The organism is Vibrio sp. sp1 (assembly GCF_016920955.1).
Classification (GTDB): domain Bacteria; phylum Pseudomonadota; class Gammaproteobacteria; order Enterobacterales; family Vibrionaceae; genus Vibrio; species Vibrio alginolyticus.
The window spans coordinates 805,481-920,823 of record NZ_CP060590.1 but is presented as its reverse complement, the minus strand read 5'-3'; the positions used below and the strand labels follow the sequence as shown (position 1 = coordinate 920,823).

Here is a 115,343-nt window from a genome sequence, read left to right as displayed (position 1 = left end):
GTGCTTGTTGGTGTCGATCAGCGAATACTCCCGCTTATTCCGAGAGCCGCCACCTGAATCTCAAGACCGCAGTAACTGGATTAAATACGCGTTTTATCGCTACAACAATGAACTCAAAAGCCTGATTATTCTCAGCTTCGTGGTCAGCATTCTCGGCGCACTCCAGCCCTTTTTTATTATGAGTGTGTACAACTTCGCCTTAACCTCTAGCTCGCAAGCCACGCTTTATTGGCTCACGTTATTTGCTGTGATTGTTGGGTTCTCGGAATACTTTTTCAAGAAAATGCGGGTCAACATCATCGCCACATCAGGAAAGGATTTGGCGGTGCATATTTCTCAAAACGTAATATCCAAACTGTTGTGGCTTCCTTATTCGATGACATCTACCGCTGGTGTCTCTTCTCAGTTAGCACGATTGAAGGACATCGACACTTTCCGCCGTTTGGTAACCGCAGAGTCAACATTAAGCTACTTCGACATGCCGTTTGTTATCGTATTCATTATTGCCATTGCTCTTATGTCTGGTACCGCAGCGCTAGTCGTTATGGCGGGGTTGATTCTAATGTTGGTGTTCTGTGTTTATTCTCGTTACATCTACTCGCAAGCCACGTCCAAGAGCTCTCGCGCCAACGCCATGGTTTCTTACCAATGGAATGAGATTCTTCGTGGTATAAAAACCATCCAAGGCTTGCCATTATTGCGTGTTATCCAGTCCCGCTTTAGCGCATCACATTTACAAAGCACAAACGATGCAGAACATGTTTCAGTGACTAATAGCAGGGTTCAGGCAGCAGGCGGGAGTTTGATTCAGGTTATTGGTACCGCAAGTATCGTCGCGGCCGTTATCGGCGTGATGGACGGCACCTCCGATGCAGGTGCAATGCTTGCTACTGTAATTTTAGTCTGGAAGGCGTTGGGGCCTATTATGGGCATCTACAACTCTATTTCTAAGTTCCAATCCATTAAGGCGTCTTCTGCGCAAATCAACAACCTTATGGCGATGAATGACGATAAGCTAACGTTAGAGAAAAGCCCCCCTATTCGCCTCTTTCAAGGTAGTATCGTCGGCTCTGGTGTGAGCCATCGTTATAGTGGTGCGGCAACAGGCTTAACTAATCTTGGTTTTAAAATTCCACCGGGCGCAAAAGTTGTGATTTGTGGACCAACAGGTTGCGGTAAAACGACGCTCATTTCTATTATCGCTGGGCTAGAGGAACGCTATCAAGGCTCAGTTTCGGTGGACGGTTATAACATCAAACAATTCAACAGTTACCGCTATCGAACCTCGATTAACTACATCCCGTTTAACCTGCATATTTTTGAAGGCTCCTTGGAGACTAACTTCATCTTGCATAATGGGTTAATCCCAACAGAAAAAATGCGTGAAATGGTGAGTTTCTTTGAGCTCGATACATGGTTGCCACAAGGCCTGGACACTCAATTGAGCGTTGATATCTGTAAAAGTTTACCAAATGGTATTCAACAAAGACTGCGGCTCGCATTAGGGCTAGGTAACTGCGAACAATCTTTGATTATCATTGACGAGCCATTTAATGGTGCTGAGCAAGAAAACTCGCACTACTTCAAGCGGTTATTCAGCGACAAACTACTCAATAAGACCGTTATTTTCTCAACGAATGATCCGGGCATGATCTCTACATCCAACATGAGCTTAGTCTTGGAGCCAGATGGCAACCTGAAATATTTCGGGTTAACCGATAAGTACTTAAAAAGTCTAAGTTAAGTTCGGAATGTGGTGTGGTTCATCATTCATACTTGAGCACGGTCATTGACAAAAATGTAAACGATGAGACTATTTACTCTGTAAGCGCGTACACTAAGGAATCCGATGTATACATTTGTTGCAGACAAATTGGATGTGGTTTATTTATCAACGATACCAGAAAACTACCAGTTACAAGACTTCGACGTGCCTGAAGAAGAACTCGAAATTCGTGAAATTGTAGAGGTATGGTATGAGTGTGCGTTTCTTCCTGACTTTAACCTTCAACACATCGACATCGAAAACAAAACTGCTTTGGTCGAGACACAAGCGCAAGTCGTAAACAACTACACAAGTACGCTCGCTTTTTTACTCAAAAGTCGTACTTATCGCGCAGCACTTAACCGATTATTGAGTGTATGGAGATTGGAGGCAGCAGCTAAAGCACAGCTTGAGCTGCTGTTACTTACGGAAGAACAGAGTAGCAAGCCAGTAAATTAATCAGCTAGGATAAGGGGCTAAAAATCTTAAACCCAACCATCGAATCGGAGACGTTTCTGCACGCGTTCAACCGCCTCTATCTGCATCTGACGAACACGCTCGTTAGATACGTTTAATAACAGGCCTATTTCCGACAAGGTTTTCACTCTCTGGTCAAATAATCCGAATCGATGGATCAAGACTTTCTGCAACTTAATTGGCAAAGTTTTAATAATATTTTCAATAGCTTGAGTAAAGCACTGGTTTTCACAGTCTTGTTGTGGATCTGGCGTATACTCACTTTCACACAGTTCAAGAACAAATGGAACACGATGTAGGTCCGCAGTGGTCGATACATCAATAAAACCACTTAGAGCAACAAGTTCATCTATACGTTCTGCTTTCACCCCTGAGCAGCGTGAGAGTTCAGAAATAGACAACTCCTTGCTCTCACTTTTTGACGCATCGAGCTTTTTTAAAGCCAGGCTATTTATCTCTTTGCACACATGAGCAGGTAAACGTACCGTGCGGCCATTGTTCATTAATGCCGCTTCTATATTCTCGCGAATCCACCATACCGCATAAGTAGAAAAACGGTAGCCTGGCTCAGGATCGAACTTATCGACCGCTTTTATCAAACCAATGTTACCTTCTTCTATTAAATCAAGCAGAGTAAAGTTATTGCCTGGCCGTTTGAGGTAACCTTTTGCGATTTTCACAACAAGTCGAAGATTAGACTCAATCAACATTTCGCGCGCTTCTTCATCACCAGCTCGATTAAGTTTGGCGTAATGCAACTCCTCTTCACGAGACAACAAATCAATCCCCACAATATCTTTGAGATAGTGAGCATAAGGGTCTTTCCCAACTGACAACGATTCTTTCATTGACAGTTCATCCGTGACAGCTCGGAACCTAGCAAAGCATTCGTTGTTCATTCCCCGTCCTTCTCAAGCCAACTTATTTCTTATCTTCTTTAATTGTTTTTGTACAACACTGTATGCATCATGCTTTATATGCATTACTTTACACTGAGTGTAGACAGGGGTTCTGATCTTTACCAAGAAATCACTTATCACTTTAAAACAATTACTGCTTCTATGATAAAAACGTGAGCAGGCGGGGGTTTATATATATGAAAGTGATAGTATTTGTACGCAAATTGGCCTCAAAGAAAACAACGCAACGTGATCGTCAACGCTTACCACGTTACTCTGACTAAAACTTTGAGGCTTGAGGATGGTTTGAAGTATCAGTTGAATTAGCGAGTTCTAATTCACTTGACGAAGCGCAGGTTGAAGCTGACAGTCTGTTATAACTTGGAAAACTGCACGATTCTTTCCTTCAGACTTACCTTGATACATCAACTCGTCAGCATCTTGCAAGCTCACGATGTGGGTAAACTCAGGATAGTAAGCACAGCCCAAACTGATACTCAAATGAATTGCTTGTCCGCCCAGTATAACAGGCTGATCGTAAACGGCTTTACAAAGCATATTGGAAAAATTGAGCGCTTCTCGCTCTGACAGAGACGACGTAACGAGTGCGAACTCTTCTCCTCCAATTCTCGCCAATGTCATTCGGTCATCAGTCATCGACTTAGCGGCTTCTGCGATGGCAACTATTGCTCGGTCTCCAGCAAGGTGGCCATATCGATCATTGATTGATTTAAAATCATCAATATCAAACACCATCACCGTTAAGTTTCGCTTCAAATGATTCAGTAGCGCCAATTGCTCAATCAGGTGTCTACGGTTGTATAGCTTTGTGAGAGAATCCGTCAACGTCATCTCCAGCAATTGCTGATTGGCAATCGTTAATTGCCTTGTCCGAAGAGCAACCATACGTTTGAGGGCAAAAATATGATAAAGCGTTGCAATCGCCATAATGAAAATAGCAATAGGGAAAAGATAAAGTGGATAAACCGTTTTCACCACACTCCAACGGGTGAGGATCCGCTCACGATCCGTATCAATGACTTTTTCAAACGCTCTTGATACCTCTAAAATGGAAGTTGCACTATGCATTCCTTTAGCAATCCGAAGATCTTTACTATACAAGCTAATTGTCGGGACAAACATACCCGCTCCCGGCGTGGTTGCCATATAAAAGTTAGCAACTTGCAGGTCTGCAACGAAGTACAGCACCTTTTTATCGACGGCGGCTTGTATCATCGAATCATTGTTAATGTATTCTGCGATAGGTGCATTCGGGTAATTCGTCTGAACAAACTCAGACTCGTAACTTCCTTTAACAACGCCAATTGGCAGCGTCATTTCGCCAATTAAAACACTCCTGATATCAACCGAAAGTACATCTTTATTTACGTACAATTTGGTTTGGATAGGCATTATGACTGCGCCAAAGTCCATATACTTCGCTCTTTCGGGCGAGTAGACAAGTCCTCCGTGAAAGTCAGCCTTACCCTCTTTTACGGCTTGTAAAGAAGCATCCCAATCCAAAAGGAGAAACTGAACGTCGATTTGGTTGTTCGCCGCGTACTCTTTCCAAAAGTCGATTAAAATACCTTTAGGTTCACCATCTGGGCTAAGATAAGAGAACGGCTTCCACGCTTTGGAGTTAGCAACAATTAAAGAATGAGACTCTGACTTGTGTGCATGCGCCATCGGACAAATGGACAGCCACAGTAGTAATAAAGAAGCACACGCTTTTTTACATTTGCAACCATAAGTACCATAACTCGTCGATGACATACCTACTTCTCACCAGTCTTTTTAAACCATAATCTCGGCTGTTTGATTAGACTAAAGATATAGTAGAGTTGCATAATACAGGAAGTGACGCTTATTGATATGAATCTAACTTAGTAAGTTTTAGTACTTAATTGGTACTTTCAACGCTTGGTTCGCTGAAGCAGTTGAAGCAGTTGAAGCAGTTGAAGCAGTTGAAGCAGTACATGATAAATTAGGAAAACTTATCTGGTACTAAAAAATTGAATATCATCAGTTTTGCAAACACCTAGTACCAATAAAAAAGCCCTATTCAAAATCCACCTTGGGGAGAACTTTGAATAGGGCTCTTTGCCTCTATGCTTCATTTTACGGCTGAAGCTACCTTTACCTTTTTTCGCTTTAACGACTCGTATTTGGAACAGCTGACTGGTAACAACCGCTTTTAACGCGTTGTCTTTGATTTCACCTCTGCCGAAGTCGGTCTCATGTTGTGAGCCACTCGGTTGAGGACTGATTTTACGCTTTGCCATAAATCCTCCTTAATGGTCGAACCAGATTGGACAATAATTATATAAATAAGTCAAATTTATAGATTTAGTTGAATTTTATGCTAAAAAACTTCACATCACCGTCATTTATTTGAAATTTAATCAAAAACATGCTGGTTAAATAGTGACTAAATACAAATATTTGTCCATAAAGCACTAATATATGTTGACTCTTCGTGGAATTAACCTAGACTCAAACACGGCTAGAAAGAAAGTTCTTTGTTTTCACATTTCGTTGGATTACTTGTAACCCGTCGTCCTGTGGTACGCAATAGCAATTTATTTTTCCACGCTATAAGCGCCGTTGAGGCGAAAGATTACATTATTTAGATATTTAGGAAATAGACATGTCTAACACAGCTACTGGCACAGTTAAGTGGTTCAACGAAACTAAAGGCTTCGGTTTCATTCAACAAGAAAACGGTCCTGACGTATTTGCTCACTTCTCTGCAATCACTGGTGACGGCTTCCGTACTCTAGTTGAAGGCCAGAAAGTAGAATTTGTTATCTCTCAAGGTCAAAAAGGCCCTCAAGCAGAGCAAATCAAAGTACTTTAATTCTTAAAGAATTTGATACGATAGCCAGCTTTTAAAGCTGGCTATTTTTTTGCCTAAAACTTATTTTGCCAACAAAACGATATAAATCTATGGCTCTTAAACCAACCATTTACAAATTTCGTATCGCCATTTCCGATATGAATAATGACTATTACGATTCTAAAAATCTAACTATCGCCCTTCACCCTTCTGAAAAGCCGCAACGAATGTTGGCTCGCATTCTAGCTTACTGTTTAAATGCTCAAAGCAATCTGGAGTTTACAAAAGGACTCTCTACGATTGAAGAGCCTGATTTATGGCATGTTGGCGATGATCAAAGCATTACTCACTGGATTGAAATTGGCGAACCAGAACCAGACAGAATTAAGAAAGCTTCTCGCCTAGCAAAGCATGTAAAAGTTTACACTTATAACACCAAAGCGGCTGTCTGGTGGGACAAAATGTCAGGAAAGTTCTCAATGCTTCCCGTCAACGTAGAGAGCTTTGACTATGACGCTATCGACTTGATTTGTCAGCACCTTGACCGAGGTACTAGCCTTTCTGTTATGATTACTGGCAGCTCAATTTTTGTTGATATCAATGATCAACATATCGAAGTAACGGTGAAGGAACTAAAAAACCATGACGTCTCTTAGTGAACTGAGTCAAGAGATGGGATTTGAAGAAATCCCCTTTGTTAAAGAACATAAAGCAGCAAAGCGACGTTGGTTAAAAGAACAGTCACAACTATTTACAAAAGTTTGTGAGAACAAACCCACAACAGCACCTACTCTTCACCTGCTTGGCCTTTTGACCAAATCACATATTGAAGCAAGTGCTAACTACGAGCAAAATGCTCACTCTACCCAGCGTATGCAGCAAGTTCTGACTGACTCCTTGGGTAATGAGCACGCGGATAAGTTTACTAACCAATCTGCTGAAGACCTAATCTTAGTCACCCACCTTTGGTTATACACGCAAGGCTATTTAAATATGGATTTCAGCTTGGCGCACGATCATGCCGAGCAGACTCAAAATACATTGCAGCACGAGCTTGTCATAAAACGCATGGACGTTGATGCATTCAGAACCGAACTCATGCAAAGTTTTTATCAAGGTAAAGAAGCCCGTCCGGCTTCAGCAAGTGGCTTTTGGGGTTGGTTTACACGTCTATTTTCCGCATAAAATACATGGTTTTATCCATTTCAAACAACTGATAGACTTCACGCTCAGTGCAACAAGCATCATGATTGCATTCTTAAAGGACAGTTACCCAATGAACATCAAGGGATCATTATGAAGTTTATCCGTTGGATTTTAGGCAAGGTTATCTTATTGCTGAACGCGGTGTTCTCACCTCGTGGTATTAAGCGCACCGCAGAAGAACAGCAACGTATTGATGAAAAAGCGAAACAATACGCACTTTACCAATTTGAAGCCTGCCCTTTTTGCGTAAAGGTCCGCCGTGCAATGAAGCGTCAATCGGTGAACATTGAGCTACGTGATGCAAAAAATAATCCTACTCATCGAGCTGAACTAGAGCAAGGTGGTGGGCGAGTTAAAGTCCCTTGCCTTCGTATCGAAAAAGATGGTGAAACACAGTGGTTATACGAGTCATCTGACATCGTCGCTTACGTTGAAAAAGAATTTGCCTAAGTTCCCCCTATGAACATTGGCGGATGTAAAAGAGGCACCTAACGGTGCCTCTTTTCTATTTTTTCTAGCTAAATGTTGCCGTGCGAGCTTTCCTTATTCAGTCTTCTTGCTCAACTCCGAACTTAAACTCCACTAAGCAAATAACGGGTATGTGAGAACAACACAACGAAGATTACCGCCTAACGTCTGCGTTATTCATCCACGATCAATGTTAGCTCTACGCGCCGATTGCAAGCTTTACCACTCGCTGTCGCATTGCTGCACTTCGGTACATACTCTCCGAAGCCTCTAGAAAACACTCGTTGACGTGGAATACTCGTCGCCAATAATTGTTTTTCTACTTCACGAGCTCGCTTTTCAGATAGCGTGTCGTTGAAACTTTCAGCTCCCGTACTATCCGCATGACCATCAATCACGACATCAACATCAGTTCTTCCCGCCAGATAGTGACCAATGTTTCGAATCCAGTCTTGAGATTGAGCAGATAACCGTGCAGAGCCCGTTTGAAAATGCACTTGCTCTTTCAAACGTATCATCAGGTGACCACCACTGAGCGTCTCGTGAGGAATGTTATGCCTGCTCAGGAACATTTCCAGAGAGGTCACGTTTTGCGACTTTTTTACTGACGCCCTCGCCGTTTGATATGAACGAGGGGAAGAAGCCACATTGGATGCGCTCGGGTATCCCCATTCTGGGTGTCTCAGCTCAGTGTTTGATTTAGGAGCTGTATCTAAAATGTTCCCACCTGGGACCATATCTTGATCGAGGCTACTGCACCCGGCCAGAATGCCACAAACAATTAAAAACCAATGCTTCATACCATTACCAACGTAGAAAAACTCTTGTTCATTGTGTCGACAAAACACGCCGAATCTTTAGCGCTTTTGTCCACCGATTGGTTTGTCTATGCAGCGTTCATGCCACTGGAGTCAATGCCAAATCATCTCTCAAATAAAAAGCAACACTAAAATACCCTACCCTTACAGCCCATACGTCAGGCTAAGTCTGTTACCAATGGTCTCACTTTATTGTTATTTAATGGTTTTAGTCACTATCGTTAACCGATAAACTAACGCAAATTTCTCATTTAGAGCACTACTATGTTAAAAACCATATCGAAAGGCTTTGCTGTTGTTGTTGCCGTAATGGCTTTGTCGGCATGCGATAGCGGCAAGAGTCAGCCTCAGCAAGGCAAACAATACGAAGTTTTGCCAGTATCCCTTGAAGAATATGATTTAGCTCCCCTGACTGAAGCATTCTCTTTAACTTGTGGCCACTGCCGCTCAATGGAAGAGTTTGTCCCTCAAATTGAATCATTGACCGATCAAAGCGTTGAAAAAATGCATGTAACGTTCAATGAAAGTGCACAAGTGAGCGCCATCATCTTCTATACTGCCGTAATGCAGCTTGAATCAACACCAGATAAAGCGTTTATGGCGGATCTTTTTACTGCTGTGCAAATGGGTGCCGATGCAACGGCTGAGGAACGCCAAATCGCTGTTGAGAAAGCCTTTGAGTCTCGCAACCTTATCAGCCCTTACCATTTAGATGAAGCTCAGCAAAAAACGCTGTTTGAGTACATCACTAAGGCAGAAGCGATCACGACTCGCGGCCAAATTAACTCCGTTCCAGCCTTTATCGTAAACGGAAAATATCAAGTGATTACTGGTGGTCATGACAGCGTTGAAGCCATGGCAGAAACCATCAACTTTTTGCTAAAACAACCTAAATAGACAAGGAGATTACGTGTCTAAATTTTTGTTTCCTCTTATTATTTTTATTTTGGCGGGCTTTTTCATTTACCGTACTTGGACAAACCATAAAGTAGCAGATGAAAACTTTGCCAAAGGCCAAGCATTCTTACTAGAGAATGCGAAAAAAGAAGGCGTCATCACAACAGAAAGTGGCCTTCAATACATGGTTCTTGAAAAAGGCGAAGGTGAGGTTCACCCAACTGCAACAAGTAAAGTAAAAGTACACTACCACGGCACCCTGATTGATGGCACGGTATTCGATAGCTCTGTTAATCGTGGTGAGCCGATTTCATTTGGTCTTAACCAAGTCATTAAAGGCTGGCAAGAAGGTCTACAATACATGGTAGAAGGTGAGAAAATCCGCCTTTTCGTACCAAGCACGCTTGGCTATGGTAAGAGTGGCTCTGGCCCAATTCCACCAGCAAGTGTTTTGATCTTTGATGTTGAGCTGCTAGAAATTCAATAAATCTAGAAAGCTTTGTCTTAAAGCCAAAGTATCAAAACCAAAAACGCCGCGAACCACGCGGCGTTTTCTGCTTTAAGAGAGGTTAAAAACCAATATAGTGATCCGAAAGCAATGCAATGAACAACGCCAAAAGATGATAGATAGAGAATTTAAACGTCTCCATCGCGGTATTTGGCTCTGGTGCATATTTTAGCTTCCATGCATGGTACATAAAGCCAGCATTGAGGAGTAGCGAGGCAAAAAGATACACCACGCCGACCATACCAACCAAAACCGGTAGGACACAAACCAAAGTCAATAGCACCGTATACAACAGAATAGAAGTTTTGGTGTACTCAATGCCGTGTGTCACTGGCAGCATGGGAATATCTACCTTGCGGTAATCCTCGACACGATGAATAGCCAGAGCCCAAAAATGTGGTGGCGTCCAGATAAAAATGATCATCACGAGCAGCCAAGCATTCGCATGTAATTGCCCTGTTACAGCAGTCCAACCGAGAAGAGGCGGCATCGCACCGGCAATCCCTGCAATGACGATATTTTGGGGCGTAGCACGTTTGAGGTACATTGTGTATACCATCGCATAGCCGAGCAAACTCATCAAAGTCAACCATGCCGTCAGCGGGTTGACTATCGCATAGAGAAGTACAAACCCTAAGACACCTAAAACTGTAGCGAAGGCTATCACCGATGATGGTTTAGTCTCACCCGATGGCAATGGTCGTTTGTGTGTACGTGCCATTCTCGCATCAATTCGGCGGTCAATTAGATGATTAAACGCTGCCGCAGACCCTGCCATCAGACCAATCCCCGTTAGGCCAACTACCGCCTGCAACCAGGGGAAATCATCAACCGGGGCTAAGCTCATACCTACTACTGCCGTCACCAACATTAACGCCACCACTTTAGGTTTCGTTAACTTCAAATAAACGGAACTTAGTCGCTTTCGCCCATTTAACGACAGCGCGATTTCTTTACTCATAGCGAACTCCTTTCGCGGTGTAATTCCAAGCCGTTTTACCCTGCCACAAGTAAAACTGGCTAACACAAACGAGACTCAACATAACAGCGGCACCAAGGTTGTGCGCCACCGCGACATAGATAGGAAGTTGAAATACTACGTTGCTTACACCCAGCATAATTTGGCACACCAGAGTGAATAACAACCACCCTCCAATTCTCTGTGAATGATGAGAATCTTGCCTCATAAGCCCAATACTATAAGCCAATACCACGGTGGCGGTAACAATAGCGCCTATACGATGAGTGACGTGTATAGTCATTCTTGCCGGATACTCCAAGACACCAAATTCATAATTCTCGAATCCAGTTTGCCAGAAAGAAAACGCTTCTTTCCATGAGAGATGGCTCATCCAGTCTCCCTCACAAATCGGCAGTGTGGTACACATCAGCGCAGCATAATTTGACGAAGTCCATCCTCCAAGGAGCACTTGCACCAAAACAACCAGAAAAACCAACAATGAAAAGCCTCTCAGAGAGCTAGAAGATGGAGAGAAATAGAGATTGTTTTGCGCTTTTAATTGGCAGTAAAAAATCGCCTGTAACGCCAATAAAACAAAACCACCGAGCAAGTGAAGCATCACGATGACGGGCATTAATTTAAGAGTAACTGTCCACATTCCCAAAAGTGCCTGCCCAATCACCAATACGCTTAGCAACATCGGAATGGTTGAATTTACACGCTCAGACCTTACTGATATCGCTGCCATCGCAAAAATGACTAAACCTAACGTTCCCGCAAAATAGCGATGAATCATCTCAAGCCATGCTTTCTCATGCTCTACTGCCCGCTCGGGGAAGTTCAGGTTAGCACGTATGACGTCTTCTTCTTGATGCGGTACAGAAAAGTGCCCATAACAACCAGGCCAGTCCGGGCAACCTAACCCTGCATCTGAAAGGCGAGTATATGCCCCTAATATGATCACCACGAGAGTTAGCAGCAAACTGAATCTAACCAACTGAATTAATTTCATATGCACTTCCTCTAACCGACTCGTGACAGTTTTAAGAGCTTGCGTAAGTCCGCCAACATACCTTTATTCAATAGGACTAAGTCCTCATTTGGTTTCGGCGAGTAAGACATCACCAGTTGCCCAAGAGGATCAACGATCAATATTTGCCCAGGTTTCACTTTAGCGGTAACCAATTCATTCATTTGCATCGCTAACATCGATACTTCCATGGGTTCTGAATGCTCAGTCTGCCAAACGACTGGCACTACTCGCTCTTGATACTTACCTAAAGCAACATGGCTTTGCTGAAGCAGGTAAAGCTGCTGTTTACACTGTTCAGTGCATTCGTTAGGCAATACATAAGCGAGTTGCCAACCATGGTCTTTGAGAGGTGACTCTTGACCAAGCTGCTCTAACGTCGTATATGGTTCGACTAACTCGCCTCTATTGGTCACTCCGCTTTGATACCACCCTTGTGTGAGAATGACTTTTGCAATGACAGCGGGAAGCGCGAACGTACAAACCAGCGCAATCAACATTAGTCGTCCTTTGGTTACTTTAGATGTCATGCTTCACCTCCATGTGACGCAACTTTTTTTGCCAACGAACAAAAACAATTAAAGTCAGTATTAAGAAAACACCTGCCATCGAAAACCATTGAATCGAATAGCCAAAATGTTTGGCACTATTGAGTGGCAATGGATTCCAAGGAAAGTCATAGGGCCAACGAGTTAAATTGTCTGGCTGCAAGACTGCGGGCATAAGTTCAATATTCAGTAGCTGATTCAATTGCGCGATGTTTAGGTTTTGCACGCGAATAACATCGCCAACTTCCGGCATTAACTCTGAACTCAGTGGATTAGTAGATTTTCGGTACAGGCGTCCTGTGATGAAAGTCGAATTATCGAGTTTGGTGACCGTTGGTAACACTGAGCGTTCTGCTCTTCCCTCGACAAAACCAAGCTCCAATAACGCATAGGCACTAGGCTCATCGATCGTCAATACAATCTGAAATGCTAAATATCCCACACTGCCTTGATGCGTTTGGTTGTCTAACAAAATTACGGGAAACGCCTGAGGAACAACATTAACTTCCACTTTTTTCCCGAGGATACTTTCCTCTCGCCAGTCGTTGTCTTCAAGAACGACGCTTAGTGCTCGGTACGCACTATCCGCACGCGCGAGAATGGCTTGTTCCAATGCTTGTTTTTCTTGCCCTCTCTCAAACTGCCAAAAACCCAGTTTGACCAAAAGAGAAAACACAACCACAGTTAAACCAACTGCAACCCAAAACCGTTTCGATAGCCATAATTGTCTTGATAACAACAATGATGAAACCGGAGGTGCCATGTCCACCGTATTTCTATTCAAACTGACGCTTGTCCTTTTGCTGCTTTTCATTATCTTCAACCTCGCAAAAGCGCTTATCGAAATGGTTCGTGAAGACCCAGATAATCCTGAAAAAAGAGACAAACCCATGAGTCATTACTTAGGCCGTCGAGTCATGTTCTCCGCTTTGGTGGTCGTCCTTTTGCTTATTGCGCTCAGCTCGGGTTGGCTAGCACCAAACCCTCGCCCTTATTAGTCGAACCAAGAGTTCACACTGAGCCTAAAGTACGTAAACAAACACAAACAGACATAACCAAACCACATCCACGAAATGCCAATACCAGCTGCCCGCTTGAAAGGCAAAATGGTTCTTTGGCGAAAAGTGATCTTTAGCGATTCTGAACAGCAGCACGATCAAGAAGATAGTCCCAAGACAAACGTGTAAACCGTGGAACCCCGTCAACATGAAGAACGTGTTACCGTAAATACCGGACTGCAACGTGAGCCCTATGTCTTGATAAGCATGAACATACTCAACCGCTTGGTAATATAGGAAAAAGCCAGCAAGCACGATGGTTATCTCTAACCAAACAATCAGTGCCGTTCTTTTGTCTTGCTCAAGGCTTATATGCGCCATATGTAGCGTAATAGACGACAATAGCAGAAAGATAGTATTGGTAAGGGGTATGCCCTGCCACGGCATAGCTTGTGTTGTTTCTCCTCCCGGCGTCAGTGTGAGTGGCCACATCGCTTCGAAGGTTGGCCACAGGACTTCGTTGGTCATGAAGTTATTATCTGCCCCACCTAACCAAGGCACAGAAATCATTCTGGCGTAAAACAAGGCACCAAAAAAGGCACCAAAAAACATCACTTCAGAAAAGATAAACCAGCTCATTCCTTGGCGAAAAGAACGAGTAATTTGCGAGCTGTATTTTCCACTCAGTGATTCAGTAATCACATTACTAAACCAACCAGCCAACATGTAAAGCAAGAACAAGAAGCCCACCGCTAGCACAATGCCACCAATGGTTCCCACTGCACCGTCACTTTGTGTCCCCTGGACGGTCATGCCTGCGCCAACAGCAACCAAAAACAGAGCAAATGCACCGATGATCGGCCAGCTACTTTGAGCGGGAACATAATATGTTCCTGGCTTGTTACTCATAATTTCTCTCCTTACTGACCAACCTTGGTCTGTATCTCTCTCCCTGAGTGGCTAAGAGCCTGTAGGAGGGGGAAGTTTATAGAGTGTGTAAGACAGCGTTAACGTGTGTATAGACTCCGGCAAGTCCGGTTCGATATAAAAAATCAACGGCATTTGAGCTTGCTGTTTACCATCCAGAGGCTGCTGGTTAAAACAAAAACACTCAATCTTATTGAAGTAAGCAGCTCCAGTCCCGGGAGAAACAGAAGGAACGGCTTGCCCCACCAACTTCTGCCCGCTTTCATTAAATGCAAGGTATTCAGTTTGCACAACTTCACCTGGGTGAACATCCATCGAAATCACTTTGGGTCTAAACTCCCAAGGCATATCTGGGCTTACATGCGCCATAAACTCCACGCGAATAGTTCGGCTCATGTCCGGCTGCATACCTGTCGGTTGAATAGCGGCCACTTCACTTGTCTTTCCATTGATTCCCAATGCGTCGCACATCACGTCATAAAGTGGGACCAGTGCATAGCCGAAGCCAAACATTAACAGGGTCGCCAAAAGTAACTTCACTGTGAGCTTCTTGTTTGATGGATTCGGTTTCATGTCACTCCCCCCACTCTTTGCTAGTCAATCTCAGGCGGAGTAGTAAACGTATGATGTGGCGCAGGGCTTGGCACTGTCCACTCTAAGCCCTCCGCACGTTCCCACGGTTTTGCAGAAGCCTTTTCCCCGCCACGAATACACTTGATCACCAACCATAAGAAGATCAGTTGTGACAACCCAAATGCAAACCCACCAATTGATACTATTTGATTAACATCAGCAAACTGAATGGCGTAATCCGGTATGCGTCTTGGCATGCCCGCTAAGCCTAGGAAGTGCATTGGGAAAAACAGGACATTGACGGAAATAATTGAGCACCAGAAATGCCATAAACTCAGCTTGTGGTCGTACATATTACCCGTCCACTTAGGTAGCCAGTAGTATGCCGCTGCCATGATCGAGAATACCGCACCAGATACCAACACATAATGGAAATGGGCAACTACGAAGTAAGTGTCATGATATTGGAAGTCCGCCGGCACAATCGCCAACATCAGTCCCGAGAAGCCACCAATGGTAAAAAGCACAATAAAGGCAATGGCAAACAACATTGGCGTTTCAAATGTCAGAGCTCCACGCCACATGGTGGCAACCCAGTTAAAGACTTTCACCCCCGTTGGTACCGCAATCAGCATAGTGCAATACATGAAGAAGAGCTCAGCAAAAACTGGCATCCCCGTGGTAAACATGTGGTGCGCCCACACAAGGAAAGATAACAATGCAATGCTGCACGTCGCGTAAACCATCGAATGATAACCAAACAGCTTCTTACCACTGAAAGCAGGCAGAATGGCGGAGATGATTCCAAACGACGGTAAAATCATGATGTACACTTCTGGGTGACCAAAGAACCAAAAGATGTGTTGGAACATTACCGGGTCACCACCACCAGCTGCGTCAAAGAAGCTAGTCCCGAAATATTTGTCAGTAAGAACCATGGTCACCGCACCTGCTAGTACCGGCATAACCGCGATCAACAAGAAAGCGGTGATTAGCCAAGTCCAAACAAACATTGGTAACTTGAACCAAGTCATTCCCGGAGCTCGCATATTTACGATCGTCACGATAACGTTGATCGCGCCCATAATGGAGCTGATACCCATGATATGAACAGAGAATACAAACAGCGCAGTGCTATCCGGGCCATAAGTCGTGGACAGCGGAGCATAAAACGTCCAACCAAAATCAGGACCGCCACCAGGTAAAAACAACGAGCTCAACAAAATAAGAAATGCAAAAGGTAAGATCCAAAAGCTCAAGTTGTTCATACGCGGCAGCGCCATATCTGGAGCGCCGATCATCATCGGGATCATCCAGTTAGCAAGACCCGTAAATGCTGGCATCACCGCACCAAATACCATTACTAAACCGTGTACCGTGGTCATTTGATTAAAAAACTGCGGATCGACTAGCTGTAGCCCTGGCTGGAACAGTTCGGCACGAATGATCATAGCCATCGCACCACCTGTTAGAAACATCGCAAAGCTAAACCAAAGGTAGAGGGTGCCTATGTCTTTATGGCTTGTAGAATACAACCAACGAGTGATGCCCTGGGGTGCATGATGCTCGTGACCATCATCAATCGCAATGGTACTGTTCGCACTGGCTTCTGCTGGCGCAGACTTCACTGCCTTATCTATTGGCTTACTCATATTTCCTCCTTAGCACTGTCTTGTGCCTTAAAGGCATTCACATCGGATGCTTGCACTGTATCGCCAGTATCGTTGCCCCATGCATTTCGTTGATATGTGATAACCGCGCCAATTTCTTTGTCACTTAACTGATTAGAAAAAGCCTGCATTGCGGTGCCCGGGCGACCGTTGACAATAATATCTATGTGCTCTGTAACATCTCCGGTTGCAATAGGACTGCCTTTAATCGCGGGAAATGCACCCGGAATCCCCTCACCATTTGCCTGATGACACACAGCGCAACGCGCCGTGTATATCGATTCGCCTTGCGACATCAATTCGTCCATAGATAAGTCTTGAGAGAGCGCTTCTTGTGCCGCCGCTTTTTGAAGTGCGAGTTCTTCCTTCTTACTCGCTAGCCATTCATCGAACTTTTCTTCTTCCATCGCATGCACCACCACTGGCATAAATCCGTGTGCACGACCACATAGCTCCGCACATTGGCCGCGATATACGCCTGGCTCATCAATTCTTGTCCATGCTTCATTAATAAAACCTGGAATGGTGTCTTTCTTGACGGCAAAGTCCGGTACCCACCAAGAGTGAATAACATCATCAGAAGTCATCAAAAAACGCACTTTGCGATTCACAGGCAACACCAAAGGGTTGTCTACTTCCAGTAAGTAATGCGCGCCTTTAGCTTCGATTCCATCAATTTGTTTTTGGCTGGTGGCAAGCAAACTAAAAAACTCAACATCTTCACCAAAATAGCTGTAATGCCATTTCCATTGTGAGCCTGTGATCTTGACCGTGATATCCGATTGGCTTGTGTCTTCCATTGCTACTAGAGTTTTTGTTGCGGGAATCGCCATAGCGACAAGAATGATGATGGGTATGACCGTCCAAATAATTTCCACTTTTGTGCTTTCATGGAAATGTGCTGCAACTGCTCCTTTTGACTTGCGATGACGGAAGATGGAATAGAACATCACACCAAAAACAATCAAAGCAATTACACAGCAGATATAGAAAATCAGCATATGTAATTCATACACTTGCCCACTTATCTCTGTGACCCCTTTTGTCATGTTGTAGTCATTTTCCTTTGACCAACCAAAAGAGGAAAATGTGATTAAAATCACATTCAGTGATAAGGCTAGAGTAGTCGTTAATCTTTTCAAAAGATCTCTCCTCTGCTCAGCCGCTACGCCTACGCGAGCTTCCTTGCGTCCCGATGCAAATATCGAACAACTTTACGAAAAATCACAAAAACTACGATTTCGACACGGTTTGTTATATTTATGTTAAAAGGCTAGTTATAGTTCCAAGGTTCTTCAAGAAATTAAATATGATTAAATTTTGTTCGGATAAGAAAAATTAATTCGGTTTATCGATTGCCCTCTTTGAAATGTAATTGAGAACCATTTACATTGATTTAAAAGAAAACATTGAGATACTTACCAAACGAAGTGTCCAAGAAAGTAGGCTCCCCCTACTAAGGAATGACTGATATGACAGCACTAATTACGCAATGGCTAGAACGAGACCCTGATCCTAAGACTCGTGAAGAGCTACAACACCTCGTCGATACGAACAATGAACAAGAACTTACTGATCGCTTTGGCTCACGCCTTGCCTTTGGTACTGCAGGCTTACGTGGCAAAGTGGGCGCAGGTCCAAACCGAATGAACCGCTTGGTGATTCAAGAGACCGCCACTGGTTTAGGAAACTATTTGCTTGAGCAAGTCAAAGATGCCGCGAGTCGTGGTGTCGTTATTGGCTACGACGGTCGTCCCGATTCAAAACAATTCGCGCATGATACCGCATCCGTACTGACGGCCCTTGGTATCAAGGTTTACCTAACGTATGACGTTGCAGCAACCCCAATTGTTGCGTTTGGTGTCCGTACATTGAATGCTGCGGCCGCTGTTGTTGTTACTGCCAGCCACAATCCACCAGAATACAATGGCTTCAAAGTATATTGGGAAAATGGCGCACAGATTATTCCTCCACACGACTCTGGAATCGCAGCGAAAATTGATGACGCAACAACGAAGCCATTACCTTTAATGTCTCTCGATGATGCAAAACAGCACGGTTTGTTAGTTTGGTTGGAAGACGACTACTACCAAACTTACCGTAAGACAATGAATGAAAACGCGCTGCTTACTCCTGACAACAATACCGATATATCTATTGCTTACACCGCAATGCATGGCGTTGGCGCGAATATGGCGGAAACGCTACTTGTCGACGCAGGCTTCCAAAAAGTGGCAAGTGTTAAGGAACAGCGCGAACCTGACGGAAGCTTCCCAACCGTCAACTTCCCAAACCCTGAAGAAGCCGGTGCAATGGATATGGTGATGGCATTAGGTAAGTCCGTAGATGCAGATATCGCTTGCGCTAACGATCCAGATGCAGACCGTTTTGCCGTGGCAGTTAAACGCCCAGATGGCGAGTATCAGATGTTAACCGGCGACCAAGTGGGCTCACTATTTGGCGATTACTTGCTGGAACAGCAACCTAACGCTTTGGTTGGCAACACCATCGTATCCTCAAGAATGCTGAGCAGCATCGCTAAGGCGCATGGCGCACAATACTATCAAACATTAACTGGCTTTAAATGGCTTACTAATGTTGCCATGGAACAAGAGACAGAAGTCAACCCATTCTTGTTTGCTTATGAGGAAGCGCTCGGTTATACCGTGGGTAACAAGGTGTGGGATAAAGATGGTTTATCTGCAATCGTCGCGTTTTCACAGCTAACAGGCAAGCTTAAAGCGCAAGGCAAAACACTGTGGGATAAACTGGAAGAGCTGTACCGCGAGCACGGTTTCTACTTCAACGCGCAACGCAGCATCGCTCTCGACCCGAACTCTCCACCAATCGGCGACAAACTCCGAGCCAATCCACCAACAGAGATTGCTGGTAAAAAAGTTGCAGTAACCGAAGATCTAAAAACATCGGTTCGCATGTTTGACGACGGCTCTGAAGAATCCATTGACTTACCAGCAAGTGACGTATTGATTTATCACCTAGAAGATCAATCTCGCGTGATTGTTCGTCCTTCTGGTACTGAGCCAAAACTAAAATGTTACTACGAAGTCATCAACCTCTTCCCTGCGGATATGAGCTATGAACAAGCACAGCAAGCAGCAGAAGCGAAGATGAACGAACTTATCGACGCGCACCAGCAAAGTTTGTAAGTCAAAGAGAAACATAGATATTTGATACAACAAGAGGCGCAAATTCGCGCCTCTTTTTTGATTTTCACTAGAACAAGTCAAGCTAACCCGTGCTTTCCCTAGCCTACAATTTCCTTTTGTAGAAAGTACTTGTGGATGCCCTCTGCAGGATAGCCTGAGTACTGCCCCACTTTCTCAAAACCCAATTTGAGATAGAACTCAAGAGCTTGAAAGCTGTAGGTATCCAAATAAACATGGGTAACCCCATGAGGCTTTACTTTTTGTTCTAGCATCGACATTAATTGACTACCGAGACCAGAGGTTCGACTTTCAGCGTCTACCCACAAAAACTCAACAAACACCGTATTTTTAAACATTTCGCCAGTCAAGCCACCCATGATCTTGCCATTCTCATCTTTTGCGAAACAGCCTACAGCATGCACTTCCCCTTCAGGTAAATGCAGTCGGTTATGAGATCGAATACCTTCACGAACAAAATCAAGGTCTGTTTGATCTGGATTTAAACAAAATTCAAGCTTCATATATCCTCTCCTTAGGAAACACCAATATCCTAAAACAAAAAGCCAGCAATTGCTGGCTTTCTAATGGAATATGATAACTTTACAAGGCGACACTACTCAGCATCCACAACGCCAGAATAACAAACACTAACCCCATTAGTTTATGTTGATACGTGCGGAATTTTTCGTTCTCGAGCAGCCCTTTGCCCAATGTGCCTGCTAACCCAACAAGTAATAAATTGAATGACAAGCCAAGAACGTTCAACAATAACCCTAGCGCTAGCATCTGCTCACCGGAAGATGCAGTGATATTGCTTGAGACAAACTGCGGCAAAAACATCACAAAAAAGACCAAGGCTTTAGGGTTAAGCAAATTACTCATCAAAGCACGCTGATAATAAGTTGATGCCATTTTGTTTTGACCATCAAGCTCTGGAGCCGAAGATGCCTCAGCTCGTAAGCAGTCCCAACCCATTTTTAACAAGTAAGCGCCACCTAATAGATGAAGGACTTTAAGGGCTATTGGGCTCATGGCAATCAGGGTAGATACGCCCATCGCAGCAAGCAAAGTAAGAATAACACCAGACGTCGCATTGCCTAAGCTAGCAAAAAGACCGACCTTCTTACCGTAACTCATACTTGAGCTCGCTATCAGCAACATATCAGGCCCTGGTAAGAGCAATAAGGCGACAACTGCGGTGAGATAAACAGGAAGTACAGATAAATCAATCATGATGGAACCGCTTTTCTACAACAAGGCGGCGAATGTTATACCAACAAAATGACATCATCCAGCCCAAAATAGCCAAGATAATTCAAAAAATAAAAATCATAGTTTGCCCATATGAAAAATTGCAATCAATTCGCCTGTTTATCAAAATCGAATAGCAATTTTGTACAAAAATAAGCACGATGGATCCGTTACACTTCTAAAATGATTTTCTTGAGCAGACCGGATAAAGATGAAAGAAAAGAATAAGGAAATCGCTACCTTCAAGATAGCTCAAGAGCTCGGAGGTTTAGAGCTTCTCGATGCAAAGTATGAGAAGCAGAATTTTTCACGCCATAGCCACGAAGGTTACACTATTGGTGTCATCGAAAAAGGGGCACAACAATTTTTTAGGACGGGCGGGAATCATATCGCGCCACAGGACAGCATCATCCTTGTTAATGCAGATGAAGTACACAACGGGCATTCAGCCTCGGAAGGCGGTTGGGAATACAAAGCAATGTACCCTGTACCTCAGCAGTTTCAAACTTTAGGACAAGAGCTTGGTTCACCAAATGTAGCTCTGCCCTATTTCCCTCAACCTGTGGTTTACGATCCTGAGCTGGCTAGTCAGTTACGATTGGTATTTGAAACACTAGAAAAATCAGACAACCGTTTATTGAGAGAAACTTTGGTTTACGGCACGTTGATCAAGCTAGCCAGTAAACACAGCACTCATCGGGCACCACTGAAAGAGTCAACCAGAGCTCAGCGACAAGTGCAGCTCGTCAGAGAATTTTTGGAAGACTTTCCACAAACGGACGTCTCACTAGAAGAACTCGCCAAACTGTCTGGATTAAGCCCTTTTCATCTGCTGAGAGAGTTTCAAAAGCAATTTGGCTTTCCGCCTCATGCCTATCAAATTCAGCAACGTTTACGTATGGCGAAGAAGCTACTAAAAATGGGACAAAAAATTTCAGACGTGGCACAAGAATGCGGCTTCCATGATCAAAGCCATCTGCATCGACACTTTAAAAAAGCCATGGGCGTCACTCCCGGCCAATACGTCCGTCACAGCTAAAGCAGCAATATTGTACAAGGCGTTATGCGACTACCGAGCTATCTTGGTAATCTGATTTAGGAATAAATAAGAAGAAACTATGGACCACACTTTGCCGTTACAAAAAGAATCAAAAGCCACGCTATTTTGGCAAGGTACACTTGCGATGATGCCTCTGAGTATCGCAGTGCTCCCTTGGGGCTTACTCGCAGGCTCATTCGCAATTGATACTGGGCTTCACCCTTTGGAAGGACAAGCACTATCCGCCATTCTGTTCGCAGGTTCTGCACAGCTCGTCGCGATGGGTATGATTAAAACGGGAGCAGGTCTAGTGACCATGTTACTGACAACGTTTTTTATCACCTCTCGACACTTCCTCTACAGTGTATCGATGCGCAGTAAAATTGCACCGCTCCCTCTAAAATGGCGATTATCACTCGGCTTCTTACTTACTGACGAGCTGTTTGCGATTGTAGGCCACCATTCCGATAAACAATTTAATCGCTGGTATGCACTTGGGGCTGGTCTGAGTTTTTACCTGTTTTGGAATGTCGCGACATTGACGGGCATTATTGCGGGAAGTCTAATCCCTGAACTGAACGAAATGGGTTTGGAATTTGCTGTGGCCGCAACTTTTATCGCGATAGTAGTACCCACCATTAAAAATGCAGCGGTGCTCGCGAGTGTTATTGTGGCTTTGGTGAGCTCAGTTGCCCTAACCTATTATCAAATTGAGGGAAGTTTGATGATTTCAAGCATTTTAGCCATGCTTACTGGTTACTTTGTGGAACAAGTAAAGGAGAAACGCTAATGATCATGTTGGCTATTTTACTGATGACGGTACTTGTTTTCACCAGCCGCTACTTGTTTTTAGAACCCAAGCTACCATTGCGATTAGGGACGCGCACTCAAAAAGTACTCAATTACGCTAGCCCAGCAGTACTGACTGCGATCTGGGCACCTATCGTTTTCATTCCAGATGGGGAGCTCAGCGTCAATGTGCAAAACCCATTTTTACTGGCTGCCATACTGGCTGCTTTAATCGCGTATTTTACTAAAAATGTTCTTTTAACGACGGTTATCAGTATGGTGGTATTTCTCGTTCTACGAATTTGGCTTTAATCCGCCAACCACTCAATCTCCAACAAGGTGACATCGCCACACTTTAATCGACCAAGGAAGATGTCACCTTCATGTACCTCACCAACGCCCTTTGGTGTACCGGTCATCACTACATCGCCATCTTGAAGTGTTGTGTAACTGGTTAATTCATCCAGGATAGTTAGCGGCGGATAGAGCATTTGGTTAACGTGACCTTTTTGTACACGAACACAGTTGATTAAGAGCTCAAGGTTAAGATCATTGATATCAATGTTATCCAAAGAGACAAACCGACTAAACACAGCAGAGCCATCAAATGCCTTAGCTCGCTCCCACGGCAACCCCTGATTTTTAAGCGAGGATTGCAAACCACGCTTGGTCAGATCCAATCCCAAACCAACCGCTGAATAACGTCCATCCTTGATCAAAAAGCAGATTTCAGCCTCATAATGAAGGGGCTCTTGATGGAATGAACGCAGAGTTGTTGATACGGAAGTTGCGGGTTTATTAAATACCACCATTTGCTCAGGCATTGCATTATTAAGCTCATGAATATGTTCAACGTAATTTCGTCCAACACAAAGCACTTTACCCACTTCTACTTTCTTTTCTTCAACTTGAATAACACTCATCATTCTTCCCTGCAAAACAAAAATCCCATCATAATCTAACCTATTGACTTAACGACACTAAATAGCAACCTCTAGTGTAAAAAATAAGACATTCACCCCGTTTTGAGTTTTGTATCATCTAATTGAAACAGCAAAGTATTTGTAAAACAAATAGACAAAAAAGCCAGCACGAGGCTGGCTTTAGATCAATGAGCTGAATAATAGTTCTCGCTAAATCCTATTATAGGTAGTAACGAGCACCTAACGCCCATTTGTCATCAGTTTCACGACCATTGTCGTCATTTAGGTCAAACTGGTAACCCGCGTAACCAACAAATTTAGGCGTGAAGTTGTATTCTGCTTGTAGTGCCATTTCTTCACGAGCAGTTTCTGTTTTAGAGCTCTTAAACTCTTTACCTTCCACCATCTCATAGTTAACACTCAAGTTTAGGCTGTTTGCTAGAGCGTATGCGATGATCGCTTCGTACGCATCACTTTCTTCTAAACGGTCGCCTTTTGCACTGAAGTTCATGTTTTCGTTTGAACCATAAACCGCAGCAAGGAATAGGCCTTGGCCGTACGCACCGTAAGATGCTGATACAACGTGTGATTCCGCCGTGTGCTTACCTGCATATGCAGGGTGCTGGAAATCGCCGCCATTGTAAGAGTAACCGATTTTAGCGCCCATGATTGAGTAAGAAAGCGCAGCTTGCACACGGTCATCGTATTTAGCACCGCCAGTTATAACTCCAGCATCGTTGCGCGTGTAATCATCGTTTGCACCCTGCCAACCAAGACCAAAGTTGATCACACCAGCTTCACCCAGCTCGATGGCATTACGGTAAGAAAGCATTTTATCCGCACGGCCAGTACCAAGGCTTCCATGATCGTCATAGATGAAGTCGTTGGCAAACGCGATTGGCATATCTGCAATACCTGCGACATCGTAGTAAGGTGACCATTGCGTACCACCTACTGCACGACCATAAACCTCATGCGTTATACCTAAGTAACCTAGACGAGTTTTAAACGACTCTTCACCACCGTCTAAGTAGTTTAGCGCCCATTCACCACGTGCGTCTGCGGTGAAGCCATTACCCAAATCCTGTGTCGCAGAGATATTGATACGAGGAGAGTTAGTACCCACATCCGTGTCACCTTGCTCTGATCCATTTAAATTAACAGAAACGTGGCCGCCCATCGAAAATGTTGTGCCATCGTTATTATATAGTTCCACTGCAACTGCTTGAGTACCGAAAGTTGCTGCCGCGATTGCCGCTGCTAATAATTTTTTATTCATTTCTAAATCCATTACTTATTAGTTGGTTAGTCAGTTTTAGACCCGGCTTTGGTTCACTTTCGTAAAAACAAAATGATGAACAAAGAGAGGAATACAAAGGCTATCCGAGGCATCGTTTCCACCAGATTAGTTTTACCTTTGTGTAACAACTGCCAACACTTTATTTGATTAGTTCCTGACAACCGAGTGAAAAGATCTCAGACAAAACCTAAAAAGCAATCGTTTACTTAGCCTTCAAGAAATCGAGAAATAAAAACCTTACAATAAGAAATGCTTTAGAGAGAGTTAGCTCACAAATAGCTGATGATTCGCTATTTTTAGGCCAAACTTCCCTGCCAAATTGAAATGTTTACTTACATTTAGGGTCAAGAAACAATTCAGGAACTTTTTGAAAAAAACACAGTCTTCAACGGAGAGGAAAAAACCTCAAAAAAGATAAACCTTTCTTTTTATAAGTGGTATGAGAAGGGGCACTTATTCTCGCCAGCAATAAAAGTGCAATCAAATCATAACTTAACAGAAATCTATCTTTCATTTTCAGCCTTTACCTTAGCGTCATCAACACATCGGGCAAGAAAGCCCATCGATTACAACTAGGGTAATAAGAAAATGAAAAAGGCAGCACTAACTACTGCAATTCTTACAGCATTGGTATCAGCACCATCATTCGCAGCAACTGTATACAAAAACGACGGTACTGAATTAAAAGTTGGCGGCCGCGTTGAGTTTCGTGGTGACTTCATCGGTTCAGACGGTGCTGAAGTTGAAGGTTCTATGGAAGATAAAAGCCGTGCTCGTCTTAACCTAAAAGGTAAAACAGACATCGGCAACGGCCTTTCTGCTTTCGGTGTTTACGAAGCCGAACAAAAAACGGGCAAGAGTGAATTCAAAAACCGCTACATGTATGCAGGCGTCGACTCTGATATCGGTGCTTTCTCTGTAGGTCGTCAAGACATGGCTGCAGTCATCATCTCTGACATGACGGATATCACTGAATTCTCTGGTGTTCAGCAAGTTATTGATTCGTCGTCTGATAAGCAAGACAGCGTTTTCGCATACCGTGGTGCGTTTGATGCACTACAACTTCAAGCAACCTACCAAGCAAACTCTAGCGATAACGAAGATAAATACGGCATCTCTGGAATGTACTCACTACCAATGGGCCTCGACTTTGGTCTTGCATACTCTGGTGGCGATGTAGATAAAGATAACTCTGAAGATCAAATTCTAGGTGGTATCGCTTACTCGATGGACAACCTTTACCTAGCAGGTACTTATTCTCAAGGTTCCCTGACTGACTCTGAAGACTTTACGGCTTACGAGCTAGTCGCAAGCTACAAAGTAGCAAGCAAAGTGACGCTTGCAGCTCTATACACAGCTCAAGAGAATGATCCAGACAACGGTTCAAAGTACGACACCGTTGAAGGTATCGAGCTTGTTGGTTACTACAAACTAAACAGCAACTTCCGTACTTACCTGTCTTACTACATCAACCAACTTGATGAAGCAAAAGATGCAACAACAGGTCTAGTAACAGAAGGCGAAGATACACTGCGCCTAGGCGTACGTTACGATTTCTAATTCACTCTTGTCCTAAGAGCGAGTCCACTTGGCCAGCACCTTTGCTGGCCATTTTTTATGTAACCCAACACAACTCGATAAGTTTTCACACTATCGAAGCATCGCTCAGCAATGAAAAACGACCGTAACGACGCCTACTTCTGCCCTCTTTTAATGCGATTGCTCACTAAGTTAGTGCGTTTGATCTAATCGACAACATAGAAAAACCAAAAAAACATTTAAAATCAAACAGATAAAAGTTGGCACGTGTTCTGCAATATTATTTATGCAAATGCATGGCAGCGTTTGTGCTTCTCGTTCTTTGTACCTGTTATAACAGGCACGTCCTTTGAATTGGTAATGTCGCCTCCCTCTGGGAGGCATTTTTTTATTGGCGCGAAAAACAATAGGACGTATGATCCCGCCACCTCTATCAAACTGGAATTTTTCAATTGAATCATCATCCTGTTCAAGGTGCGTCCTGGATGCTAACAGCTGGCTTGGCATTCGCCATAGTGAACAGCTTCGCCCAAATTGCTAGCATCAACTTTGGTGTCTCTTCCACCACATTTGCGTTATTCCAATATGCAATCGCCTTATTTGTTATTCTGCCCTACCTACGTACACTTGGGATTAGACGTTCTTTAAGAACCCAACACTTTGGCTGGCATGCATTCCGCATTTTTCTCTCTGTTATCGGGATTCAACTTTGGTTATGGGCTCTCGCTTACCCAGTTCCAATTTGGCAAGGTATTGCACTTCTCATGACCTCCCCGTTATTTGCCACAGTTGGTTCTGGCTTGTTACTCAAAGAGAAAGTAGGTACTGCACGCTGGTTAGCGACATTGACGGGGTTTGTTGGTGCCATGATCATTCTTGAGCCTTGGGCAGACTCATTTACATGGGCGACCCTGCTCCCTGTTGGCGCCGCATTTTTCTGGGCAGCGTATTCATTAATGGTTAAAAAAATGTCGGTAAACGATCCGCCATCAACCATGGTTGTCTATTTATTGCTGCTGATAACACCATTTAATATCTTGTTAGCGATACCGACGTTTACTATGCCAGATACGTGGACGATATGGGGTGTGCTTTTAGCCGCAGGTGCACTTACAGCACTCGCTCAATGGGCTATCGTTAAAGCATATGCAGTAGCAGACGCCTCATTTGTGCAACCATTTGATCACGCCAAACTGCCTTTGAATGTTGTTGCTGGTTGGTTGGTGTTTGGTTGGGTGCCACCTGGTCGTTTATGGTTAGGTGCTGCGATTATTATTGCATCTATTGCGTTTATTACGCATTGGGAAGCGAAAAAGACAAAGTTAGTTGAAAGAAAAATCTAATTTAAAAGTTCTATATTTTCAGGAAAGGAAATGAGGAACCCATATGAGTCAACCAATCAAAATTACACTGTATCGCTGGGCTGGTAGTTGGGGCCCATTCAAAGTCAATATTCCTTGTGGTGAATGTACATTAACCAAAGATATTTTAAAGGATACTTTTGAAAACGAACTAGCCGATGTGCCCGTTGAACTTGAAGTAAAAGATTGGTTATCGCACTGGTGGGAACCATTAAAAGCTGGTGCTTGGCATGCACCCATTCTTCTTGTCGAAGGGAAAGTTATCAGCCAAGGAGAAGCATTGAATCGGGGTGTGCTTGTACAGTCTGTTATTGCTGAGTGGGTAAAACGCGATGAGCTAAAAGGCAACATTGTTTATGGTAAAGCAACTTGCCCTTACTGTGTCAAAGCCAAACAATTACTTGACGAGGCTGGCGTTCAGTATGAGTACCATGATGTAGTTAAAGACAGCGCCGCCTTATACCGCATGATTCCTGAAGTAAAAGCCATCATTGGCGAAAAAACACCGGTAACAGTGCCGCAAATTTGGTTAGATGGAAAATATATTGGAGGCGCTGACGATTTAGAAAAGTGGTTATCAGCAAAGGGGCTAGATAAAGTGCCTAACAATGTTGTGGAGATACCAAGCCAATCCGCGTAATTCTAGATTTAAATGTCATCAATCTTTGAGTAGCGTTTTGCCAATGTTGTGCAATATGTTGGCTACTTACTAACAACAAAACAGAGAAAAGCAAAAAGCCCTGATTTTTCAATCAGGGCTTTTTAAATTATTTCGCCAGTTTTTTAATAACACGAGCAAAAACAGAAGCTTTTTTCTTCTTCGCTTTACCGTAAAGCGCTTTGTGCATCGCGTCTTTTGCAATCATCTGGCCAATATAAGCACCACCAAGTTCGTTACCCATGACCTTCTCCTGAATGTATTGACTTAACTATGTAGTAATTTTACACCACAATTAGATAAAAACAAGACTCCAGTCACATTTATTTTGTAATTAACTTTCAGTTTGATTTTCGTGGATTTCTTGAAATGAGCGTCTATCGCTTAGGTTGTTGGTATGTTTTACCCGCTGCGACGTACGTATCTTTCTGTTTGATTTCAAAGAATGTTTCAAAGAACCACGCAGCAAACTTGATCAAGTGATCGCCTTCATTCATGACGTGCTCTACGTATTCTTGCTCTTCTCCGGATTCATCTTCTTGAGTGGTAATATGGTAAATACGTTTCTCACCATCAACTTCTGCAAGGCCAAACTGACCCGTTAGGGATTGCGCCGCTTGTGCAACTTCTTCTTCCTCACACGCCTTCAAGATTTCAAGTGCCTTTGGCATGCTTTCTTGCTGAGTAATTTCTTTTACCAGTGTTTCAAATTCGTTTTGTTGCATTCTTTCACCTAACGATTAGAGATCGGATAGCCATTGGGCAGAAATATATTCCAAGCTTGAGAGAAGTATCAAGGTTCGCCCTCTTCCTTTCAAACCAAGTCATTCAGTATACACAACAGGCCAGATTTAATTTAGCTGCGCATTTTAGAAAGCCGACCTTCTGGTTGCAAGTATATTCAGATGGAAGTTTCTGCTTGAACCGTCCCTTCTGGCACTTTACGAAATTGGCTTAGTACAAGAACAAAGCAAGAAAGTAACGCAATAAACAAATAAAACACCCCAAGCTGCTGCTGATTCGTAACCCATGAGTCTACTAAGTACCCACCAAACAAACCTGCTAAACACATTTGAATAGAACCAGATAGCGCAGAAACCGCGCCTGCCTGTTGCTTATGTGGTGAAAGTAGCAAACTGATCGAGACCGGGAATGACATTCCTTGAGCAAAACTTAAACACGTGAATGCCGTCAGCAATGAAAATACACTGAAGGGGGTAACCAACAACATGAAGCCTGCAACAGCAACAATCGCGAAACTCATCAGCAAGATTTGCTGAGCTTTGTAACGAGCATTGATCAAGTTCAGCACTAAGCTACCCGTCAGCAAACCAACTGATGGTATGATCATCAAAGAGCCGTAATCTGCCGCCGTTAATCCTAACTCTTGTTGCATTAAAAATGGATACAGGGAGAGCGTAACCAGAGCCGATAAATAACTAAGCCAGTTGTAGCTCGCACTACCAATCACTTGTGTATTCGTTAACAGACGCAAATAGTTCGCGCTTACTTCGCCTACTTTAAATTTTCTCTTCGGATAAGGCAGCGTTTCTGGCAGCACCAATAAACCAAGTGTAAAAATTGCCATTAAGTAAATCAGCACAAACACGAAGACAGCATGCCAACTCAGGTGAAAAGCAATCCAGCCACCAAACAGCGGAGCAATAATTGGCATCACTGAAGCAGTGACTGAAATATAAGATAGCGCTTTGGTTAATTGCATACCGTCATAACTATCACGCAGTACTGACCGACCAAGTACCGAAGCGCTGCCCGCTCCTAGGCCTTGCAGTAACCGTCCCGCTTCAAGGGCAACAATATTGTCCGAAAACGCGATGCAAATAACCGTACCAACTAGATATACACTTTGCCCCAGAATAAACACCGGCCGACGACCAATCGCATCAGACAATGGGCCGTAAAAAAGCTGAGAGATACCGAAGCCAACGAGAAATAGCGTGACGAGATTCTGAATCGAATGTTGCGGCAAATTCAAGTCATGACCAATCAATGGCAAAGAAGGAAGATAAATACTAACGCCAACTTGGCCTGTGGCAATGATCATCATAGCTAATAACAATGGTGTTTTACGCAAACGTTCCTCCTACTTTGTGACAGATTGATGGCAAACAGTGTATATTTGATACTCAAAGATGATAATCAGCTAAGTTGGAAAGGAATTAATTCCCAAGGAGATACAATGGACTGGATTCAAAGCGTGAAGAGTTATATTCGTGTGGTCGAAGAAGGTAGCTTTAATGCAGCAGCGCGGAAACTCAATACCACCAGCTCAGCTATCAGTAAGCGAGTTCAATGGCTAGAAGATAAAATTGGCGTTCAACTACTCAAACGTACAACCCGCTCAATTAGCCAAACTGAAGCTGGTGCTCTGTTTTATCAACGAGCAAAAAGTCAGCTTGATTCATGGCAATCGGTATTAGATGAGACTCGCTCAGTCAACCAATCACCAGCAGGGCTATTAAAAATTGGGGCAACGCTGGCCGTTGGTTCCAAGTTTCTAGTTCATTATCTTGATGATTTTCTTGAGAAATATCCAGACATCACACTTCAATTAACAACAACGCTACCAGGCCAATTGCCAGAGCTAAGCTTAGACCTGTTTATTAGCCGGGAATTAGAGCAACTGAACTCTCTAAGTTTCAAAGCCACTGCGCTTTTCGAACATAAAGCCCAGTTTTACGCCGCACCTAGTTACCTAAAGAAATATGGCACACCACAATGCGTTGAGGATCTGACAGAGCATAATGTCCTGATTTGGGGTGAAAAGCCCTCACGAGAAATCAAAACAAATCGAGGTAAGCGTATCAGCTTGTCCGGTAACTTTGCCACGACCAACCCAGAAGCGCTGTTTCATGGTGCCAAAAGAGGCATGGGTATTTTGATGACGAACAACGTCATGATCAAAGATGATCTCAAATCCGGCGCGTTAGTCCCTATCCTGCCCGATATCACAGCGGATAAAGCCACTGTATATGCCTACTATCCAAAGCTGGATTATCAGCATACCCGAACTAAGCTATTCCTCGATTATCTCAAATCACGATTAGAAGAGGAGAAGCGAGCCTAGCTTAGCGTTTTTATCGCTCTAGCTTTAAAAGGTTCAAGCATAAAAACATGAAAATAATGATTTGTTCGTTCACAAAATTTGAAAAATCTGCCTTAGTAACCGATAGTTTATTTGATGCATATCAAATAATAATTCGTCGTGTCTTACACGATATGTTAATAACAACGCTAGGTGAAATGCTCAATGGGTCAGGTACAAATCAGTTTCCACAAAATTGATGAGATATTGAAGCTAAACGGCACGGCTCAGCTAAACCGAGTCACGCTAGATATTCATCAACACTTGCAGAGCCATTGCACTTGCGTTGTAGAAGTTGCGCATCTTCAGCATTCGGCTCATACCATTTCCTTCGCCAGCAATGGAAAAATTACAGACAACCTAAGCTACCACCTTTCAGGCACCCCCTGTGAAAAAGTGGCGAAAGACATTGGCGAACATATTTTCTATCAAGACCAGGTATACAAGCGTTTTCCTGAAGATCAGATGTTTCAAGAAGATGGCATTCAAGCTTACATTGGCCTGCCATTGAAGACACAAAATGGCGAAGTTCTGGGAATTTTACTGTCTACCTTTACCCGAAGCATCTACGCGAAAGAAGCGCAAGATATCCTCGACTTCCACCGATTTTATGCCAATGTCATTATTCATAGCTTACGTGAAAAGTGGGTCAGTGAACGTTCAGATAAGCTTCTTAATCAGCTTAGCTATGAGGTATCGCATGATAACCTAACTGGACTGCTCAACCGTAGCTGTTTAGCTGATACCTTGGAGACATTAACGCAGCAGGCGACTCGCCCATTCAGTTTGGCGTATCTTGATATCGATAATTTCAAATCGATCAATGATATCAACGGAAACTATATCGGCGACCAAATCATTAAGTTCACAGCTAACGCCATTCAACAGAGCTTGTCGTCGCCAAACAATGCGTTCCGTGTTGCAGGAGATGAATTCGCCTTCATCACGTACGACGAAGATCCTGTCGCCGTGTGTCAGGAAGTACTCGACAAAATTGAAAGCGGCTACAGCGACAAATCTAACCGGATTTCTTTCACCGTTAGTATTGGTATTGCACGTGCCCCAGTACATATGTTGAACAGCGATGAGCTGATTTTGAATGCCAGTCTCGCTCTCAAAGATTGTAAAAAACACCGCGATACACGGATTCAGCATTACGACACACACCTTAGTGCGTTATACCACCGTAGGACGCAGCTTATTGAGGCAATGCGAATCCAACTAAGTACTGATATACAAGACAGCGATGAGTTGTATGTAGTGGTTCAACCGATCGTCGATATCACGAGCGACCGCTGGAATTACTTTGAAATTTTGACTCGTTGGAATAGCAATATCTATGGAAATATCTCTCCAGCGGAGTTCATTGAAGCTGCCGAACAATCAGGCCTGATTATCGAGTTAGGTGAACGGATTATTGAACTCGCGTGTATCGCAAAGCAAGAACTCGAAGCGAACCTAGGCTATAAAGTCAAACTCTCCATCAATTGCTCAGCGTATGAGTTGGTTGATTCCAACCGTTATATTAATCACTTAACCAACATGGTTGAAAAGTATCAGCACGAAGCAAAAGACTTTGTTATAGAGCTCACCGAGACCGTCTTACTCTCACAAAGTGGCCGTGAACAGATGGTACTTAACTCGTTGCGATACTTGGGTTTTAAAGTCGCACTGGATGATTTTGGTACGGGATACTCAAGCTTGAACTATATACACAATTATCCGATTGATAGCATCAAAATCGATGCTACCTTTGTGCAGAACATGCTCTCAAATACAACCTCTGAACAAGTAGTGTTTTTGATAGCGCAATTGGCAGAGCTGCTCGATGTGGATTTGATTGCCGAAGGCGTAGAAGACGATAGAGCACTACAAAAGTTAATTGAAATGGGCTGCCACTACATCCAAGGTTATTTTTACTCTCGTCCACACAGTGTTGAAGAAATCGTACACCTGATAAATGAACGTGAAGTGCGGAGTGCCTAACGTACTGAACAGACTGCTGTCATAGAATTCAAATCTAGTTAATGCACAAAGTAAAAGAGACCAAGCTATGCTTAGTCTCTTTTTGTTTTTTGAGCGAAGTACTTTATTACAGCACTGCTTTCTCTTTATCGCGTAATAGTCTATCCATTTCATCTCTGTTCGCGACAAAAGTAGCCATCTCTTTCTTAGGAACAGAACTCGCCATTGGGATATTTGCTCGCATAGCGTTAACTGGACGGCCGTATTCAATCAACTCATAGTGAAGGTGTGGCCCAGTCACTCGACCTGTTTTACCAGAAAGACCGATACGCTGGCCTCGAGAAACCTTTTGCCCTTTCTTCACCAAAATCTTACTTAGGTGTAAGTAACGGGTTTTGTATTTGCTGCCGTGCTCAACAACCACGTAGTTACCCGCATATGGGTGTTTACGAGTCATGATCACTGTACCATCACCAGTAGAAACGACTGGTGTACCGGTTGGTACAGCAAAGTCAGTGCCGTTGTGCGGCGCAACACGCCCCGTTACTGGATGTAAACGATTAGGATTGAAGCCAGAACTGATACGCCAACGACTACTTACAGGGTAACGCTGGAATGCGCGCTGTAAGCTTTCACCTTTGGCATTGTAGAATTGACCATCAGTATGAAGGTAAGCGGTGATCTCGCGGCCGCGATTATAAATCTTAATCGCCTCAATTTCGTTCTTACCTGTTGGTACACCATTGATGCTTTGTGAGCGGCGAACAACTTCAAATCGATCACCTGCACGAAGATCACGTCCAAAGTTAAGTTGTTCTTTGAGTAAGCTTACGACTTGACTCACTTCCGCCGACGTTAAACCTAAACGACTCGCAGAAGAAGAAAAACTGCCTTGAATAACGCCAACTAAAGGTTCTTGGCTCCACACGCCAGGAATGGAAATATCAGTAAAGTCATAGCTACCATCACTATTCAGCTTGTAGACCACTTTATCTGCAATAGAAAATTGCAGTTCCATTTTCGCTAACTCGCCTGTCGCATCATCACGCCAGAAACGGAGCGTATTGCCCGGCTTAAGTGTATCAAGTGCCAAGTAGTTCAAATCCGTTTCCATTACTTTCATTAACGAGCTGTAACCGAAACCGAGCTGACTAAAAATAGTGCTTAGGTTGTCACCTGCTTGGATTTGATATTCGAAGTTCGGGGGAGTGACAACTTCGGCAGTTGTCGCATCAAGAATTTTTTCAACGACCTGAGATTCAGGTAGGTTCAATGCGATGGTTTTGGTTAAAGATGACTCTTTGAGAGAGTGAGAAACACCAATCGCAACTAAAACTGGCAAGGAGTATAACAGCAGCGCTCTACGACTTGTCAGATTCGGCAACCGTCTTGTAATTTCATTTGTAGACACGGGAATTACTATCTCCTTTCAAACAAGGCTCATAGCTTATGCATTCCCGAATAAGAAATCACTAGGAAATTTCGAGATCTAGCGCAGAAAATACTGAATTTTTACAGAACTCAAAAAAAATTCATCACTGTTGCATATGTAAGTTATTCCCTACACGCTGTAATGTGGATGAATTGAATTGATTTGGCGTGTCTGCCATTGCTTGATCGTCACCGTGCGCTAAATATGAAAGCGTGATAGTTGTATCACTTTTCCATTCGAGCTGAGTAAATTTCACGCGGTCACCAACAAAAACACTGTCTAAAAGGACAACTCGGCTCGGCACGGGGTCAAACTTGAACAAGCCAACATAGTTAAACGAACCGCTACCTTGTGTCGTTACAATCATCGGTGCAACAACCCATGAAACACCTTCAATCTCACGCTGGCTAATCGACGCAGTTGGAACAAGTACCTGACCTTTTGTCGCACCTGCATCATAGTCACCGATCAAATAGCCGTTTTCTTTATCCCACTCATCAAGAAAAGTGACCGCACTTTGCTCGGGGACTTGGATCGTCCAAGGATTACGTGCAGTGATACCAAGCGTCTCTTGCACAATAACGTTAGTTTCTACTTCTGTTTGAGGAAACTTAGCCATGATCTCGTCATCAGACAAACTAAAACGATAAACACCTGCGATCACAACCACAACCAATAAAACGATTGGAATAAGTAGAATAAGTGGTATCGGCAGGATTTTTTTGTGAGTCATGAAGACTTCCTTGTTTCAAGGTATAAACGAAAAGCGAGTATACCATTGTATACCCAAATGATTTCACCTCTTCAAGTGTTTCAAAATTAAACTAAACTGATTGTATCCAAATAGTTTCAAGTCCAGAGCTAATAACGAGCCAGTGACACAAGCTCTGTGCTCTAGGTCTATCGGTGTGTTGGGACAAATAGGTAATCACGATGACAAAAACCATTCATACATGCGAGTGCGCCTGCGGTTTAGTTGAGATCCGTTGTAAGGGAGAGCCCACCCACACGTCTGTCTGCCATTGCTTCGAATGCCAAAAACGAACTGGCAGTGTTTTTGGGGTACAAGCTCGCTTTGAAAAAGAGCATGTCACTTTAAACGGTGAAGTCACTAGCTATACCCGAATTGGCGATGATGGCAGTGAGGTTCAGTATGACTTTTGTCCATCCTGCGGCACGACAATGAGGTTGTTCGTTGCTGCATACCCAGAAATCATGATCATTCCCGTCGGTCTATTTACCGATAAAGAGTTCCACCAACCTACCGTTTCAGTCTATGAACAAATGAAACACGGGTGGGTGAGTTTCGAATGCACAACGGAACACATCTGCTAGCGAGCAATCCGCGTTCACGTATTTACTTTGGCTCGGACAACCGCCCTATAAGTGAGATTTTTTTGAGAATGATCAATCGAGTTTTACTGTAAAGGGTTTCGTAACTCGGTGTGAGCGCTATAATCGGCTCCTAATATTTGGTGGGGGTTTATTGTGATTTCCAGACTTCCTCGTTGGGTGGAATATGGCGCGTTTCTACTAGCTCTTCTCGCGGGCTGCGTCAACGCCGTTGGTCTTCTCGGCTTTCAACACCAAGCGATAACTCATCTTTCGGGAACCGTAACTCAGCTAGGGAACAGCTTGCTAACAGGTGTGGATAGCTCCATTCACCTGCTCTTCATCGTATTTAGCTTTTTGATTGGCGCTGCCTTTAGCGGCTTTTTTATTGAAAGCAGTGCGTTAAAACTAGGGCGAAGATATGGTGTTGCACTGTGCATAGAAGGGAGCTTGCTCTTACTCAGCTTGGGCTTTTTGGTGCAAGGGGATTTGTACGGCCAATATCTAGCATCAGCAGCATGTGGATTACAAAACGCAATGATCACCACGTTTAGCGGCGCAGTAGTCAGAACCACACATATGACCGGAATCATCACCGATCTAGGGATTATGATTGGAGAGAGCTTGAGAGGTCGTCAATTTGACCGACGTAAAGCAAAATTATTCCTATTCATTTTCTTTGGCTTTTTGTTTGGCGGCGTCGCGGGAGCGGCTCTATTTACGGTATATGGTTTATATACGCTGGTTTTCCCAGCAATATTGGCTTTTTCTACAGCTCTGATTTACTGGAGTTACCTATACATACTTAGCCGTCAACAAAAAGCATAAAATTTCGATCCGATTGAAGCGACATGCTTCAATCGGATTTGGCTCAATAGGTTCACACTGCAACGGTACAAGAAACGCTGAACGGTATTTTGACACCACTAACAACCTTAAAATAGATAAGGCTAACTGAATTTCTGGCCAAGAAGTTAGTTAGATCAAAATCACATTTATTTACCATTTTATTATTCCAGTCACAATGCGCCCCATAATTCACTGCGCAATTCACCTCTCGTGCTACAATTTTCTAACACAAGCAACATATTCGCATACACTTAGACGTTATTTGACCAATTACCCGACAAATCGGCTGAATAACTAGATGTATTTAATGAATAGTATTGCAATGGATGCAGTTTGCGGGTACCCTCCGCAAAACTGTGATTAAATACGGATGTTTAGTGAATATTTATGTCATGGAAATGGCAAGTATTGACTAGTAGTAACACGAGACAACTATGCATAACACCACTAATGCTACTGAAGCTCCTAAGGGCAACTTTTGGATGTTTTTCATCCCTTCCCTAATTGGTCTTCTACTCTTTATGGCTCCGATCTCTTACGATGGCGGCCTAACCATTCCCGTTGCCGTGATGGCAAAAGTCATCCCAGCGGTGTTAGGCGATACCTTGATTGCTATCGTCACCAGTATCATCGCTTTCATGGCCGTTGCTTCTGTTCTTTGCAAAATTTTTAAGCCAGCTGCAATTTTACGTAATGGTTTTTTAAACGGTCTCTTCAACCCATCTCCACTTTGGCTCGTTGTTCGTTTAATCGGCGGCGCTGCCGTGTTAATGACGTTCTTCCAAGTGGGTCCAAAAGCAATTTGGGAAGAGAACACTGGCGGGCTTGTTCTTACTGGTCTTCTACCTACTCTGTTTGCCGTTTTCATTTTCGCGGGTTTACTGCTTCCGCTTCTTTTGAACTTCGGTCTTCTGGAGCTATTTGGTGCGTTACTCAGTAAAATAATGCGTCCGGTATTCAACCTACCTGGCCGCAGTGCAATTGACTGTATGGCATCTTGGTTAGGCGACGGAAGTGTTGGTATCTTGCTAACCAGCAAGCAATACGAAAATAAGTTCTACACTCAGCGTGAAGCGGCTGTTGTCGGGACCACTTTCTCAGCAGTATCGATCACGTTTAGCTTAGTTGTTATCGCTCAGGTAAAACTAGAGCACTTATTTTTGCCTTTCTACGGCGCTATCTGTCTAGCTGGTATCGTAGCTGCGATTATCATTCCTCGCCTGCCTCCGCTTAGTCTGAAGAAAGATCGCTACATTGACGGCAGCAACCCAGATAAAGACGCAGATGCAGTGCCAGAAGGCCACACCACATTCTCTTGGGGTATGGATCTAGCTCTTAAGCGTGCTGGTCAAGTCACATCGGTTCAGTCTGTATTTAAAGAAGGCGTACACAACGCAGTCGACATGGTATTTGGCGTATTACCTGTAGTGATGGGTCTTGGTACCGTTGCATTGGTGATTGCAGAATACACGCCTGTATTTGCAATTCTGGGTCAACCGTTTATCCCATACCTAGAGCTACTGCAAGTCCCTGAAGCTGTTGCAGCATCACAGACAATCGTTGTTGGCTTTGCGGATATGTTTATTCCAGCAATTTTAGCGGCCTCAATCGATAACGAAATGACACGTTTTGTTATTGCAGCAATGTCAGTAACTCAGCTTATCTACATGTCGGAAGTAGGTGCCCTACTGTTAGGCAGCAAAATTCCAGTAAACATTGTAGAGCTCTTCGTAATCTTCATTTTACGTACGTTAATCACATTACCTGTGATTGCTGGCGTTGCTCATCTTATTTTCTAAAATCGAGACGTCAATTAACAAAGGCTCCGCATCGTCGGGGCCTTTTTTATACCTAAAACTCCGTCCACATTAGGCTTTTAGTAAAAAGCTCATAATTTACAAAGACAAAACTTCAACAAAACACCTTTCAGCACCAACAAAATTTTCATCACCTCACCTGTAAAGCCAGTTAATGCCACTGTTTGTTAAGCAATTCTTTTCATTATGACGATTTCATTAATTGAGCTCGCAAACATGATCACACTCACAAGTTTTAACGTAAATTGTCGGTTTGTTTAAATTTAGTTAAAAAAGACGACAAATGAGTTCATGTTTTTGACAAAGATGTCGATAAAAATATAACCAAACACAATAGGTTTCTCTTTATGCCCAATTCGCTCGGTTTAAAAGAGGCGAAAGCAAAGTGGAACCAACCGGGAGAATCAGAGGAAAGCTCATGAAATTCAGACATAAGGTTGTCACAGCCTCTTCATTTTTGCTGCTAATTACCGTGTCGTTATTGTCGACACAACAAGTTATGACCATCCGCTCCCAAACTCAGGAGCAAATCGACTCAAGTGTAAACGAGATATTGACCAGTGTTGGTAACACTGTGCAATCAGAAATGAATGCAAAGAAGGATCTCGCTCGCTCCATTACTGAAGTGATTGAGCTTGATCCCAGTTCACATAGCTATGTTCAAAACATACTTGAAAGACCGACGCCAAAAAGCAGCTTCCTTGCCATCGGTTTTGGTTATGAAAGTAATGGCTTTGTGATTGAAAATGACGACGGCTGGGATGCGGGTCCAGACTACGACCCACGTCAGCGTCCTTGGTTTATTGCAGCTAAGAGCAAAGGCGATTTGGTCGTAACCGATCCGTACGTCGATGCGTCCTCGAAAAACGTTATCATCTCTGTTGGTACGCCAGTAAAAGAAAATGGCCAGTTTTTAGCCGGTATGTTTTATGACCTCGAATTAACTACCCTTTCTGATCTGGTCAACCAAGTGAATCTGTTTGATGCTGGTTACTTATTTCTGATCACCGCTGATGGCACAACCATTGCTCACCCTCAAAGTAAGTATAACGGCGAGAAGGTCGGTAGCTACCTCCCGCAAATCGAACTTACGCAATCAGCACAACATGTTGAGATTGATGGCAACCGCTACATGGTTAACCTGACTCACATTCCTGGCGAGAACTGGTACGTAGGTTCGGTTATCGATGAAGCTGTTGCCTATTCTGCCGTAGGAGAGCTTCGTAACAACGCTATTATTTATTCAATCATTGCCGTGATTGCATCTATTATCGCCCTAACTCTGTTGATTCGCACTCTCATGCGTCCTTTGGACACGCTAAACAATGCGATTAAAGATGTAGCATCAGGGAAAGGCGACCTTACACAACGCCTCGAAACAGATACTGACCAAGAGTTTTCTGAGCTTGCCACAAACTTCAATACGTTCATGGAGAACTTACAACAGCAAATCATTGAGTCGAAACGTATTTCTGATCAAATTTTAAACGGAACTCAAATCACCGCTGAGGGCGCAAAAGACTCGGCAGGCGCAATTCACACTCAGCTGCAAGAGCTAGAACAACTTGCTACCGCGATGCATGAGATGTCTGTCACCGCGACAGAGGTTGCTAATAATGCGCAAGGTGCGGCAAGTGCAGCCAAAGAAGCCGACCAAGCAACGGTTGAGGGGTCTTCTATCGTTGGTGAATCGACACAAACGATAAACATGCTTTCCGATAGCATTGACCTTGCAGTCGAAGAAGTACAAGTGTTGGAATCTGCTACCGCCAATATCGAAACAATTCTAAAAGTCATCAACGATATTGCGGACCAAACGAACTTACTCGCGTTGAATGCCGCAATCGAGGCTGCACGTGCGGGAGAATCTGGCCGAGGCTTCGCCGTTGTTGCAGATGAAGTACGTACACTGGCACAACGAACTCAAGAGTCGACAACAGAGATTCGTACTATGATTGAGCAACTACAATCTGGCGCTTCATCTGTGGCAAATGCCATGCATCAAAGCAAAGGTAGTGCTATAGAGGCCGTTGAAAAAGCGGGTTTAGCAAATAGTGCGTTACAACGCATTCGTGATGCGATTCAGCGTATTTCCGATATGAACTTGCAAATTGCCTCAGCAGCGGAAGAGCAAAGCCTCGTCGCTGAAGAGATCAACAACAATACGGTGAATATTAAAGACCTATCGACTCAAGTCGCCGAATCGGCAAATCGAACCAACGACGCGATGCAGGCGCAACAAGAAGATGTACATAAACAAGATCAAATCTTAAATAGATTTACTGTCTAACACTCATTTAAGCAAAAACAGCGAGCACCGACTCGCTGTTTTTGTTTTTAACCCTCTACCCTAGTATTGGTCGATGTTACATGTGCCATGTTGTTGCTATTAAGCTCAACATTACAAGAACACCGACTATATGTCCTTTCAAGTTTAATTGAACTCGACATGGATATAGCGATCATTAGAACGGCGATAATAACGGTCGTCCACTTTTAGATAAGTGAAATCTCCAATCTTTATGTAGGTACTATTCCGAGGAATTCGGTCATGGTAATAGTAACTGCGCCTTGGTCGTCTGGTCTCCACATAAATAACGTCACGATGTTTGTGTTTATGCTTGTGCTTGCGCTTGTGTTTATGATGGTGGTGATGAGCATGATGGTGATCGTACCGATGTCCATGCTTATGCTTCGGGTCAGCCACCGCTTCTGTACTCAACACACCTAAAGACAACATAACGCCAACCATGGCAAAAGATAATTGCTTTGACACAACAGAGCCTCTTATTCATATCAACATCGATATAATAGAAGGGTGAATCACTGTACATGTCAGCCTTTCGCTAAGGAGTTTTACTAAAAAGTCAGCGCTAACCGTGATTATCAGAGAAACGTCAAACATCACAAATGCTGATGACTTCGAGTGGCCTGGGTTCGGCTATGAATACAAAAAAGCCGCCCGTTTGACTACGAGCGGCTCAGTTTTTAAATAAGCTAGCGTGATTTTATACTGCTTGGGCAAACAGCAAGAAACAGCCGAATAGGAAGATCATGCTCATTCCCATTGCGCCGCCACCAGCTTCATAAATATTGTCATCTTCTACCGGCACTCGGCGCACTTTCATGGTCATTGATAATGGGACAAAGACCGCGAGAAACACAAGAATAATCCCCGCGTAGCTGAGAATAGCTAGGAAGTGTTCTGGGGCAAATACAGCACCTAATAGTGGTAGTACAAAAGTAGTAACAAAAATCACTGGCTTACTTGCTTTCAGTAGGTCTGCATTTTGATCGTATAGCGCCATTGCAACACCTAAGAACGACGTTAGTAGTGCCAAACCAGTAAACATGGATAGGATGAACTCTAAGCCCTCGTATTGCTGACCTAGTACCGATATCAACTCTGTTACGTTGGAGTATTGAACAAGCTCATGAGGTGGTAGGTTGCCGACAACCGCTAACAACCATAATAGGTAACAAACAAGCGGAATAGTTGAGCCCACGATAATCATATTACGCAGCTGTGTTTTACTCGCTTCTTTGTTGTAAGTTACAAGCGATGGGATAACGACCATAAAACCGAAACTGGTGAAAAGCACCGAACTGGTTTTGATAAGTGCCATTTTATCGTCGCTCACAACCTCATCAAGTCCTTCAAACGAGACGCTTGGTGCAAGCGCAAAAAGTGTCAGGATCAGCGCTACGATCATGCCTAGGAACAAACCGCGATTCAGCTTATCTACTACCCCTGTACCTGCCGAAACAATGATACCAACTAAAAGAGTAAAACCGACTTGGCTTGAGATCGTAGATGTTGGAAGCCCAATTGAGGCTGTTACTTTTTGTACCAGATCACCCGCACCAATGATGTAAGCCATTAATAGACAAACTAACAGGGCGTAAAGCAAGCTGTTGGTTACCAACTGGCCTCCTTTACCAAGCGTTTCGCGAGCAATTGCATTCATGCTCACACCACCACCTACTTTGCAACTGGCTTCAAGAAGGAGCAGCGCAGCATAAGTCGTTCCAGCCCAGATGAACAACATAAGAAGAGTGCCCCAAAGGAGGCCAAATTGAGCAAGCACCATTGGTATAGCAAGCATACCAGCGCCAAGAGCAGTACCTGCAACGATCAGGGAGCTGCCGACAAGTTTTAGGTTCACGGTTAATACCTCTAAATTCAATCCGTTAATTTCTCGCCAGTTGTGCTTTATCTAAAGCACACAACAAAACGCTCCGACTTAGTCAAAATTTGGTTACAAGAGCACTATGTTACAAGAGCCCTGTATGGCTAAGAAGACACGCAACAAAAGGTGGTTAATCATTTGCACATGAACACTTGAGAGTCATTTTTGGCGATGTCATCGCTGATGAAATGTGCGCAACTTTGGGTTCGAAGCAAAATTGTTCATCTTAATTCATCAACCCCATTCGTTATGAATGGATTTGGTTCGAAAAGATTGTAAGGCATAAGCAGGACGATTGAAAAGCAAAAGGTCAATCTTATAGCGATATATTTTAACAACTCTTATCTTTTACCTAAGATGTGTTGTTTTTTTCGTCACTAATTAGTCTTTTATCGCTTAAAAAGAAGGCAGAACGTGCTCAATGGCTCAATTTGGCTGGGTGTACAGATTAATTTACAGTTTAAGTGAAGGTGTTAGATTCCAAGGACGTAGCCTAGATCGGACAATATCGCTATTATTCGCTGCGTACCGACACTGTTCGGTTCACATACCTCTAAACACTGATTTACGGTTCGAAAATATAGGTAAATGAGTGTCCGAATGCTGGGTGTGGTTCCCCAGCATTTGCATCCTTTCTTTTAGATGTCATCAATTGATCGAAATTGCGTAAATCTTGTATCGCCCGACTTTACGACTGTGTTAATACGCTTTATCTAGCGCGCCAATGATATAAGTTAACACTGGAATACCCATATCGGCGACCTGCTTCTCAGTCTCACTCATATTTTCATGCGCCATCCGCAGCTCTACTTCACTTATCGATTCTTTGTGAAGGTAAAGCTCTTTGTAGTTCATCAATCGCTGTTGTGACTGTTGAATCAGTGTCACAACATTCTCTTTAGTCTCACGATGTTGCTGATCAATTTCACTAAATAAATGATCTAAAATGCGTTGCATTTTGCGAATAGAAGCTTTCGTTTCTATTGATTTGTATGATTGATACTTTTCCATTGAGTTAATAACTGACTAAAATATTTACGTTTTTATAAGACAGTTATTTTTATACTGATTGCAAAGCAGGTAAATATGTGGTGGTTAAACTGGTCCACTTCTTGCTCCGTTTAGGTCAAAACTGTCCTTTCAGGAGAGCACATGCAGGTAGACCCTATAATTCAAGCACTGATCGCAAGACGAAAATCGAATGGCCTCTCCCGTGAGCAAATGGCAAACATCGCTGGAATGAGCGTAAAAACATATCAAAGGATCGAGCGCGGAGAGTCCGATCTTAAACTCTCACAATATCGTGCCATATTGCGTTCGCTTCATTTGACTGACCTAGATATTGCCTTAGATGTACGTGATGTTCAGCATGTCACAGCAAATGACTTAACAGCCGTGGCGCGATTGCTCTCACCGGAAGCTCAGTCCCTGCTCGTTCGCCTGTTATCGTTAATCCTTGAACAAAAGAACAAGAAAGGTGATTAACGACATTGCTCATACCCAAACGATGAATGCCCTGTTGAGCGTTGAAACATGAACCGTTTAGACAAAAAAAACTCGTCAAATGACGAGTTTTATTCTTTATATCAGTCCGTTACTCTAGGCTTTTCAATTCCGATGTATCAACGCCTTTTATTGCATCTTTCGCCACTTTATCAGGATCAAAGACATCACGTTCTTCATACGAATTATCAATCATGCCTTGTCCTATCGCGGTCGCCTGCTTTTGTAACTTGTTACCCTCTACCTCACCAGCATCCCAGCCTTGTCGATAATCTGAGTCGGTTTGATACCTTGTTTCGTCCTTAATATAGTGTTCAAAATCATTCCCTGCCTCTTGCATACCACTATGCCGACCGTCATGAAAGCCTTGGATATAAGCTTCATCATAACCGCTCTCTTTTAACGCGCTGTCACTCGTACCACAGCCTGAGAGGAGAACAAAAAATAGCGAAACGAATACCTTATGAAACATATTTAGGCCTCAAAGCTTTCAAATAAATTAATCATAGTTCGCGATTTCAACTTCTGCTTACTTCAGGCTATTAGATAGCATTGTGACTCGACGAAGCCTGTGAACTTGAGTCCCTACAGTGAGTACAAAGCTGGACAAAGCATCACACCTACTGATAAACATTATACTCAACGCGCGTTTAATACTTCCATCGCAAGTGCTTCATCATCTTGCTCAGCCAAACCACTGATACCAATTGCACCGACGACTTTCCCCTCTTGTTCTACAGGTACACCACCCATAAAGCCTGTGATCTTCGGGTCAGTCCAATAACTCAACTGCTTACCCGTCTCACGAGCCCAAGCACCCAGATTGCCGCTAGGCTGACAGTCTCTAGCCGAGGTGTAAGCTTTGTTATGTGCCAACAAACCTGCTTGCACACTCACATCATCCATTCGGGCAAAACCGAGCAATTCTCCATGTGTATCAACCACGGCAACCGCAATGTTCTGCTTGCGAGCAGTCGCAATTTCCAATGCCGTTTGAATCAGAGTTTGAACTTGTACGTATTTCATTTTTCTCTCCTACGGGATCTCATGACCAAGGGTTTTCTCGAACAAGCCATACCAATGGCTACGTGATAGCGTGACGCTCTCTACTTGAGCACAAGCGCGAATACGCTGTGGGTTTGCAGTACCAATAACAGGCTGAATTTGGTTTGGGTGACGCGTTAGGAAGGCTAAAACAATCGCCTCAGACGACACGCCATATTCAGCTGCTAGCGCCATTACCATCTCCGCCGTCTGTCTGGTGTTGTGATCATCAGAATGTAAACCACGCTCTGAGAATCTTCCTTGCGCCATACTGCCCCACGCTTGCAGTTGGATATTATGCTTACGGGCATGTTCCAGTGTTCCCGCAACGTAGTCAGATTCCGACGAAGGAAGCCCCATGCCTTGCTTAATAAAGTCAGACTTAGCCAGACTCATTTCCAACTGGTTCGCCACAACAACTTCGCCCGTTGCTTGTTGAAGAAGGTCAATTTGAGCACTGTTCATGTTAGAAACACCGAAGTGGTTAACTTTGCCAGCTTGTTTCAGGGCTTTTAGCGTTGTGCCCAGTTCTTCAAATTCAACCAAAGGATCAGGACGATGCAGCATCAAAACATCAAGATTTTCCACGCCAAGGCGTTCAAGAATGCCCTCAACAGAAGCCGTCACCCATTTGGCAGAGAAGTCATACTGCTTAACACCTTGCTCATCTCCTAGACGGATGCCGCACTTTGATTGCAGATACATTCGTTCTCGTAAGGTTGAGTCATTGGCTAAGATGCGCCCAAACACTTCTTCAGCCTTACCGAATTTGTAGATATCCGCATGATCAAAGAGATTGATGCCAACCTCTAATGCTGCCTCTACAGCGGCATAAGCTTGGTTTTCATCTTGGGCGGTTAATGGGTTGCGATTCCACTCCCCTCCAAGTCCCATACAGCCGAAGACCAAGCGGCTAACGTTAGGTAAGGTTTTGGCGAGCGGTAGTGTTGGATTGTTCATCGTTATTCTCACTTTTCCGATTTCTGCATCTTCAATTTCTTAAATTAACTCGAACCATCTTACCGTTCGTAAAAATTAGTTTAATACCGTAAAATCGAATTCATTATCCTCGTTACCGAACAATTAAAGCGAGCAATAAAGATGGCAGATTATAAGAGAATCGAAAAACTGATGCTGTTTGCTGAAGTGGCTCAAACGCTCAACTTTTCTAGAGCAGCAGAGCAACTTGGTATCTCTAAAAGTTACCTGTCGGAACAAATCAAGCGATTGGAATCGGAACTCGCAACGCCTTTGATTGTTCGAACCACACGCAGCGTGAGATTGACGGCAGAAGGTGAATCGATCTTTGCACAAGCGGAAGATCTCAAACGCCGCGTAATGGAAATGGAAAAGAGTTTAAGTCAGCGATCTGAACAAATAGACGGTCTGATTCGTCTTACCGCTCCCAAGATGTTTGCTGAAGCGGTGCTGCATGATTTGTGTGTGGCGTTTCGCGCTTTACATCCAAACGTAGAGTTCGAGATTCTTTCTAGCTATCAAGCGTTTAATCTGACAGAAACCAGCGTTGATTTTGCGTTTCGAGCGACAAGAACGCCGCCAGAGAATATGATTGCTCATCACCTTTTGGACTACCACCACTGGCTGGTTGCCTCTCCTCAGTATCTGCAAGAAGAAGGTACGCCGGAGACATTAGATGATTTACAAGAGCATCAATGCTTAACCACATTGCATCAAAAAGAGTGGCCGTTAAAAACGGGAACAGTTCAAACCCAAGGTTGGCTTTCAAGCAATGAAAACCGCTTACTCAAAGAATCAGCCCTGTCTGGCAATGGCATTGCTCGGTTAGCAAGTTACTTTGTCGAACAAGACGTTGAGCACGGCCGTCTAGTGCAGGTTCTATCGGAAGAAACTGACCACCAGCACAACGCGGTTTACTTGGTGTACCCACAACTTATCTATCAATCAGCGAAAACCAGAGCCTTCATTGAATTCGTGAAGCAGCACTTTGCTATGTAACTAAGGCAGTTAATCCGCAGACCACACCGAGCGAATATCTGGCCAACCCCAGTTAGTAAGAGCGACGTCTTCTAAAACACCTTGGAAACGCAAAGTTTGTGTATGGTGGAACATGGGTGCAATCCAGTATTCGCTGATCAACGTCGATGCAATTGGCTCCAATGCATTAAGGTAGTCCTCAAGTGGAACGAAAGATCTGACTCTCTGTAGTTGTTCATCTAACCATTGTGCGTTCTTCTCTCCCAAAGTGTGGAATAGCACAGCGTTGCTGAAGAAGTTCGTGAACGCTGAGGCATGACGATTATCATCTAGGTTTATGTTCGTCACGACCATCGTCTCATTTAGCTCACCATTCTTAGCTTTCTCGTTCAGCTCACGATAGGAATACATAACAATTTCTACTTTACTGCCAACACTCACCAAACGATTAGAAATAGCCCGCGCACAGCGACGCAACGCGGTATAGTTATATCCGGCTATCGTAATGTGTTTAGGTAACTTAAGCGGCTCACTGAACGGACGGAGCACTGGCTTCCAACCTGGTAGCAGGTTATAAGCGGGTATACTCCCAAATACAATATTCTCGCGGCGCATCACTTCGGCCAAGTGCTCAGGTTGAATTAGCTCACTAATATAACGGCGCTGCGCTAAAGAGAGTTTGTGCTTAGCGTGCTGATTAAATAAGGCGAATAAGCAACCATCTTCTATTCGACTACGCTTGCTCGCCGATGAGTTTTCTCGGTTTTGCGTCGACATATAGTGTCCACACAAATCCTCCTCGGGCGAAGTATCCCTTTGCAACGTATTTGCTGCCAATGACGGGTTCTCCATTTGCTCGTCATTAACAATCCAGATAGTCACCAAATCCGTTAGAACTCTACATGCATAATAACCATTAAATGCTTGCAGTTTTAAACGACTTTCATTGTGCTCGACAACAGAGAATGGGCCACTTCCGACCACCAGCTTGTTATTCGCTACGTTAACTTGGCTTACTGGTTGAATGCCGTATTTCACTCCAGAAATAAGTCCAGCAAAGCCCAAGTCAGCTCGATTAAGCTTAAAAACAACTTTCAATGGCGTTGGCGCAGTAATGTTAGCAACATGTGCCAACTCTTTTTCGTAGTACTGTAGTGAACTCAACTTTGCAAACAAGCTAACCACTGTTTCTGCATCAATGGAATTACCATTATGAAAAGTCAGACCTGGACGAAGGTAGAAAGTCCATTCGTAGGTGTCTTCGTCATAACGCCAGTGATGTGCGAGTTCTGGTTGCACTTTCCCATTGTGATCACTCGAAACTAAGCAACAATAGATTTGCCTTAATAAGAAACGTTCGCTGCTACGCTGAAGTTGATGTGGAACGACGCGCTCAAACATTCGCTTATAGGTTAATTGAATATTGAGCTGTCCTTCTTGCACAGAAGCACCAGACGTTGTTTTTAACAAACGGCCAAATGCCATTTCGTCTTCATCTAATATCGCCAGTGCTTTTTCATACTTGCCTAACTTGATACGTTCAAGAGCCAAGCTCTCTTTTAAAACGTCTAACTCCATATTCAGAATAAGAGTCGATCGTTGGTTCCGCCCAGCTTTCGGGTGCCAGCTCAACCACGCCTTCTGCTGCATCTGCGTTAGCAGGCTACGAGCATGCCGAGAAGAAGTGAACATGATGTCGGCAATGTCCTGTAACGTGGTTTTTGTTTCATCACCAACGCTAAACGAGAGTAATCGTTGGTAATAGCGAAACAAATTGAGATCAGACACTGAATCAACCTTAGATCTGTGAAGTTTGTGGATAGGAATAGTTTACTTAAGTTGGCGGTAATAAAATAAGAAAACTTCCTAATTATCTGTTCCCCTTTTCCACAATTAACCTCCAAATTCGGCTTTAAAGCCCCATATATTTACGTTATTAGGAAAAAAGCCAACAAAAGCACTCTCTTTTTTATATCCCCTTTTATACACATAATTTACTCGTCAGCTAAAGGAGGAAAAAATGAAGAAGCCAATGATGGCGTACTTTTTTCAGCAACGCCTAGCTCAATCGAGTAATAAAATAGAAGTGATGACTCTGGTTTATCTTAACGATATGTTCCAGTGGTCATAGCCTAACCTCAAGCAGAACTTAGCTCCTGATACTACACCCCCACTTCGTTGTATCTTAAGTTCTGCTTTTTCATCTTTTGCACTCTACTACCTTATTGCAGGTTACTAAAAGTTAACTAGTTGAAACACCGCAAAACAGAGTCTACATTGAAGTCTCATCCCCCAATCGCTTTGTTGAGAAAGGGGCATTCATGGATATACACCACCAATTCGGGAGTCAATATGGCAACTTCAGTGAAACTTAAAGCGGGCGACAGCTTCCCTCATCTTCAAGCCACTTTGCTAGATGGTTCAAGCGTAACGTTGGGTCAGCCGCAAGGTGATGCGACTTGGCGAGCAGTATTCGTTTATCGTGGTAAACACTGCCCTCTTTGTACTAAGTACCTCAACGAGCTTGAGAGTTACAAACAGGCTTTCGCTGATGCTGGCGTCGATATTCTTGCCGTTTCTGGCGACTCAAAAGCACAGCTAGAGGGGCATCTAGAGAAACTCGAAATCAGCTTCCCTATCGCTTACGGCCTGACCGAAGAACAAATGAAAACGCTAGGCTTGTATGTATCTATTCCTCGATCTGAACAGGAAACCGATCATAATTTCGCAGAACCAGGTCTGTTTGTGGTGAATGAACACGGCGACTTACACGTGGTGGATATTTCAAACAACCCGTTTGTTCGCCCTGAGCTTGGCGCGCTATCACGCGGATTGGCATGGATTCGCGATCCAAACAATAACTACCCTATCCGTGGCACATTGGATTACTAATATCTTCTACACCCAAGTAAACTTTCTATCCTTAAATAAGCTAGGATTCTTGCCTTAGTGAGAATAACTTGGAATGCATATCAGATCCGTGAGATCTGATATGTATCAACAAGTTGGAAATAGAGTCCTTGTTCATTATACAACGCCTTGATGAAAAACAAGATCAGTGAAGCCCAGGCTCCCCTCAAACAACGTTAGTTATTTACTTCTAAGTCACTTTCACGATAAATACATGAAATTAAGACTAAAAACTTAGACTTAACGGATATATAAATCATAACGGTACCTACACAAGTAGTTGGCTAGCGATTATTATCCTATTGCAACTCACAATTGTGCAAATCTAATAATTCATACCATAAATGAAAACATAGATACCGTAAGAGACAAAATAAAAGCAAACGATTAAACTACCAATAAAACACCGTTCAATTAAAATAAAAAACATTTCACTTTATAAAAATGTAATTAATCGTTATTTGCAATCACACATCTTAATTGAGAAATACAGTATGAATAAAATCTCTTTGCTTTATATGGCCGTTTGTATCGGATTAGTTGGATGCGGTTCAGGAGGAAGCGACAACGATCCAGCAAAAGATATACATCCCACCATTTCAAATCCGGAACAAGTCAACGCAATGACGGTGGACAAAGGTCATTTCTATTGTTCTGTAAACCAACAAAAACTGGAACACGGAGGGACATCTGCAAGCATGTCCTACCTGATTGAAAAGAAAAGAAATTCTACGGTTGTCGACGATTATGAATGTACCGAATACGGTTTAAAGAAAGGTGAGTCAATTATCGTCACTAAAAGTGCAATTGAAAACTTTTCATACTCAAAACATTATAAAAGCACGAAGAAGAATGACATTAATGGGTTTAAAATCATCTACCCTACAGGGCTTACGACTCCGATTAATAAAGATTATGAAAAAATTACGATCACGTATAATACGGAGAGACCTGACGTTAACATTAAGATAATTCAATATTTTGACGAAAAGTCTAAATTATATACCATCAAAAAATATGAAAACCACGTTAACGACAAATCACCAATAGGTTTAGTTGAGAAAGAGGAATTCGATAAATATTCCGATTTTGAAAAGAAACTGGAATTAAATAGTGCTTTTTTAAATTCAACTGAAGTGAGTGATTTATTCTACAACTTATTAAGTATGATAAAATAATAACTAAAAATCAAAAACTTAAAAAGTACGATTATGCTCAAGTAGCCTCGATATGCCTGACTCGAAAGAGTACGTTGTTTTACGAAACAAATTACGATTTAAATGAAGCACATCTAAGTTACTTGGGTATAAACGGCGATGTATTGTTAATCAGCTTTCAAAAGAGAGTAACGTTTGCGATTAACTACTTTGGTCTTAACGAAGCTCAATTTGATGCTTTTCAGACCAAATTCGCAAATCATCAAGAATCTTAAGTGCGGTACGGCCGAACTCTGTTAGTTCATAGCTTACGGCAATTGGGCGGTCGCTGATCACTTTGCGCACCACCATACCTTCCGCTTCTAGCTCTTTAAGGCGTTGGTCGATCATCTTTTTACTTGCACCGCCTAGCATGCGTGCTAAGTCATTGAAACGAACTGGGCCGTCTTTCAAATGATAAATCAGAGAACCTTTCCATTTACCACCAATTAGACGCATCCCTTTCTCGATAGCACATGGCTCCGCACATACGTTCGCCACTGACTTACGACCTTTGCTATCTACACTGATTCTGCTTTCCACAATACACCTCAAGATACGCACCTAATCTAGGTAACGAAAAGTAAGCTAGATACATTTAGTGCTTTAGAGTAATAAAAACGTCACCTCGCCGCAAACAAATAAAAATGGACCGCATGCAGCAGTCCATCTCAATTCATCATTCAGTTCGCACTATCTTTCTAAAAGGATTAGAAGTTTTCGTTAATGTGAGCTTCGAAACGAACAAAATCGTTTTCGATATCTGCGTTCTTCATCACGTCGTAACAAGCAAATGTAGGCAGTGCTGACATACCAAAGAAGCGGAAGTTAGCGTGCATGTGGAGCATCAAATCGTCCACGCCTTTACCTTGGAATAGGTATTCGCTCTCATCATCAAACGATTCTTCTGGCGCGTTGAATGTCAGTGACAGCATGTATTTGCTGTTGGTTTGAGTGCCGCCTGTACCATAGTTTTTCTTTGGTTCTTCTGCGCTACGGCCATCGAATGCACATAGTGCGCCGCCCATACCCGCAGTAAACACGTCGTCCATGTATTTTTTGAATGACCAAGGCACAGACATCCAGTTGATTGGGCTTTGGATGATCACGCGATCAGCCCACTCAAAGTGTGCGAGTTGCTCATCTACGTTGATCTCATCTTGCATTGTCACAACGCGAACCTCATGGCCTTTTGCTTGCAGAAGCGTCTGTGCTTTGTCGACAAGAGAAGCATTTAGACGACCTTCTGAATATGGTGATGGTTCGTGTGCATTGATGATCAGTACGTTGCTCATGGGATTACCTTTAAATAAGTTCACAAGATGACGCAGTAACCATTGTGCGTCGGATGTGGTTTATTATGGTAACCTAGAAATATAGTGCAATTAGTTAACTTTTAGTAACCTACTTAGTTTTTAATTATATCACTGTTTTTAAAAGATATATTTTTTCAACTTTTTATCCATCGTTATTTCACGATTAATTTTTTCATCGTTTTGTTGCATCTTCCACAGAGCAGGCGTACACTTTATCGCAATTCGACGATTAACTATTAAGGCCAGCGAATGAGTGATAAGTGCAAGGACACGTGCGAAGTCGTTTTTCAGACAACGCAACAACAGCTCGAGAAAGAACAAACTCTAGCAGCGCAAGCAAAAGCTTTGTCGCATCCAGCACGTTTGCGCATTCTGCATATCCTGCACACGCTCGATACCATGGGCGGTTGTTTGAACAGTGATTTGGTTTCTGAACTGGGTCTTGCGCAATCTACTGTTTCCGAGCACTTGCGTATTCTAAAGCAAGCAGGCTTTATCAGCGCCGAGCCAAACCCACCTAAGGTGTGTTACCGCATTCAACGCGACGCGTTTGATCAGTTCAATCTAGGATTTTCCAAGTTATTTGATTAATGCCCTTTGCACGCTGTTCAGGCGTGCAGAGATAAACTATACCTTTAACTATCGCCTTTCGACGATAAACGAATAAGAGAACACTATGACTACTCAAGTTTTAAATAGTGCCAGCGACAAAATGAGCTTCTTGGACCGTTACCTAACGGTGTGGATTTTTGTGGCAATGGCAATCGGTGTAGGTATTGGCGCAGTATTCCCTCAAGTTGCTGAGTGGAACGAGTCAATGTCAGTTGGTAGCACAAACGTACCGCTAGCGATTGGTTTGATTTTGATGATGTACCCGCCACTCGCAAAGGTGAACTACAACTTGCTAGGCACAGTGACGAAAGATAAAAAAGCGATCACGCTGTCTTTGGTCATGAACTGGATTGTCGGCCCTATTTTGATGTTCATCCTTGCATTGACTTTCCTAGGTGATCATCCGGGTTACATGGTTGGTATCATTCTGATTGGTCTTGCTCGTTGTATTGCCATGGTATTGGTATGGAACGATATCGGTGGCGGTAACAAAGAATACGGTGCAGCCCTAGTTGCACTAAACAGCGCTTTCCAAATCGTGACTTACAGTGTGATGGCATGGTTATTCATCACTGTGTTGCCACCAGTCTTTGGTTACGAAGGTTTCGTGGTTGATATCTCGATGATGGACATCGCGGAAAGCGTTCTGATTTACCTTGGTATCCCATTCCTAGCGGGCTTTCTAAGCCGTAAATGGCTGGTCGCTGCGAAAGGTGAGCAATGGTACAACGACGTGTTCATCCCACGCATTTCACCAATTACCCTTATCGCCCTACTTGCGACCATCGTACTGATGTTCAGCTTAAAAGGTGAGATGATTCTTGAACTGCCAATGGATGTATTCCGTGTAGCAATTCCACTGGCTATTTACTTTGTGTTGATGTTCTTTGTCAGCTTCTTCGTTGGTAAGAAAATGGGCATTGACTACGACAAAAACGCGTCGATTGCTTTCACGGCAACAGGCAACAACTTTGAATTGGCTATTGCGGTTTCTATCGCGGTGTTTGGACTAAACTCAGACCAAGCTTTTGCTGGTGTCATTGGCCCGCTGATCGAAGTGCCTGTGTTGATTGCTTTGGTGAATGTAGCATTGCGAATGAAAGCCAAATATTATGGCTAACCTAAAAAGCACAAAAAATACAAAAGCGGTAAAACATTAACTCACTACCGTTTTAATATACTCGCTGGGCGTTAGGCCGAACTTACTTTTAAAGCGTTGGCTAAAACGCCCCTCTGACTGATAACCACACAACTGTGCGAGCATAGCAACGTTATACGAGCCATTTTGCATCAAGTAAAGTGCGTGATTTAAGCGCACTTCCGCCAATACTTCACGATACTGGGTACCTTCTTGTTTCAGTTTGCGTATCAATGTTGCTCGGCTCATAGCAAAGTGCCCCGCGACCATGTCTAATGGATGCTCCTCCCCTGGAGAGCGCGATAAGTAACGACTAAGTTTCTGACTAAAAGAGATATGTGAACTCGAGAATAACCGATGCAATAACCCTCTCTCAGCTAGCTGCTGATATAGGCCCATAATCCAATAGCGTTGTGTCGCTTCACTTAAGCTTTCCCGCTCAAACGAAAACAAAGCATTTAACGTCGCTTGCAATGCTTTATCTGTCTCAACAACGGGTACATAGTTTCCTAATGCGTTGCTCATGCTTAGCTCCAACATTTCATCGCTAGGCACACAGTAAAAACTGAACATTCGAGAAAGAAATCGCCCTTGTAGAGGAAGATTTTCAAAATTTAGGGATGCATTTGCTTCACAAAGCATGATATTTGGATGATGGATGTCGAGTACTTCATCTTTCCAGAAAAGATGTTTACTCCCCTTAACAATCTGAATAAGGCTTGGGGAGTGAATCCTGACATTACGAAGCTTCTGCTGCTGCTCCGCACGAAACAGCTTAACCTGATATTGGTGACCCATTCTCTCCCCTTATATTCAATTATCGCGTGTAAGTCGTGGTTAATGTCGCTTTACCCAAAGCAACACTATTCAAAGTAAACCCTACAATGGCTGGTGGCGTGTTTTCATCCAATTTCAGTTCTTCAGTTGGCAATGCCCACACCGTAAACTGGTAACGATGCATCCCATCATTCTTTGGAGGACACGCGCCGCCGAACCCCGTTGTGCCGTAGTCAATACGAGATTCTTTGCCGCCTAACTTGTTCATATCAATGCCTCGAGGCAGTTCGCTAACGGTGGATGGAATATTAAACGCTATCCAATGCCAAAAACCACTGCCTGTTGGCGCGTCGGGGTCATACACGGTGATCGCAAAACTTTTTGTGCCCTTTGGAGCTTCTTTCCACATCAATTGTGGTGATTGATTCCCGCCATCACATCCCCAACCAGAGTATTCAAATGTCTTCGCCATCGGGTGGCCTTCTTGAATATCTCTACTCACGAGTTCAAATGCATGGGCAGAACCGACCGCAAAAACACTCAATGCCAAAACTGATTTGTAGATCGCTTTCATGTTTTTCTTCCTTTCAATGAATTCAACACTAGTGTAAGTACCCAGCAGTCCGAATTCTTGTCAGTAAGTATCAAAAAACACAAAATAATCTATAATTTTGACACTTTAAGATTCTAACACAAATTTCTTACTCTCTTAATTGCACTTGGTTTATGCTAATTAATCGCTCACGGAACAAGGAAGGAAAATGGAATTGGATATCAACGTGGTGGACGCCTTCACCGATACGCAATTCAAAGGCAACTCAGCAGCGGTGATACCGTTAGAGGAATAGCTAGCCCCAGAATTGATGCAAAATATCGCGACAGAAAACAACTTGTCGGAAACGGCTTTTCTAAAATCCATTGGCGCAAACCGATATGAGATTCGTTGGTTCTCTCCTATAACTGAAATCGACTTTTGTGGACACGCCACACTGGCCTCTTCGTTAGTGCTGTTTGATGAGCTTGGCATTAATGGCACGATTGAATTTCATACTCTGGAAGTAGGAACCCTCACCGTGGAGAAGAATGCGCAAGGTAAGATCGAGATGACGTTTCCTGCTCGTCCTCCAAAAGCCGTTTCTGAGATTCCCCTAGCATTAATTGAAGGCTTAAGTTGCGATGTGGAACGCGTACTGCTTAGCCCTCAAGCGTATTTCGTGGTGGTCGACAGCCAACAGGAGGTACTTGAGGTTCAATACCGTTCAGAGCACCTCAAGACACTCGCTCCTTACGATGTGGTCGTTACCGCAAAAGGCGATCAACAAGACTTTGTATCTCGTTACTTTTGGCCTGCAAATGGTGGTGACGAAGACCCAGTAACCGGCTCGATTCACGCTGGATTAGCACCATTCTGGGCAGAAGAATTAGGCAAAACATCACTGGTTGCTTATCAAGCTTCTCAGCGCGGAGGAATTTTGCATTGTGAAGTTACTGGCGAACAAGTAAGAGTATCTGGCGACGGCGTGCTCTACATGAAAGGCAAGATTTTTGTTTAAATGATATTCATGTAATCAACTTAAAAGAGCCAAGTAAAGCACGGCTTCAGCAGGATAAAGCCAGTTTCAATAATTAATCAATTGATGAATATTGAAGGAATTAACTTCCTAGCCGGACAAAACTGACTCACGTTACACTGAATGCAGTCCCATACTCTTCTATAGCTTGATACGAGTTCGAGCTCACCTTCTTAGAGGAAGCGTCGCATGATGAAGCGAATCATTCTTGGCACCCTAGCCCTGACTCTTGTAACTGCCTGTTCCAAAGATGACGGACAGCAAGCCCTTGGCACATTAGAACGTGACCGCGTAACCTTCACTGCCACCTCTAGCGAGATAATTCGTGCCCTACCCATTAAGGAAGGCAGCCAAGTCACCGAAGGAGAAGTGCTGGTTCAGCTCGATACAAAGAACCAAGAAGCCGTTTTAGCTCACGCCGTAGCTGAACAAGCCAAGGCTGACGCTTATCTTTTAAAATTGACCAATGGTGAGCGACCAGAAGACATTGCAGCAGCGCAAGCACGCGTTGCCAGAGCGGAAGCTCAATTGGTTGAAGCGCAAAAGAACTACCAACGTAAAGCGGAGTTAGTTCGCAAGAAACTCATCAGTCAATCAGAAAAAGACACCGCTTTAGCAGCCAGAGATTCTGCCCGTGCAGAGCTAGACTCCTCACAAGAAGAGTTCAGCAAACTGACCGCTGGCTCTCGTCCTGAAGATATTGAACAAGCGAAAGCCGCACTCATGGCTGCAAAAGCCGATGTAGCACTGCAAGAACAAAAGCTGGCAGAACTCACCATCACGGCCACGCGAGATGGCTTGTTAGATAACCTACCGTTTAACCTTGGTGAACGCGTTCCTGTGAATGGCATTGTTGCCGTAATTCAAGCGAGCCGCGTCCCATACGCCCGTGTTTATGTTCCTGCCAATTATCGAGTCAACTTTGTGCCGGGTAAAACGGTTAACGTGCATGTAGATGGCGTTGAGCAACCATATAGCGGCACCGTTCGTTGGGTAGCGACTGAGCCTTCATTCACGCCTTATTTCGCGCTCACCGAGGAAGAACGCTCGCGTTTGATGTACCTAGCAGAAGTCGACCTACAAGACTCCGCACAATCCTTGCCTTCGGGTATTCCAGCGCAAGTGGATTTGGTGGAGTAAGCCAATGACCGAATACGTGATTCAAGCTGAAAATGTGGTGAAGAAGTTTGGTGACTTCACCGCCATCAACAACATCACGCTTAATGTGCCCAAAGGCAGTATTTATGGTTTTCTTGGTCCTAACGGCTGTGGCAAATCGACAACTATTCGTGTGTTAACTGGCTTACTTAGCCCAAGCGAAGGCAATGTCGATGTACTCGGGCTAGAGATCCCAAAACAATCTGAGCTTCTGCGCCTCAAGATTGGCTACATGACGCAAAAGTTCTCGCTTTATGATGATCTGACGGTTCAAGAGAATCTTGAGTTTATTGGACAAATCTTTGGTATGGAAACCAAGGCCCTAAAAGCTCGCATCGAAGAACAACTATCCACCTACGGTCTCGACCAGTTGCGTAAACAGCGCGTCGGCGGAATGAGTGGCGGCCAGAAACAACGCTTGTCTCTCGCCGCAGCGACCATGCACAAACCAGAACTGTTGTTTCTCGATGAACCCACATCTGCGGTTGACCCAGAGAACCGACGCGATTTCTGGGAGCAATTGTTTGATCTCTCTGACCAAGGCACCACGATTTTGGTCACAACGCACTACATGGACGAAGCAGAGCGCTGTCATCGTCTGGCTATTATGGAAGCCGGGGAAATCCGCGCCGATGGTGAGCCAGAAGAACTCATGGCGCAAATGGGCGTTAACATCGTCGAAGTCAAAGCGGATAACTTACGCGAGCTCAAAGAGAAAGTCATTCAGCGTGAAGAGGTACGCTCAGCCGCACAGCTCGGCATTCGCTTACGCATTTTGATCCACCAGCACATCGAACAACCGATCGAATGGTTAACCCAAACCTTTCCAGAGCTTGAGGGCTGCGAGATGAACATTGCTCGCCCGAGCTTGGAAGATGTGTTTGTCAGTGTTACGGGAGAAGGTCGCCAATGATGAAATCTATTGCCCGTATGAAAGCGGTAATGATCAAAGAGATCCGTCAGCTTTCACGTGACCGCATTACCTTTGGCATGGTCGTGATGATCCCGTTGATTCAGCTCCTGCTGTTCGGCTTTGCCATTAATACCGATATTCGCAACATTCCCGTTGGCGTCGTCGATCAAAGTGGCAGTACTGCCGGGCGCGTGATTACCGAGTCCGTCAAAGTCACACAAGTGGTCGATGTGGTCGAAACCTTCGCTACCGCATCAGAAGCCGAGCAAGCCATTCAAGACGGCTTGGTACGAGCGGCTTTGATTCTGCCTAGCGACTTAACCCAACGTATGGTGCAAGGTCGAGAACTTGGACAGTGGATTGTGGATGGTTCAGACACCATGATCAGCTCTGCGATTCTCTCGCTACAAACCATGCCGTTAACGGATTTTGATTTTGAGATACGCCCTGCCCCAACCAAAACCTTTGAAGTTGCGCTGTATTACAACCCGAGTCGGCGCTCGGCGGTGAACATTGTCCCCGGTTTATTGGGCGTGATTCTGACTATGACGATGATCTTGTTCACTAGTGCAGCCATTGTTCGTGAGCGGGAACGCGGCAATTTAGAGTTACTGATTACTACGCCAATCCACTCCATCGAACTCATGGTGGCGAAGATCATTCCCTACATCTTTGTTGGTCTGATACAGGTGTTTATCATTTTAGGCTTGGGGCACTGGATATTTGGTGTGCCGATAAACGGCGCCATTAGTCAGATATTGTTTGGCACGCTGTTGTTTATCGCCGCGAGTTTAACCTTAGGTCTGGTGATATCCACCATTGCGACGACACAGCTTCAAGCAATGCAAATGACGGTGTTTATTCTTTTGCCGTCGATTCTTCTGTCCGGATTTATGTTCCCTTATGAAGGAATGCCCGTCGCGGCACAATGGATATCAGAAGCCCTGCCTGCCACTCACTTTATGCGCATTATTCGTGGTGTGGTGTTGCGTGGTGCAGACCTAATGGAGCTATGGCGAGATACAGTTTGGTTACTTGGATTCACCGTTATCGGCCTTATTGTCGCTTCATTTCGCTTCAAAAAATCACTCGACTAATCCCACGATATTGCGTTCATTCCTTAAAAACAAAAATAGCCCCAACGAAGGGCTATTTTTTGTTTGTGTATTCATACACTGTGCTATCGAGCTCAACTCTCAGACAATATTAATAGTACTCGCCGTAGGAACAATCTCGTAAATCGGAAATATTGTAGTTTTTCAAAGAGTTTATTTTAAAGTTGAACACTACCTGTTTACAGACAACGCCTTCGCGATCCGTATACGTGATAATACCTTCACTGTACGCACGCTGACCATCAGAGGATGTCACGTCAGCAACAAGTTCCAAATGGCCCTTGTGCGCGTCTACGCGATTCATCATCTCAAACACATCGACCCACTCTTCGCGATTTGCCATTTGTATTAGCATGGACTTCGCCTGTGTTTCCAACTGCTGGGGGTATACATAATAACGGTTGTAACCAAAGTATGCGCACATAAGTAATAAAACGAGTGCAAATGAGGTTGTTCTTGTCATACAAGCTTCCTCTTGTTGTTATAAAAATCTTGCTTCGTTAATTCAGTATAGGAAGCGAGCAAAGTTTAGGTTATAGAACTTGCCCAAATAACAGAGGACAGTCAGAGACAGTCAATTCTATGACAAGCTCAACAACAAACTTTATTGCACTCTCATCATGGGCTTGAACAAAAATACGCCATAGAGACAGTAAGAAGTAAGAAGGGAAAACTAACCGGAGCGCGGTGATAACAGAAAAGTAAAAGGAGTTTGAAGAAAAAGACAATCCGAGTGAATGTAGTGAGAGCGGAAATCAAGATTAGATTATCCGCCCATCAACTAGGCTCAAATTGTCAGTGACCACAACAACGCGACTCACCGAATTTAAACGTGTTGGTAACTATCTTCGAGAGACTCTGTCTGCGTTGTTTTCTCGCTCACTTCCACTTTAACCGCTGCGACCTTGAACTCAGGGATTTTCGCATGCGGGTCAGTCGCCGTTGTCGTTAAACGGTTCACCGGCGATTCAACAAAGTGGAATGGAATGAACACCACACCTTTTTGAATACGCTTAGTCACAAAGGCATCAATCTCAATGCTGCCGCGACGTGTAGACACTGTCAGACGCTGACCATTACTGATGCCAAGTGCTTCTGCGTCTTCCACGCTAACCATTGCGCGAGGGCCAGCAAGGTTATCCAACCCTTTGGTTTTGCGCGTCATGGTGCCAGTGTGGAACTGCTCAAGTACACGACCTGTAGTAAGCACCAGTGGATACTCTTCATCTGGCAGCTCAGCCGCATAACGGAACGGTACGCCCACCATTTGCCCTTTACCACGAGTAAACTGGGTTTGGTGCATGATGCGAGTACCTGCCGGGTTGTTCTTGTTGCTCGGCCATTGCACACCGTTTGGCGTAATGGCATCCCAACGAAGTCCCGCGTATTGAGGCGTCACTCGTGCAATTTCATTGGTGATATCAGACACGCAGTGGTAATCCCAATCACTGCCCATGGCATTGGCGATTTCTTGAATAATCCACCAATCTTCTTTTGCCTCACCCGGTGCCGTGACAACCGGATTCACACGCTGAACACGACGCTCCGTATTGGTGAAGTGACCCGCTTTCTCTGCAAACGAGCAAGAAGGCAGAACCACATCCGCGTATTGTGCAGTCTCCGTTAGGAAGATGTCTTGAACCACCAAGAAGTCGAGCGTTTCTAAACCTTCAATCACATGCGCTTGGTTCGGGTCACTCAACACTGGGTTCTCACCCATGATGTACATACCACGGACGTCACGATGGCAAGCCGCATCAATGATTTCTGTCAGGGTTAGACCTTGCTCAGAAGGCAGATTTGGCGCGTTCCATTCAATCGCAAACTTCTGACGCACAATTGGGTTGTATACCTTTTGGTAGCCCGGGAAGCTGTTTGGCAAAGCGCCCATATCACACGCGCCTTGCACGTTAGATTGACCACGCAATGGGTTAATGCCACCACCTTCAATACCGATGTTGCCACACAGCAGCTGCAGGTTAGCGATAGAACGCACGTTGTCATGACCTGTCGTGTGCTGAGTAATACCCATCGAGTAGTACACAGCGGTACGATCTGCCGTACCGATCATGCGCGCCATTGCTTGAATGTCTTCGGCTTTTACGCCTGTAACCAACTCCACTTTATCGAGGTTGTAAGCTGGCGACATCACCTCTTGCAGTAAGGTATCAAAGCCGTCGACACGTTCTTCGATGTACTCTTGATCGTACCAACCGTTCTTGATGATCTGTTGCATGACGCCGTTCAGGAGCATCACATCCGTACCCGGACGGTGCGCCATGTACAACTCAGCATGCTCTGCCATATCGACACGTTTCGGGTCAGCTACAATCAAACGAGCGCCGTGATGACGAATGGCTTGTTTGATGTGTGAAGCGATAATCGGGTGCGCTGATGTGGTATCCGAACCAATAATAAAGATCACATCAGAGTGCTTAATGCTTGGAATGTCGTTGGTCATTGCACCACTACCCAGTGACGCTTCAAGACCGGTTACACTCGATGCGTGACACAAACGCGCACAGTGGTCGACGTTGTTAGTGCCTAGTTCACGACGGACAAATTTTTGGAACGCGTAGTTGTCTTCGTTGGTGGTTTTCGCTGAAGAGAAACCCGCTAATGCGTTGCTGCCAAAATCTTGCTTGATGCCAGAGAACTTGCTCGCAATCAGTTGAATCGCCTCTTCCCAACTTGCAGGCTGCAACCAACCATCTTTACGAATCAATGGCGTGGTAAGACGCTCTTCACTGCCAATGAAATCAAAACCAAAGCGCCCTTTCACACACAGCATGCCTTGGTTCACCGGCGAGTCACCGCCTTTCACGTAACGAATCGTATTGGTTGTTTCGTCCACGAACATAGTCAACTTACAACCCACACCACAGTATGTACAAATGGTGTCGACCGCTTTCAGATCTTCAGTACGACCTTGTGAACGGTCACGACTATCGACCATCGCGCCCGTTGGACACACTTGAACACACGCGCCACATTGCACGCAGTTCGAATCACCCATTAGGGTTAAGCCATTCTTGTTACTTCCAAAGTGCGGACGATCGTCAGGACGTAATGCCGGACGACCTTGTTTATCGCACACGAAGTTCAGTACACCGTGCACGGCTTTGTCGCGACACGCTTGGATGCACTGACCACAGCTAATACAGCGGTTAGCATCAAACTCAATAAACTCAGAGCTACGGTCAACTTCGTACTTATGACGCAAGTCTTTCGCACGGAGATCTAACCAATCTTGATGCGATTTAATCTGCAAGGAGAAGTCAAAGCTTTGCTCGGCTTCATATTCGGTGGAGTAATCACGCAGCGCACAATCGGTATTTGCCTGACAACCACATTCTAGACAGCGCGCGGCTTCCTGCATCGCTTCTTCGTTATCAAAGCCCAACTCCACTTCAGCGAAGCTTTGCTCGCGTTGTGCTGGAGTCAATTCTGGCATGATAGATCGAGCGACTTTCTGGATGTTCTCGAAGTGAAGCGGATCGACTTGAGAGAGTTTCTTCTCTTTGCGCGAGTTGAACGCCGCCTTTGGCATATCGGCCATATCGCCATTCAAAAACAGAACAATGGCTTTTGCCGCAACGCGGCCATCACCCACGGCTTCAACTGCCGTTGCTGGACCACGGCGGAAATCACCAATACTGAAGATGTTACCCGTGCCGGTGTGCATGGTCTTTTCATCTGCATCAGAGGTGTTCCAGCGCGTAAGCGGAATAGATAAGTCTTCACCTTCTAGGAAGCTCAGGTCTGGCTTTTGCGATACTGCCGCAATTACGGTGTCGAACTCTTCGGTGAAGAACTCGCCGGTTGGTTTAGGGCTTCGACGACCAGATGCATCCGGCTCACCCAACGCCATGCGCTCTAGACGAATCGCATTCACACGTCCGGTTTCATCGGCAAGGTTTTCTGCAGGGTTAGTCAAGAAGTGGAATTTCACCCCTTCATGTTCCGCTTCGACAATCTCGTAGTATTCTGCCGGCATTTCGTCACGTGTACGACGATAAATCAACGTGGTGTCTGCACCAGCGCGACGCGCAGTACGAGCACAGTCAATTGCCGTGTTACCACCACCGATCACCGCGACTTTCTGACCTGTTACATAGTTTTGCTCGGTAACGTAATCTTTTAGGTAATCAACGCCTAAGTAGCAACCTTCAAGGTCACTGCCTGTGTAGTGCATTTCGACCGCTTGAGACGCGCCGACCGCCAAACACACCGCGTCGTATTCTTCGCTCAATTGAGAAAGCGTGAAATCCACACCTAGCTTTTGATTGGTGTGAACTTGCATGCCATTGCGGCACATCAGTTCGATTTCTTTATCGAGAATGTCTTTTGGTAAACGGTATTCTGGAATCCCATAACGCAACCAACCACCCGCTTTGGGCATGGATTCAAAGACCGTAACGTCGTAGCCTTCGTTCGATAGGTAGTAACCAGCCGTTAGACCACCAGGGCCACTGCCAACGACGGCAATGTTCAAACCTTTGCTTGGTTTCTTTTCTGGTACGTAGGCTTCATGCGCAGACAAATCCGCATCCGCGGCATGACGTTTTAGCTGACGAATTGCGATTGGCTCATCGACTAACGAGCGGCGACATTCGCTCTCACAAAATGCAGGGCATACGCGGCCAATCGATAACGGCATAGGAAGCGTACGCTTAATCACTTCAATCGCTTTTTGATGGTCGTTCTGTGCGATGTGATAAAGGTACGATTGGATATCCACGCCCGCAGGACACGCGGTTTTACATGGCGCTTCACAATCGGCGTAATGGTCCGTCATGATGCGGTTGAGTGCTTTTCTGCGGTGCTCGCTTAATTGTTCTGATTGCGTGACCACATTAAGGCCGCGGTAAACTTCGAGCTCACACGCACGCTTAGTACCGCCACTTTCGACTTCAACCACACACAAGTCACACGGTACTTTTTCATTGCTTTTGTTCATTCCGCACAGCGATGGGATCTCGACCCCACACACTTTTGCTGCTTCTAAAAGGGTTAGACCCTCTTCTACAATTCTATATTTTCCATCGATGACAATTTCTATCATGCAACCCCCGCAGCAAAGCAAATCCAAATCTGCACAAGTAAAACCATGCATTCTATAAGGATAATCATTTGTAAGACAAGTTAGTGTGATGTAAAACTTATAAACCACATTTTTCACGTGTCATAAAAAGCGAGGGCTTCTTTCGCTAACTTCCAACACTCGGTGTTTAACAAACGTTTTACTCCCTCGAAAGTGCGAAAACTGAAGGGTTGGACTATTTTGATAATAAAAGTAATAAATGATTGACCTTACCCTTAGGTTAACCTTTAGAATCGAAGGGTTTTCATCATTTTCATCAAACACATGGGAAAGGGTATGCACTTAAAATCGCTGCATACAATCTGGTTAACTCTCTTCACAACGCTAGTACTATTGGTATCTAGTGTGGCGAACAGTGAGCCGTTGATGAATATTCAAATGATGTCTACTGGCATGGCTCACCATCCTTCTATGATGAGTGACAGCGAACACTGCGGTATGCCTGGCATGATGGACGTCTCCATGACTGACGGTTCTATGTCCGAAGATGGCGATGCAAGAGAAACCAGCATGAACTGTGGTGGAGGCTCCGGCATGGTTCATACCTGCTGTACTGCCGCGTGTACGATAGTTTTCGTCCCCCTACCGAATCCTATCAATAGCCCAATGCCCGTCGTCTATCGCGCAACTATTACTCCTGAAGTTGCTTCCCCAGTCGTACACGTCAGCCGCGACCTATACCGACCTCCAATAGCCTAAATCCGTCCTAGCATTCGACCCTGCGCGTGTATCGCAGGTTGTTTTAATGCGCCTGAACGATGAGGTAACAAGGCTTTACTGTTCCCGCAATAAAATCCGCACCTCCATCGTTCCGGCGAACACTGGATTTAGATTATGGATATCAAACCATACCGCTTAGCTGCACCTATTTTTATGGTGGCTCTGGTCGCTGCGCCAACCTTGGTTAACGCCGCTGGTAAAGAGACGCACGCAGCACAAAATTCCGCATCAAGTGAGCGAGCTTCGACGACCAAGCTTGCCCAACTGATCAACGTCGCTTTGAGTAACGATGGCAATCGTAAGCAATACTCAGCGCAATCTGCTGCCATGCGTGAAACGGGCGTCGCAAGTGCGACCTTGATGGACCCAAAACTGAAAGTGGGTTTTGGTGGCTTGCCTGTCGACAGCTTCAAATTCGATGAAGACCCAATGACCAACATTTCCGTTGGTTTAATGCAACAGTTTGAGCGTGGCTCTACGCTTGATTTACAGCAGAAGAAAGCCAATCAACAAGCCGACGGCCTTGGGCTTCAAGTGCATGCTCGTGAGCTTGAGGTAGCCAACAGCATGACTCAGCTTTGGTTAGAGCTTGGTTACCAGCAACGCGCGGAGCAAATCATGCTTGAGAATCGCAAGTTGATGAAGGAGATGGAAAGCTTTATTCAAACCAACTATTCGATTGGTAAGAGTGAAGCGCAAGATCTGCTTAACGCCCAGCTTCAAGTCAGTAAGTTGGATGAGAAACTGCAAGCCAATGCACAAATGCAACGTCGTCTTATCTCTCAACTCTCCGAATGGTTGGGATCAGACTGGCTGGCAAACGAACAGGCTCTGCACGCGAGCAATCAACTTAATTGGGACACACTGAACAGCAAACTTGCTGCGAGTCATAATTCCACCAAGCATTATCAGCAACTCAGCCAACACCCGATGGTTAAGATGGCCGACGTCAGCATCTCTGCCAATAAAACTCAGGTGGAAATTGCTGAGCAAGCCTACAACCCACAATTTGGCGTCGAAGTAATGTACGCCTACCGCCAAGCCGACAACATGATGGGTGAGCCCGCCTCCGATTTGGTTAGCGCTTACCTCACCATGGACATTCCACTGTTCACTGGTGATCGCCAAGATCGCAATCTTGCTGCCGCTCAATACCAAGTTGGCGCGGCACAATCGCAAAAAGACACCTTACTAACGCAGATGAATTCCAAGGTGAACACTTTGCTGGTTGATCGCGGCAACTTAACCCAACGCTTAGAACGTTATCAATCCACCTTATTGCCTCAAGCGAAAGCGCGCATTCAAGCCGTTGAGCGGGGTTATCAAAACAACACAGCGCAGTTTAACGATGTGATTTCTGCCACGACTGACGAGTTGGCTCTGCAATTAGAGCAACAACGTCTGCTGACCGATCTCAACATCGCAAACAGCAATTTAGCCACCCTACTCGGTGGTTTCGACTACCAAGTGGCTTCACCGGAAGCTCGCTCTATTTCGACATATTAATTTGTGATTCCCCAAGACAGTTGGGGCTACAGCTAGGCGGCAAACGAGAGAATCCCATGAGCACTTTCCCTAACAAACTAAGGGATCTGCTATGTGACTTGGGTGAACGAGAGCAGGCAACAACGCTGTAGCGTCAAATGTGAAGGGGAAAATAAGGTAAAACAATGAAAACATTACAAGTTGCAACCATCGCGCTGATTGTTGGTGGTGCTTTAGGGTTTGGTGCTAATCATTTTCTTGCGGGCTCGGCTCATGACATGAGTGCGATGGGTGGCGAGTCTGCTGCAAGCTCTAATGATCCGCTTTACTGGGTTGCCCCAATGGATCCGAATTACAAACGCGACAAGCCGGGTAAGTCCCCAATGGGCATGGATTTGATTCCGGTTTACGCAGAAGACCTATCCGGTGAACAAGACGCACCGGGTACAGTGACTATTGACCCTTCAGTAGAAAACAACCTCGGGGTTAAAACCGCAAACGCGACACTGCAACAGCTATCACCACGCATCGAAACGGTTGGCTATATTGCCTTTGATGAAAGTCTGTTATGGCAAACGAACGTTCGTGTGGCGGGTTGGGTAGAAAAACTCTACATCAATGCCGTGGGTGAGAAAGTGAAGAAAGGCGATGTGCTTTTCACGCTCTACTCTCCAGAACTGGTTAAAGCACAAGAAGAATTGCTGAATGCGTACCGCACTGGCCGCAAAGGTCTTGTAAAAGGCGCGACCGAACGCTTGGTAACGCTTGGTGTTGACCGCGCTCAAATCAAATCCATTACTCGTAGTGGTAAAGCATCGCAAACCATTGAAATCAAAGCGCCTGCTGATGGCGTTATCGCGAGCTTAAACGTGCGTGAAGGTGGCTATTTGTCCCCTGCTCAAGCGGTGATCAGTGCAGGTCCTTTGGACAATGTTTGGGTTGATGCAGAAGTCTTTGAGCGTCAAGCGCACTGGATGAAAGCGGGTTCTCAAGCCACGATGACCCTTGACGCGATTCCGGGCAATGAATGGCAAGGTGTTGTCGATTACGTGTACCCAATCCTTGATCCGAAAACACGTACGTTGCGTGTGCGCCTTAAATTCCCTAACCCAGATGGCGCATTGAAGCCAAACATGTTCGCCAATATTGCCTTGCAGCCTGTTACTGACGACGCAGTATTAACGATTCCTAAATCATCTGTTATTCGCTCTGGCGGTATGACTCGCGTTGTTCTGGCGGAAGGTGATGGCAAATACCGCTCAGCTCGAATTGAAGTTGGCCGTGAAGCTGGCGAACAAATCGAAGTATTACAAGGACTTAAACAAGGCGATAAGATCGTTACTTCATCTCACTTCATGCTCGATTCTGAATCAAGCCAGTCGGCGGATCTGTCTCGCATCAATGGTGTAGAAGCAGCGGCAGAAACAGCATGGGCTAAAGGTGAGATCACGGATGTGATGAAAGATCACCGAATGCTGACCATCAACCACCAACCTGTACCAGAATGGGATTGGCCGGGCATGGTAATGAACTTCACTTTCGCAGATGGCGTCGAGATGGGTGACTTGAAAAAAGGTCAGGCTATCGAATTTGAAATGCAGAAAACAGAATCTGGTCAGTACCAAATCGTTGACTATAAGGCAGACAACAGCGTCATTGCCGCAGAAGTTTGGCTGACTGGTGACATCACAATGCTGATGGCTGATTTTGGCATGATCACCTTAAACCACCTACCGGTTGCAGAATGGAACTGGGATGCGGGTGAGATGAACTTCTCTGTGGGTGAAGACGTTGATCTAACGGGTTTTGAAGAAGGACAGAAAGTTCGGTTTCTAGTTGAAAAACAAGGATCTGACTACGTTCTTAAACAGCTAGTTCCTGCAACAGCAGCCGTCGAGGGTTAATTATGATCAATGCTATTATTCGTTGGTCACTGAGCAACCGATTCCTAGTGTTGGTCGCGACCTTAGCCCTTGTATTAGGCGGACTTTACAGTGTAAAGAATACGCCTGTTGATGCGATTCCGGATCTTTCTGATGTGCAAGTGATCATCAAGACAAGCTATCCGGGTCAAGCTCCTCAAGTCGTCGAGGATCAAGTTACTTACCCGCTCACCACCGCCATGCTTGCCGTGCCGGGTGCTGAGACAGTTCGTGGCTACTCCTTCTTTGGTGACTCTTACGTTTATATTATTTTCAACGATGATACCGACATGTACTGGGCACGTTCACGCGTGTTGGAGTACTTAAGCCAAGTAGCACCAAAGCTACCATCGAACGCAAAACCAACCTTAGGTCCTGATGCAACGGGCGTGGGCTGGGTTTACAGCTACGTATTACAAGACAAAACCGGCAAGCATGATTTGGCGGATCTTCGCAGCCTGCAAGACTGGTTCTTGAAGTACGAGTTGCAAACCGTTGATGGCGTTTCTGAAGTCGCGACCGTGGGCGGTATGGTGAAGCAGTATCAAGTGCAGATTGACCCTGCCAAACTGCGTGCGTACAACCTCACTCTGCAACAAGTGAACATGGCAATCCAAAACGGTAACCAAGAAACCGGCGCGTCTGTTATCGAAGTGGCTGAAGCCGAGCACATGGTTCGTACCACGGGTTACCTAACCAGCATTGAAGACATAAAATCGCTGCCGCTAAAAGTCACCGAGAAAGGCACGCCGTTGCTATTAGGTGATATCGCAGACATTAACCTTGGCCCACAAATGCGCCGTGGTATCTCAGAGCTGAATGGCGAAGGTGAAGCGGTAGGTGGCGTTATCGTGATGCGCTTTGGTGAAAACGCCAGTGAAGTGATTGCGAAAGTCAAAGACAAACTCGCAGACCTACAACGCAGCCTGCCAGAAGGCGTGGAAATTGTTGCAACTTACGATCGCTCTACCCTTATCGATTCAGCGGTAGAAAACCTATGGAAGAAGCTTGCAGAAGAGTTCATCGTCGTTGCGATTGTGTGTGCGTTGTTCCTGTTCCACATTCGTTCTTCGTTGGTTATCGCTCTGAGCCTACCGGTCGGCATTCTCACTGCGTTTATCGTGATGCATTGGCAAGGCATCAATGCCAACATCATGTCCTTGGGTGGTATTGCGATTGCCATCGGTGCCATGGTGGATGGGGCAATCGTGATGATTGAAAACGTTCATAAGCACATTGAACGAACGCCACTGACCGACAAGAACCGGTGGCAAGTAATTGGCAAAGCCGCAGAAGAGGTTGGCGCACCGCTGTTCTTCTCGTTGCTGATCATTACTCTTAGCTTCGTACCGGTGTTCGCCTTAGAAGGCCAAGAAGGCAAGATGTTCTCGCCGCTTGCGTTCACTAAGACTTACGCCATGGCAGCGGCAGCAAGTTTGGCAATCACACTCGTCCCTGTTCTTATGGGCTACTTCATTCGCGGTAAGGTATTACCGGAACACAAAAACCCAGTTAACCGTGGCTTGGTCGCGTTGTACCGCCCGTTGTTGAACACAAGCTTAAAATACCCTAAGACCATGATTGTTATCGCATTAGGTCTGACGGCATCGGCTTACTACCCAACCAGTAAACTGGGTAGCGAATTCATCCCGCCGCTGGATGAAGGCGACTTAATGTACATGCCAACGACCTATCCGGGTATCTCAATTGGTAAAGCGCGCGAGCTTCTACAACAAACCAACAAGCTGATCAAAACCGTTCCAGAAGTGAAAACCGTATGGGGCAAAATTGGCCGAGCTGAGACCGCAACCGATCCAGCGCCACTCACCATGATTGAAACCGTGATTCAGTTGAAGCCACGGGACCAATGGCGTGAAGGGGTAACAACCGAGTCACTGCGCAAAGAGTTCGACAAGCTGGTTCAGTTCCCTGGTCTTACTAACGCTTGGGTAATGCCGATCAAAACGCGTATCGACATGTTGGCAACGGGCATCAAAACCCCTATCGGCATTAAGATCGCCGGACCTGATCTGAAAGTGATTGAGAAGATCGGTTCTCAGCTAGAGCCCATTCTTAATGGCGTACAAGGCACGGCATCGGTTTACGCAGAACGTGTAGCAGGTGGTCGTTATGTCACGATCGACATTAAACGTCGTGCCGCAGCGCGTTATGGCTTAAGCATCAAAGACGTTCAGCAGGTGATCTCCACCGCGGTTGGCGGCATGAATGTGGGTGAAACCATCGAAGGCTTGGAGCGTTACCCAATCAACGTTCGTTACCCACAAGACTACCGTGATTCAGTGGTTAAACTGCAAAACCTACCATTAGTCACACCAAATGGTGCTCGTATTGCGCTGGCTGATGTAGCGGACATTCGTTACGAAGACGGCCCTCCGATGATCAAGACGGAAAACGCGCGTCCAAACGGCTGGGTATTTGTCGACATCGATGGTCGTGACCTTGGCTCTTACGTCGTGGAAGCACAGCAAGTCGTGGCTGATCAATTGGAACTTCCTGCGGGTTACTCACTGGCTTGGTCTGGTCAATACGAATACATGGAACGTGCGAAAGACCGCTTGAGTGTCGTGGTACCAATCACCATCGCCATTATTATGCTGCTGCTTTACTTCAGCTTCCGTCGCGTTGGCGAAGTGATGATCATCATGCTTACGCTACCACTCGCTATGGTTGGTGGTTTGTGGCTCATGCATATCCTCAACTACAACTTCTCGATTGCTGTTGGGGTCGGCTTTATTGCCCTCGCAGGCGTCGCGGTTGAAATTGGGGTCATCATGCTCGTCTACCTCAACCAAGCATGGCACTACAAAAAGCTGGATGCGGAAGAGAGCCAACAGAAGCTTGAGGCGAAAGACTTAACCGATGCCATTCGTGAAGGTGCAGGCCTGCGTGTTCGCCCAGTAATGATGACGGTACTAACGGTCATTATTGGTCTGATTCCGATCATGTACGGCGAAGGTACAGGATCAGAAGTAATGCAACGTATCGCCGCACCAATGATTGGTGGTATGGCATCAGCACTGCTGCTGACGCTGTTGGTACTTCCAGCCATCTTCAAGCTGTGGAAACAACGCGAGTTGCGCCAAAGCAATGCAACTAATCACCAAGCTAGTGATGTAAACAACAACGCTTAATCCCTACCTTCCCCTCAAACATGTCGTTTTGAGGGGAAGCAACCAAGTTATTAATGAATTAAAACAAGGATATAAAAATGAAAAAGACACTAATCACTCTTGCTATAGCCCTAACAACAACGACTGCGTTTGCCCAAATGGATCATTCAAACATGGATCACGCGAACATGGATCATAGCAACATGAAGCATGAAAATATGGACCACGGCAGCATGAAGATGGACCACAGTAAAATGGACCATTCAAACATGATGGATATGCCGGGCATGTCGACTGTTGGTATGCCAGCAAAAGGGGCAAAGCCAGACAAAGTGGTACACGTTATCTTGGGTGATGACATGACCATCAAGTTCAAGAAAGACGTTAAGATTGAGCCAAACGATGTGGTGCAGTTTGTAGTCATGAACACAGGTAAGATCAACCACGAGTTTACGATTGGTTCGGCTAAAGAGCAGCTAGAACATCGCGAAATGATGAAGACAATGAGTGGCGATCACATGCATGACTCAGGCAACGCAGTTACGGTAGAACCAGGTAAAGCGAAGCAATTACTGTGGCACTTCCACGGTGACAACAAGGTTGAGTTCGCGTGCAACATTCCGGGCCATGCAGAATCGGGCATGGTTAAAAAGATTGAACTGTAAGTAATTATCCAACTAGACAAAGGAGCTGATGATTCAGCTCCTTTTATTTCTCTGGATCAAACTATTCGTTAGCTCATGATAAGAAATTCTGAGCCAGTGTCTCACGCTAAGATATTTTTATGACCGAATCACCGACGTAATATATAAGCCAAACTACGGGCCTTGATAGCAACACTCTTCTCCTCATATTGAGACCGTATAAGCGTATTGCAAAGAATCCTACATAAAATAGACATAGATTTAACAGTGTTTAGAGTATTGGCTCGTTATAGTTTACGTGACATCGCTACGGTGCGAACTAAAACTAAAATTGAAGAACACGATCCATGAAAAAGTTATTTTTGTTGGCTGGGCTAATGGTTTGCTCAACCCTAAGTTACGCGTCCCAACTGAATGAGGACATTTCTCTCCTCGAGCAACAAACCTCAAGCAGAATTGGGGTGTCAGTTTGGGATACCCAAGCAGACGAGCGTTGGGACTACCGTGGCGATGAACGCTTCCCACTCATGAGCACATTCAAAACCCTAGCTTGTGCCAAAATGCTAAGTGATATGGACAGCGGTAAGCTAAGTAAGAATGCGACCGCAAAAGTCGATGAGCGCAGTATCGTTGTATGGTCTCCAGTGATGGATAAGCTCGCAGGCCAAAACACACGCATAGAGCACGCGTGTGAAGCCGCTATGTTAATGAGTGATAATACTGCAGCCAACTTGGTATTAAATGAAATTGGCGGCCCTAAAGCCGTAACAATGTTTCTGCGAACAATTGGAGATAAAGCAACGCGCCTAGACAGAATAGAACCTCGCTTGAACGAAGCCACACCAGGCGACAGCCGCGACACAACCACACCTAACGCCATACTAAACACTCTTCGAACTTTGGTCGAAGGCGAAACGTTGTCTTATGAGTCTCGTGTACAATTAAAAATCTGGATGCAGGACAACAAAGTTTCAGACTCGTTAATGCGTTCTGTATTACCAACAGGTTGGTCTATTGCAGACCGTTCTGGTGCGGGTGGTCATGGTTCGCGTGGCATTAACGCGATTATATGGAAGGAAAATCATCGACCTGTTTACATTAGTATTTATGTCACAGAAACCGAGCTCTCACTTCAAGCTAGGGACCAGCTCGTTGCGCAGATAAGTCAGTTGATTTTACAAAAGTACAAAGACAATTAAGTCATCACTCACCTGACCCTATTTGTATCCTTTTCTAGCCCTTCTCTTCCAGAAGGGCTCATTCTGTACTTCCATCTTAAAAACACCACTTATTGAGTAATGACTTACTTATAAATAGGTATAAGATTTACTTATTTAGGGTGAGTTAACGCCCACATTAAGCAACCAAATGCACACAAACGGCGATAATTAAACCATACTCTTACCAAGAAGCACATTTTCTACAAAATAGCTTCACGTAATTTATTGTTGGTATTTGCAACATTGCCAAGGAGATGTCTATTGAGACTTGAAAGAACTTTTAACCCTGATGACTTATCGATGCAAAACATGGAAAGTCCGATATGTATGCCGATAGGGTTTGTTCACTTTTTAGCTCAATCGGAAACACTACAGCAAGTACTTGATACGGTGGCAGAATGGATAAATCGTATATTTAATTCTGACCGTGCGAGTATCACACTTTATGAAAACAATGATCATTTAAAGGTCTACTCTTTCTCTGGTAGTAAAGCGATTCCCGCTGAATTTTTAGTGCCCATTCATCAAGCGTTTGTTGGCCGAGTGTTCAAAAAGCAACAACTGATGATCTGCGACGATGTTACGCAATCTGATGAGATCGATTGTGTGATGCTCGCATCCAATGGTATGGGTACGTGTATGGACGCGCCTTTAATGCACGGTAAAGTCTGCCTAGGAACGCTTAATGTTGCGCATCATCAAACGCACATTTACACAAACGAACAAGCGGCACAGCTTCAGTGCATCGCTAATTGGATTGCTTTAAACATTGCCCTTCATATACAGATTATGAAAATGGAACACCTCGCCACGACGGATGATCTAACAGGTATTCCAAACCGCAGAGAGTTCATGCGACAAATCGAAAGCCGCCTAAATGAATACCGAACCCAGGGCATTGACTTCCATGTTGCTATTTTAGATCTCGACAATTTTAAAAGCCTCAATGACCGATTTGGTCATGACGCAGGCGATAAATCACTGATCCATGCAGTCAATACTATTAAAAGTCATCTACTTGATTGTGACTTACTTGCCAGAGTTGGCGGTGAAGAGTTTGCCATCGTATTAAGAAGTCGCTCATCACAGCAAGCTCTAGACACATTAGAAACAATTCGTAATGCACTAGAAACGACGACCGTTCAACATTCAGGTTGTGATATGAGCTTCACCGCGAGTATTGGGGTAACTCAAGTCTGTCGTCTCGACGACTCATTTGAACCATTAGTTAAACGCGCCGACTTAGCACTTTACAAGGCAAAAGAAACTGGAAGAAATCGCGTTGAGTTTCATATTGGTGAAGAAAGGTAGAAAAAATAAAAAAAGGTAGCGACTCATTGCGCTACCTTTTATCGATTCTAACCCGCTTAAAATAACTAGTACGAACTTTAAGCCAGTTAAAAATAAGAGTGAGCAAATTTAATTATGCTTTCTTAAGATCTTTAGCTGGGTAAGTTAGTGTTTTTTCGCCTGCTTTTACATGTGTGTAAAAACCGCCACTGCTTAAACCTGTAACAACCATTTCGCCAAGATCGATACCTTTAGTCGCTACTACTACGTCACCGATTGAAAACATATTGAATACCTTGTTTGTTTAGATTAAGACACTAAGTCGTTGCGCGGTATTTAATACGATATTAGGCAAAGCACCTAATCGAGTTTTTTATCGTAAAGATTAATTTATATTTGTCGTGAACTCTAAGTTTCCACATTGAAAATCACAGGATATTTTCCAAAAAAAGATGCGCTATTCTTGTGAAATACGGTAATATTTTCTAGCATCAAGTGCGGAGGTATTCTCCGCCCTCATTGGAGAAAAATGATGAAGAAAGGCCTAAAAATGCGTGCATTAGAGCGTTCTGATTTGCGCTTTATTCATGAACTGAATAACAACCGAAATATCATGGCCTACTGGTTCGAAGAACCTTACGAGTCTTATGACGAGCTCGAAGAACTTTATCGAAAACATATACATGATGACGCTGAAAGGCGTTTTGTCGTCGAAGATGAAGACGGCATCGTAATTGGCTTAGTTGAGCTGATCGAGATTAACTACATTCACCGCAGCGCGGAATTTCAGATAATCATCGCCCCAGAGCATCAAGGCAGAGGTTATGCGACAGAGATGATTAATCGTGCGTTAGATTACTCATTCTCAATTCTTAATCTACGTAAAATCTACTTATTAGTCGCAGTGGATAACGAAGTCGCTATTCACTTATACAAAAAATGCGGCTTTATCGAAGAAGGTCACCTTGTAGAAGAATACTTTATTAACGGCGCTTACAGCGATGTTAAGCGCATGTATATATTAAAACACCAATACCAGAAAAAGATCGAAGAAAACAACTCAATTCACTAGTTCATTCTATCAAAGTAAAAACGCAGCTATTTGGGCTGCGTTTTTATTTATTCAAATTGATATTGATATGATAATACGATGCGCTTGTCTGCTTCATCCAAATAGGTGTTGTTGTCCATGACAAACGTCATTACGTTAAAAGAGTGGCGTTTGCTCACGAGGTAACCAAGACCAATACCACCAAAGAAGCCTTTGTAGTTCTCTCCTTCACTGTTTTCTGAGCCGTAAGTGCCTGCTGCGAAGCTGATTAACGTCAGCTCTTTGGTAAACGATTTCAGCGCAAATGCACCAACGTAACCGGTACTGCCTGAAGAGCTCATCATATTGAAGCCATTCTCTGCACTTGGCGTACCCGTAAAGTTAGGCTCGCTACAGAGACTACTTTCTGCACCGTCACAAACAGGAACATCACCAGTGTTGTACGTATAGCCTGCCATTGGGAAAATTTGGAAGCCTGCTGGCTCAATCCCGAAATAACTTAGCGGCATAAAGGTACCAACGCTGTAGTTGGTTTGATCCGCGCCGTTTACGTATTCATTTTTACCGAAGTTGAAGTTCACGATACCGACCGGAAACAACCACGAGCCACCAATACGCCACTCGCTCGCATCATCATTGATACGCAGGTTGATTTTGCGCGCTTGGTCAAGCGCAAGTGAGCCCGAGAATGAGATGTTTTGATCATCAAAATCGTAGTTGTTTGCGTATGAGGCGCCAAATTTCGTGATGACTTTTGTTGGGTCATCCGCCAACTTGTTTTTATTGTCTTTTACTCGATGCTCGGCACCATGAGCCAGCGTACTGACCAACAAAGTCGTACACACTAACGCTAGTTTATTTTTCATTTTTCAGTCCTTTGAGATGTTGAATACCCGCACTTAGCTGCGCAGAGACTTTTTGAATCATCACTCACTGGATGTGACAGAAGCGCCCTAACTACCTTAGATGGTGTGACAGCATCCAGTGCAGGTAGTTAGGGTGGAATGGCCTGTAAGGAAGGCGTTTTAGCGATTAGGAATGATTAGTTTTTCCAGTTGTAGCTCATGCTCATGAAGTACAGAGCAGGCTCATCAAAGCCAGCTTGTAAGCGTGGCGTTTCCGACGATTCCATCAAGATCGCTTCCAACGCGAAACCAATTGAGTTTTCTGAATCCAATTTGTAATCAATGCCTGTACCAATGCGGTACGCCTTGCCAGTAGGAACGGTAATGTCACCGTTTGATTGACTTTCATACATGCTGGTATCGAATGCAAAACCTGCATTCCACATCATTTTTTCATTCAGTTTGTACTGAGTACCTAATGCGATTTGGTAAGTGTCTTGTGTCTCTACGTTCAGCGTGGTTGTGTATTCGCTCCAGTCTTGCCAGTTCACGTTCCACATCACCGCTAGGTCATCATTCACTTCGTGGTAAGCACTGAAGATCAGTTGTTGTGGAGCAATGGAGTTACTCTTGTCGAATTCAAATTCGGCTTCAGAAGAGTAAGACAGACCAAGACGCGTGCCTGATGTTGCCTCATAAAGCACACCTACTCGGCCGTTGACCTGAGTATCTTGGTCTTCGTCATTGAAGTTCAAGACTCCCTTCGTTTCCACTTCATACATACCGTACTGAATACCAAGCGCCGCACCCACAGACCAGTGATCATTGATGCGGTAAGAAGCGGAAGGTTGAATGGTTAAGGCTTGCGTCGTTGCTGTAGGAATATCTAAATGATTATCCAAAAGACCTTCGTACTCGAGGCCAAGGCCGTAGTTGCCATACAGACCAATACCCAGCGTCCATTTGTCGTTTACTTGTTGGCTGTAAAATGCCGACGCCATAGGAACAAAACCAATCACGTTGCCCGCATCGCCAGTCATCGTGTCTAGTTGCGCGTCACCGTAAAGGCCAATCAGGTTACCAGAGAAAGATTTACCAGAAACATTCGCCAGACCAGCCGGGTTTGCTGCCATTACTGAGGCATCTTGCGCACGAGCCGCCATACCAGCGGATGCCAAACCAATATCCGATGCAGTTGTTTCGTAAAGGTATAACCCACCCGCTTGCGCAGCAGCACACGTCAGTAGAGAGCTCGCTACGACGATTTTTGAAAGATTTTTCATGCTAAAACCTATTATTGTTTGGGGAACCCACGCTGCGACGGTGGTTGTATATCAATGAAAGGCATTGGCCAATCGCACACAGCGTGGGGGTGTTGTGGAGTCAGTCAGTTGAAATCAGCGTTATTGCTCGCTCACCTCAAGTTCAGTGGGTTTCTTTCGCTTAAACTTCTCGCGCAGAGATTGCATCATCACGAAGAACACTGGCGTCAGTAACGTGCCAACAAACGTAGAGAGAATCATGCCGCCGAATACCGCAAAGCCCAGTGAGTGACGAGATGCCGCACCGGCACCCGATGCAATCACCAACGGGAATACCCCCCAGATGAAGGCGAATGCGGTCATCTGTACTGCACGGAAACGGACTCGAGCAGCTTCTTTGGCAGCATCAATGATGGATAAGCCCTTTTCTTCTCGCAGAACTTTGGCAAATTCCACGATAAGAATCGCCACTTTGGCGGACATACCGATCAAGATGACCACACCAATCTGCACGTACAAGTCGAACGGTTGTCCCACCAGCAATAGCGTGCCCATTGCGCCGAGAATCGCGACTGGAACCGCCATCATTACCGCAGCAGGAATGGTCCAACTTTCGTACTGAGCCACCAAGAACAAGTAGGTGAACAGCAAAGACAATGCGAACGCGATTGGTGCCATGTTGCCTGCTTTCATCTCTTGGTAAGTCATGCCTGACCACTCGTATGAGTAACCACTTGGCAAAGATTCCGCAGCCAGTTTTTCAATGGCTTTTACAACATCACCCGAGCTGTAACCTGGCGCTGGCGCACCGTTCACGGTTGCAGAACTGAACATGTTGTAGTTCGACAAGGTATCTGGGCCGAAGATCGGCTTCACTTTCACTAGCGTTGCCAGTGACACCATTTTTCCAGAGCTTGAGCGAACAAACAGATGGTTGATGTCGTCGATATTGTCACGGTATTGCTCTTCTGCTTGCACTTTCACTTGGTACGAACGACCAAACAAGTTGAAGTCAGAAATGTAGGCACCGCCCAACTGCGCTTGCAGTGTGCTGAAGATTTCATTCAACGGTACGCCCATCGAAATCGCTTTATCGCGGTCAATATCGATGTAACGTTGCGGAATGTTCGCACGGAAAATCGAGAACGCACGCGCCACTTCAGGCAGTTGATTGATTTGGGCAACAAAATCAGCGGTTGTTTTTGCCAACTCTTGTGGAGAACGGCCCAAGTTGTCTTGCAGCACAAGGTTGAAACCATCCACCGCACCCATGCCTTTGATTGCCGGCGTCGCGAAAACGAACGAAGCGGCATCTGGCGTTGAGTTCAGCATTTTGTTAACTTTGTTCATCAACGCACGTTGGTGTAGCTCAGGGTCTTTACGTTTGCTCCAGTTATCCAGTTTGATGATCAACATGCCCGAGTTTGGAATCGACGCCATGTTAATTACCGAGAAGCCCGCAACCGAAACCACGTTCTCCACACCTTCCATCTGTTTTAGCTCATCAACGTACTTCTTCATTAATGGTGCAGTACGCTGCAATGCTGCTGCGTCTGGCAAACGCATTTCGACCATGAACACGCCTTTATCTTCGTTCGGTACGAAAGAAGAAGGTACGGTCATGAACGCAAATGCCAGCACCGCAATAAGCGCGCCATAAACACCGATACTCAGCACAATACGACGGCTCAAGAAGCCAACTAAACCTTGGTATTTGCGCGTTATTGCTTCAAAACCTCGGTTAAACGCACGCAAAGGCGCAATAGGTTGCGAGTGAGTAGATTTCAACATCAACGCACAAAGCGCTGGCGTTAACGTCAATGCGTTGATCGCAGAGATCAGCACCGATACACAGATGGTGACCGCGAACTGGTTGAACATTCGACCAGAAATACCCGGCAATAGCGCAACCGGTACGAATACCGCCAACAAAATAAGCGTTGTTGCCAATACTGGCCCCGTCACTTCTTTCATAGCTTGGATAGTGGCCGGAATCGGGTCTAAATGCTCTTCATGAATAACCCGCTCCACGTTCTCTACCACGATGATCGCATCGTCCACCACGATACCGATGGCGAGGATCAAGCCAAACAACGAGATCGTGTTAATGGTCATGCCCATCACGCCCATGATTGCGAAAGTCGCAATGATGGAAACCGGAATCGCTAAGGTTGGAATAATGGTCGCTCGCCAGTTCTGCAAGAAAACGTACACAACGAAGGTGACAAGAAGTACCGCAATCACCAGCGTCTCATACACTTCATCAATCGATGTCTCTACGTATTCGGTAGAGTCATACGCGATGTCATAGACCAAATCATCTGGGAACGATTTCTCGTACTCTTTCATGGCCTCTTTCACGCGTTCCATCACGTCTAGCGCGTTCGCGGTCGGCAACTGGTACAAGGCCAGAACGGCGGCTGGTTCGTTATTCATACGACCATCAGCTTCGTAACCTTGTGCGCCAACTTCGACACGAGCCACATCTTTCAAGCGAATCAAAGAACCTTTCTTGCTCGCACGAATGATGATGTTCTCGAACTCTTCCGCAGAAGTGAGGCGGCCTTTGGTTTGCAAAACATATTGATATTGCTGGTCACCCGGAGCTGGCATACCACCGATCTTACCCGCCGCCACTTGGATGTTTTGCGTTTTAATTGCGCCAATAACATCGCTAGCAGAAAGCTTCAAGGTAGCCAGTTTATTTGGGTTCAACCAAATACGCATTGAGTAGTCTTTCTTACCCAGCAGCGTAATGTCACTCATACCTTCGATACGTTTTAGACGCTCAACGATATTGAGATCCGCGTAGTTAGAAAGGTAGATACTGTCGTAAGACTGTTTCGGAGAACGCAGTGTGATAACGCCCAGCATGTCGGAAGATTTCTTCTTAACCGTCACACCGATTTGGTTTACTTCTTGTGGTAGAGACGACGTCGCCTGTGCCACCAAGTTGTTCACACGAACCTGCGCCATATCGCCATCTGCGCCCACTCGGAAGTAAATACGCAATGTGTATGAGCCATCGTTACCAATCACAGAAGACATGTAAATCATGTCTTCAACGCCGTTGACTTTGGCTTCTATCGGTTGTGCTACGGTCTTTTTAACCACGTCCGCATTTGCACCCGGATACATGGTGCTCACCGTAATTACCGTTGGAGAGATTTGAGGATACTCAGAAATTGGCAAGACTTTCAGGGCGATCATACCCATCAATGTCATCGCCAGTGAGATCACCAAAGCAAATTTCGGCCGGTGAATGAAAAATTTACTTAACATCAGTACTCACTCAGCCTTGTTCACTCTGTAGCTCAACGTCTTTCACCGTTGCACCCGGACGCACTTTTTGTAGACCATGGACGATGACTTTTTCGTTAGCCGCCAAACCAGTCAGCACAGCACGTTTCACACCGTAGGTCTGACCGAGTTCAACGTTACGACGAGACACCACGTGATCATCACCAACCACCATGACGTAGTCACCCGCTTGGTCTTGTTGAACAGCCGCCGATGGGATAAGCAAACCATCAATGGTTTTGTTGCGCAGCTTGATGGTCAAGTTGCCATATTCACCCGGCATAAGCGCGTAAGTTGGATTATCGAATTGTGCTTCTGCTCGAATTGAGCCTGTTTCTAAATCGATCTTATTGCCAACGGCGTAGATCTTGCCATCAAGCGGATACAATGAACCGTCTGAAAGCGTCAGTGTTAAATCAACATCCAGTTTGTCATCGTTACGATGAGCCACATCAATGGCACTTCTTACTCGGCGGTAGAGCTTCTCATCCACATCAAAGCCAAAGCGAATTGGGTCTACTTGAGTGATCGAAACAAGAGGAACGATTTGAATTTTCGAAATACGGTCACCCACTCGGAAGTTGCTGAAACCCACGCGGCCAGAGAAAGGAGCGCGCACAGAGCTAAATTCAAGATCGAGCCTTGCTGAAACCAGCGTCGCTTTCGCCTCTTCTACCGAAGCAATCGCTGCGGCGTGCGCAGCAATGGCGTCATCGTATTGCTGCTCACTGATGCTTTTATCTTTGATGAGTTTCTTCACACGTTCTGCATCACGCGTAGTTTGAACGAGTTGTGCTTTTGCTTTTTGCAACGACGCTTTTGCATACGCCAGTGCCGCTTTGTAAGGACGGTCGTCGATTTCAAACAACAATTGGCCTTTTTCGACCATATCGCCATCTTTAAAATGAATCGCGGTTAATTCGCCACCGACTCGCGGCATAATATCAACGTCATTTACCGCTTCAGTTCGACCGATAAAAGTATGATAAGGAGTGATTTTTGTTTCGGTTAGGGTAACGGTTTCAACAGAGGGTGCTTGGGCAGTTTTCGTTGCGATATCGCCAGTTTTGCATCCTGATAGTAATGCAGAAGATATAGCAATAGATACCAACGAAAATTTATATTTGGCTTTCATGATAAACCTACTTTATGTAGAAAGTGCCCTAGCCTAAATATTTAAATATATGGATAAACGCACTTTCTATTCTGGAAATAAACGAGGGAGTTAGAATTGGTAGTTAAATTCGATACGGTGATCACCATCACCGAAATTAACGTGCTCATTCCAGTTTGCAAAGTAACGAATATTTGCGCGAGGATTAATTTGATAAGACAACGCAAACTCATGAGTTAAGATATTATCTTCACCCGCGTAATAAGTATCTTTATATTGACTAGACCCTGATAATGTATGCATATACATTGGGTTGTAGTTAATCCAGATTTTATCGGTTAATTCAATTTTTGAGTACATACCGACAACAGTGAAAGTACCTGGAATTTCATAACCTTTGCCATCACCACTAAAATCATTAGCAATAGTGACACCCGCACCAGCCAAAGGAAATAGCTGCAACATACCAAACTTAGGTAGGCCTTGAATAAAGCTGTAAGATGCATCTAATTTATCGTTATCAACATCGTAGTTTACATCCAATTGACGGCCTAGACCTTTTGCGACTTCTACTTGGAAATTACGTAGTCGGAAAGAGTCAATGCTGTCATCAACGTTGGCATATATTGGATCATCATTGTCGCGAATGCCAAATAGCTCACCACCAATGCCTTTCATTTCAATGATGTTCATCGCCATGGTACCAGGCTGGCTAGATTGGTAAGTTTGACCGATTTTGATGTTCGCGCCTTTATCAGTAATACCAAAGCCAGCTTGGGTGTATACCGCAAGTGGGTCAGACATATCTTGAAGTTCTTCGTTATTGTTTGTCTGCGCATAGGCAGAAGACGCGAGTTGTAGGGCTGCAACCACAATGGCAACAGACGGTTTCACTAAATTCATAAAACTGTATCCATTTTAATGATTATAAAATTATTCACGTCATGAGGTCATCATAAATAGCAAGCAACACAACTCGCTTTGGATAACATAAATTATCAAAGCAAATTCAATAATGACGAAACATTCGACGTTTTAATTAAAATAAAATAAAGCATCGTAAAAGTTCAATCACCGCTACTTATATCTTATATAACTTGAAATTTGGTAATAACAATGAAGAAGGAAATATTAAAACTTATGAAAATTCAATTATCATTAGAACGAATGATTAATTAATTTTACCATATAAATAGAGAGTGCAATGGATTTAGGTGATCGCGATCAATGTTTCATTTCGATCGTACAACACTCTTCAGATTAATTAGAACATTATAATAATTTAAAAAACCTTAGTTTGATTAGCCTAGCATCAGATTAGAATAGTAGGCCTATAATAAATAAAAAGGGAATCACTCTCTGTGATTCCCTTTTATTATCGAGCGATAAAGCGCCGATGCGTTTCGATAACTAAAACGCAAACAATTCGCACTATTGCAGTTTCTCTATTCCCATATTGAACAGTGCAAAACTATAAATATCTACATTTGTCTCAATTATTTTACGCGTTGGTGTGCCTGCACCATGTCCTGCATTGGTTTCGATGCGAATTAAGGTCGGATTTGAACCCGCTTGCTTCGATTGCAACTCAGCAGCAAATTTGTATGAGTGAGCAGGAACAACACGGTCATCATGATCACCCGTTGTAATCAATGTTGCTGGGTATTCCACCCCTGCTTTTACATTGTGTACCGGCGAATAACTTTTCAGATATTGGAATATCTCTTTACTTTGCTCTGCCGTGCCGTAGTCATACGCCCAACCAGCACCTGCGGTAAAAGTATGGTAACGCAGCATATCCAGTACGCCGACTGCTGGCAGCGCCACTTTAAACAGCTCTGGACGTTGCGTCATAACGGCCCCCACTAACAAGCCACCATTCGATCCACCGTTAATGGCTAACTTGTTTGATGACGTTACCTCTTCATCAATTAGGAATTCAGCCGCAGCAATAAAGTCATCAAACACATTTTGCTTTTGCATTTGAATGCCAGCGTTGTGCCACTCTTTACCATACTCCCCACCACCACGAATGTTCGCTACCGCGTAAACACCACCAAGCTCTAACCAAGCCGCACGTGTCGGGCTAAAAGATGGCGTGAGGCTAATGTTGAAACCGCCATAACCATATAGGATGGTTGGTGCACTGCCGTCCATCGGTGTCCCTTTTTTATAGGTGATGATCATCGGCACTTTTGTTCCGTCTTTTGAGGTGTAAAACACCTGGCGAGATTCATACAAAACAGGGTCAAATGGCGCTTTAGATTTGTAGTACACCTCGCTATCACCGTCTTTGATGTTCAGACGATAGGTAGTGCTTGGCATCTTGTAGTTGGTGAAAGAATAGTAGACTTCGGTTTCTTCTTTTTTCCCCGAGAAACCGTATGCGCTGCCAATATCAGGCAATTTGATTTCTCGGATGAGTTTGCCGTTCATGTCGTATTGCTTCACCATCGAGATCGCATCAACAATATAGCTCGCAAACAAATTGCCACCCGCGGTAGAAACACGTAACACGTTCTTTGTTTCAGGAATCAAATCTTTCCAGTTTTTGGGCTGCGGCTGACTTGCATCCACCGTCACGACGCGTTTGTTCGGCGCATTAAGGTTCGTAACCAAGTACAGTTTCGTGCCTTGGTTGTCTATCACCCAAGTATCAGAGCTGGTGTTATCTAAAATGGTTTTAAGCGGGCTGTTTGGCTTACTCAGATCTTTAAAGAACAGTTTGTTGCCCGACGTCGATACGCTGGCTGAGATAAACAAGTAGCGTTCATCATCCGACGTATAGCCGCCAACATAACGGTATTTCTCTTCCTCAAAGCCGCCAAAAATCAGCTGGTCTTCACTTTGTTTCGTTCCAAGTTTATGAAAGTAGAGCTTGTGTTGGTCTGTCTTCGCGGAAAGTTCACTCCCTTTTGGCTTGTCATAACTTGAGTAATAGAAACCTTGATTGCCGAGCCAACTGATGCCGCTGAACTTAATATCCACCAGCGTTTCGCCGACGGGCTTTTTGGTTTCTGTGTCTAACACAATGACTTTGCGCCAATCGCTACCGCCTTCCGAAATGCTGTATGCAACCAAAGATCCATCTCGTGAAAAGCTCACTCCCGCTAACGATGTGGTGCCATCTTCACTAAAAGTATTTGGATCGAGGAAAATTTCTGCTTCACCATCACCTAGCTGCCGATAAAGCACGTCTTGGTTTTGTAACCCGTCATTTTTGTAGAAGTAAGTGAACTTACCCTCTTTGAACGGCTGGCTTTGTTTTTCGTAATCCATGAGCTTAGTGATGCGCTCTTCAATCTGCTCGCGGTAAGGGATTTTCGACAGATAATCAAACGTCACTGCATTTTGCGCCTTCACCCATTCTGCGGTTTCTGGGCTGAGATCGTCTTCCAACCAGCGATAAGGATCACTCACTTTTGTACCAAAGTAGTCATCGACAATATCCACTTTTTGTGTGGTTGGATACGTGATGGTTTTCGGGGTTACCTGTTCAACCGACGATTGCGCCGCTTCATTTGCATACGCCACAGACAACACACTTCCGAGTACGAGAGCCGTTGTGAGTGCTAGGGTGTTCTTTTTCATGAAATTCCTTTTTATTTTTCTGTTGTCTTTTTGTGCAATACATCAGAACTCTACTATATATCGACAAAATGAATCTAATTTCATTAAACGAGTTGTGAAAGCCATCCTAACTCCCTCATTTCCTTCCAGTTCTACAAACTAGTAAGTGGAAGTGTAGAACTTGGGAACAATACTGAAGAGCCACGATGGCGTTTACTCTCTTTCGTCTAAGTCAGCTCGATTTGGCGCAAAACCCCAGACTCAGAAGCGAAATCTTGGTCGTGACTAATCAGAACAAATCCACCTTTGTATACATTTAACGCCTGACTAAGCATTATTTTTGACTCGAGGTCGAGATGGTTATCTGGTTCATCAAGCAGCAGCAAAGGCTGAGAATTTTGGTGGCTGACTATCAGCATAGCGAGCTTCATCTTCTCGCCACCGCTCAGTAGGCGCCCCAATCGAAACACTGCATCTCGACGAAAACCGATCCCGGCCAATAAGGTCCTCGCTTCACTTTCCGTCATCTCTTGGCAGCTCTCCATTACGTTCTCAAGTAACGAAAGATTTGGATTCACTGCACCAAAATGTTGGTCGAGATAATACAAAGGCGTATTCACTTGCAACTCACCACTCTGCAATGATAACTCGCCAAGCAACGTCTTTAACAAGGTTGACTTTCCGCAGCCATTTTTCCCTTTGAGATGGACTTTATCGTTCGCAAAAATCTGCAAAGTGATAGGAGTAGAATCCCCAAAAGGCAATATACCTTCTTGTATCGACAACACTTTTCTCGAACGGTTCGGATTATCTGCAAGATAAAACTTTTGCGCTTTGAGCTGCTCATGTCGCGATTGCAACGCCCGCTCTTTGGCTTGTAAATGCGCTTGTCTGAGTTGCTCATTCTTATTGCGATTTGAGGCGCTGGCGGTCGCGCTATCCTTTTTGCCATCAAGCAAAATTTTGGGCTGACTGCCGTCTTTGCGCAGTTTGTTCCCTTGCGCGGCGCGTTGGTCTGCTTTTTCGCGATTTTTCTGGGCTTGCTCAGCTAACCGTTTTTTGTGTTTATCGACCTGCGCTAACTGCCTTTCGACCGCTTGTAACTCAGTGCGTTTTTGCTCGGCATACACATCGTAATTTCCACCAAAAACCTGTAAGCCTAGGCCCGAGAGTTCCCAAATTTCCTCCATTGCTCGAAGCAGATCGCGATCGTGACTGATGAGTAAAATCGCGCCACCGAAATGCCTCATAGACTCTATCAACCATTGTTTCGCCTCGGTATCGAGGTGATTGGATGGCTCATCGAGAATCAAAAGCTCCGCTTCGTTTTCAAACAATTGCCATAACTGCAAACGCGCCAACTGCCCCCCACTGAGCCGAGCACAAGAGAAATCAGGGTCTTGCGGCAAGCCCATCGCAGCAAGCTGCTGTTTGAGTTTCTGTTCAATATCCCACTGTTCGCCAACCAGTTCGAACCAATGCTCAGAAACATCACCTTGTTCAATCTGCTTCAAAGCATGTAAGACCGAGTCTGTTCCCAGAAACTGGGCGATCGATTGCTGACCTGAAAGCAAATCAGACGGCTGCTGGCGATACATCATGAAAGAAGAGGGAGAAGTCACAACACCGCTGGCAGGCTGAGTTTCGCCCGCCAAAATGGAAGCCAAAAGCGACTTACCGATGCCATTGCGCCCAACCAAACCAACACGTCGTTTAGTCATGGAACAAGAAATAGACTGGAATAGCGTCTCGCCATTATCAAACTGATGGCTAACATTAAAAGCTTGTAAAACTGGCATAATTTGCCTCCTGTATGACAGGGACAACAGCCGTAGCTATGATTTGAGATTGCAACAAAACGCGTGCACAAACGCATTAAGCTCTATGTAAAGCTCGACGATAAACGTCAAATCAAAAGGTCGTCTTGTTGCAAAGAAATATCGGAAAGTGAGCTACGCCTACTAACCCTGCAGATCCAAAAAATAAGTAAAAATATGGATGACAGGTTTAGTTCTTCATGTTGGCGTAATCTCCTAGAGAAATGATGCGCAGAGTGTAGCGGCTTTTTTGTTCAAAAAGCAAGCTTTCTAACCAAATGAGTACAAAGAGAAAGTTTCACAGCAAGTTGTTATATCGTATTAACTTTTTAACAAAACTTTGAACAATTTCGAGATCTTATCAACACAATTTTTGCCCAAGCCATACTACGCTTAGGGTAAAGATAATCCACATAAGGGCGTGGTTATGAAATACAAACATATCCTTGTTGCACTCGAACTGTCAGATGAAAGCACCGTGCTTATCGACAGAGCGGTATCAATGGCAAACTATCTCGACTCCGATATCTCCTTTATCCATATTGATGGTACGCACGGAGAAATCTATCGCGAGCTTGTAGACATTAAAGAGAACCCGGATCAAAGGCCGTTGAATGAGCATTCAATGGAATGTTTAAAAACATTTAGTGATTACATGGATTACCCACTTAAACATTTCTTCGTAGGTACTGGCGACTTGGCTGATAAATTAGAGGTCACCATTAAAGAGCAAGAAGTGGATCTTCTGATTTGTGGTCACCACCAAGATTTCTGGAGCAAGATTATTTCTTACTCCAGACACTTAATTAACAAGTCACCGGTGGATATTCTAGTCGTCCCTATTCATGATTAGTAAAACGTAACACTTCCCAAAACCACCAATTTATTTGGTGGTTTTTTATTGATATTGAAACAGCTTAAACAGTTTTCCAAACTAGCTTGGCGATCATTTATGAGTTACATTTTCTAACCAACCCGCGCTCCTACTGGGCATGGTTATTTAGATAGCAAGGATCCCTATGGCAAATAAAAAAGTACTCATTCTCTTTGCTCATCCTTCCCAGCATCGTTCAGAAGTGAATACTCCACTTTTCAAAGAAGCTCAAAAAATTGAAGGCGTGACATGTGTTGATCTCTATGGCGAATACCCTCGTTTCGATATTAATATCGACCGTGAGCAGCAACGCTTACGTGAGCATGACGTGGTGATTTTCCAATTCCCACTATATTGGTATTCAACGCCTGCGATTTTAAAAGAGTGGCAAGATCTGGTTTTGGAATATGGCTTTGCTTACGGTACAGATGGCACAGCACTGCAAGGTAAGACCATGCTTTGTGTGCTGTCTGCAGGGGGCAAAGAAGAAGCTTATAAGGCAGAGGGCTACAACCACTTTACGATTCGTCAACTGCTTGCGCCCATTGAACAAATGTCCGCACTGACCGGCATGAACTACATTGCCCCTCTCGCGATGTTTGGCGCACGTACAGCAGATGAAGAAGGGCGAATCCCTCGTCATGTTGAGCGGTACAAGAGCCTGCTAACAGCTTTAGTCGAAGATAGGTTGGATGTTGAAGCTGCGGCGTCATTAATCAAGCTTAACAGCGCATTGCCAGAGCTCATTAAGGAGGCTTCATGACAGGAATATTCTTACAAGCCTTCATATATTTGATTGCTGCTGTAATTGCAGTCCCACTTGCTAAGCGTTTGGGACTTGGGTCCGTTTTAGGCTATCTCATCGCAGGTGTGGTCATTGGCCCAATTATCGGTTTAGTCGGTGAAGAAACAACAACAATCCAGCACTTTGCCGAGTTTGGCGTGGTGATGATGCTGTTTCTCGTTGGTTTAGAGCTCGAACCCAAAATGTTGTGGGCGATGCGCAATCGCTTAATGGGTTTAGGAGGTCTGCAAGTCGGCGGTACCGTCGCGGCGATTATGGGTATTGCCTTATACTTTGACCAGCCTTGGACCATAGCCTTAGCCATAGGTTTGATCTTCGCCCTCTCTTCTACTGCGATTGTTTTGCAAACTTTTAGCGAAAAAGGATTAACGAAGACGGAAGGTGGACAAAACGCTTTCTCCGTGTTGCTTTTTCAAGATATTGCAGTGATACCAATGTTGGCGTTCATTCCCCTATTGGCCTTACCTGAATTAATTGAACAGGCACAGTCCGCAGCACAAACAGCCGCAGCGCACCATGAAGAATTAAGCCTCGTTGCGGGGTTGCCAGGCTGGGCATACGGCATCGTAATCACAGCATCGATAGCAATCGTCGTCGTTGGTGGACACTTTTTAAGTCGACCTCTGCTCAATTATGTGGCTAGCTCTGGTTTGCGAGAAATCTTTACCGCAACTGCACTCATGCTTGTCATTGGTATCGCTGCACTGATGAGTTTAGTGGGCTTATCTCCTGCCTTAGGAACCTTCTTGGCTGGCGTTGTATTGGCGAACAGTGAATTCCGCCACGAGTTAGAATCCAATATCGAACCATTTAAAGGTCTATTGTTAGGTCTGTTCTTTATTACCGTTGGCGCAGGGATCAACTTCTCGGTCCTTTTTGGTGATTTCTGGTTGGTCATGGCATTGACCATTGGCGTGATGGTTTTGAAAGCCTTGGTGCTGTTTATTCTTGCACTGATATTTAGGGTGAAAGGCAGCAACCGCTGGCTGTTTACCCTAAGCTTGGCTCAAGCAGGTGAATTCGGCTTTGTGCTTCTAAGCTTTTCAGTGCAAAACCACGTCATCCCATTTGAACTTTCACAAACTCTTGCGTTAGTGGTTGCGATTTCGATGTTCCTGACACCAGGTTTGTTTATTCTGTTTGATAGAGTGATTCTGCCGCGCTTTGAAAGCCAGTCAAATGAACGCGAAAGCGATACGATTGAGGAAACAGGCACGGTGATCATCGCCGGCATCGGCCGCTTTGGACAAATAGTGAATCGCCTATTGGTATCAAACGGCGTGACTACCGTGGTACTTGACCATCAATCTGACCAAGTCGATAACATGCGCCAGATTGGCACTCGCGCCTATTTTGGCGACGCGACTCGACCAGATATGCTACATACAGCCGGCATTGAGCACGCCGCTGCGTTGGTTGTGGCGATTGATAACCAAGAATCGAGTGTAGAACTGGTGAAGTACGTTAAGCACACGTACCCAAAAGTAACAGTGATTGCACGTGCCTTTGACCGTGGACATGGCTATCTTTTGCGTCAAGCGGGGGCTGATATTATTGAATCAGAGACCTACCATTCTGCATTGGAGATGGGCGGTCACACAATGAAAGCCCTTGGCATTCACCCCTTCTTTGTTGAACAACAGAAGGCGACATATAAGCGTGTTGAAGCACGTAAGTCAGAAATACTTTACAAAGCTTGGGAGGATGATTCTGAAGGTGAACGCTATGACAACAATTTCCGACAACTGTTTATTCAGTTAGAGGAGAAAATGGCGGAAGAGATGCAAAAAGATCGTCATGACAAACTATCGCGGTCAGAACGTGGTTGGACACCGCCACCTAAAGGTTACGCCGATGATTTTAATGAAGATAACGTCCAAGAGCTAACACCACCAAGAGAAGAGCCTATCCAACGATAACGCACTCCATATTAAAACCTCCCACTTGGGAGGTTTTTATTTTTTCAGTACAGAGCCACACGCCGTGCAGGATAAAATGATCTTCTCGATATTACATAAGATCATTCATTAAAATCTCATACTCTTCGTTTGCTTCTTCCACTAAATGAGAAAGCTCTAACGCATCAGTAACTGCAAGATTGAACTGCCACGGAGTTGTGTCTTCTTTACCACAGATTCGAGTTTCACACCCACGACTCTCAAAAGACAAATCATCAAACTCTGTGGTGTGGCGCTCTTGAAGTTCAACAATCTCAACTTCTAATTTACCAACAGGGTTGACTTTAACGTGGGCATGTAAATCCGAACTGTTAGACAAACAATAATCTCTATGAACCGCAATCATGGCCGCCTCCTTGGTCTGCCAACTGACAACTCAACATTGAGTGTAGACGAGGGATTTTGAACGTGGCGTGAAATAATAATGAAGATTGATCTGTCTCATTAGAACAGACAATTGTTGTCATGAAGGCATTAGCCAGCATGAATCTCATCTGATTTAAATTGTTCTGAGATCGTAATAGTTGGCATTTACCGAGACTTTCCCTATTATCGAAACAAAATTACTGTGGTCATTCTTTAGAGGTCAGTATGGAGCTTGAAGCCGTTGCTAAAGCACTAAAAGAGTTAGGGCATCCGACTCGTTTAAGTATTTACAAAGAAGTCGTCAAAGCGGGATACAAAGGTATCGCGGTAGGCGGCGTACAAGAAAAGCTTGGCATTCCAGCATCCACTCTCTCTCATCATATCTCGAGCCTTGCTTCAGCTGGTCTTCTCACCCAGCGCCGCGAGGGTAGAACCCTTTTTTGTGTTGCAGAGTATCAGTGCTTAGATGACGTAATTGGTTTTTTAAAAGCAGAATGTTGCGTTAACGAGTGCTCATAAATTTCTAGCAAAAACGAGAGAGTTTGAGTTTCTATTGAACTTCAGCAGAACGTGAATGACGATGAAAAACATACACACCGAAGTTGCTAAGCTCGGTGTGTACATCTTCTAGTTCGCGACAAGTAACATCGACGACTTAGATGGTACGATTAACTTACCGTCAGTTGGAATGATTTGTTCTGTCATCAAATCAACCCAATTGCCATCCGTTTTTAATGTCAAAGACTGTTGACGCTGTGATTTATTAAGCACCACAATACCTTTGTCACCTCGCTTAAGTACGAGCATGTCATCGTTACCTTCAAGAACACTCATCGGCTCGCCATGCGTCATATTATGGAACTGGATCATTTTTGCCATTCTCGGGTCGCTCCATGCACCTTGCCACCTTGGCTGACCATTTTTACCTTTAATACCGCTGGTGTTTAAGTCGGTATAAATCAACGGCACACCGCCATCTCGGCCTAGAATATAGGCATAAGCTAACCATTCGTTTTCCTCGTCCATGATGAGATCAAGAAAGACATCATTGTTAGGAATATCATGTGTGATAGCAAATGTAATCGCACGACCGGGGGACAAAGCCTGACCAAAACAATAGGGATCAATCAGAGACTTGAAGCTGCCCTTTTTAGCAAACGCCTTAAACATGGTTGAGAACAAAGGGAAATCGTACGCACCTAGGCGAGTTTCCTGTAGATACGGCTCAAGAAACAGCTGATACTCTTCTTCCGTCGCACCGCCATCGGTAATAATTTCACCAAATATATGCACATCCCGCGTGATGTCGTCTGTCCAAACACGCTTAAGATGCTCTAACGTCATGTGTTTCGCAGCGTCAATACGAAAACCTTTCACACCAATAGCTTTCAGCGCCTTTAGGTACGCTCGCTGCTGCTCAACGACATGGTCACAAACACGAAGAGTTGGCAAGCCAGGATCGGTTGGTCCACCTGTGATACGTCCGTTTTGAACCTGCCACTTATCTTTCCAGTCTTTGATGCCGAATGCTTCAACAAAGTCCTCTTCATCAAAAAGTGGTTGAGATAGATCGCCAAACAACGCTAGCGACTGATATTTCTGTTTGTTGTTCTGGTATTCCTCCAAGACCTCTTGTCTTGGGTACTGAAGGTCTCTGCGAAGGTGGGCCTCATTTGCCATATGGTTAAACACTACGTCGGCATAAACCCACACACCAACTTGCTCCAGTTCACGAACCATATGAATAAAATCTTTGGTATCACCCAAAGCATTATCGATAACACGATAATCTTGTGGTTGATAACGCTGCCACCAGCGCTCATCGTGTGCGCTTTTCATTGGTGGCGAAACCAACACAGAGCCATAACCAAGCTCGCGGATTTCTTTTGCTCGTTGGGCAATGTCAGCATACTTCCAATCAAACGCATGTAAGATAACGTTTGCACCGAATGATTGTGTTTCCTGTGAGCCACTCATGTTGTTCTCCTGCTCGTTTCCACTCACGATTACTTGTTTGCATTTTTTTGTGAGTGAATTCAATAATCGAAATTATAAAAGCTATTCATCAGAGGCACTCACCCTTTTAGCACTAACTCAAGGCTGAAATCGAAGGCGTAGCGACTCATCCATTGCACAGCGATAAATCGTTCTGAGTGAATAACGGGCACACGACATACAACCCGAACAGACCAACACAAAACTAAGGCATTGTTTTGATTAACAAAAACTTAAATTTAAAAAGATAGAACATAAGACCTATGTACGCCCTAAAATAGGCCCAAAGGATAAAAATAGCCAAGCCAACCCGTTGAGTAATCAATTGTTAATAAAACGAAACTGGCAGATGGATCACGTTTGGCGCGTTTCAAAAATCCAGTAAATCACCATACCTAGCGTTAAAAGACTAAAGATTTCTGTTTGTATCTGTCCCGAAATGACTTCAAAATGCGAAACTTAGCTTATCTCTATGGGGTATGCTCTACCTTGGAGGATAATAATGAATATCAAAGAATTTTCTGACCTCGTCGGGCTATCTGCTCATACACTTCGATACTATGAAAAAATCGGTTTACTTAAACATGTCCATAGAAACGCGAGTGGACATCGAATGTATAGTTCGAAAGATCTAAACTGGATAAGCTTTGTTAAGCGTTTAAAAGAAACTGCAATGCCACTTGAAGAGATTCTAGAGTATGCCAAATTAAGGGAAGTCGGCTCTCAATCTGTACCACAACGTCAAGCCCTGTTAGAACAACACCAAGAAAACCTCAAACGCCACATTGAGCAACAGAAAAAGCACTTATCGGCTCTAGAAGAAAAAATTGCCTTGTATAAAAGCGGAAAAGTTCGTTGACTTAGAGTTAACTCTAACGATTAAGGTGTGTTTACATTTATTCACTAGGAACATACCAATGGAACAATCACGCTTTAACAAAGGATTAGAACTACTCTCTCAAATTGATGGCGACGCTGGTCATAATGTCATCGAAAGCTTACAAGATATTTGTCCTAATTTAGCTCAGTACACCATTGAGTATCCGTTTGGCGATATTTATGCTCGCCCGGGCTTAGACCTAAAATCGAGAGAAATCGCAACCGTCGCCGCGCTAACGGCAATGGGGAATTGCGCGCCGCAACTAAAAGTGCACTTAAATGCAGCGCTGAATGTAGGCTGTAGCGAGGATGAGATTAAAGAGATCATTTTGCAGATGTCCGTCTACGCAGGTTTTCCCGCGGCATTAAACGGCATGTTTGCATTCAAAGAAGTGCTAGCGGAAAGAGCAGAGTAATAACGACGTTGAAATCAATTTAACCGCAATTAAAAACGGCCCTTGGGGTTCGGGCCGTGATTAAAACAACGAGTGAATTAGCGCTCAGGAGTTTCAAGCAGTTTAACCGCGCAATCTACCGCGTTGTTAATGCCTTGACTGCTCTCCAACTTGCCTGAACTTGCAGGACCAAGGGCACAAGAATACAAAGCCAGCTGCTTATCGAACGGCAGATCCAACTGTTCATAGAGATTTTGTCGGATTCTTGCATGTTGTTCTGGTTCTTGGTTAGCAAGGCTAATCAACGTTTCATAAATAAGCGTTTTCATGTCTTTCCCTTTTCACTTTATTGCACGGGGTGCATATATATTGTATCCATTTGGGAAGCACAAATCAGAAGCTAGGTCACAGAACGCGTCGCTAAAAAAGTTTATGTACTCGGTAAATTGCAATACAAACTTAAAGTCGTTTAGAAAAAGGGCAACTGATAACTCGATAGATCAGCCGATTAACTAGCATTCGCCGCTGTTTGTTTATAATCGTGTCCGATATAAACAAAAACGTCGCTGTATCAGCGACGTTTTATCTCGACTTTAGTTAATCGAACCTGTTTAGTTGAAGTGCACTAGCATTTCAACGTCATCGCCTTGCTCTGGGGCCTGAAGAGCGAAGTGCACGTACCCTGCTTCAGTAACAGGAATCGCAAGGTATTCATTGCTGCCTGCATAGTTGGACGCATACTCGTGCTGCTCTACTGTAGGCCAATGCTCCCTACTCGCGTATAGATCGACATTACCAGTTTGAGAGTGAGCCGTTAGCCATACACGAACCTCTTCTACACCTTCAGGCACATAAACTGCTGCATAACGCTGCTTGTGAACGGTAAGCATTTTGGCTTCACCAGACTCTAGTACCACAGGTGCTAAATCATCTTGCACTTGGGTTGGCGGTGTTTGCGCTTCCACTTCTAACGCAGCCACAAGATTTACTGAGTCATAGCTATCACGTCCAGTTAAGCTGATGTAGTAACGACCCGCTTTAACGTAACCATCTTGCTCTGGTTCAAACACAATCTCTTCATTGCTGCCGTCAGCATATTGACTCATTTCGAAATCATAGTAATGCGCGACTTTGTTGTAGCTCATGTAAAGATCCGCATCACCCGCACCCTCAATAGATACATTGAAGTTAACGGTGTTGGCTGGAACATCAACGTAGAACAGTTTTTCGCTGTATGCTTCGCCACTGAGCTGAAGGCTTTGGTTCGCCGTCAATTCAGTCACTTGTGCTTCAGGGCTTGTTGGTTCTGTTGGCTCTTCTGGGTCTGTATCAGGTTGCTCAGGTTCCACTTTTAATGTGTCCAACCAACGTTCAAACTCAGCATCGTATTGTTGACCTAAAGACGTCACCTGCTGTGCCCATTGTTCGAACTGGCCAGAGCGCGACAATGCCAACAAGCTTTCGACGTCTTGTGGATGATTTTCTAACATGAATCGAACAGCTAGATAACCCCAACGATAGATACGATTGGTATCGTGAGAGTACGTGGTATCAAACACAGTGGAAAGGCTCAGTTTACCATCTGCAATCAGCTCAATCGCAGCTTGGTAACCTTGCTTGTAATGCATGTATTCAGCAAAACCTTCTAGCCACCAAACAATATGACCATGAGCCAAGTTATCGCTGAACGAACCGTATTGGTTAAATCGTGCATCTAAATAGTGCGTGTATTCATGTTCTAGGTTCAAGATAGAGAGATCTTCACCATTCGCGTAGCGATAAGCGACGAAACGCGCAGTATTGTCCGCTTTTGAAGGGTCACCTTCTAGGTACTGACCACCGTTGTCCGTTGTATTACCAAATAGGAATGAAGAGTAATCAACGTAACTAGTGTTACTCGCGAATACCGCCACTTCAACACGATCATTCAAATCATCAGCGACAGGTTGATTACCCGTATTCGCAACTCGATGGAAGTCGGCTTCTTTTGCCGCTAGCACTTCACACGCTTTCGCTGCTTGAGCATCGGTCAGATCCTCAGAGCGAATAATGGCAGGTCCCTGACATTCAAAACGATTTGGCATTACACGTGCAGCTAAATCTTGCTTGGCTTGCTCAATATTCAGACCATTTAGGCCTTCTGGTGCGTAGTAGCTCATCATTTCAACGGCAGCAAGCCATAGTTTGTCATGCTCACTACCCAGTGGATAACGCTGCATCACCTGTTGCATTACTGCCAATGCTTTGCGTTTGGTCTCCTGATCTGGGCTCGCGAGCAAACGACCAGTTTCACGTAATGCATTGAAAACGATAAAGCTTGCATCCGTATCTAATGCCCAAGCATTATCAGATGCGAATTTCACCAACGTATCAATATGGTGTGTATTGTTTGCCATGTATCGGTAGAACGCATCGTTCGCCGCATGGCCTGCCATAGAGCGGAACAAGTTGTTTAAACCATCGACCCATTGCGTGTCCTGCGCGGTTTCACGATTAAAGTGCATCAACGCGGCCATCATGCTATCCATGGTCAGCGGCAACTGCTTAACGTTATCAACCATCAAAGTCAGGCTCTTCATTGCACCAACTTGTTCACGACCTTGATCCAAAGCATGAGGGTTGTTTAGGAATAGGTTCGTCGACTGAGCAAAACGCTGACTCAACGCTTGCGAAAACTCAGGTGTACCAGTACCAGCGTTGTAGCGAACGTAGTAGGCCGCTCGAATAAATTCGCCTAGGTTCTCTAGAATACGAGCTTGATCTGCTTCACCACGATAGCGAGCGATTTCTTGATCCAGCGCGACTTGGATACGGCTTAGGCTCGCTTCACTATAGATATCATTCAGCGTTTCTGAAGGTGCTGAAAACCAAGCGTGGTAGCAATCATACTCAGCACCAGAAACGGCAGTAGCCAGATCTCGCGATTGTTGTAAATCAGCAACAGCACACTGATTTTGTGCAAAAGAGAAGCCAGACACACTCGCTAGCATACAAGCAAGCGCCAAACGATGGCGCGGGAAAAAACGGATATGAGACATAACAACACTCATTGATTATTAACATACATTGAGTGGGGATTTATATTCTTTACAGCTCAAACAGTGAAATCAGTGTCATAAAATTTATGAAACCGCTCCCAAAAATAGGTCTTTTACTCTAATTAAATGGGAGCAATCCCACTCCCAAAAAACTCACAATTATCAATAAAAACATTAATTTACCTTTTTCTAAATAACGACTTTATGAGGAAAATTGCCCTTAAACGCCCCCCTTAACTCTTCCAGATAGAGTTCACGACAATCAAAGGTTCTAAATTAAATTTTGATGCTTGATACCATCTATTTTTATTTGTGACTCATTCCCAATAAGTCATCGAGTGCATATCAAAAGGCTGGCATTAATGGTAAATTCTCCGCCAAATCAAACACATTTACTCCTCCAGTCATTGATGAGTGAATAAAGCAGATATTTGGCTAGGGATAATACATGTCACTTTGGGGATTTTTGGGAGCGGGGATTGCCTACTTCATGACAACGTTTGCCTTTGTTTTTGGAGGCATTTTTTGGTTATGTGCTGAAGGTAATACATTAAGAGAAACAAAGCGCCAATCATCAATAATGTCCGGGGTTATTGCTTGTACTATTGGAACTTGGGTGCTTGCTTTTGGTGTTTACGTTTACGGTTACTTTTGGGATAACTCTTCTCACTATTATTTTTATTTGCTCGCTCCATGGGGACTTGCCATTTTTGGGGTAAAACTTCGTAACCGCTGGGTTAAGCAATACGCGCGTGTAAAACACGCAAAAGAAGAACAGTGGCAAAAGCGCTGGCGAGAATTATTAGGGGAAGATACTGAAGAGCTTCCACCATATACACATGATTACGAGCTCTACTCGGGCATTTGGCAAGCCAATGAAGCGCTCCAAGAACAGTGTTTTGCAGCCCTTCCTCACGGGAAAGCAGTCTACGAGAGAGTGAAAGCCTTCCAAACGATGGCCTCCCCCGCTGGTGACATAAACAATCAAGTTTTGCTGAGTAAACTCGATCAACTAGAGGATGAAATCATTCAAGTTCTTGAGCAACACTCGCAAAAGAAAGTAAGCATTGAAACTGGCGCAGGTACTTTACACAAAGAGTCAAAACGCAATGTTTATCACCATGAGAATGGCCCAACAGAAGAGCAACTGTACGACTCAATCAACCTCCAACATGATTTGGATCGAGAGCTACGCAACATTATCTATGATCGGCTCGGTTACGATGGCGAAGATGAGTACTTTTTCCTCCAAGCGCCACTCGAAGAGCTTACCGAGAATGAAACCGCAATCAACTGGATGCTCTGGGGGTTAGTAAGCAACCATTTTGCTGTTGACCCATACCAAACGGCGTTGGATCTCAGCCTAATGAATGCGGAACCAAGATGGGGGCAAAATGAACGGTTTGTAATGATTACGGCTCAATAAACGCAAGTACTAAGTCTAATTTTAATACAACCTATTCTGAGACCACCCTCGCGTTGGTTAACTTAGCCAGTAAGCGGCCAACGCGATCGCGCATTTCACGTCTATCGACAATCATATCTAGCGCACCATGCGCTAGTAAAAATTCACTTCGCTGAAACTCGTCTGGTAGCTTTTCACGTACCGTTTGCTCAATGACCCGTCTTCCCGCAAAGCCAATACTTGCTTTAGGTTCACCAATATTGATGTCTCCTAACATCGCTAAACTCGCCGAGACGCCACCATAAGTTTGGTCCGTCAATACTGAGATATAGGGTAATCTGTGCTCAGATAAGTGGTTTAACGCGGCGCTGGTTTTTGACATTTGCATGAGTGCCACCAAAGACTCTTGCATGCGCGCCCCTCCGCAAGCGGAAAAACATACTAACCCAGATTTTGTATTAATTGCGCTTTCAACTGCTCGGACAAACTTCTCGCCAACCACTGCGCCCATCGAGCCTGCCATGAAAGAGAATTCGAATGCACACGCAACAACAGGCAGCCCCAATAACTTGCCCTCCATCACCACCAACGCATCTTTTTCTCCAGTCGTTTTCTGTGCTAAAGCAATTCGCTCTTTATATCGCTTTAAGTCTTTAAAACCCAAAATATCTTGTGGCTCCAACTCACTTGCCAACTCTTGTTGTGTTCCATGGTCCAGAAAAGAGATCAACCTTTGACGCGCAGCCATTCTCATGTGATATGAGCATTTAGGGCATACTTCCAAATTTTCTTTTAACGCGGCACTATAAAGTATTTGTTCACACTCAGGACACTTTGTCCAAACGCCCTCAGGGATAGACGCTTTGCGCGAACCTATTATATTTTTATTCTCAAATAACCGTTCTAACCAGCTCATAAATTCACCACTATTGATTACGTTCTAGCGCGATATCTCGTTGTTTGTTCGCTTAAACTTGTAAATAAAATTGTATGTAACTTAGTACAGGGATAAAGTGCGATATGCTGGCTTGATAATCCAATAAAATGGGATAATGAAATGTTTGATAACGTTGACCAAATCTGGTTAAAAAGTTTTCACTGTGTTTATGAGAACAGCAGCTTTAAGCGAGCCGCTGAGTGTTTGAATATACCAACATCAAATGTCAGCCGACACATTGCCCTGCTTGAAGAAAAGTTAAACATTAGGTTGTTCAATAGAACAACAAGGCGAATGACGCCTACCGAGGCTGGAGAAGAGCTCTATAGCAGCACTCGTCCGTTATTGGAGCAACTCAACGCCGCACTAGAAACGGTAACGCGCCACTCACACACGGTAACAGGGGAACTGCGAATTCTTATGCCAGACACACCTGTACTGGCCAAAGCGGTTGTCACCTTTTGCACGCAATACCCGTCAATCTCTTTGTCTTGCGATACAACGCTAAACCCTAAAGATGATGTTATTGATAGCTTTGATGTCATTTTGAGTTTTCATAGAGGGACTTTGTCAGACAGTAACTGGGTGGCGAGAGAGATAAAACGCTGGCCCAGTGCCATTTTAGCCGCGCCTCAACTAATTGAGAAATACGCCACCCCTTACAAAATTACGGATCTAAGTCATGTTCCCTGCATCACGACGCTTACCGCAGTAAATGGTGCACCATGGGTATTCAGAAACCCTGCTGGGGGCCATATTACTCAAACTGTGCAATCTTCATTCAAAGTAAACAGCGGTCATCTCGCCAGATATGGCGCGTTATCAGGGCTTGGATACGCAATATTGCCAATTGAGTCATGCCAAAATGAGATCAAAAATGGTGAGCTAGAAATCGTCACTCTAGAGTACGAACCTGAGGATTTAGTGCTTTACGCCTTTTACTCGTCTAGAAAACATGTAGCTAAGAAAATATCTATGTTTGTTGAACATTTAAAGCAAAACGCAAAACTTAACGCCTAGCTAAGCTTTACTCAACTAATTTATCGTATTCTGTTTTATCGTCTAGAAAGGACAAACACCGCTAAGCGATTTGAGACTCGATTTTTTCAAATAAAAAAGCCAGCAATTAACATTTACTGGCTTTTATTAAAGAGGGTCAGTTGGCGTTTAGATTCTAAACGCTCCTACGTGACGATCGAGTGTTCGCGATAGCTCCGCGAGTTGTTGACTTGATGCTTCTAGTTGCTCACTCGCCGTTAGCGCACTTTTCACTGAGTGGCTGACGGTATCCATGTTCATATTAATTTCGTTTGCTACCGTTGATTGCTGTTCTGTTGCGGTTGCTACTTGAGTATTGATATCTGAAATAGTCGTCACTTGTGCAGCTATTGCTTCTAAAGCCTGTCGAGCTAACTCGGTTTCTGCCGTTCCTTCTTCAATAAGAGTCTTACTATTACTCATTGAATTCACCGCACTTTGAGCTTCAGTTTGTAGCTGGTGAATCATATTGTCAATTTCATCGGTAGAATGAGCCGTTTTAGTCGCTAGGTTGCGAACTTCATCAGCAACTACTGCAAAACCTCGGCCGGCATCACCAGCGCGTGCCGCTTCGATAGCCGCATTGAGAGCCAATAGATTGGTTTGCTCCGAAATACCTCTAATCACCTCTAGAATACTACCAATCGACTGAGTATTTTCAGCAAGACTCACGATAATGTTGGAAGTGCTGTTCATCTCGTTTTCAAGATTAGTCATCGCCGTTTTGGTTCTTTCTAGCGTCGTGTAGCCATCTTGCGCTTCATTACTTGCTGCACTCGCAGCATTTGCCGCTCCGGCAGCATTGGAGGCAATTTCATTGACCGTCGCAATCATTTCGTTCATGGATGTGACAACCAGCATGGTTTGCTCGTTCTGCTCTTGCCCTCTTGTGAGCGCTTGTTGAGATTGCCCACGCAAAGCGACAGCTGAACTATTAAGCTCCACACCAGTATTTACAACTTGTGTAATAATCTCATGTACTTTCCCAACAAAAACGTTGAAAGCAGAAGAAATTTGCGCGACTTCGTCATTACCTTTCGCTGGCAAACGAACGGTTAAGTCTCCGTCTCCTTTTGAGATGTCTTGTAGAGCGTCTTTAAGCGCAGAAAGCGGTCTCATCAGTTTATTTAGCAGAAGTGACAGAATCAAAACACACATAACGAAGATCGCCACCATAGAGATCAACTGGTAAGTAATAATTCCATTCGTCGCTTGGCTCACTTCGGTAATAGGAATACCAATATCAAAAGTACCGTATAACTGGCCATCCACATAAATTGGTGCCATGATGTCAAACACCCATACTTTCTGGACATCGGCATACCACTTTGAGTACTGTTGAACACCTCTCGTCGCGCCTTCAACAGTATATTCATCGTTATAGGTTTTGTTCAGCTTGTGCTTATCACTGTGGGCTACTGCCGTTACGTTACGGTCAATTACAACGGCATAACTCACGTCTGAACGTTGTTTCAGCCCCTCAACAAGCGATTGTAAATCTTGCATTGGATTGGCTGAGTTCTCCAAAATATAACTCGCATTTCCCGCTAGAAACTCAGCTTGAACTTGGGATTTGTTTAAGATGATGTCATCGATTTTCTGACTCGAAATTAGGTACGTTGATGCCATACTCGCCACGACAGCAATACCAAACATGGCGCAGACTGCTAATAAGATGATTCTTTTCATTATAATTGTCTCAATACAATTCAATTGATGCTCATTAATCGAGCGCTAAGCCTTTCTTCTCCAAAACCAACCAAACTGCATTTTGGGTCTGTTTGGCAGAGCAAGACATAACTTTATAACTATGTATCTGCTTGGTTCCCGATTACTTTAGACAGAAGGAAAAAAAGTCTTCAAAACGTCACATTTCTACGAGGTTTGGCGAAGGGACGAGTACGTAAAAGGAAACGTTTGCATAGTTAAATTTAACTATGCGACCAAATTGGTATCGAACATTAAAGAAAAGAGTTCTAATTAGCGTTTTGCCGTCGGGAGCGCTGTGGTCAGTGCTCCCGTTTTATCATTTAGTATCTCAGGTTCAGATATTAGAGCCACAATCGCAGCGGTTGTAATCCGAGATGCTTGGTGAAGCGAGAATGACTTGGTTTGTAGATATGGAAGCGATGTCAGATCGAGTGGTTCTCAATCAAGAATCGGCAGCAAAATATGCAAACTAAGGCATGAAGCCATTGCCCATAAAAAAGAAAGGAAAAAATCTTTACCACAGAGTTTAACTCGTCAGCGATATGTATCCATGCATACCCATGTATAAACCAACTGCACTGATCAAGACGCCCGATAAGTAAGGAGCTCGACGTGCAACATCATTCAAACCGCTCCATTTAGATGTCGCTTTTTGCACGCCCACTGCTGCCACAACGCCAACAGCAACCAGAGTCAAGGCTAAGCCAATACTGAATGACACAACTAAAGTCGCACCAAGAGTGATTGCCTTAAGCTGCAAACAGATAAGCAAAACCGTTACCGCAGCAGGGCATGGAATCAAACCGCCCGTTAATCCAAACAGCAGAATTTGCCCATTCGTCACGTCTCGATTCTCAAAGCGCTTTTGAATGTCTAAAGCGTGAGCGCGCTCGTGAGCATCTTGATATTCCTTATCTTCGCTTTCTAAATGAGACCCAGGACGGAAATGTACATCAAAGTCATGGGTATGATCATGGTGCCCGATGATCAAAGTGACAGAAAGTCCATTAGAGACTTCAATGCAAGACGCCGATTCCAAGTATCCATCACGCTCTATAAAGTGATAAATATCAGCAGGTTGATAACCATCACTCGATACCGAAACCTTGATACCTTCAGCAGTTAAAGGTTTACCGCTGAGTGTTCGCAACTGGAAACGGTGATGCTCCCCTTCCTCTGTAATCAAAAGCGAAACATGCCCATGTCCTGTATCCACAACTTGCGTCGTCCAATCGCGAGCATGATCCTGAGCTTTGTTCCAAGCTCGCTCATCGCTCCATGTCCGCCAAAACATCCATACGCCGGTTGTCACGATAATGACCCCAGAGATAAGTTGCATCCATGGTTCAGCCGCTTCAACGGTGAATTTCTGGCTAATATACATCCCGCCAACAGCGATTAACCATACAATTGCAGTGTGAGAAAGTGTGGCAGCTAAACCCAGCATCACGGCTTGTTTGACCGTTCCTTTCACCGCGACAATGAACGCCGCCATCATCGTTTTAGAGTGCCCAGGTTCTAAACCATGCAAGGCGCCAAGCAAAATGGCACTGGGAATAAAGAACCACCCATTACCTTGTTGTAGTAACGCGACAAAATCCATTGTTGTTCTCTGTTGTTGATTCTAATTTATCGCAAACTATACTCCCCCCTAGTATTAAATACTACCCCCCAGTATAAATTGAGTGCTACATTATCAGTTAGAATAACTCGGCCCGTAACGTAAAGAAGATAAGACATGTCGCATACAACCAGAGATCAAAAGAAGCTCAACACTCGAGTCAGTAAAATACAGGGTCAGGTGAACGGACTTAAAAAAATGCTGGAAGAAGAGCATGAATGCCAAGATGTGTTGCAGCAGATTGCCGCTATTCGGGGAGCAGTAAATGGTTTGATGCGAGAAGTAATTAAAGGTCACTTACTTGAGCACGTTGTACTTGAGGAAGACAAAACTCAACGTGAAAAAGATATGGAAGTCGTATTAAAAGTACTGGACTCTTATATAAAGTAACCCTACTTCGCTAGAGTAAAGTCACTAGGGTTAAACTCGAATATATCCTTTATAGGTAGTCGCTTACTAAGCGGGAAATAAAAATTCCATTTCATATTGATTAAGTTGAAAATGGAACCTATATCGGTTCAAGTTAAATAGTTTATTTATAAGAACTAAAACGGCCCAAACATAGGGCCGTTCATATTATTAAAAAACTCTAAACTATCTGATAAAAATACATATTGTGATAGGTTTTTACTTTATGGAAGAGTACAAGTAAACCTTTATACCTCTTGTAATTCGACGTGCTTAGCGCTGTAAGATTTTGTAAATGCAACACACCCCAAAAGTACAGCAAGTGGTAACACAGGATCAAAGATTGAACCATGAGATCCGAAGAATAAGTTAAGAATCATGACTAATGAACCACCAATAGCCCAAGCAATTGTTGTTGGAATAGTCCAAATAATGAGTTGTTTCTTAACCTCAGTCACCCCCATTAATCGATTAACAATATGGAATAGCGAGTCATTAAAGTAGCCAGCAAATAGAGATCCCATCGTAGCTGCCGTCGCTGCGAATAAAAGGTTAACGTCAGGAATATTCACTAAAACTGGGGCAGATATAGAAGCAGCGGTTATCATGGAGACTGTACCAGAGCCCTGAATAATACGAACTAACGTCGCAATAATAAATGGAATCATAACCGCAGAAATAGGAAGCCCTGCAACTTGGTTGGCAATCTCTGCGCCCGCACCCGTTTCACGCAATACGGCACCTAACGCGCCACCAGCTCCTGTTACTAACAAAATGATGCCACAAGTGGAGATTCCTTGTTCCATCTTTTCATTCGCTTCTTCTTTGGTAAGGTTATTACCCAATGTGTAAACCGCTAGTAACGTCGCTATTGATAGTGCAATAGTAGGGCTGCCGATAAAAGCGATAAATTGACCAAATGTTGTTGCAGTCAGCCCTTCGAAACCGAAAGTCCCCTCTAATAAACCCATCACTGATTTCGCAAGTATAAGTAAAATTGGGATAATAATTGGAGCGATAGATTTACTTAAAGATGGTAGGTCTTTCGCTTCTTTACTTGCAATGTACTCTTTGTGATCATTAATCAGTTGCTCACTAGACTTCGAGAAATGTTCGGTTGGAATGAATTCAGGAAACTGCTTTTCTAACCATCTTGCATACCAAACAATACCCATGACACAAGGCGCTGCGATCATCAAACCAAAACCTAACATGCTGGCAAGATCGACACCAAAGATACCAGCAACTCCCAAAGGCCCTGGAGTCGGCGGAATAGCGTGATGCGCTACGACCAAGCCGCCCGCCAGAGCAACCGTAAGCGTTAAAATCGAGCGATTGGACGTTTTTGACAAAGACTTCGCTATTGGATAAAGAATGATAAGCGCGCTATCCACAAAGATTGGGATGCTAACAATATAGCCAGTTACAGCAAGAGCGGCCTCTTCTTTCTTTTTTCCTAACCACTTTATAAAATTATAGGCAATACTTTCTCCTGCTCCAGAAGCCTCTAAAATAGCCCCCATCATAACGCCGAGACCGATGACAATCCCTATACCGCCTAATGTTCCACCAAATCCTTTGCTAACGGTCGCAATCGTGTCGTCAACACTTAACCCACCAATAATACCTGCGATACATGCCGCAATTAACATCGCAATTAACACATGTACTTTTGTACGTAATACAAGAAAAACAAGGACTGATACGGCTACTATTAGTCCAATTACTGAGGTTGGTAACATTAGACAATCTCCATATTGTTAACAGAAATAAATTGTTGTAATACATCCTTGAAATTACTGTCTGCTTTAAATCCAAGCTCCAGTTCTTTAGTACAATCAATTTTTTGTGGCCAACTACTCACAATACGATCAATACCCGCATCATGCTCATAGGTAATATAATTAGAAAGTTGTTTACCCATTAGAGTGTCCATTGTTTGAATCATCTCAGCTGGTGTAGTTTGAATACCAGGTAAATTAAGCGTTCTATAGGACAGATTATTTAACTGCTCATAAGGCATTAGCCCTGCATATTGAATATTGTCCACCACTCTAGACGGGCTCGATATCCAAAGTTTTAGCGTAGGGTCTACAGGACAATTTGATTCTTGAGCATTCAAAGGCTCACGAATAATTCCGCTTACGAAAGAGCTAGCGGCAAGGTTTGGTTTCCCAGGGCGAATACAAATAGTCGGTAAACGTACGGATACAGCTTTAACAAAGCCTTTACGGGCATAGTCGTTCACCAATAACTCACCTATAGCTTTTTGCGTCCCGTAGGACGACTGAGGATGAAGTGCTGTTATTGGTGTAATCGTTTCCGGAAGATCACCACCAAATACAGCTAAAGATGAAGCAAACGTAAAACGAATATTAGGGTTTACTTTACGGCAACGCTCAAGCAATAACTGTGTGGTCGTCAGGTTTACAGCTACGCCTAAATCAAAATCTTGCTCAGCATGGCTCGATACAATTGCCGCTAAATGAAAAATGTGTGTCGTTTCGGCAGTAATAACTTGGTCTATATTTTCTCGCTTTGTCATATCCATGACTAAAGAAACGACTCGGTCATCAATGCCCTCTAAGCGCGACTTTTGAATGTCGACAATAGTAATACTTTCAGCTTTGTTTTCTTTTAGTAGTGATTTGGCAAGTAGGGTTCCGAGAAAACCCGCCCCTCCAGTTATGATAATATTCATAGTCACGACCCTTTGTTTTTGTAATTGGTTTCAAGTTATTTATGGATAGAAATTAAAATTGTTATAGGTATGGTTTAACCCAACTAAGGCCCAGCTGCGTGCTATGCCTTGGGTTGTATTCACAACCGATCCAGCCTTGGTAACCAGAGTCATCCAAAACATTGAATAGGTGTGGGTAATTCAGTTCGCCTTCCGATGGTTCGTGCCTTTCAGGCACAGAAGCAATTTGAATATGGCCTGTGTATGGCGCCACATCGCGAATCAACGTACTCAGATCACCGTCCATAATTTGTGCGTGATAGAGATCGAGCTGCAATTTCACGTTTGGACGAGCCACTTGTTTGATGAGTTCCACCGCTTCACGTTGATGTGCAACGAAGTAGTTCGGTACATCGCGATTGTTGAGTGGCTCAATCATCAGCTCAACACCTTGTTCGGCAAACTTATCCGCTGCATAACGAATGTTTGAGATAAAGGTTTCAATATGCTGATCACGAGTGAAGCGTGAATCAACAATGCCAGACATAGCGTGAACCTTTTTACAGTTCAGTGCCTTGGCGTACATCAGCGCAGTCTCGACGCTCGTTTTAAATTCATCCTCACGCCCCGGAATAGCTGCAAAACCTCGTTCACCTGCATCCCAATCACCTGGAGGCATGTTGAATAACGCTTGCTCAAAACCAAACTGCTGTATCTTGCTTGCTAGTTCTTGCGCTTCGAATGCGTATGGAAAAAGGTATTCCACCGCTTTGAAGCCCGCTTGGTGTGCTTTTTCGAAACGATCTAGAAAAGGAACTTCTGTGAATAACATTGTCAGATTTGCCGCGAATTTAGCCATTACTTACCTCTCCCTTTTAGGTCTTGAATCTCAGTATCCGTTAAGTAGCGGATGTTGCTATCTTTAAGAATGAACGCTAGCTTCGCTGTCTCTTCTAGCTCTTCTGCGTTATCCACTGCATCTTCAAAGTCCGTACCCGTGATCACTGGACCATGGTTCGCCAGGAGGAAAGCTCGGTAGTCACTAGCCCGCTGCGCAAGTTCTTCAGCAATCTGAGGGTCGCCCGGGCGCAGGTACGGAATCACTGGCAGTTCGCCAATGCGCATTACAAAGTAAGGTGTAAAAGCTTTGATGGCATTCTCGCGATCTAGACCTTCAAGACAAGAAAGCGCCGTCAAGTAAGTAGAATGCAGATGCACAATCGCATTACACTTTGAGTTATTTCGATAAATCGCCAGATGAAAAGCCACTTCTTTTGATGGCTTTTCACCAGAGATATGGTTGCCATCAATATCCACAACCGAAAGCTCTTCAGCAATCAAGCGGCCGAACGAAGAACCAGTTGGCGTTGCCAGAAAGTGTCCATTAGGCAGTTTTAGAGAAAGGTTGCCAGCGCCGCCAGTCGCATAGCCACGTTCAAACATAGAGCGCGCCATAGTGACCATTTGCTCTCGCAGTTGTTGTTCTGTCATCAATTCTTTATTCATCACAACCTCACCTATTCAAAAAACGACTGTGCTTTGGCAAAGAAGTGTTCATCGCCGAAGTTGCCCGATTTCAGAGCCAAAGAAAGCTCGCCTTCAAGTGACTTCACCCAAGGTACACCTGGTGCGATTTGAGGACCGATATGAAAACCTTTTACGGCTAGGCTTTGGGTTACAACCCCTGAGGTTTCCCCACCCGCAACGATGAAATTTTTCACACCGTGCTGCTGAAGTTTGATTGCAAGTTGGCTAAAGAATTGTTCAACCGCGTGACTTGAAGCATGCGCGCCAAACTCTTGTTGAATCGCTTTTAACGCCGCTGCATCTGCGGTTGCGTAAACCAGTGGTGCGAACTCGCTTTCGATGTTGGTCATGACCCAATCAAACACTTGATTTGAGTAGTCTTCTTCCGTCAGACACGCCTTCACATCAATAGCAAAGTGTGGCGCTTTTTCTTTGTAAACAGCGACCTGTTGGTTGGTCATGACAGAACAAGATCCAGATAACACAACGGTTGGTGCCTTTTTAGGGTTCCCCTCTTGCTTCGCATCACTTTGATCTTCAAGGCTCTCTATCCAGTTCTTAGCAATACCCGCAGCCAAACCAGAACCACCAGTTACCAGTTTTAGAGACTTCGCCGCTTGGCCAAGTGTGACAAGATGCTCTGCATTGAATGCATCAACCACTGCGTAGCGGTTGCCTTGTACTTTTAGCTCTTCAAAGCGCTCAATTACCGCTTTTGGACCTTGTTCAATTATTTGGAAGTTCACCAGGCCAGATTTGCCTTGAGATTGAGCATCCATCATACGAACTAGGCTTGAATCAGTCATTGGTGTCACAGGGTGATTACGCATACCTGAGTCGCTTAGCAAGTCTTGGAATACAAATAGATGGCCGTTGAAAACTGTGCGACCATTCACTGGTAATGATGGGCAGACAATGGTGAACGCTTCACCTAGCTCTGCAAGCAGTGCATCCGTTACAGGACCAATGTTACCTTCTGCTGTGCTGTCAAACGTTGAGCAGTACTTGAAGTAAAACTGCTGACAGCCATTTGCTTGCAGCCACTTAAGCGCCGCTACTGAATCCTCGATTGCCTCATCTACAGGACAAGAGCGAGATTTAAGACTGATCACGACCGCATCTGCGTTTACATCAATCTCTTCTTTTGGAATACCGTTAAGCTGAACTGTGCGCATGCCGTTTTCTACAAGAAAACCTGCGATGTCTGTTGCGCCAGTAAAGTCGTCTGCGATAACGCCTAATAACATCATTTTTTCTCCGTTTTACGTGCGCTTATTTCTGTTTGTTTTCTACACCTGGAAGCTCAATACCATCAAAAATCTTGATAACGGCACTGTCGTCTTCCTGGCCAAAACCAGCATTGCTTGCACTCAAAAACATGTTTAGTGCTGTGCTTGATAGAGGAAGTGGAAATTTGAGATCTTTTGCTGTGTCCGATACGAGGTTTAAATCTTTCACAAAGATGTCGACCATAGATTTAGGGGAGTAGTCACCATCAACTACATGCTTCATGCGGTTCTCAAACATCCAAGAGTTACCCGCTGCATTCGTCACCACGTCGTACATCAGGTCAAGAGGAATGTTTGCACGTGCCGCTAATGCCATTGCTTCAGCACCAGCTGCGATATGAACACCTGCTAGCAATTGGTGGATAATCTTCACAGTTGCGCCTAGGCCAATCGCTTCACCGATGTTGTAGACTTTAGCTGCCGTTGCGTTGAGTACTGGTTCAAGTGCATCAAATGTGCTTTGCGCTCCCGACGCCATAATAGTCATCTCACCTGATTCTGCTTTTGCAGCACCACCAGATACCGGTGCATCAAGCATCACAAGGTTGTGTTCTGCCAATTTCGCTTCAATTTGTTTTGCGTCTTCTGCTGAGATGGTTGCTGAAACCATTACTGGCGTATTCGGATTAAGCGCTTTAGCAAGACCAGTCTTGAACAAGACCGTGTTAACTTGATCTGCGTTCACAACAAGAACTAGAACCGAATCAAGCTTATCTGCAAACTCAACTGCATTCGTAGAAACAGCTTTTGCACCGAATGAACCTAGTTCTTCAAGCGCTTGAGAATTTAAATCGAAACCATAGACATCTAGGCCTGCACGCACACATGACTTTGCGGCGCCCATTCCCATAGAGCCTAAACCGATAACACCTACAGATTGAACTTCACTCATAAAAACAATGCCTTCTGGTCTATTAAACTTTGTTAATTCTTGTTTGGTTGATGTGATTATATGTGAAGATTAATACTAAGACCTCGCTTTGAATCACATTTTTTCACACAAATTAACAATGTCGTGATATATACCTCTTTATGGGCAGAGATATTCCGAGCAGTTAACACAAGCGAAGGCTGTTCTTACAACGTTGAGAACATAATTCACAGATATTCACAACAAATGAAAAGATTGGTAGGATACTGAAAAACAAGAATATAGAAGTGAAACTATGATCCCAGCAGAACGTCAAAGAACCATATTATCCCTGTTATCACATCAAGAAGTGTTAAGCATTTCAGATTTAACCGACCACCTTGGCGTATCACATATGACCATTCGTCGTGATATCGTGAAGCTTGAATCCTCAGGTAAAGTCGTTTCTGTTTCTGGTGGAGTGCAACTCGCTCAAGCTCTACATTCCGAACTTTCCCATGATGCGAAGGTCGAGCAACAAGCGGATGAAAAGATTCAAATTGGTAAGCTGGCGGCTACGTTAATTGGTCAAGACGCTACGATTTACTTGGATGCGGGAACAACCTCTCTAGAAATCGCCCATCAAATAGCAAATCGTAATGATCTTTTAGTGATCACCAATGACTTCTCTATTGCTGCTTTCCTTATGACGCACAGTGAATGTGAGCTTTACCACACTGGGGGAAAAATTGACCGCGAGAACCAATCTACCATTGGAGGAAAAGTCGCAGAGTTCTTGAATGGGCTAAATATTGATATCGCCTTTATTTCGACTTCATCTTGGAGCTTGAAAGGCTTATCAACACCTAATGAAAATAAAGTTCTCGTTAAAAAAGCAATCATCAAGGCGGCACAAACCAATTATCTGATCTCAGACTCAACTAAATACGGTCAGATAGCGAGCTTTCATGCATTAGACATCGAGCAATTGGACGGAATTATTACCGATCGAAACCTATCCGAAGTGGTCACTCAAGAATTAACGGATAAAGGATTACGTGTGTATAAAGAGTAACACTACCTAAACATCTGAGTTCGCGTAACTTTTATACTCGTTAATTTATAGGTGCTTCCAATATACATAGACCGTGCTGTGTACTTTCTGGCAGAAAACACATCCTTTTGTTTTCTAAATTACCAAATTACTGATTACATCTGGGATATGGAAGCTCACTTCACTTTATCGCTGCTCGTCACTTGTCATCAAAAATCAAATTCACCGCAATTGCCATCAAAACTAAGCCTGAAATTGGCAGCAAAACACCTAATGGTGAGCGCTCTATGTAAGGCAAGTTTTCCGCAATCAATAAGCCCCACTCAGGTTCTGGCGGCTTAACGCCAAGTCCGATAAAACTCAGAGACGTCAGGCTGAGCGTAATGTATGGCAAACGCAGAAACGCGTGACGAATCAATGGCGGCAGCACATAAGGCAACAAGTAGTAACGGAGTACTCGCCACTGACTGGTTCCCCAAATGGGCGCAAGATGCGTGTAAGGCTGCGCTTTGGCTTCCATCAACAAACTTGCACAGTGCGCCGCTAATGGTGCCCATGACACCATAACAATCGCAATCAAGGCACTGTTTGGGTTCATCCCCGTTAGACCAGCAATCAGCAGACCCGCCACAATGTATGGCACACCTTTGGTGATCTCAATTAAGCCTTGGCTATAACGAGTCACGAAGCCGAGCAACAAACCAATCACCAAACTTAGGAACGTTGCGATGATGCCCATTTTGATTGTCGACATCATACCGCCGCCAACGCGAGCAAGCAGATCTCGCCCGACCGCATCGGCACCAAACGGTGCTGCTAAGCTTGGCGATTCAAGGCGGGTAAATTGGATAGTGTAAGGATCGCGCATTAACGCCCATCCCGCACAACCAATCAGCAAGGCAAAGATTGTCGCACTGACAATACGTTTGGTGGTGCTTTGGGTAAAACGGAACGTGCTGTGACTGCTGATCAGCTTGCCACTTGTGACACTGTGCCCGAGTAACCAACGTTGCAATAAGATGCTCGCACTGCTGATCAACATCGAGAACACCAGCAACACCAACAAGCCACCTTGCAGCATCGGCAGATCTTGTGACTTCGCCGCGCCTAAAATTAGTCGTCCGATACCTGGAATGGAGAACACCTGTTCCACAGCAACCGCACCGCCGGTTAAACCAATCACCGTCATTGCGATTTGAGGAATCAAGTTACTAACGGCACGCCACAAGGCAAAGCGTAAGATTTGAAACTGACTGACGTTCGCCGATAGCCAAGTGATCACCCAAGGCTCATCTAATACACGCTTGAGGCTGTCATTGAGCAAGCGCCCGAACAAGCCAGCAGCAGGCAATGCCATTGCCAAACTGGGTAGCCAGAGGTTTTGCACACCTTGCCAACCATAAGGCGGGAACCAGCCCAACCAGATGGAAAACACCATGATCAGCAACGAAGCAATCACGTATTCAGGCAATGAAACCAACACCGAACTGAGCGTGTCATGATGCTTATCTAAACGATTCTGTTGCCA

Annotated in this window: 105 protein-coding genes and 1 pseudogene (2 of these 106 running past the window's edge); 50 read left to right on the top strand and 56 right to left on the bottom strand. The window is 44.4% G+C overall.

What is annotated here, in order from left to right; all coding sequences use genetic code 11:
- Both H9L11_RS19630 and H9L11_RS19625 read left to right on the top strand, forming a co-directional pair.
- Positions 1 to 1,744, top strand: the 3' portion of a protein-coding gene (locus H9L11_RS19630; RefSeq protein ID WP_205391108.1) for an ATP-binding cassette domain-containing protein. Its footprint begins 395 nt before the window's first position; only the last 1,744 of its 2,139 coding nucleotides appear in the window; the start codon falls outside the window, past its left edge; its stop codon occupies positions 1,742 to 1,744.
- 105 nt (positions 1,745 to 1,849) lie between these two features.
- Positions 1,850 to 2,224 (top strand): hypothetical protein, encoded by a 375-nt coding sequence (locus H9L11_RS19625; RefSeq protein ID WP_005375619.1) that lies wholly within the window; start codon positions 1,850 to 1,852, stop codon positions 2,222 to 2,224.
- Positions 2,225 to 2,250: 26 nt separating this feature from the next.
- On the opposite strand, the gene H9L11_RS19620 is transcribed toward H9L11_RS19625, so the two are convergent.
- The 3 genes from H9L11_RS19620 to H9L11_RS19610 form a co-directional block, all read right to left on the bottom strand.
- Positions 2,251 to 3,141 carry a sigma-70 family RNA polymerase sigma factor gene (locus H9L11_RS19620; protein ID WP_025768458.1) on the bottom strand — a complete coding sequence of 297 codons (891 nt, stop codon included), beginning with the start codon at positions 3,139 to 3,141 and terminating at the stop codon, positions 2,251 to 2,253.
- Between the two features lie 333 nt (positions 3,142 to 3,474).
- Complete coding sequence (locus tag H9L11_RS19615) at positions 3,475 to 4,917, bottom strand: sensor domain-containing diguanylate cyclase (protein WP_205391418.1); 1,443 nt, start codon at positions 4,915 to 4,917, stop codon at positions 3,475 to 3,477.
- 221 nt (positions 4,918 to 5,138) lie between these two features.
- A complete protein-coding gene (locus H9L11_RS19610) occupies positions 5,139 to 5,426 on the bottom strand; it encodes a ribosome alternative rescue factor ArfA (protein WP_167415931.1) in 288 nt (95 codons plus the stop codon).
- A 365-nt stretch (positions 5,427 to 5,791) separates the two neighbouring features.
- Between H9L11_RS19610 and H9L11_RS19605 the strand changes: the two genes are divergently transcribed.
- The 4 genes from H9L11_RS19605 to H9L11_RS19590 all read left to right on the top strand — a co-directional run bounded on the left by H9L11_RS19605 (position 5,792) and on the right by H9L11_RS19590 (position 7,636).
- On the top strand, positions 5,792 to 6,001 hold the full coding sequence (locus H9L11_RS19605; RefSeq protein WP_005375625.1) for a cold-shock protein: 210 nt from the start codon (positions 5,792 to 5,794) through the stop codon (positions 5,999 to 6,001).
- Positions 6,002 to 6,090: 89 nt separating this feature from the next.
- Positions 6,091 to 6,636: a YaeQ family protein gene (locus H9L11_RS19600; protein ID WP_005375627.1), complete on the top strand. Its 546-nt coding sequence runs from the start codon at positions 6,091 to 6,093 to the stop codon at positions 6,634 to 6,636.
- Positions 6,623 to 7,165: a hypothetical protein gene (locus tag H9L11_RS19595; RefSeq protein WP_167415930.1), complete on the top strand. Its 543-nt coding sequence runs from the start codon at positions 6,623 to 6,625 to the stop codon at positions 7,163 to 7,165. The genes H9L11_RS19600 and H9L11_RS19595 overlap by 14 nt, the downstream gene beginning before the upstream one ends.
- Positions 7,166 to 7,276: 111 nt before the next feature.
- The gene (locus H9L11_RS19590; protein WP_005375631.1) at positions 7,277 to 7,636 is read left to right on the top strand and encodes a glutaredoxin; all 360 of its coding nucleotides are present in this window, start codon (positions 7,277 to 7,279) and stop codon (positions 7,634 to 7,636) included.
- A gap of 191 nt (positions 7,637 to 7,827) precedes the next feature.
- On the opposite strand, the gene H9L11_RS19585 is transcribed toward H9L11_RS19590, so the two are convergent.
- Positions 7,828 to 8,454, bottom strand: a complete 627-nt coding sequence (locus H9L11_RS19585; RefSeq protein ID WP_025768460.1) for an OmpA family protein — start codon at positions 8,452 to 8,454, stop codon at positions 7,828 to 7,830.
- Positions 8,455 to 8,736: 282 nt separating this feature from the next.
- Here H9L11_RS19585 and H9L11_RS19580 point away from each other — a divergent pair, with 282 nt between their 5' ends.
- Both H9L11_RS19580 and H9L11_RS19575 read left to right on the top strand, forming a co-directional pair.
- Positions 8,737 to 9,369 (top strand): thiol:disulfide interchange protein DsbA/DsbL, encoded by a 633-nt coding sequence (locus tag H9L11_RS19580; RefSeq protein ID WP_005375635.1) that lies wholly within the window; start codon positions 8,737 to 8,739, stop codon positions 9,367 to 9,369.
- A 13-nt stretch (positions 9,370 to 9,382) separates the two neighbouring features.
- Positions 9,383 to 9,856 (top strand): FKBP-type peptidyl-prolyl cis-trans isomerase, encoded by a 474-nt coding sequence (locus tag H9L11_RS19575; protein ID WP_005375638.1) that lies wholly within the window; start codon positions 9,383 to 9,385, stop codon positions 9,854 to 9,856.
- Between the two features lie 82 nt (positions 9,857 to 9,938).
- Here H9L11_RS19575 and cyoE read toward each other — a convergent pair whose 3' ends face one another.
- Genes cyoE through H9L11_RS19555 form a run of 4 tightly spaced genes read right to left on the bottom strand, consistent with a single transcriptional unit; the run spans position 9,939 to position 13,179 of the window.
- Positions 9,939 to 10,838: a heme o synthase gene (cyoE, locus tag H9L11_RS19570; RefSeq protein WP_042521489.1), complete on the bottom strand. Its 900-nt coding sequence runs from the start codon at positions 10,836 to 10,838 to the stop codon at positions 9,939 to 9,941.
- Positions 10,831 to 11,850 (bottom strand): COX15/CtaA family protein, encoded by a 1,020-nt coding sequence (locus tag H9L11_RS19565; RefSeq protein ID WP_064376784.1) that lies wholly within the window; start codon positions 11,848 to 11,850, stop codon positions 10,831 to 10,833. Before H9L11_RS19565 ends, cyoE begins: the two co-directional genes overlap by 8 nt.
- An 11-nt stretch (positions 11,851 to 11,861) precedes the next feature.
- Positions 11,862 to 12,398 carry a hypothetical protein gene (locus tag H9L11_RS19560; protein WP_064376783.1) on the bottom strand — a complete coding sequence of 179 codons (537 nt, stop codon included), beginning with the start codon at positions 12,396 to 12,398 and terminating at the stop codon, positions 11,862 to 11,864.
- Positions 12,388 to 13,179, bottom strand: coding sequence for an SURF1 family protein (locus tag H9L11_RS19555; protein WP_240199949.1), 792 nt, complete (start codon positions 13,177 to 13,179; stop codon positions 12,388 to 12,390). Before H9L11_RS19555 ends, H9L11_RS19560 begins: the two co-directional genes overlap by 11 nt.
- Here H9L11_RS19555 and H9L11_RS19550 point away from each other — a divergent pair.
- On the top strand, positions 13,178 to 13,414 hold the full coding sequence (locus H9L11_RS19550) for a DUF2909 domain-containing protein (protein WP_005375504.1): 237 nt from the start codon (positions 13,178 to 13,180) through the stop codon (positions 13,412 to 13,414). The genes H9L11_RS19555 and H9L11_RS19550 overlap by 2 nt on opposite strands.
- A 24-nt stretch (positions 13,415 to 13,438) precedes the next feature.
- On the opposite strand, the gene H9L11_RS19545 is transcribed toward H9L11_RS19550, so the two are convergent.
- Genes H9L11_RS19545 through coxB form a run of 4 tightly spaced genes read right to left on the bottom strand, consistent with a single transcriptional unit; the run spans position 13,439 to position 17,726 of the window.
- Positions 13,439 to 14,323: a cytochrome c oxidase subunit 3 gene (locus H9L11_RS19545; RefSeq protein WP_176311624.1), complete on the bottom strand. Its 885-nt coding sequence runs from the start codon at positions 14,321 to 14,323 to the stop codon at positions 13,439 to 13,441.
- A gap of 51 nt (positions 14,324 to 14,374) precedes the next feature.
- Positions 14,375 to 14,914 carry a cytochrome c oxidase assembly protein gene (locus H9L11_RS19540; RefSeq protein WP_017821600.1) on the bottom strand — a complete coding sequence of 180 codons (540 nt, stop codon included), beginning with the start codon at positions 14,912 to 14,914 and terminating at the stop codon, positions 14,375 to 14,377.
- Between the two features lie 20 nt (positions 14,915 to 14,934).
- The gene (gene ctaD, locus H9L11_RS19535; protein WP_017821601.1) at positions 14,935 to 16,566 is read right to left on the bottom strand and encodes a cytochrome c oxidase subunit I; all 1,632 of its coding nucleotides are present in this window, start codon (positions 16,564 to 16,566) and stop codon (positions 14,935 to 14,937) included.
- Positions 16,563 to 17,726: a cytochrome c oxidase subunit II gene (gene coxB, locus H9L11_RS19530; protein WP_053350487.1), complete on the bottom strand. Its 1,164-nt coding sequence runs from the start codon at positions 17,724 to 17,726 to the stop codon at positions 16,563 to 16,565. Before coxB ends, ctaD begins: the two co-directional genes overlap by 4 nt.
- A 330-nt stretch (positions 17,727 to 18,056) precedes the next feature.
- Here coxB and H9L11_RS19525 point away from each other — a divergent pair, with 330 nt between their 5' ends.
- Positions 18,057 to 19,751, top strand: coding sequence for a phospho-sugar mutase (locus tag H9L11_RS19525; RefSeq protein WP_064369155.1), 1,695 nt, complete (start codon positions 18,057 to 18,059; stop codon positions 19,749 to 19,751).
- Between the two features lie 98 nt (positions 19,752 to 19,849).
- Here the strand turns inward: H9L11_RS19525 and H9L11_RS19520 are convergent, their stop codons facing one another.
- On the bottom strand, positions 19,850 to 20,272 hold the full coding sequence (locus tag H9L11_RS19520; RefSeq protein ID WP_064369154.1) for a GNAT family N-acetyltransferase: 423 nt from the start codon (positions 20,270 to 20,272) through the stop codon (positions 19,850 to 19,852).
- Between the two features lie 79 nt (positions 20,273 to 20,351).
- Positions 20,352 to 20,984 (bottom strand): LysE family translocator, encoded by a 633-nt coding sequence (locus H9L11_RS19515; protein WP_205391416.1) that lies wholly within the window; start codon positions 20,982 to 20,984, stop codon positions 20,352 to 20,354.
- Between the two features lie 229 nt (positions 20,985 to 21,213).
- Between H9L11_RS19515 and H9L11_RS19510 the strand changes: the two genes are divergently transcribed.
- The 3 genes from H9L11_RS19510 to H9L11_RS19500 all read left to right on the top strand — a co-directional run bounded on the left by H9L11_RS19510 (position 21,214) and on the right by H9L11_RS19500 (position 23,142).
- Positions 21,214 to 22,041 carry an AraC family transcriptional regulator gene (locus tag H9L11_RS19510; protein ID WP_005385198.1) on the top strand — a complete coding sequence of 276 codons (828 nt, stop codon included), beginning with the start codon at positions 21,214 to 21,216 and terminating at the stop codon, positions 22,039 to 22,041.
- A gap of 79 nt (positions 22,042 to 22,120) precedes the next feature.
- Positions 22,121 to 22,831, top strand: a complete 711-nt coding sequence (locus tag H9L11_RS19505; protein WP_005375526.1) for an AzlC family ABC transporter permease — start codon at positions 22,121 to 22,123, stop codon at positions 22,829 to 22,831.
- Positions 22,831 to 23,142: an AzlD domain-containing protein gene (locus tag H9L11_RS19500; RefSeq protein WP_005375528.1), complete on the top strand. Its 312-nt coding sequence runs from the start codon at positions 22,831 to 22,833 to the stop codon at positions 23,140 to 23,142. Before H9L11_RS19505 ends, H9L11_RS19500 begins: the two co-directional genes overlap by 1 nt.
- Here the strand turns inward: H9L11_RS19500 and H9L11_RS19495 are convergent.
- On the bottom strand, positions 23,139 to 23,753 hold the full coding sequence (locus H9L11_RS19495; RefSeq protein ID WP_017635857.1) for a fumarylacetoacetate hydrolase family protein: 615 nt from the start codon (positions 23,751 to 23,753) through the stop codon (positions 23,139 to 23,141). The genes H9L11_RS19500 and H9L11_RS19495 overlap by 4 nt on opposite strands.
- Before the next feature lie 220 nt (positions 23,754 to 23,973).
- Positions 23,974 to 25,032, bottom strand: a complete 1,059-nt coding sequence (locus H9L11_RS19490; RefSeq protein ID WP_033906817.1) for a porin — start codon at positions 25,030 to 25,032, stop codon at positions 23,974 to 23,976.
- Positions 25,033 to 25,641: 609 nt separating this feature from the next.
- On the opposite strand from H9L11_RS19490, the gene H9L11_RS19485 reads away from it, so the two are divergent.
- The 3 genes from H9L11_RS19485 (at position 25,642) to H9L11_RS19475 (ending at position 28,593) form a co-directional block, all read left to right on the top strand.
- On the top strand, positions 25,642 to 26,613 hold the full coding sequence (locus H9L11_RS19485) for a porin (protein WP_005375535.1): 972 nt from the start codon (positions 25,642 to 25,644) through the stop codon (positions 26,611 to 26,613).
- A gap of 464 nt (positions 26,614 to 27,077) precedes the next feature.
- On the top strand, positions 27,078 to 27,935 hold the full coding sequence (locus H9L11_RS19480) for a DMT family transporter (RefSeq protein WP_005375542.1): 858 nt from the start codon (positions 27,078 to 27,080) through the stop codon (positions 27,933 to 27,935).
- A gap of 43 nt (positions 27,936 to 27,978) precedes the next feature.
- Positions 27,979 to 28,593 carry a glutaredoxin gene (locus tag H9L11_RS19475; RefSeq protein ID WP_005385185.1) on the top strand — a complete coding sequence of 205 codons (615 nt, stop codon included), beginning with the start codon at positions 27,979 to 27,981 and terminating at the stop codon, positions 28,591 to 28,593.
- A 127-nt stretch (positions 28,594 to 28,720) separates the two neighbouring features.
- On the opposite strand, the gene H9L11_RS23655 is transcribed toward H9L11_RS19475, so the two are convergent.
- From H9L11_RS23655 to H9L11_RS19465, 3 genes are all read right to left on the bottom strand, one after another.
- Positions 28,721 to 28,855, bottom strand: a complete 135-nt coding sequence (locus tag H9L11_RS23655) for a hypothetical protein (RefSeq protein ID WP_017635854.1) — start codon at positions 28,853 to 28,855, stop codon at positions 28,721 to 28,723.
- 133 nt (positions 28,856 to 28,988) lie between these two features.
- Positions 28,989 to 29,336 (bottom strand): hypothetical protein, encoded by a 348-nt coding sequence (locus H9L11_RS19470; protein WP_005375501.1) that lies wholly within the window; start codon positions 29,334 to 29,336, stop codon positions 28,989 to 28,991.
- A gap of 176 nt (positions 29,337 to 29,512) precedes the next feature.
- Positions 29,513 to 30,706, bottom strand: a complete 1,194-nt coding sequence (locus H9L11_RS19465; RefSeq protein ID WP_017821607.1) for a multidrug effflux MFS transporter — start codon at positions 30,704 to 30,706, stop codon at positions 29,513 to 29,515.
- 105 nt (positions 30,707 to 30,811) lie between these two features.
- Between H9L11_RS19465 and H9L11_RS19460 the strand changes: the two genes are divergently transcribed.
- The gene (locus tag H9L11_RS19460) at positions 30,812 to 31,699 is read left to right on the top strand and encodes a LysR family transcriptional regulator (protein WP_017635852.1); all 888 of its coding nucleotides are present in this window, start codon (positions 30,812 to 30,814) and stop codon (positions 31,697 to 31,699) included.
- Positions 31,700 to 31,882: 183 nt separating this feature from the next.
- Complete coding sequence (locus H9L11_RS19455; RefSeq protein ID WP_205391415.1) at positions 31,883 to 33,703, top strand: GGDEF domain-containing phosphodiesterase; 1,821 nt, start codon at positions 31,883 to 31,885, stop codon at positions 33,701 to 33,703.
- A 106-nt stretch (positions 33,704 to 33,809) separates the two neighbouring features.
- Here H9L11_RS19455 and H9L11_RS19450 read toward each other — a convergent pair whose 3' ends face one another.
- Positions 33,810 to 35,093 carry a peptidoglycan DD-metalloendopeptidase family protein gene (locus H9L11_RS19450; RefSeq protein ID WP_025768471.1) on the bottom strand — a complete coding sequence of 428 codons (1,284 nt, stop codon included), beginning with the start codon at positions 35,091 to 35,093 and terminating at the stop codon, positions 33,810 to 33,812.
- A 124-nt stretch (positions 35,094 to 35,217) separates the two neighbouring features.
- Positions 35,218 to 35,847, bottom strand: a complete 630-nt coding sequence (locus H9L11_RS19445) for a hypothetical protein (RefSeq protein WP_170890029.1) — start codon at positions 35,845 to 35,847, stop codon at positions 35,218 to 35,220.
- Between the two features lie 200 nt (positions 35,848 to 36,047).
- On the opposite strand from H9L11_RS19445, the gene H9L11_RS19440 reads away from it, so the two are divergent.
- The 4 genes from H9L11_RS19440 (at position 36,048) to H9L11_RS19425 (ending at position 41,402) form a co-directional block, all read left to right on the top strand.
- On the top strand, positions 36,048 to 36,449 hold the full coding sequence (locus H9L11_RS19440; protein ID WP_025768472.1) for a GFA family protein: 402 nt from the start codon (positions 36,048 to 36,050) through the stop codon (positions 36,447 to 36,449).
- 153 nt (positions 36,450 to 36,602) lie between these two features.
- The gene (locus H9L11_RS19435; protein ID WP_005375484.1) at positions 36,603 to 37,274 is read left to right on the top strand and encodes a YoaK family protein; all 672 of its coding nucleotides are present in this window, start codon (positions 36,603 to 36,605) and stop codon (positions 37,272 to 37,274) included.
- 455 nt (positions 37,275 to 37,729) lie between these two features.
- Entirely contained in the window at positions 37,730 to 39,094 is a 1,365-nt protein-coding gene (locus H9L11_RS19430) for a YjiH family protein (RefSeq protein WP_017635848.1), read from the top strand.
- A gap of 436 nt (positions 39,095 to 39,530) precedes the next feature.
- Positions 39,531 to 41,402: a methyl-accepting chemotaxis protein gene (locus tag H9L11_RS19425; protein WP_025768473.1), complete on the top strand. Its 1,872-nt coding sequence runs from the start codon at positions 39,531 to 39,533 to the stop codon at positions 41,400 to 41,402.
- 144 nt (positions 41,403 to 41,546) lie between these two features.
- Here H9L11_RS19425 and H9L11_RS19420 read toward each other — a convergent pair whose 3' ends face one another.
- The 3 genes from H9L11_RS19420 to H9L11_RS19410 form a co-directional block, all read right to left on the bottom strand.
- Complete coding sequence (locus tag H9L11_RS19420; protein ID WP_080276968.1) at positions 41,547 to 41,888, bottom strand: hypothetical protein; 342 nt, start codon at positions 41,886 to 41,888, stop codon at positions 41,547 to 41,549.
- A gap of 232 nt (positions 41,889 to 42,120) precedes the next feature.
- A complete protein-coding gene (locus H9L11_RS19415) occupies positions 42,121 to 43,278 on the bottom strand; it encodes an aromatic amino acid transport family protein (protein WP_005375474.1) in 1,158 nt (385 codons plus the stop codon).
- A 723-nt stretch (positions 43,279 to 44,001) separates the two neighbouring features.
- Entirely contained in the window at positions 44,002 to 44,313 is a 312-nt protein-coding gene (locus H9L11_RS19410) for a hypothetical protein (protein ID WP_005375472.1), read from the bottom strand.
- 141 nt (positions 44,314 to 44,454) lie between these two features.
- On the opposite strand from H9L11_RS19410, the gene H9L11_RS19405 reads away from it, so the two are divergent.
- Positions 44,455 to 44,787 carry a helix-turn-helix transcriptional regulator gene (locus tag H9L11_RS19405; RefSeq protein ID WP_005375470.1) on the top strand — a complete coding sequence of 111 codons (333 nt, stop codon included), beginning with the start codon at positions 44,455 to 44,457 and terminating at the stop codon, positions 44,785 to 44,787.
- A gap of 109 nt (positions 44,788 to 44,896) precedes the next feature.
- On the opposite strand, the gene H9L11_RS19400 is transcribed toward H9L11_RS19405, so the two are convergent.
- From H9L11_RS19400 to H9L11_RS19390, 3 genes are all read right to left on the bottom strand, one after another.
- Positions 44,897 to 45,277: a hypothetical protein gene (locus H9L11_RS19400; protein ID WP_005375467.1), complete on the bottom strand. Its 381-nt coding sequence runs from the start codon at positions 45,275 to 45,277 to the stop codon at positions 44,897 to 44,899.
- A gap of 167 nt (positions 45,278 to 45,444) precedes the next feature.
- Complete coding sequence (locus H9L11_RS19395) at positions 45,445 to 45,831, bottom strand: heme-binding protein (RefSeq protein WP_186585185.1); 387 nt, start codon at positions 45,829 to 45,831, stop codon at positions 45,445 to 45,447.
- Between the two features lie 9 nt (positions 45,832 to 45,840).
- On the bottom strand, positions 45,841 to 46,809 hold the full coding sequence (locus H9L11_RS19390; RefSeq protein WP_205391414.1) for an aldo/keto reductase: 969 nt from the start codon (positions 46,807 to 46,809) through the stop codon (positions 45,841 to 45,843).
- A 141-nt stretch (positions 46,810 to 46,950) separates the two neighbouring features.
- Here H9L11_RS19390 and H9L11_RS19385 point away from each other — a divergent pair, with 141 nt between their 5' ends.
- Complete coding sequence (locus H9L11_RS19385; RefSeq protein WP_205391413.1) at positions 46,951 to 47,826, top strand: LysR family transcriptional regulator; 876 nt, start codon at positions 46,951 to 46,953, stop codon at positions 47,824 to 47,826.
- A 9-nt stretch (positions 47,827 to 47,835) separates the two neighbouring features.
- Here the strand turns inward: H9L11_RS19385 and H9L11_RS19380 are convergent, their stop codons facing one another.
- The gene (locus H9L11_RS19380; protein WP_205391412.1) at positions 47,836 to 49,593 is read right to left on the bottom strand and encodes an SgrR family transcriptional regulator; all 1,758 of its coding nucleotides are present in this window, start codon (positions 49,591 to 49,593) and stop codon (positions 47,836 to 47,838) included.
- Between the two features lie 564 nt (positions 49,594 to 50,157).
- Here H9L11_RS19380 and H9L11_RS19375 point away from each other — a divergent pair.
- Both H9L11_RS19375 and H9L11_RS19370 read left to right on the top strand, forming a co-directional pair.
- Positions 50,158 to 50,697 carry a redoxin domain-containing protein gene (locus H9L11_RS19375; protein ID WP_205391411.1) on the top strand — a complete coding sequence of 180 codons (540 nt, stop codon included), beginning with the start codon at positions 50,158 to 50,160 and terminating at the stop codon, positions 50,695 to 50,697.
- Positions 50,698 to 51,209: 512 nt separating this feature from the next.
- Positions 51,210 to 51,893 carry a hypothetical protein gene (locus H9L11_RS19370; protein ID WP_025768479.1) on the top strand — a complete coding sequence of 228 codons (684 nt, stop codon included), beginning with the start codon at positions 51,210 to 51,212 and terminating at the stop codon, positions 51,891 to 51,893.
- 195 nt (positions 51,894 to 52,088) lie between these two features.
- Here the strand turns inward: H9L11_RS19370 and H9L11_RS19365 are convergent, their stop codons facing one another.
- Together H9L11_RS19365 and H9L11_RS19360 are read right to left on the bottom strand one after the other, a co-directional pair.
- Positions 52,089 to 52,454: a helix-turn-helix domain-containing protein gene (locus tag H9L11_RS19365; RefSeq protein WP_005375456.1), complete on the bottom strand. Its 366-nt coding sequence runs from the start codon at positions 52,452 to 52,454 to the stop codon at positions 52,089 to 52,091.
- A gap of 167 nt (positions 52,455 to 52,621) precedes the next feature.
- Entirely contained in the window at positions 52,622 to 53,206 is a 585-nt protein-coding gene (locus H9L11_RS19360) for an NAD(P)H-dependent oxidoreductase (protein ID WP_158173166.1), read from the bottom strand.
- A gap of 270 nt (positions 53,207 to 53,476) precedes the next feature.
- Between H9L11_RS19360 and H9L11_RS19355 the strand changes: the two genes are divergently transcribed.
- Positions 53,477 to 53,818 (top strand): winged helix-turn-helix domain-containing protein, encoded by a 342-nt coding sequence (locus H9L11_RS19355; protein ID WP_005375451.1) that lies wholly within the window; start codon positions 53,477 to 53,479, stop codon positions 53,816 to 53,818.
- An 85-nt stretch (positions 53,819 to 53,903) separates the two neighbouring features.
- Complete coding sequence (arsB, locus tag H9L11_RS19350; RefSeq protein WP_053303785.1) at positions 53,904 to 54,959, top strand: ACR3 family arsenite efflux transporter; 1,056 nt, start codon at positions 53,904 to 53,906, stop codon at positions 54,957 to 54,959.
- 36 nt (positions 54,960 to 54,995) lie between these two features.
- Here arsB and H9L11_RS19345 read toward each other — a convergent pair whose 3' ends face one another.
- Complete coding sequence (locus H9L11_RS19345) at positions 54,996 to 55,775, bottom strand: AraC family transcriptional regulator (protein WP_205391410.1); 780 nt, start codon at positions 55,773 to 55,775, stop codon at positions 54,996 to 54,998.
- Positions 55,776 to 55,794: 19 nt separating this feature from the next.
- The gene (locus tag H9L11_RS19340) at positions 55,795 to 56,328 is read right to left on the bottom strand and encodes a YbhB/YbcL family Raf kinase inhibitor-like protein (protein WP_053303787.1); all 534 of its coding nucleotides are present in this window, start codon (positions 56,326 to 56,328) and stop codon (positions 55,795 to 55,797) included.
- Between the two features lie 187 nt (positions 56,329 to 56,515).
- Between H9L11_RS19340 and H9L11_RS19335 the strand changes: the two are divergent.
- The 4 genes and pseudogenes from H9L11_RS19335 to H9L11_RS19320 all read left to right on the top strand — a co-directional run bounded on the left by H9L11_RS19335 (position 56,516) and on the right by H9L11_RS19320 (position 60,493).
- Positions 56,516 to 57,307: pseudogene (locus tag H9L11_RS19335) on the top strand (PhzF family phenazine biosynthesis protein).
- Between the two features lie 210 nt (positions 57,308 to 57,517).
- Complete coding sequence (locus H9L11_RS19330) at positions 57,518 to 58,465, top strand: HlyD family efflux transporter periplasmic adaptor subunit (RefSeq protein WP_065275631.1); 948 nt, start codon at positions 57,518 to 57,520, stop codon at positions 58,463 to 58,465.
- 4 nt (positions 58,466 to 58,469) lie between these two features.
- Entirely contained in the window at positions 58,470 to 59,396 is a 927-nt protein-coding gene (locus H9L11_RS19325; protein ID WP_203345636.1) for an ABC transporter ATP-binding protein, read from the top strand.
- A complete protein-coding gene (locus tag H9L11_RS19320; protein ID WP_017635233.1) occupies positions 59,396 to 60,493 on the top strand; it encodes an ABC transporter permease in 1,098 nt (365 codons plus the stop codon). Before H9L11_RS19325 ends, H9L11_RS19320 begins: the two co-directional genes overlap by 1 nt.
- Positions 60,494 to 60,602: 109 nt before the next feature.
- Here H9L11_RS19320 and H9L11_RS19315 read toward each other — a convergent pair whose 3' ends face one another.
- Both H9L11_RS19315 and fdhF read right to left on the bottom strand, forming a co-directional pair.
- Entirely contained in the window at positions 60,603 to 60,974 is a 372-nt protein-coding gene (locus H9L11_RS19315) for a hypothetical protein (RefSeq protein WP_005375433.1), read from the bottom strand.
- 363 nt (positions 60,975 to 61,337) lie between these two features.
- Positions 61,338 to 65,576, bottom strand: a complete 4,239-nt coding sequence (fdhF, locus tag H9L11_RS19310) for a formate dehydrogenase subunit alpha (protein WP_205391409.1) — start codon at positions 65,574 to 65,576, stop codon at positions 61,338 to 61,340.
- A 315-nt stretch (positions 65,577 to 65,891) separates the two neighbouring features.
- Between fdhF and H9L11_RS19305 the strand changes: the two genes are divergently transcribed.
- From H9L11_RS19305 to H9L11_RS19275, 7 genes are all read left to right on the top strand, one after another.
- Positions 65,892 to 66,314 carry a hypothetical protein gene (locus tag H9L11_RS19305; RefSeq protein ID WP_038882094.1) on the top strand — a complete coding sequence of 141 codons (423 nt, stop codon included), beginning with the start codon at positions 65,892 to 65,894 and terminating at the stop codon, positions 66,312 to 66,314.
- A 135-nt stretch (positions 66,315 to 66,449) separates the two neighbouring features.
- The gene (locus tag H9L11_RS19300; RefSeq protein ID WP_064376776.1) at positions 66,450 to 67,841 is read left to right on the top strand and encodes a TolC family protein; all 1,392 of its coding nucleotides are present in this window, start codon (positions 66,450 to 66,452) and stop codon (positions 67,839 to 67,841) included.
- Positions 67,842 to 68,005: 164 nt separating this feature from the next.
- On the top strand, positions 68,006 to 69,724 hold the full coding sequence (locus H9L11_RS19295) for an efflux RND transporter periplasmic adaptor subunit (protein WP_064376775.1): 1,719 nt from the start codon (positions 68,006 to 68,008) through the stop codon (positions 69,722 to 69,724).
- 2 nt (positions 69,725 to 69,726) lie between these two features.
- Positions 69,727 to 72,894, top strand: coding sequence for an efflux RND transporter permease subunit (locus H9L11_RS19290; RefSeq protein ID WP_205391408.1), 3,168 nt, complete (start codon positions 69,727 to 69,729; stop codon positions 72,892 to 72,894).
- 77 nt (positions 72,895 to 72,971) lie between these two features.
- Positions 72,972 to 73,538: a copper-binding protein gene (locus tag H9L11_RS19285; protein WP_205391407.1), complete on the top strand. Its 567-nt coding sequence runs from the start codon at positions 72,972 to 72,974 to the stop codon at positions 73,536 to 73,538.
- 326 nt (positions 73,539 to 73,864) lie between these two features.
- On the top strand, positions 73,865 to 74,716 hold the full coding sequence (locus H9L11_RS19280) for a carbenicillin-hydrolyzing class A beta-lactamase CARB-42 (protein WP_005375420.1): 852 nt from the start codon (positions 73,865 to 73,867) through the stop codon (positions 74,714 to 74,716).
- Positions 74,717 to 74,998: 282 nt separating this feature from the next.
- Complete coding sequence (locus H9L11_RS19275) at positions 74,999 to 76,048, top strand: sensor domain-containing diguanylate cyclase (protein ID WP_053303796.1); 1,050 nt, start codon at positions 74,999 to 75,001, stop codon at positions 76,046 to 76,048.
- A gap of 112 nt (positions 76,049 to 76,160) precedes the next feature.
- Here the strand turns inward: H9L11_RS19275 and H9L11_RS19270 are convergent, their stop codons facing one another.
- Complete coding sequence (locus H9L11_RS19270) at positions 76,161 to 76,313, bottom strand: hypothetical protein (RefSeq protein ID WP_005375418.1); 153 nt, start codon at positions 76,311 to 76,313, stop codon at positions 76,161 to 76,163.
- A gap of 246 nt (positions 76,314 to 76,559) precedes the next feature.
- On the opposite strand from H9L11_RS19270, the gene speG reads away from it, so the two are divergent.
- Positions 76,560 to 77,099 carry a spermidine N1-acetyltransferase gene (gene speG, locus H9L11_RS19265; RefSeq protein WP_005375417.1) on the top strand — a complete coding sequence of 180 codons (540 nt, stop codon included), beginning with the start codon at positions 76,560 to 76,562 and terminating at the stop codon, positions 77,097 to 77,099.
- A gap of 47 nt (positions 77,100 to 77,146) precedes the next feature.
- Here the strand turns inward: speG and H9L11_RS19260 are convergent, their stop codons facing one another.
- The 7 genes from H9L11_RS19260 to H9L11_RS19230 all read right to left on the bottom strand — a co-directional run bounded on the left by H9L11_RS19260 (position 77,147) and on the right by H9L11_RS19230 (position 88,968).
- Positions 77,147 to 77,944 (bottom strand): hypothetical protein, encoded by a 798-nt coding sequence (locus H9L11_RS19260; protein WP_205391406.1) that lies wholly within the window; start codon positions 77,942 to 77,944, stop codon positions 77,147 to 77,149.
- 176 nt (positions 77,945 to 78,120) lie between these two features.
- Positions 78,121 to 79,206 (bottom strand): outer membrane protein transport protein, encoded by a 1,086-nt coding sequence (locus H9L11_RS19255; protein WP_017635244.1) that lies wholly within the window; start codon positions 79,204 to 79,206, stop codon positions 78,121 to 78,123.
- Positions 79,207 to 79,326: 120 nt separating this feature from the next.
- Positions 79,327 to 82,467 (bottom strand): efflux RND transporter permease subunit VmeQ, encoded by a 3,141-nt coding sequence (gene vmeQ, locus H9L11_RS19250; RefSeq protein ID WP_205391405.1) that lies wholly within the window; start codon positions 82,465 to 82,467, stop codon positions 79,327 to 79,329.
- Between the two features lie 10 nt (positions 82,468 to 82,477).
- Entirely contained in the window at positions 82,478 to 83,620 is a 1,143-nt protein-coding gene (gene vmeP, locus H9L11_RS19245) for an efflux RND transporter periplasmic adaptor subunit VmeP (protein WP_205391404.1), read from the bottom strand.
- A gap of 90 nt (positions 83,621 to 83,710) precedes the next feature.
- Positions 83,711 to 84,502 (bottom strand): hypothetical protein, encoded by a 792-nt coding sequence (locus tag H9L11_RS19240; protein WP_205391403.1) that lies wholly within the window; start codon positions 84,500 to 84,502, stop codon positions 83,711 to 83,713.
- A 528-nt stretch (positions 84,503 to 85,030) separates the two neighbouring features.
- Positions 85,031 to 87,190, bottom strand: coding sequence for a prolyl oligopeptidase family serine peptidase (locus H9L11_RS19235; protein ID WP_205391402.1), 2,160 nt, complete (start codon positions 87,188 to 87,190; stop codon positions 85,031 to 85,033).
- Between the two features lie 206 nt (positions 87,191 to 87,396).
- Complete coding sequence (locus H9L11_RS19230; RefSeq protein WP_085569317.1) at positions 87,397 to 88,968, bottom strand: ATP-binding cassette domain-containing protein; 1,572 nt, start codon at positions 88,966 to 88,968, stop codon at positions 87,397 to 87,399.
- 445 nt (positions 88,969 to 89,413) lie between these two features.
- Here H9L11_RS19230 and H9L11_RS19225 point away from each other — a divergent pair, with 445 nt between their 5' ends.
- The 3 genes from H9L11_RS19225 to H9L11_RS19215 all read left to right on the top strand — a co-directional run bounded on the left by H9L11_RS19225 (position 89,414) and on the right by H9L11_RS19215 (position 92,584).
- Positions 89,414 to 89,839, top strand: coding sequence for a universal stress protein (locus H9L11_RS19225; RefSeq protein WP_005375398.1), 426 nt, complete (start codon positions 89,414 to 89,416; stop codon positions 89,837 to 89,839).
- A gap of 166 nt (positions 89,840 to 90,005) precedes the next feature.
- Positions 90,006 to 90,623, top strand: coding sequence for an NAD(P)H-dependent oxidoreductase (locus H9L11_RS19220; protein ID WP_005375391.1), 618 nt, complete (start codon positions 90,006 to 90,008; stop codon positions 90,621 to 90,623).
- Positions 90,620 to 92,584, top strand: coding sequence for a monovalent cation:proton antiporter-2 (CPA2) family protein (locus tag H9L11_RS19215; protein WP_005385095.1), 1,965 nt, complete (start codon positions 90,620 to 90,622; stop codon positions 92,582 to 92,584). Before H9L11_RS19220 ends, H9L11_RS19215 begins: the two co-directional genes overlap by 4 nt.
- A gap of 91 nt (positions 92,585 to 92,675) precedes the next feature.
- On the opposite strand, the gene H9L11_RS19210 is transcribed toward H9L11_RS19215, so the two are convergent.
- A complete protein-coding gene (locus H9L11_RS19210; protein ID WP_005392536.1) occupies positions 92,676 to 92,969 on the bottom strand; it encodes a hypothetical protein in 294 nt (97 codons plus the stop codon).
- Between the two features lie 245 nt (positions 92,970 to 93,214).
- On the opposite strand from H9L11_RS19210, the gene H9L11_RS19205 reads away from it, so the two are divergent.
- Complete coding sequence (locus H9L11_RS19205; protein ID WP_005375388.1) at positions 93,215 to 93,508, top strand: metalloregulator ArsR/SmtB family transcription factor; 294 nt, start codon at positions 93,215 to 93,217, stop codon at positions 93,506 to 93,508.
- 108 nt (positions 93,509 to 93,616) lie between these two features.
- On the opposite strand, the gene H9L11_RS19200 is transcribed toward H9L11_RS19205, so the two are convergent.
- Positions 93,617 to 94,966, bottom strand: a complete 1,350-nt coding sequence (locus H9L11_RS19200; RefSeq protein WP_005385092.1) for an alpha-amylase family protein — start codon at positions 94,964 to 94,966, stop codon at positions 93,617 to 93,619.
- 520 nt (positions 94,967 to 95,486) lie between these two features.
- Here H9L11_RS19200 and H9L11_RS19195 point away from each other — a divergent pair.
- Positions 95,487 to 95,843, top strand: coding sequence for a MerR family transcriptional regulator (locus H9L11_RS19195; RefSeq protein ID WP_005375386.1), 357 nt, complete (start codon positions 95,487 to 95,489; stop codon positions 95,841 to 95,843).
- A 58-nt stretch (positions 95,844 to 95,901) separates the two neighbouring features.
- Positions 95,902 to 96,279 (top strand): carboxymuconolactone decarboxylase family protein, encoded by a 378-nt coding sequence (locus H9L11_RS19190; RefSeq protein ID WP_205391401.1) that lies wholly within the window; start codon positions 95,902 to 95,904, stop codon positions 96,277 to 96,279.
- Between the two features lie 77 nt (positions 96,280 to 96,356).
- Here H9L11_RS19190 and H9L11_RS19185 read toward each other — a convergent pair whose 3' ends face one another.
- Entirely contained in the window at positions 96,357 to 96,587 is a 231-nt protein-coding gene (locus tag H9L11_RS19185; RefSeq protein WP_005375384.1) for a PAS factor family protein, read from the bottom strand.
- 282 nt (positions 96,588 to 96,869) lie between these two features.
- Positions 96,870 to 99,296 (bottom strand): M9 family metallopeptidase, encoded by a 2,427-nt coding sequence (locus H9L11_RS19180; RefSeq protein ID WP_005375382.1) that lies wholly within the window; start codon positions 99,294 to 99,296, stop codon positions 96,870 to 96,872.
- 448 nt (positions 99,297 to 99,744) lie between these two features.
- On the opposite strand from H9L11_RS19180, the gene H9L11_RS19175 reads away from it, so the two are divergent.
- The gene (locus H9L11_RS19175; RefSeq protein WP_005375380.1) at positions 99,745 to 100,722 is read left to right on the top strand and encodes a hypothetical protein; all 978 of its coding nucleotides are present in this window, start codon (positions 99,745 to 99,747) and stop codon (positions 100,720 to 100,722) included.
- A gap of 31 nt (positions 100,723 to 100,753) precedes the next feature.
- On the opposite strand, the gene accD is transcribed toward H9L11_RS19175, so the two are convergent.
- Entirely contained in the window at positions 100,754 to 101,617 is an 864-nt protein-coding gene (gene accD / locus H9L11_RS19170; RefSeq protein WP_064354563.1) for an acetyl-CoA carboxylase, carboxyltransferase subunit beta, read from the bottom strand.
- Between the two features lie 141 nt (positions 101,618 to 101,758).
- Here accD and H9L11_RS19165 point away from each other — a divergent pair, with 141 nt between their 5' ends.
- Positions 101,759 to 102,658, top strand: a complete 900-nt coding sequence (locus H9L11_RS19165) for a LysR family transcriptional regulator (protein ID WP_205391400.1) — start codon at positions 101,759 to 101,761, stop codon at positions 102,656 to 102,658.
- Between the two features lie 147 nt (positions 102,659 to 102,805).
- Here the strand turns inward: H9L11_RS19165 and H9L11_RS19160 are convergent, their stop codons facing one another.
- Positions 102,806 to 104,365: a methyl-accepting chemotaxis protein gene (locus H9L11_RS19160; protein WP_031778895.1), complete on the bottom strand. Its 1,560-nt coding sequence runs from the start codon at positions 104,363 to 104,365 to the stop codon at positions 102,806 to 102,808.
- 547 nt (positions 104,366 to 104,912) lie between these two features.
- On the bottom strand, positions 104,913 to 105,989 hold the full coding sequence (locus tag H9L11_RS19155) for a nickel/cobalt efflux protein RcnA (protein WP_005375372.1): 1,077 nt from the start codon (positions 105,987 to 105,989) through the stop codon (positions 104,913 to 104,915).
- 135 nt (positions 105,990 to 106,124) lie between these two features.
- Here H9L11_RS19155 and rcnR point away from each other — a divergent pair, with 135 nt between their 5' ends.
- A complete protein-coding gene (rcnR, locus tag H9L11_RS19150) occupies positions 106,125 to 106,397 on the top strand; it encodes a Ni(II)/Co(II)-binding transcriptional repressor RcnR (RefSeq protein ID WP_005375370.1) in 273 nt (90 codons plus the stop codon).
- 266 nt (positions 106,398 to 106,663) lie between these two features.
- Here rcnR and H9L11_RS19145 read toward each other — a convergent pair whose 3' ends face one another.
- The 6 genes from H9L11_RS19145 to ltnD all read right to left on the bottom strand — a co-directional run bounded on the left by H9L11_RS19145 (position 106,664) and on the right by ltnD (position 112,803).
- On the bottom strand, positions 106,664 to 108,157 hold the full coding sequence (locus H9L11_RS19145) for an SLC13 family permease (RefSeq protein ID WP_005375369.1): 1,494 nt from the start codon (positions 108,155 to 108,157) through the stop codon (positions 106,664 to 106,666).
- Positions 108,157 to 109,116 (bottom strand): D-erythronate dehydrogenase, encoded by a 960-nt coding sequence (gene denD, locus H9L11_RS19140; protein WP_017635260.1) that lies wholly within the window; start codon positions 109,114 to 109,116, stop codon positions 108,157 to 108,159. Before denD ends, H9L11_RS19145 begins: the two co-directional genes overlap by 1 nt.
- A gap of 61 nt (positions 109,117 to 109,177) precedes the next feature.
- The gene (otnI, locus tag H9L11_RS19135) at positions 109,178 to 109,954 is read right to left on the bottom strand and encodes a 2-oxo-tetronate isomerase (RefSeq protein ID WP_047101720.1); all 777 of its coding nucleotides are present in this window, start codon (positions 109,952 to 109,954) and stop codon (positions 109,178 to 109,180) included.
- Positions 109,954 to 110,601, bottom strand: coding sequence for an aldolase (locus H9L11_RS19130; RefSeq protein WP_005385078.1), 648 nt, complete (start codon positions 110,599 to 110,601; stop codon positions 109,954 to 109,956). The genes otnI and H9L11_RS19130 overlap by 1 nt, the downstream gene beginning before the upstream one ends.
- An 11-nt stretch (positions 110,602 to 110,612) precedes the next feature.
- Positions 110,613 to 111,869: a 3-oxo-tetronate kinase gene (gene otnK / locus H9L11_RS19125; protein ID WP_031777204.1), complete on the bottom strand. Its 1,257-nt coding sequence runs from the start codon at positions 111,867 to 111,869 to the stop codon at positions 110,613 to 110,615.
- 25 nt (positions 111,870 to 111,894) lie between these two features.
- Positions 111,895 to 112,803 carry an L-threonate dehydrogenase gene (ltnD, locus tag H9L11_RS19120; protein WP_054574451.1) on the bottom strand — a complete coding sequence of 303 codons (909 nt, stop codon included), beginning with the start codon at positions 112,801 to 112,803 and terminating at the stop codon, positions 111,895 to 111,897.
- A 274-nt stretch (positions 112,804 to 113,077) separates the two neighbouring features.
- On the opposite strand from ltnD, the gene H9L11_RS19115 reads away from it, so the two are divergent.
- A complete protein-coding gene (locus H9L11_RS19115) occupies positions 113,078 to 113,836 on the top strand; it encodes a DeoR/GlpR family DNA-binding transcription regulator (RefSeq protein ID WP_005375354.1) in 759 nt (252 codons plus the stop codon).
- A 178-nt stretch (positions 113,837 to 114,014) separates the two neighbouring features.
- On the opposite strand, the gene H9L11_RS19110 is transcribed toward H9L11_RS19115, so the two are convergent.
- Positions 114,015 to 115,343 carry the 3' portion of an ABC transporter permease subunit gene (locus H9L11_RS19110; protein ID WP_170893358.1) on the bottom strand. 384 nt of this gene lie beyond the right edge of the window, so the window shows 1,329 of its 1,713 coding nt (coding positions 385–1,713); the start codon falls outside the window, past its right edge; its stop codon occupies positions 114,015 to 114,017.

Excerpts from the sequence above, each read along its gene's own strand:
- H9L11_RS19615 (WP_205391418.1), bottom strand. The coding sequence starts at position 4,917 with ATGTCATCGACGAGTTATGGTACTTATGGTTGCAAATGTAAAAAAGCG.
- H9L11_RS19255 (WP_017635244.1), bottom strand. The coding sequence starts at position 79,206 with ATGAAAAATCTTTCAAAAATCGTCGTAGCGAGCTCTCTACTGACGTGT.
- H9L11_RS19490 (WP_033906817.1), bottom strand. The coding sequence starts at position 25,032 with ATGAATAAAAAATTATTAGCAGCGGCAATCGCGGCAGCAACTTTCGGT.
- H9L11_RS19500 (WP_005375528.1), top strand. The coding sequence starts at position 22,831 with ATGATCATGTTGGCTATTTTACTGATGACGGTACTTGTTTTCACCAGC.
- H9L11_RS19480 (WP_005375542.1), top strand. The coding sequence starts at position 27,078 with ATGCTAACAGCTGGCTTGGCATTCGCCATAGTGAACAGCTTCGCCCAA.
- H9L11_RS19220 (WP_005375391.1), top strand. The coding sequence starts at position 90,006 with ATGGCAAATAAAAAAGTACTCATTCTCTTTGCTCATCCTTCCCAGCAT.
- H9L11_RS19550 (WP_005375504.1), top strand. The coding sequence starts at position 13,178 with ATGTCCACCGTATTTCTATTCAAACTGACGCTTGTCCTTTTGCTGCTT.
- H9L11_RS19205 (WP_005375388.1), top strand. The coding sequence starts at position 93,215 with ATGGAGCTTGAAGCCGTTGCTAAAGCACTAAAAGAGTTAGGGCATCCG.
- H9L11_RS19130 (WP_005385078.1), bottom strand. The coding sequence starts at position 110,601 with ATGAATAAAGAATTGATGACAGAACAACAACTGCGAGAGCAAATGGTC.
- H9L11_RS19180 (WP_005375382.1), bottom strand. The coding sequence starts at position 99,296 with ATGTCTCATATCCGTTTTTTCCCGCGCCATCGTTTGGCGCTTGCTTGT.
- H9L11_RS19190 (WP_205391401.1), top strand. The coding sequence starts at position 95,902 with ATGGAACAATCACGCTTTAACAAAGGATTAGAACTACTCTCTCAAATT.
- H9L11_RS19580 (WP_005375635.1), top strand. The coding sequence starts at position 8,737 with ATGTTAAAAACCATATCGAAAGGCTTTGCTGTTGTTGTTGCCGTAATG.
- arsB (WP_053303785.1), top strand. The coding sequence starts at position 53,904 with ATGACTACTCAAGTTTTAAATAGTGCCAGCGACAAAATGAGCTTCTTG.
- H9L11_RS19520 (WP_064369154.1), bottom strand. The coding sequence starts at position 20,272 with ATGAAGCTTGAATTTTGTTTAAATCCAGATCAAACAGACCTTGATTTT.
- H9L11_RS19485 (WP_005375535.1), top strand. The coding sequence starts at position 25,642 with ATGAAAAAGGCAGCACTAACTACTGCAATTCTTACAGCATTGGTATCA.
- H9L11_RS19525 (WP_064369155.1), top strand. The coding sequence starts at position 18,057 with ATGACAGCACTAATTACGCAATGGCTAGAACGAGACCCTGATCCTAAG.
- H9L11_RS19165 (WP_205391400.1), top strand. The coding sequence starts at position 101,759 with ATGTTTGATAACGTTGACCAAATCTGGTTAAAAAGTTTTCACTGTGTT.
- H9L11_RS19160 (WP_031778895.1), bottom strand. The coding sequence starts at position 104,365 with ATGAAAAGAATCATCTTATTAGCAGTCTGCGCCATGTTTGGTATTGCT.
- H9L11_RS19230 (WP_085569317.1), bottom strand. The coding sequence starts at position 88,968 with ATGCCAGTTTTACAAGCTTTTAATGTTAGCCATCAGTTTGATAATGGC.
- H9L11_RS19390 (WP_205391414.1), bottom strand. The coding sequence starts at position 46,809 with ATGAACAATCCAACACTACCGCTCGCCAAAACCTTACCTAACGTTAGC.
- H9L11_RS19155 (WP_005375372.1), bottom strand. The coding sequence starts at position 105,989 with ATGGATTTTGTCGCGTTACTACAACAAGGTAATGGGTGGTTCTTTATT.
- H9L11_RS19320 (WP_017635233.1), top strand. The coding sequence starts at position 59,396 with ATGAAATCTATTGCCCGTATGAAAGCGGTAATGATCAAAGAGATCCGT.
- H9L11_RS19460 (WP_017635852.1), top strand. The coding sequence starts at position 30,812 with ATGGACTGGATTCAAAGCGTGAAGAGTTATATTCGTGTGGTCGAAGAA.
- H9L11_RS19280 (WP_005375420.1), top strand. The coding sequence starts at position 73,865 with ATGAAAAAGTTATTTTTGTTGGCTGGGCTAATGGTTTGCTCAACCCTA.
- otnI (WP_047101720.1), bottom strand. The coding sequence starts at position 109,954 with ATGGCTAAATTCGCGGCAAATCTGACAATGTTATTCACAGAAGTTCCT.
- H9L11_RS19475 (WP_005385185.1), top strand. The coding sequence starts at position 27,979 with ATGAGTCAACCAATCAAAATTACACTGTATCGCTGGGCTGGTAGTTGG.
- H9L11_RS23655 (WP_017635854.1), bottom strand. The coding sequence starts at position 28,855 with ATGGGTAACGAACTTGGTGGTGCTTATATTGGCCAGATGATTGCAAAA.
- H9L11_RS19400 (WP_005375467.1), bottom strand. The coding sequence starts at position 45,277 with ATGTTTCATAAGGTATTCGTTTCGCTATTTTTTGTTCTCCTCTCAGGC.
- H9L11_RS19185 (WP_005375384.1), bottom strand. The coding sequence starts at position 96,587 with ATGAAAACGCTTATTTATGAAACGTTGATTAGCCTTGCTAACCAAGAA.
- ctaD (WP_017821601.1), bottom strand. The coding sequence starts at position 16,566 with ATGAGTAAGCCAATAGATAAGGCAGTGAAGTCTGCGCCAGCAGAAGCC.
- H9L11_RS19495 (WP_017635857.1), bottom strand. The coding sequence starts at position 23,753 with ATGAGTGTTATTCAAGTTGAAGAAAAGAAAGTAGAAGTGGGTAAAGTG.
- H9L11_RS19200 (WP_005385092.1), bottom strand. The coding sequence starts at position 94,966 with ATGAGTGGCTCACAGGAAACACAATCATTCGGTGCAAACGTTATCTTA.
- H9L11_RS19560 (WP_064376783.1), bottom strand. The coding sequence starts at position 12,398 with ATGACATCTAAAGTAACCAAAGGACGACTAATGTTGATTGCGCTGGTT.
- H9L11_RS19210 (WP_005392536.1), bottom strand. The coding sequence starts at position 92,969 with ATGATTGCGGTTCATAGAGATTATTGTTTGTCTAACAGTTCGGATTTA.
- H9L11_RS19370 (WP_025768479.1), top strand. The coding sequence starts at position 51,210 with ATGAATAAAATCTCTTTGCTTTATATGGCCGTTTGTATCGGATTAGTT.
- H9L11_RS19360 (WP_158173166.1), bottom strand. The coding sequence starts at position 53,206 with ATGAGCAACGTACTGATCATCAATGCACACGAACCATCACCATATTCA.
- H9L11_RS19340 (WP_053303787.1), bottom strand. The coding sequence starts at position 56,328 with ATGAAAGCGATCTACAAATCAGTTTTGGCATTGAGTGTTTTTGCGGTC.
- H9L11_RS19270 (WP_005375418.1), bottom strand. The coding sequence starts at position 76,313 with ATGTTTTCAATCGGTGACGTAGTAGTAGCGACTAAAGGTATCGATCTT.
- H9L11_RS19455 (WP_205391415.1), top strand. The coding sequence starts at position 31,883 with ATGGGTCAGGTACAAATCAGTTTCCACAAAATTGATGAGATATTGAAG.
- H9L11_RS19325 (WP_203345636.1), top strand. The coding sequence starts at position 58,470 with ATGACCGAATACGTGATTCAAGCTGAAAATGTGGTGAAGAAGTTTGGT.
- H9L11_RS19510 (WP_005385198.1), top strand. The coding sequence starts at position 21,214 with ATGAAAGAAAAGAATAAGGAAATCGCTACCTTCAAGATAGCTCAAGAG.
- H9L11_RS19505 (WP_005375526.1), top strand. The coding sequence starts at position 22,121 with ATGGACCACACTTTGCCGTTACAAAAAGAATCAAAAGCCACGCTATTT.
- fdhF (WP_205391409.1), bottom strand. The coding sequence starts at position 65,576 with ATGATAGAAATTGTCATCGATGGAAAATATAGAATTGTAGAAGAGGGT.
- H9L11_RS19345 (WP_205391410.1), bottom strand. The coding sequence starts at position 55,775 with ATGGGTCACCAATATCAGGTTAAGCTGTTTCGTGCGGAGCAGCAGCAG.
- H9L11_RS19145 (WP_005375369.1), bottom strand. The coding sequence starts at position 108,157 with ATGTTACCAACCTCAGTAATTGGACTAATAGTAGCCGTATCAGTCCTT.
- H9L11_RS19235 (WP_205391402.1), bottom strand. The coding sequence starts at position 87,190 with ATGAAAAAGAACACCCTAGCACTCACAACGGCTCTCGTACTCGGAAGT.
- H9L11_RS19175 (WP_005375380.1), top strand. The coding sequence starts at position 99,745 with ATGTCACTTTGGGGATTTTTGGGAGCGGGGATTGCCTACTTCATGACA.
- vmeP (WP_205391404.1), bottom strand. The coding sequence starts at position 83,620 with ATGAAAGCCAAATATAAATTTTCGTTGGTATCTATTGCTATATCTTCT.
- H9L11_RS19440 (WP_025768472.1), top strand. The coding sequence starts at position 36,048 with ATGACAAAAACCATTCATACATGCGAGTGCGCCTGCGGTTTAGTTGAG.
- H9L11_RS19215 (WP_005385095.1), top strand. The coding sequence starts at position 90,620 with ATGACAGGAATATTCTTACAAGCCTTCATATATTTGATTGCTGCTGTA.
- H9L11_RS19330 (WP_065275631.1), top strand. The coding sequence starts at position 57,518 with ATGAAGCGAATCATTCTTGGCACCCTAGCCCTGACTCTTGTAACTGCC.
- H9L11_RS19260 (WP_205391406.1), bottom strand. The coding sequence starts at position 77,944 with ATGAAAAATAAACTAGCGTTAGTGTGTACGACTTTGTTGGTCAGTACG.
- accD (WP_064354563.1), bottom strand. The coding sequence starts at position 101,617 with ATGAGCTGGTTAGAACGGTTATTTGAGAATAAAAATATAATAGGTTCG.
- H9L11_RS19470 (WP_005375501.1), bottom strand. The coding sequence starts at position 29,336 with ATGCAACAAAACGAATTTGAAACACTGGTAAAAGAAATTACTCAGCAA.
- otnK (WP_031777204.1), bottom strand. The coding sequence starts at position 111,869 with ATGTTATTAGGCGTTATCGCAGACGACTTTACTGGCGCAACAGACATC.
- H9L11_RS19425 (WP_025768473.1), top strand. The coding sequence starts at position 39,531 with ATGAAATTCAGACATAAGGTTGTCACAGCCTCTTCATTTTTGCTGCTA.
- H9L11_RS19590 (WP_005375631.1), top strand. The coding sequence starts at position 7,277 with ATGAAGTTTATCCGTTGGATTTTAGGCAAGGTTATCTTATTGCTGAAC.
- H9L11_RS19375 (WP_205391411.1), top strand. The coding sequence starts at position 50,158 with ATGGCAACTTCAGTGAAACTTAAAGCGGGCGACAGCTTCCCTCATCTT.
- H9L11_RS19445 (WP_170890029.1), bottom strand. The coding sequence starts at position 35,847 with ATGACTCACAAAAAAATCCTGCCGATACCACTTATTCTACTTATTCCA.
- cyoE (WP_042521489.1), bottom strand. The coding sequence starts at position 10,838 with ATGAGTAAAGAAATCGCGCTGTCGTTAAATGGGCGAAAGCGACTAAGT.
- H9L11_RS19355 (WP_005375451.1), top strand. The coding sequence starts at position 53,477 with ATGAGTGATAAGTGCAAGGACACGTGCGAAGTCGTTTTTCAGACAACG.
- H9L11_RS19610 (WP_167415931.1), bottom strand. The coding sequence starts at position 5,426 with ATGGCAAAGCGTAAAATCAGTCCTCAACCGAGTGGCTCACAACATGAG.
- H9L11_RS19385 (WP_205391413.1), top strand. The coding sequence starts at position 46,951 with ATGGCAGATTATAAGAGAATCGAAAAACTGATGCTGTTTGCTGAAGTG.
- H9L11_RS19595 (WP_167415930.1), top strand. The coding sequence starts at position 6,623 with ATGACGTCTCTTAGTGAACTGAGTCAAGAGATGGGATTTGAAGAAATC.
- H9L11_RS19225 (WP_005375398.1), top strand. The coding sequence starts at position 89,414 with ATGAAATACAAACATATCCTTGTTGCACTCGAACTGTCAGATGAAAGC.
- denD (WP_017635260.1), bottom strand. The coding sequence starts at position 109,116 with ATGAATATTATCATAACTGGAGGGGCGGGTTTTCTCGGAACCCTACTT.
- H9L11_RS19295 (WP_064376775.1), top strand. The coding sequence starts at position 68,006 with ATGAAAACATTACAAGTTGCAACCATCGCGCTGATTGTTGGTGGTGCT.
- H9L11_RS19605 (WP_005375625.1), top strand. The coding sequence starts at position 5,792 with ATGTCTAACACAGCTACTGGCACAGTTAAGTGGTTCAACGAAACTAAA.
- H9L11_RS19115 (WP_005375354.1), top strand. The coding sequence starts at position 113,078 with ATGATCCCAGCAGAACGTCAAAGAACCATATTATCCCTGTTATCACAT.
- H9L11_RS19585 (WP_025768460.1), bottom strand. The coding sequence starts at position 8,454 with ATGAAGCATTGGTTTTTAATTGTTTGTGGCATTCTGGCCGGGTGCAGT.
- H9L11_RS19305 (WP_038882094.1), top strand. The coding sequence starts at position 65,892 with ATGCACTTAAAATCGCTGCATACAATCTGGTTAACTCTCTTCACAACG.
- H9L11_RS19555 (WP_240199949.1), bottom strand. The coding sequence starts at position 13,179 with ATGGCACCTCCGGTTTCATCATTGTTGTTATCAAGACAATTATGGCTA.
- H9L11_RS19405 (WP_005375470.1), top strand. The coding sequence starts at position 44,455 with ATGCAGGTAGACCCTATAATTCAAGCACTGATCGCAAGACGAAAATCG.
- speG (WP_005375417.1), top strand. The coding sequence starts at position 76,560 with ATGAAGAAAGGCCTAAAAATGCGTGCATTAGAGCGTTCTGATTTGCGC.
- H9L11_RS19300 (WP_064376776.1), top strand. The coding sequence starts at position 66,450 with ATGGATATCAAACCATACCGCTTAGCTGCACCTATTTTTATGGTGGCT.
- H9L11_RS19410 (WP_005375472.1), bottom strand. The coding sequence starts at position 44,313 with ATGGAAAAGTATCAATCATACAAATCAATAGAAACGAAAGCTTCTATT.
- H9L11_RS19195 (WP_005375386.1), top strand. The coding sequence starts at position 95,487 with ATGAATATCAAAGAATTTTCTGACCTCGTCGGGCTATCTGCTCATACA.
- H9L11_RS19540 (WP_017821600.1), bottom strand. The coding sequence starts at position 14,914 with ATGAAACCGAATCCATCAAACAAGAAGCTCACAGTGAAGTTACTTTTG.
- H9L11_RS19625 (WP_005375619.1), top strand. The coding sequence starts at position 1,850 with ATGTATACATTTGTTGCAGACAAATTGGATGTGGTTTATTTATCAACG.
- H9L11_RS19290 (WP_205391408.1), top strand. The coding sequence starts at position 69,727 with ATGATCAATGCTATTATTCGTTGGTCACTGAGCAACCGATTCCTAGTG.
- H9L11_RS19545 (WP_176311624.1), bottom strand. The coding sequence starts at position 14,323 with ATGAGTAACAAGCCAGGAACATATTATGTTCCCGCTCAAAGTAGCTGG.
- vmeQ (WP_205391405.1), bottom strand. The coding sequence starts at position 82,467 with ATGTTAAGTAAATTTTTCATTCACCGGCCGAAATTTGCTTTGGTGATC.
- H9L11_RS19565 (WP_064376784.1), bottom strand. The coding sequence starts at position 11,850 with ATGAAATTAATTCAGTTGGTTAGATTCAGTTTGCTGCTAACTCTCGTG.
- H9L11_RS19515 (WP_205391416.1), bottom strand. The coding sequence starts at position 20,984 with ATGATTGATTTATCTGTACTTCCTGTTTATCTCACCGCAGTTGTCGCC.
- H9L11_RS19395 (WP_186585185.1), bottom strand. The coding sequence starts at position 45,831 with ATGAAATACGTACAAGTTCAAACTCTGATTCAAACGGCATTGGAAATT.
- H9L11_RS19600 (WP_005375627.1), top strand. The coding sequence starts at position 6,091 with ATGGCTCTTAAACCAACCATTTACAAATTTCGTATCGCCATTTCCGAT.
- H9L11_RS19240 (WP_205391403.1), bottom strand. The coding sequence starts at position 84,502 with ATGAATTTAGTGAAACCGTCTGTTGCCATTGTGGTTGCAGCCCTACAA.
- H9L11_RS19315 (WP_005375433.1), bottom strand. The coding sequence starts at position 60,974 with ATGACAAGAACAACCTCATTTGCACTCGTTTTATTACTTATGTGCGCA.
- H9L11_RS19285 (WP_205391407.1), top strand. The coding sequence starts at position 72,972 with ATGAAAAAGACACTAATCACTCTTGCTATAGCCCTAACAACAACGACT.
- rcnR (WP_005375370.1), top strand. The coding sequence starts at position 106,125 with ATGTCGCATACAACCAGAGATCAAAAGAAGCTCAACACTCGAGTCAGT.
- ltnD (WP_054574451.1), bottom strand. The coding sequence starts at position 112,803 with ATGAGTGAAGTTCAATCTGTAGGTGTTATCGGTTTAGGCTCTATGGGA.
- H9L11_RS19620 (WP_025768458.1), bottom strand. The coding sequence starts at position 3,141 with ATGAACAACGAATGCTTTGCTAGGTTCCGAGCTGTCACGGATGAACTG.
- H9L11_RS19430 (WP_017635848.1), top strand. The coding sequence starts at position 37,730 with ATGCATAACACCACTAATGCTACTGAAGCTCCTAAGGGCAACTTTTGG.